The organism is Pseudoalteromonas luteoviolacea, from assembly GCF_001750165.1.
Classification (GTDB): domain Bacteria; phylum Pseudomonadota; class Gammaproteobacteria; order Enterobacterales; family Alteromonadaceae; genus Pseudoalteromonas; species Pseudoalteromonas luteoviolacea_G.
The window spans coordinates 3268657-3383999 of record NZ_CP015411.1 but is presented as its reverse complement, the minus strand read 5'-3'; the positions used below and the strand labels follow the sequence as shown (position 1 = coordinate 3383999).

Here is a 115343-nt window from a genome sequence, read left to right as displayed (position 1 = left end):
TTGCGCATGACTGGGAATAGAAAGCGTGTGATCATCGCCTGTGCGGTGACATTCACTTTTATGACGTTTTCAAAAGTAGAAACGCAAAAATGTTCTAGCGGGCCCATAGTGCCCAAAACGGCTGCATTATTAAGCAGCCCATCTAATTTACCAAACTGCTGTTCAATGGTCGACGCGAGATCTCGGTAGTGTTGTTTAGTCGCGCCTTTAAGGTCCAATGGCACGATAGCAGGTTGTGGGTAACCTGCATTAATGATTTCATCATAAACCGCTTCTAGTTTGCTGGTAGTTTTCCCTAACAAAATCACAGTGGCGCCATGCTTGGCATAATGTATGGCGGCAATTCGACCGATACCATCACCCGCACCTGTGACCAAAATCACCTTATTTTCTAGTGCATTACTAGCTGCATTATAAGTTTGCATATTGGACCTCGAACAAATACATTTGCTATATTTTATCATAGTCACGACGCAAGTTATCGAATTTATTGCAAATATGAGTGGCGAAAGGCTACACTTTGCGTTAAGTTAAACTGGTCTAATGTCTTATTAAAAGCAAAATTACATAGTTTTAACGAATTATTCTCGGCGGCTTATTTATGCTTACATCTTAGAGGCAAGGGTAGGCGCTGGCCGAGGGAACAATAATAATAAAATTATGTCGGAGCCAATACAATGAAGAAACTGTTACTACCACTCGCTGTTTCAGCTGCATTAGCAGGCTGTGGTGGCGGTGAAACGCTAGAAGATGTAAAGCAAGACACCAAACCTGTAATGCCTGTTGCATCGGTTAAATTTGATCCCTCAAATGGTGTTATTTCCGTACCCAATGACATTCTATTTAGTGGTACACAAGATGGCACGCTCAATATTCCAGGTGAGCTAGATGGCGATTCCAAGCCTCTGCTATCACGCGCTGGCTACGCGGACCCTTCTCTAGCACTTGGTGGTTTGGACGGTTGGTCTACACAAATGCCATATCAAATTGGTTTGAATACGCCGACGGGTGTCACTATTGATGCGGCGACAGTTGCAGCGCCGGGCGCAGTGCGCATATTTGAAGTTGTTATGGGTGATGATGCGCAAACTGAGGCATGCCAAAACCTGAGCCCTGCATTAGCCTGCCGCGTAGTGAGTGAGTTAACATTTGGTCCAACTGGCGACTTTGTTTCTCAATTAAGTGAAGATGGCCAAAACATTAACGTCATCCCTGTTAAACCGTTTAAGTCTAACACGACTTACATTACGGTATTGACCACCAATATTAAAGATACAGTAGATGGCGGAAGAAGCTTAACGCCTTCATCAACATATACACTGCTTCGTCAAGAAGCGCCTTTAGTGACTGACGCGCAGAAGTCCCTGCAAGCGGTTATTCGCAGCTATGAGCAAGCGCTTGTTTCTAGCGAATCCATCGGTGCGGAAGAAATTGTTTATACGGCGGCAATGACAACACAAGCGACAGGCCCTGTTGTTGGCACTATCAAGCAGCTGTTAGCATCCACATTTGGAACGGCTAAACAGCCAATTGTAGCAGTGCCTGAACAAGATTTTATGTCAGTCGCTGATAAGTTTACTGAGCTTGGTTTAGCTGCTGCACTTTCGCCTGAGTTGCTGCAAGCCGCTGGTGGGATCCGCTATCTGAAAGGTAATATCCAACTACCTCAATATTTATCTCAACCAAAAAATGGTGAGGATGTAGCGCTGGCCGATACTTATTGGCAAGCTTTATGCGACAACGGCGTTGCTGTTGCAGCTGCAAAAGGTGCAGCTGAAGCTGCTGGTGGCCAGTTACCTGAGCCGGAAGCTGGCACAGTCGATGCGCAGTGTCATGCGCTTTCTGGTGGCCAGTTGCGAGATCTAGGTCTTGATGCACAAAAATTTGTGTCTAAGTACAATGTAATTCCTAAAGAGCAATGGGTTGCGAATGCGCCAGTGCAAATCACATTCCCATTATCAGAAGCACCGGAGACAGGCTTTCCTGTTGTGATTATGCAACATGGCATCACCAGTAAGAAAGAGGACATGCTTAGCTTGACGTTAGCGTTGTCTCAGGCTGGCTTTGCGACTGTGGCGATAGATCACCCAATGCATGGTGAGCGTGGTATTGACGTAGATGGTGACGGTGTTGATGAGTTTAATGCGACGACTAAGAGCGTCTTACATTATATGAACTTGCAATCTCTGCTTGTTGCGCGTGATAACCTTCGCCAATCAACAGCGGACTTACTGGCATTGCGATTTGGGTTAAATGCAATTAATGCATTTTCTCAAGTTCCACTTAATTTCAATACGAATGACGTGAGCTTTGTCGGCCAGTCTTTGGGCTCAGTTGTTGCGCCAAGTTTCATAGCACATGCAAACTTGCCGTTTGACAATGAGGCGCTTAAAGCAGCGGAGCCGTTGTTTAAAGTGGGCCCAGCCGCACTGTCTAGCGGTGGTGCAGGTATTGCAAACTTCCTCGTTGAGTCAGCTTCATTTGGACCTGTTGTAAAAACTGCTGTTGTTCAGGGGGCTTCTGATTTAGCGGTTTCTAAAAAGTTTGTAAGTTACCTTCAAGAAGGGGCAATTGCTGATTGTGGTTCGTTTGCTGGCAGCGCAAGTGCGTTTGCTGCATGTGCATACAATACGTTTGTTGCAAATTTAGAAGCTGAGGGAGATCTTGCTTCAATTGCAGCCATTAACGCGACCGTTGATCAGTTCGCTTATGCATCGCAAACCGTGTTAGATAGCGCTGATCCGCTGAACTATGCGCCACTAGTGCGTGCAGTCAATACACCTATGTACATGAGTGTTGTTGTGGGTGGTGAAGGTGAAAATAAGGGTGACCAAGTTATCCCTGCGACAACATTGCCTCGTAACCCATTGGGCGGCAGTACTCCACTTGCGGCATTGATGGGGCTAGAGACTGCAACTGAGTCTAAGCAGTCAACAGATGGTACTGCAGGACGTTATGTTGTGAACTTCTCACAAGGCCATCATAGCTCATTATTAACGCCAGCATTTGACGAGCGAACAGGTGGCACAGCCCTTGGTCATGCTCAGGCAACAGCAGAAATGCAAAAGCAAGTTGCTACTTATCTAGCATCCAAAGGCTTGATGTTACCAATCACAGACGAGAGTGTGATTGCTAAGTAGCATTTTTGGTCTGTAAAAGCCGCTAATTAGCGGCTTTTTTTATGCGTATCATTTGACCTAAATGAGACTAGTTATCATGGTTTTATTGCAATGTAGCGTTATTTAGGACAAGATGAAGTCAATTATTTTTGATTAAATAGACTGATAGACAAGGGTTTGGGAGATAGCGTTGGCTTTTTTGTTTGAATATGGGTTATTTTTGGCCAAAGCAGTAACAATTGTGATTGCTGTGGGTGCCATTATTGTATTAGCGGTTGGCGCAAGCCAAAAACCAAAAAGTAAATCAGGTGAGATAGAAGTTAAAGACCTATCTTCTCAACTGGCGGAAGCAAAAGAAGATTTTCTTCATCAGACATTAGATAAAAAAGCTCTAAAGGCGTATCTGAAAGAAAGTAAAAAGAAATCAGATGAAAAGCCAGAGAAAAAAGCATTTGTTATTGACTTCTCTGGCAGCATTGACGCGAATGAAGTGGCGAGCTTACGTGAGGAAATTACAGCAATTCTAACGATCGCTGATAAAGAAAAAGATCAGGTATTGGTTAATGTTGAAAGTGGCGGTGGTGTTGTCCATGGCTATGGTTTAGCTGCGTCTCAACTGATCAGATTAAAGCAAGCAGGCCTACCGCTTACAATTAGCGTAGATAAAGTGGCGGCAAGTGGCGGTTATATGATGGCGTGTGTGGCTGATAAGATTGTAGCAGCTCCTTTTGCTATTGTAGGCTCTATCGGTGTACTGGCTCAAATTCCTAACTTTAATAAAATTCTGAAGAAAAATGATGTTGAGTTTGAACAAATCACCGCGGGTGAATACAAGCGTACGCTAACCATGTTTGGTGAAAATACTGAGCAGGGACGTGATAAATTTAAAAGTGAAGTTGAGCACACACATACTTTATTCAAGCAGTTTGTTGCTGACCATAGACCACATATGGACATTGATAAAGTAGCGACAGGTGAGCACTGGTTCGCAACGCATGCAAAAGAGTTTGATCTAGTTGATGAGATCAAAACCAGTGATGATCTGATATTGGATTTAAATGAATCTCACCAATTGTATAAAGTGAAGTATAAAACTAAGAAAGCACTGGCTGAACGTTTTGGTTTAGGGCTCAGTGTTGTTGCGGAAAAGTTAGGTGTTAAATTACTTTCTCGTATTCAATCTAACAAGCTGTAGTTTTGTAAAGCTTGTCTTTGACCTGTTGAACACGTCAAGTGTTTAACAGGTTGGAGCGATATAATATTCTTCTCAATTAAGCCCCGTTTCAACTCTTATCTTACTATCAATATTTATTTATAGTATCGACTGCTTCTTATATCCTGATAAAAAAGGATAATTTTGCTTATTATGCACATGCGTAACGTATAGCTGCTGCCAATATACGATATGAATTAGTTTGCTTCGGTAGTGATGAAAAGCTTAGATTTAACACAAAATGTTACAATATAACTTTAGACTCTATTTTCTGTAATCTCAGCGAATATTTACATACGTATATCATTTTTTAAGTTAGTGTTGATTTGACAAAAACAAAAACCAACATCGGTGGGAAAATGAATGCACTATTAAAAGCAGCAGTTGCTGTATCTTTAGCATGTGCCAGTTCAACGACGCTGGCCGCTAAATCGGATGAAGAAAAAGCCATCTTTAGCAGTAAAACCTTTGAGTCAATGAAACTTCGAAATATTGGCCCTGCATATATGTCAGGACGTATCGCTGATATTGAGGTAGACCCAAATAATCCATCTACTTGGTATACTGCGGTAGGATCAGGTGGTATTTGGAAAACTGAAAATGCGGGCACGACATGGACGCCTATTTTCGATAAACAAGCTGTTTATTCGACTGGTGATGTGACGATCGACCCGAGCAACTCAAATATCATTTGGGTAGGCACTGGCGAAAACAACGGCGGTCGCCATATCAGCTTTGGTGACGGTGTTTATAAGTCAATGGATGGCGGTAAAACATGGAAAAATATGGGCTTGAAAAAGTCTGAGCGTATTTCTGACATCATCATTCACCCAACAGATTCAAACACTGTTTGGGTTTCAGCACAAGGTCCACTTTGGACAAGTGGTGGCGAGCGAGGTTTATATAAAACCACTGATGGTGGTGAAACTTGGAAATTGGTATTAAAACCAGAAGATGAATGGACAGGCGTAACATCGCTGCTGATTGACCCAAGAAACCCAAATAAATTATATGCAGCAACTTGGTCTCGACAGAGAAAAATAGAGGCTTATGTCGGGACAGGTCCTGCCTCTGGTATTCATACCTCTGATGATGGCGGTGAGACTTGGACAGAGCTTAAAACAGGGCTTCCAACAGGTAATATGGGTAAAATTGGTTTAGCCATTTCCCCGATCAACCCTGATGTTGTTTATGCTGCTGTTGAAATTGATAATCGTAAAGGGGGGCTTTATCGTTCCGCCAACCGTGGTCAGAGCTGGACCAAAATGTCTGATGAAGTAGGTGGGGGTACTGGTCCGCACTATTACCAAGAAATCTTTGCTGACAAGCATCAATTTGATCGTATTTATATCGCCAGTAACTATAGTAAAGTTTCTGACGATGGCGGCAAAACTTGGACGCCTATCAATACAAAGCGCAAGCACGTTGATGACCATGCGATGGCATTCCACCCGACAGATCCTGATTTTGTACTGATTGGCTCTGATGGCGGCATTTATATGTCACATGACCGCATGGAAAACTGGCGCTTCATGGCTAATTTACCATTAACTCAATTCTATAAAGTTGCCCCCGATGACTCTAAGCCATTTTATAAGGTTTACGGCGGCACACAGGATAACTCAACACAAGGTGGTCCATCTCGAACATTGCGTTCAGAGGGGATCAAAAACAAAGATTGGTTCTTAACTTTGGGTGGAGACGGGCATCAGCCAGCAGTCGAGCCAGGTAATCCAGATATTATGTATTCTCAATGGCAGCAAGGTAATTTGGCTCGTCATGATTTTAAAACGCGTGAGAATGTGTATATTAAGCCTCAGCCTTTGCCGGGCGACCCAGCTGAGCGTTTCAATTGGGATGCACCGGTAAATGTTTCTACTCATGATCCAAAACGTGTGTACTTTGCGTCTCAGCGCGTGTGGCGCTCTGATGACCGTGGTGATAGTTGGACGCCTATTTCAGGTGATTTGACTAAAAATGGTAACCGTATGCACACTCCAATGATGGGCCGTACTTGGTCTGTTGAAGCAGGTTGGGATCTGTATGCAATGTCTGAGTTCCATACGATTGCGAACTTCTCCGAGAGTCCGGTCGATGAGAATATTTTATGGGCAGGCACAGACGACGGTTTAATTCAAGTAACCAGCGATGGTGGTAAAAACTGGAAGAAGATTGATCTTAAGCGTGTTAAAGGTGTACCTGCTACCGCCTATGTCAATGACATTCGTGCTGACTTATTTGATCCGAATACAGTGTATGTTGCACTAGATAATCACAAATATGGTGATTTTAAGCCATATCTGATCAAATCAACGAACTTAGGTAAAACTTGGAAGTCGCTTGCAAAAGACCTACCAGAGAAGCATTTAGTCTGGCGTATTGTGCAAGACCATGTAAACAAAGAACTGATGTTTATTGGTACTGAGTTTGGTATTTTCTTCACCGTAGATGGTGGTAAAAAATGGATAGAGCTCAATGGTGGTATTCCAACGATTTCTACACGTGACGTTAAAATACAGCGTCGTGAGAATGACTTAGTAGCAGGTACTTTTGGTCGTGGTATTTATATTCTTGACGATTATACGCCATTACGTACATTGACCGAAAAAGCCATGGAGCAGGAAGCTATCTTGATGGGGCCAGGCCGTCCAGTGAAGTGGTACCAAGAGGATTCAAATCACAGTCGTACAGACGGTGACGATCGCTTTGTTGCAGAGAACCCTGAGCACGGTGCAACATTAACATACTTCCTAAAAGACAGCTTATTAACAGCCAAAGAGCAGCGTCAACAAGCGGAAAAGGAACTAGTTAAAAAAGAGAAATATCCTAAATATCCGACTTGGGAGGCGATTGAGAAAGAAAATCAAGAGCCGAAGCCAGCTGTATATCTTGAAATTCGAGATGCACAAGGTTACTTTGTGGACCGTGTTGCTGGTAAAACAACGAAGGGAATACACCGTGTAACTTGGGATATGGAGTATGCGGCTAATCAGGCTATCACAGGCGAAAAAGCTTCAATGTGGGACCCGTTTGCGATGAGTCGAATGGTTATGCCTGGCACATATACAGCGACGCTTTACAAACGCATAAAAGGTGATGTATCTCAATTAGCGACACCTGTAGAGTTTGAATTGCAAGCAATTACTGAGGGCGCGGTATCAGGTCCTACTGCTCAGGCTATTGCGGAATTTAGCGAGCAACTTCAAAGCGTTCAAAGACGTTACACGTCAACGACTGCTGCTTTGAGTGAAGTAACCAAAACATTGCAATCATTGCGCACCGCGATAGATCGAACGCCAGGTAACATCAGTATGCTTGAGTCGTTATACGCTAAAGCTCAGGCTGAGGTTAATGCCATTAACATGGAACTGACAGGACTGAAGTCGCGTAATCGTAAAGGTGCAAAACCAGCTAATATCTCTAGCCGTCTTGGATATGCGATATCTGCGCTCTGGTCTTCTTACGGCCCTACCAAGCAGCATCGTCAGCAATTTGGCTATGCGCAGCAAGGTCTGGAGGATGTAATTAAACGTGTTTCAACTTTGCAAGGAAAAACTATTCCGAACCTACAGCAGTCTGTTATCGATGCGGGTGGGCCTTGGACTAGTGGTGCCGCTGTTGTAACAAAATAGGTTTATTCGAAATGATGGCGTCGTGCGGTTAGCGGCGCCTTTTTGAACACCAATGCTAAGCTTTACGTCTGTCACAGGTTAGACGTGAAATTCCAGGACGAACACCCTTAGCTTTTTTTAAATGAATTAAGAAGATGTCCTGATGAGATAACGATAATACACCTTATAGCAAGTTAATTGAGCAGTTTATTAACGATGAAAATGATACTTTCTTTTTTGTGTGCGAGCGCTCCATTTTTGGTGAATGCGCATGACGAAAAGCTTGAAGTGATTGAGGTACTAGCGCCAAAAGAGTCACTGGCAATTGCATCTGCGAATCATACCTCAGCCTATTTGGATGAGCGTTTTACTTTTTCTTTGAATAGAACCATTGCTGATCAGCTGACTAACTTATCTGGTGTTAGCTTGAATGGGCAAGGCGGCCAATTTCAAAGCTATGCTATTCGTGGCTTTAGCCGCGGTAGAATTCGGACTGAAATTGATGGCATTCCGATTATTACAGACAGAAGAGCAGGTAATTCCGCATCATTCATTGCCCCGTCATTACTTAACTTAGGCCACGTAATTAAAGGCCCCAGCTCGGCATTATATGGCTCACAAGCAATGGGAGGCGTGGTCAGCTTAAGCTCTGAGATGTCAAACCAGACGCAAGTTGCAGGCTCAGTGCAAAGCAATAACCAAGGCGTTAACTTTACCTTTAAACATCAAAAAAATGATTTTACTTCTGCCTTGGCTTACCAGCACGCAAATAATGACTTAGCACCTAATGATGATGTGTTAAATACGCAGTTTGAGCGTGCCTCAGGGCTGGTGAGGTACAAAACTCAACATCAAGGCTTTACCGCGACGTATTCTTGGTTACCCAGTTATGGGAAGAGTATAGGCAAGAGCAATATAAAATATCCTATTGAACAGATAAGCGATTACCCTGAAGAAATACATTCTCTTACACAGGTTCAGTTAACCGGCGAAGAAAATTGGGTAGCTAAGCTTTATCATCATTATCAAAACTGGGATAGTAGAACTACGAGGTTGGAGCGTTACGATGGTTTGAGTCAATATCAGGGCCATACGCTGGGCGGTCAATGGTTGCAGCAAGTCACTGTGCAAGGCTTAGAAAGTCATTGGGGAATAGATTGGCTATCACGTAAAGGCGTGAAAATTACCAGTGACTATTTAGTGGCGGATGAGTTTGAGCTGAGCCCACTGAGTAATGAAATGAATGCTGAAGAAGACAATTTTGCCGTCTATGGTAAAACTCATTGGCAATGGGGGCGCGTTGATTTTGACTTAGGGCTGAGATATGACTGGATTAGGCAGCAAAGTGAGCAATCTGAAGATGCGACGGACGGTCGTTTAAATGCTTCTTTTGCAGCCATGTTACCACTTTCAGAGACTGTTGGTCTTGGGCTAGATATTGGTACTGGATTTCGCTACCCAACACTCTCTGAGCGTTTGTTCTATGGTCAAACGCCAAGAGGCCTTATTGTGGGTAATCAAGCATTGGACCCTGAAACCAGTGTAGGTAGTCAGGTATCTTTGAACTGGCATGTTTCTGACGAAGTGAGCGTGTATGGTGCTATTTATCATTATGACTTAGATAATTATATTGATCGTTATGAAACTGAGTTGGGCTATCTGACCTATCAAAACTTAAACACCGCTCAGATCAGCGGTTTTGAAGCTGAGCTTAGATGGTATGCGGGCGGGCGCTTTGAACATATTTTTAGTTATCAGCAACAGTCAGGCGAAGACACTCATCAACAAAGGTTAGATGATCTTCACCCTAGAGAATTGAGTTGGACCATGTTAGTGCATTTTGACAACTGGTCTTTTTCCAATGCTTACCGGCATACTTTTAATACCGATGATGTAGGTGGATCTGAACTTGAGCGAGATGCTTTTATTGTGTGGGATATGTCAGTTGAGCATCAGTTAACTGAAAAGCAATCTGTATCAGTCGCTATTAATAACCTGACGGATGAGACGTACTATGGAAGTTTAGACGAGGATGCTGCCTTGCAGCCTGAGCGCAGCGTTAAATTATCAACGAGTATACAATTTTAAAGGAAGCGATGAGTTTTAATAAAAATAATAGAAGTATTCATAAGTGGGCGAGTATTGTGATTTCTATACCTCTGCTTGTGATTATTGTAACAGGTATTTTATTGCTGGTTAGAAAAGAGTTTAGCTTTATTCAGCCGCCTTCTGCAAAAGGGGTCGGTACTGTGCCTGAAGTAACGTTTACGCAAATTTTAGATATTGCAAAGTCAGTTGAGTCAGCTCAAATTAACAGCTGGGATGATGTGAATCGTTTAGATGTACGTCCTGCAAAAGGGATCACGAAAATTCGTAGTAATAATAAAATTGAGATTCAGATTGACAATCAGACAGGCGAAATTTTACACATTGCAAAGCGTAACTCTGAGTTGATAGAAAGCTTGCATGATGGAACCTTTTTTGAGAAAAATGCCAATTTATGGCTGATGTTACCTGTTTCTTTTGTGACGTTAGTTATTTCTATCACAGGTATGATTTTGTTCTTTTTTCCTTACTTTAAGAAGCGTCGAAAACGGCAGTGCGCAGCCTCTTAATTTTTACATTCAAATTGCTATTCGAATGTAAAAGTTGCGCTTGCAGCCAGTAAATCACATGATGAAGACTGGCTGCAAATTCATTTTTTTAAGCTTGGTAACTTGACCAATCCCCCCGAATAGCCAACGTTTTTGTTGGCGAATAAATATTGACGAATAAAATCGAGCCATCAGGTGAAAAACATGCGCCTGCGAGCTCAGTTTTAGCGCGTAGTTTGGCAAATGGATATACTTCACCTTTGGGTGATACGCCACGTAAATGGTTATCAGGCAGCAAAGTATATTGGTCCTCACAGACGAGTAAATGCCCTTGTGGTGTCACTGTTAGATTATCGCCAAAGTCATACAGTGATTTATCACTGCTTTCTAAAAACAATTGAATTTGTCCCGGGTGTTTCTCTTCTTGCGCTGTGCCTTCATAGGCAGAGGGTTGATAACGCATGATTTGACCTAACTGCTTTTCACCGCCATTGGTGCAGCAAAAATAAAGCTCATTGTCACCAAAGTGAATGCCTTCACCCCGGGCAAATACGGCTGCACCCAGATCATAACCACGGATCCGAAGGTCATCTTCAGGGCTTTGTGGGTTATCTAAGGTTACCCAGTCGGTCTCGAACCAATGTGTTAAAGGCATACTGGTTTGTGTCCAGTTGCGGGTATCAAATTGTTGGGTATTTTTTATTACTAGGGCTTGAAGTGTTCCACCCAATGATAGCTGACCTTTTTGCTTGGGAATGAATCGATAAAATAGGCCATCCCCTCGGTCTTCGGTCAAATAAACGATCCCCGTTCTTGGGTCTATCGCGGCAGCCTCATGATTAAAGCGGCCCATTTCTACTAATGGTACAGGTTTAGTTAGTCCGTCTTGACCTGCAGGCACTTCAAAAATGTAACCATGATCCTGACTCAGGCCATCCCCTGCCAGTTGTACCGTTTCTTCGCAGGTTAGCCATGTGCCCCAAGGGGTTGTCCCACCAGCACAGTTTCGTATGGTGCCAACGAGGCTATAGTATTGCTTTTCAATACGCTGAGTCTCAAGGTTATACACCATCGTTGTGGTGCCTCCGGGCAGTGCAATGTCCCTATTTAGACTGTCATAAGCGTTTTCGGTGCGATGCGACGCAATATCTGGTGCCGCATTGTTCAAATGTTTCGGGCTCAGCTCATGGTTTCTGATTAAAGCAACGCGTTTTTCATCTAATTCAATACACCCCATGCCATCGGCATTGTCTGGCACACTGAGCCCATCATCCATTTTGTCATTCAATGCAGAGATGATTTGGTAACTGAACCCATCTGGTAAGTCCAACAGGCCTTTGGGGTCTTTAATTAAAGGGCCATAACCTGCGATTGTTGGTGTGGGCTTGATTGATCGTTTTTGCGCGCAACCCAACATACTGCTGTTTAACCCGACAAATGCAAGTGCAACTGTCCCTTTAGTGAATTGTCTACGTGTGACCATGCTTACTACTCCCAAAGTCGTTTACGTAATTATCTTACTCATGCTTTACGCTTTTTTCGTGGCATAACGGTGGATTGCGCGAAAATAAGTGATTCATTTAGGTATTTTATGATATGTTATACTGTAACATTAAATGTGAAGTGGCAAGTAAATAGGGTCTTATGAGTCAAAAAAATAACCAAGAAAGTGAGTTTGTCGAAATTTTTAATTACGCAGGTATTAAGCCTACTGAAAAAAGAATAGCTATTTTCAAGGGGTTAAAGATGGCGGGTAAAGCGCTATCACCCTATGAATTAGTCCAGTATTGCAAGCAAAATCTTGGACTTACCTTGCCAGCTGTCTCCATTTATCGCATTTTAGACTTGTTAGTTGCAGCTGACTTGGTCCATAAGCTGGACACCGTAAACAAATACATCTGCTGTACACATATAGATTGCCATAAACCCCACCCACACACTCAGTTTTTAATTTGCTCCCTGTGCCAAAAAGTAGAAGAAGTGCATATGCCTGCTGAGCTAATGGCGCAGTTATCTGCGCAGATTCAATCGCATGGCTATCTGCTGAACTCACCTCAGTTTGAGTTTCAAGGTATTTGCTCAGATTGTCAGGCTCTGGAAAGAGAGGCGGTATCGAACGCCTAAAATGTCTTTATTTATAAGGGCAACAGAAAATTTATTGTTAACGTGTGTCTAAAGGTGAAATAGAAATGTCTAATATTCTATTAAAAAATACTCAGCTGATTAATGAAGGTCAGGTTGAGCACTGTGATGTACGAATTGTCGGGCAAAGGATTGATAAAATTGCCAGCAGTATTACACCAACGGATATGGACCAAGTTATCGACTTGCAAGGAGACTTTTTAACTCCGGGCATGATTGATGATCAAGTGCACTTTAGAGAGCCCGGTCTTGCTTGGAAGGGCACCATAGGCTCAGAATCTCGTGCAGCCGTTGCTGGTGGTATTACAAGTTTTATGGAAATGCCCAATGTGAGCCCTGCAACGACGGACAAGCTGGCAGTGGTTCAAAAGCATCATATTGCGGCAGAAACATCAGCAGCTAACTATTCGTTTTATTTAGGGGCAACACCAGATAACTTAGATGAAATTAAAGCCTGTGATCCGAGTTTTGTATGTGGTGTAAAAGTATTTATGGGCGCATCCACAGGCGACCTGCTTGTTGAGCACCCGAGTGCCCTTGAAGCGATTTTTAGAGAGTGTCCGGTGCTTATTGCAACGCACTGTGAAAAGGGGGATGTGATCAGTAAAAACCTGGCAAAGCTGGGTGATAGAGCGCTGACCATCGAAGACCACCCTGTTATTCGTGATGCCAACGCGTGTTATGAGTCGTCTTCTTATGCGGTGAGTCTGGCTAAAAAATACGGTACTCAGCTACATGTTCTTCATTTGACGACTGCTAAAGAGTTGGATTTATTTGCTCCAGGGCCAATTGATAATAAGCAAATTACGGCAGAAGCCTGTGTGCATCATCTATGGTTTAATCAAGATGACTACGGCAAGTTAGGCAATCTGATCAAGTGTAACCCTGCCATTAAAGCGGAATCAGACAGGCTTGCTTTGATAAGCGCTTTAAACGATGGCCGCTTAGATATCATTGCGACGGATCATGCCCCTCACACTTGGGATGAAAAGCAGCAAGCATTCGCACAAGCCCCTGCGGGTCTTCCCTTAGTGCAACATGCGCTGCTAACTTTATTTGACCAAGTTAAACGCGGCACCATGACCTTGACTCAAGTCGTTGAAAAAACAGCGCATAATCCCGCTAAACGCTACAAAGTGCAGCAACGAGGTTTTGTCAGAGAAGGGTACTTTGCCGACTTAGCCGTGGTCAGTGCGAAAGCGGGAGACACTGTACGTCATGACAATACTTTGTATCACTGTCAGTGGTCACCGTTTGTGGGGCATCAATTCTCTCATCATATTCGCTATACGTTTGTTAACGGTCAATGCGTTTACAAAGATGGCGCTGTCGTTGAAGTAAAAGACAACGCAATGCCATTGGTGTTCGAGCGAGACTAATTGCATTTAGAGCCAGTAAGCAACAAAAATATATTGTTGCTTACTGAGTTACTTTGACTCTCATTTAATCAAAAATGGTAAACGGCTGACAGTTGTAGCGTTAGTGTATCGTAATCAAGGTTATTGAATTCACCTGCGCCTTTTTCTGCATTGAGTGTAATGTCTTTCATTTGCCCATATCGAACTTCGCCCTGCCAAGACCAGGTATCGTTCATCTTGAACAACATGCCAGCAAACATTTGATATCCGGCGTCGCCATCACTGGAATATGAGCGCTCAGCTCCTTGCTCCTCTAAATCAATATCTACTTCTTGTGCCCAGCTTACCCCAGCACCAAGATAGGGCTGCCATGAGCTATGTGTATTAAATACATAATAGGCGTTTAGAAAAAATAGATTTGATGCGATGTTGCCTTCATAGGGGGAATTAATCGACGGTAATGTGGTTGTTGATTCATTACTTCGATATTCCCAAGCCAGTTCTATCGCCACATTGTTATGTATGACGTATCCGACACCAAGCCCTGATACTAACCCGGCATCAAGCTGTATGTCGCTATTGCCCGTTTGACTTTCTACATTTTGTGCGACGAGCGTCATATCTGACATTTGACTCAGCCCAACGTAAGGTCTGACAAACCAATCATGTTTTGCAACACAGACATGAGAGAGTGTTAAACAGCAGCAACCAAAAGAGAGTAATTTAATATTCATGGCTAGGGCTCCATTGTTAGCTCCATCTGCTATACGATTGAAAATGGATTTCAGGTTAAAAATCAATCGTCGCTATTTAAACAAATCTTTAAATTGGTCCCACACGCCTAACGACTCATTAGGGAAAAGGTCAATGCCCAGCCATGATTTAATTAAGTATAAGATAACAAAAACAAGCCCGAGCACCATCATCCCGACAATGGTTAAAGCGGTAACGAACACCATGGCAGCGGTAAAGCGTTCCGTTGAGTTCAAGCTGCGTTTATTCACACCACCGAGAAAAACAATATAAAAACTCCAAGGTAAAAACGGAAAGGCGAGCGTCGGTCTAAAATCGATTTTATGATTGTTCCAACCTCGGGTATTAATGACTTTGTCCAGTGCTTTTCGTTGTTTATAGGTAAAGCTGGCAGCAACTTCGGGATCCATTTTGCCAAGTAGCTGTTTGACGTGAGTATGGCGTTGTTGGGATTTGTGCACTGTCATTGAGTCTCCTTAGCCTACAATCAAGTGAAAAGAGTCATGTTTTAAACTGACTAAGCTAAATGATCACTTGATCCATTGACCGTATTTTGAAATCGATTGGTTACGTCCTGCTGTTAATAACAATGATAGTTGCTATTTTCTCACTCAACCTGAATATGCGCTTTGCTTTGTGAGTGCAGGTTTTTTAATTGCATCATGTTGATGGCATTTTAAAATCAGACCTGGTCTGTGGTTAAAACCCTAGTGCTTGATCGACTTTGCATTTAAATCGACGAAACATCACAGACGCTTTGGAAGGCATATGTGTTTTTCTGGAGTAATCTATAGGCCTTATTTGAGGTAACTGACCTTTTCGCGTAAAGGGGATAGTTTGGATTGCTAGATTGTTATTACAGTGACTGCCAAATAAATATGAGAGGGCAGGGTTGGCATTGTTTAATAACGCGCGAGTCTGATGAAACTCATCTAGCTGTGCTTTTGAGTGTGCCCACCCATTAGTCTGCAAAGATAGCTTTAAAATACGTTGTTTTGTTGAACAGTTCTTTTCGTTTAGGCGGTGGTATAAGTCTCGACTCCATAGAAAACAGGTGCCTTTTCGTCCCTTTAAGTTACAGTAGTTTAGATTACTTTCAAATGGGCCTGACTCATATCCGGGAATAATTTCAAAAGCCCCTTCATTGGTTTCTTTTACGTCATTGAGATAGATATATATTGAGAATGGTCGGCAGCCATAAACCGATTTAATATTTGGATCTCGATGGTCTTTGTGCCAGCCTTCTAAAAGGTCGCAATGAGTTTGGTTAACTGCTCGACTCCAATCTATTTCAAAGCAGTGGCATTGAAAAAGTATGGGACAAGGGTCTAATACGGTAATGGCACTGAGCAGTTTCGTATTTAACACATCATCGAGAATGCCAAGCTCAACAAGCTCATCTGAGAACACATAACTAGCTTCCGGCGACTTACGGTCATGAAAAATGGGATCTAACAACCCATTCCACCTATCAATCGTTTGCTGTGCATAGATGTTTTGAAAAGGTAAAAGTCCATGTTTTAAGTACATTTTTTGTAAAGACAGCTCTCTTTTATCTAATTTCATTGTGATGCACCTTTATCGCATCGATGGCGACATATCTAGCGTACAATGAAATTAGCGAAACTCATGCCATAAATGATGATTTAAAAATATATATGCACTTCAATTGGTTATGTGTTTTAGATGGGCTTTAATGTGTATTTATCAATAAGTAATTGCAATTTAGCATTGCAAAATGCGAACTTTAGATAATGTTGAGAGACGTTTTTTCAAACAAGGCAAGAGGGGATAGCGTCAAATTACGAGCAACACCATTCCCTTCAATTACTCAGCGAGTCTTATGCTTTTTTAATTGCCCAAGCGGTATAAAGCCCCGCACTGATGAACATAAATAGGCCGTAAATACTTGGCGCAATAGACATGACTTCACTACTTAATAAGCCGGTTGTCACCAGAAGTGCTAATGTCCCGTTTTGTAAACCGACCTCTAAAGTAATGGTGCGTGTTTGCGTGGCATTATGTAGTAAAAAATGGGCGACTAACAACCCTGCCACCATAGATAACAAATTTAGCAAGATGACGGCAGGGCCAGCCATGATTAGGTAATCAATTAGTTTATCACCTAATTTAAAGCAGATACTGACGATCACTAAAAGCAATACCGCAACAGAAAACCAACTAATATAAGGGCTCGCCTTTTTTGCAAACTCGGGCCACTTGGTATTAATGGCCATACCAATTAAGACAGGCACGACACCGACAACAATGAGCTGTAACCAAGCTTTTAAAATGGGAAACTCAATCAAGGTGTCATTTTTGCCGTAATATCCAATAGCCCATGCCGCTAAAAAGGGTAGGGTAAATGGGGTAATAAAGCCCACAACGGCAGTTAAAGACACAGAGAGCCCAACGTCGCCTTTGGCCAAATAGCTGTACAAGTTTGAGGTTGTACCACCAGGGCACAGAGCTAAGATAAATAATCCAATAGCAAGCTCCCCTGTAAGCCCTGTTAAGGCAATCACGACGATAGCGAGCACAGGGAGTAAGAGTAGTTGGCAAAATGCACCGATGAAAAAGCTTTTGGGTTGCAAATATACACGCTGAAAGTCAGCAAGTTTTAAGCTTAACCCAACGCCTGCCATGATAAAAATGAGCGCGACGGGTAAGCCTATTTCAATTAAAGCTGGTGGCATGTAGTTATCCTTGTTAGGCCAAATTATATCTATATTAACAAGATATTTAACATGTTGTTACATCTAAATAAACAGGTAGGATGTGAAGGTTCTATGACGCAGTGAAGTGGTGACAAGCGTATGCTTGCCACCATTGGGACTTAGAATTGGTAAGTGGCTTTGAGATAGCCGCGTCTGCCAACCGTGTCGTAAGTAAATACATCTGTATTGGCATCATTCCATGAGGTCAAAAATGGCGGTCGCTTATCAAATAAGTTGTCTACGCCCAAGGATACAACAAGCCAGTCAGATACCGCATAACCAAGTTGCACATCATGATAAAGGATACTGGGTACTTGGCTGCCAATTGGCCCGCCTTCGTTTTCATCTTGGGCTTTGCCGATATACTGAATGCTATAGCTGCCTTGCCACTGTGCGACATCGACATTGGCCGTTAGATTAGACTTCCATTTCGCAAAGCTGCCTCTGTCTGAGGTGATTTTGCCAAGTAACACTTCTGTTTCTGCGCCGTCAAAAGCGGTGTTTTGATGCTTGAGCAAGCGCGTTGTATCCCAAGTGAACTTGTAGTCGACATGCTTATAACTAGATGCAAATTTGATGTTTAAATCTATTCCTGAGACTTGCTCACTGGCGGCGTTCATGGGGCGCTTTTCAAGCAAGGTGACTTGGTGTGTAACGGCGTCTCTAGTAATGCTATCGCAATAGGCTTTGTAGGCGAGTGGATCGCTGTAGCAAAGGCGCAGCATATTAGAGCCAGACACGCTATTGATGGCGTTATCAACGTCAATATCAAAATAGTCTAACGTGGCTGAAAATAATCCGTTTTGGTATACCACACCGAGTGTAAAGGTATTTGCAGTTTCTGGGCCGACTTCGGTGTTGCCGCCCACACCTGTTCGAATTGTTGAGCCGTCTTGTACAAAGCCGCTTGGTATGCCAGCTGCGAGACAGTTATTTAAAATCGTGCCTGTAGCGTCATCGCATGGATCCATAGTGATGAGATTTTCGATGTTGGTGCCGCCAAATTGCTCTGTAATGGTTGGCGCTCTAAATGCACTAGAGCGGACGCCGCGTAACAGCCATTGTTCGTTAACACGCCAAGTTAGGCCCAGCTTGTAGGTGGTTTCGGCATTAAAATGCTGATAATCAGAGTAGCGAAGCGCCACATCCGTTTTAACGGATTGCGCGTAGGGTAAGTCACTTAAAAGTGGAATAGAAAGCTCCAAAAATGCTTCTTTTACTTCGGAGTCACCAGAAATTGCATCCTCTTCGCCGTTTTGCATCGCAATCGGATCTGGGTCCCGCCAGCCTTTTTCTTTACGCAAGGTGATGCCCGTTGCAAAGGCTAAGCTGCCTGCTTTAAGCTCGGTGATATCGCCCGTCAAATCAAAACTAAGAGATTGAAGCTGGTTGCCACCCGCTCCTTCGCGTTGGTAAGTCACATAGTCGATGACATTTGAGGTTAATTCACCGATACCAAAATAATCTCCACAGGGAATGGCGGCATTACTTGCTGTGCTACATACATTTGCGTCGAGTGTTTGCGCAACTTTGGCATCGTTAAAGTCATAGCTCCAGCCATCGGTTCCGGTATTTCTGCCCCAGTTATAGCTTGCTTGCCACAACCAGTTATTTGCTAATGTGCCAGAGAGTGCGAATGTGGTCTGCGTGGTGTTGGTTTCTTGATAGAACTCAGGGTTGGGTATTTCAATATTTCGGCGACGCTTTAAAGTGAGATCTTGGCCAGTTGGGTTGTAAGCAAACAATTTAGTCACGTCGACAGCGTTAAACCCTCTCGGTGTGACGACTTGATCTGACTGTCGATTAGCGTAAAGCACAGACGTATCAAGCACAATAGAGTCAGTCAGCTTATAAGAGACAAAAGTCGCCAAATTAAGGCGCTGCATGGGGCTATATGAATTGAGTGCTTCAAACCAATTGTAGCCATGTTTGTCATTATCATAGGCCTCAAAGTAGTCGCCATTTTGGCCTGCAACTTGGTTAAATTGTACTTCTTGTCCATCAGCCAACAGTGCGCGCCCGCCAATGGTTGAACCTGATGAAATACAAACAAGTTCGCCATCTACTTCACTTAATGGGCAGGGGTTACGTGTTGATTGCAAGGCGTTACCGTTGTCGACATAATTGATATTAACGGTGACATGACCTTTTTCAAATGCAGTACCATAAGACAGGTTTAACTCTGCATTTTCAGCATCTTTTTTGCTGCTTTGACCTACTTTTGCAACCAGTGTCGTGCCTTCAAAATTAGACTTGGTGATGATATTGACCACACCCGCGACAGCATCTGCACCATATATCGCTGAAGCGCCATCCTTTAAAATATCAATGCGCTCAACCAGTCCCATTGGGATCATATTCAGGTCTGGGCTGTCATTTGCACCTGTGCCCCCTGCTACGATACGCTTTCCATTTAGTAAAACCAGAGTACGTTTAATGCCCATACCACGCAGATTGACCTGCGCGGTGGCGTAGCCATTGCTAGTCCAGTAGGCATTCGTGGCATTCCCTGCCGGGCCTGCTGATGCACTTAAGCTTTGCAATACGTCTTCTAAGTTAGACTTACCGGTTATTGCAAGATCTTCAGCGGTTAAGGTGGTTACCGGGCTGGCTGACTCTAAATCGATATTTTGAATTTTTGAACCCGTTACTTCAACACGTTCAATATGAGGTGTTTGCTGCGCAGAAACAAAATGAGAGAGGCCAAGGCCGAGTAGCGCAAGAGATAATTTTGAATACGAAAACATAATGAAAACTCTGAAAAAAACTGCGGCGAGTATAATGAAGTTGACCTTGTTTGAGATGTGACAAATTGTCGCAGTAGAGGCATTTTCTAAATACTTTACAATCACTTATTAAAAATAAGTAACAAAGGTGTTGATAATGTCGGCATTAAACGATGAAGCGCGGCTGAAAGTCGCGCTTCAGGAGCTGAGTTATTGATGTTCTAAGCGGCCAAATGCCGTTTTACTTAGCAAGAAAAAGCTGATAGCACTGGCTATCACGGCATTAATTGGGGTGATCCCCGGTAGCCAATGACCTGCAGCAACCCCAATAAAAACGCTGATGATGGCAGTCCAGTTAATTGCCTGGTACTGAGCATTTTGCATGTTTTGAAAGTGCATTTTATGGGTTAAGTAATGGGTGATCAGTACACCACCAATAGGCGGAATTGCCGCGGATAGAAAGGTTAACCAGCTAACAAAATGGTTGTAGAGCCACAATGCGCAAAGTGTACCGATGATGCCATTGATGACGCTAAGGTATTTGCTTGAAAGCCCCGTGATATTGGCAAACCCAAGTCCAGATGCATATAGTGCATTATCATTTGTGGTCCAAATATTTAAGCCCAGCACAATCACTGCGGGCAGCAATAACCCTTGCAGCATCAAAACCTCCGAAATATCAGACTTCCCTGTTGCTGCGGCGCCTGCACCACCAAATACAAACATTAAACTGTTACCTATTAAAAATGCGATAACAGTGATCAGCACTGCCTTTTTAGCACTTTTGCCAAAGCGCATAAAATCTGCTGTGAGTGTGCCCGCAGAGATGAACGAGCCGACTACCAGAGTGATCGCTTGAGTTTGACTCAGTGGCGAAGTGATAGGCTGATCGGCCAAAGCGGAGAAGCCGCCAGCTCCATCAATAGCTAACCATACTGAGAATCCACCGAGTAGGGTGATGGCTGGCACCGCTATCATTGAGAGCACCATAAGCGCGGAGATCCCAATATAAGCGGTGGCAGTCATTAATGCGCCCGCAATGAGAATGAGCCAGTTAATATCAAATCCGGTAATTTTGCTCACAGGCAGCGCAAACATAGCGACACCAACACCAAACCAGCCCACTTGTGTGCCAGCAAGGAGCGCAGAGGGCAGCCATGAGCCTTTCAAGCCAAAAGAAAAGCGCGCAAGTAAATGAGTTGAAAGCCCTGTTTTTGCGCCGATATAGGCTAAAAACGCAGTATATACAGCCAGAATAAGGTTGCCAGCAACAACCGCAGTTATGAAATCAGCTTGTGACAAGCCAACACCGAGTTTGCCACCTGTCCACATGCTTGCTGAGAAAAAAGTTAGGCCCAGCATTAGCATCGCCATGGCAATTGATGACCGCCTTGCCACTGTGGGGACTGGTTTTAAATCGAATTCATGCACTGACATAATGGCTCCATTTTACTATGTAAGTATAAAGTGTATTGTGAAATTGCAGCACAATTATGGAGAGTTAACTTTATTGCACTGTACACAAGTGTGTTCTGGGTTTGTTATACTGGGCGAATCTTTGGCAGTACAAACGGGCACATATGTCTTTCCAATCTTTAAATCTTGCAGATGAACTCAATCAAGCGCTAGCACAGTTAGAGTTTACTGAGCCAACACAAATCCAAGCGCTGAGTATTCCACTCATTTTAGAGGGCAAAGATTTACTGGCTACAGCCCAGACCGGCACAGGTAAAACTGCGGCTTTTATGCTGCCAATCTTAAATACCCTATTGCAAAGTGAATTTGATACGCCCGCGGTACGCGCTTTGGTACTTGCACCGACTCGAGAGCTGGCGCAACAAGTCGCTAAAGACACCAAACGCTTGGCGAAATTTAGTCATTTAAAGGTGGCTTGCTTGTATGGCGGCGCTAATATTGGTCCTCAAGAAAAGATCTTAAAAGAAGGGGTCGACATTGTCATTGCTACGCCTGGGCGGTTACTGGATCATATGATCAAAGGGACTTTGTCCCTCAATGCCATTTCTCATCTGGTGTTTGATGAAGCTGATCGCATGTTGGACATGGGCTTTATCGGCGAAATTAAGCGCATTATGCGTAAAATGCCTGAAAGTCGTCAAACAATGTTGTTCTCGGCAACAATGGATGAAAGCGTGCTGTCGCAAATAAAAATGTGGCTGAATACGCCAGAACGTGTTGGTGTGGAGCAGCAAAACAGCACAGCAGACAAGGTTGAGCAAACTTTTTATGCGGTGGATGAAGACCGTAAACGTGAACTGATATCGCACCTCATTGGCAAAAATAACTGGCAGCAAGTGCTGGTATTTACACGAACTAAAAAGAGTGCTGATGAGTACGCAAGTGAGCTGAATAAAGATGGTTTGGCGACGCTTTCTATCCATGGTGATAAGTCCCAAGGTGCACGAGAGCGTGCATTAGAACAATTCAAATCAGGCAAAACACGCGTGCTCGTTGCTACGGATGTTGCGGCACGCGGCATCGACATAAAAGCATTGAATTATGTGATTAATGTTGAACTTCCTTATGTAGCAGAAGATTATATTCACCGTATTGGACGGACAGGCCGTGCTGGAAACAGCGGCCAATCGATTTCTTTAGTGAGTATTGATGAGCAGTGGTTATTGGAAGAAATAGAAGTATTACTCGATACCCGACTTACACCTCAGTGGTTGCCCGGCTATGAACCTGATTTAACCAAAGAACCTAAAGACGATCGTAAAAACTCGGCGAAATCGAGAAAGCAAAGGGATAAAAAGCGCATTTTAGGGCAGCGTACAAGACGCAGAAAAAAATAACGGTGTAAGGGGCTTTAATAAGCTCCTTTTTTATTTCAGATGCTTATCATCTCTGGGAATGTCACAGCATGTAACTTGAGCGGTTACTTGGTGAAAAAAGAGTCGGTATTGTTACCAGTGAAGTAGTGTTTGCGTAATTATTAACAATTTAATTTATTTATAATTGCACAATTATCTTTCTTGAATATGTTAGGTGATGCATGTACTCTGCGCGCAATTTCATCACCATAATTTGGGAACAAGCGAGTGACGTCAACAATCTCAAAAGCATGTTTATTTGCATTTACACTGCTGATCCTCGGCTGTGGCGGTAGCAGTGAAGAACTACACCCGGAAACCACTTCGACGGAAAACCCAGCGGTAACGCCTGATCCAGAACCTCAGCCTGAACCAAAGAACCAAGCGCCGATTGTTGGTATTGAAGGCACATCAACTGGGCAAGAGCAGCAATTGATAACTTTGATAGCTAAGTCTTCAGATACCGATGGTTCTATTGTCAGCTATCAATGGCAACATGACTCAGACTTGGTGCTTGACCTATCTGGCGAAGCAACTGAACGATTAATGTTCAGTACACCCGATATTCAGCAAGATGTCACAGTTACTTTCACTGTTACAGTGACAGATAATCAAGGTGCATCAGCGAGTGCTTCACATATCGTTCAGTTCGCACGAGATGAAATCGCTTTTCAATTAAGAGGCTTGGTGACAGATCAGCCTATTCCCAATGCGATAGTGACTGCGACGGTTGGCAAAGAGACGTTTAGCACAACTGCGAATACATCGGGAGCATATACGCTCGATATTGCTGCTGACGCAGCAAGTGATTCTACACTGGTTCAATTGCATGCGCAGGGCGTTGGTGCACAGTCTCGTGTAGAGTTTATGTCACAGTTGCCAAGTGTCGAACGGATACGCAGCAAAATTGGTGAAGATAATATCTTGGACGCTTCAGAGGTATTCGGTGTTAATGTGACCAATGTAACAACCGCTGAATATGTACAATTGTCCGAGCATGAGGGAGTTTTTGACTCGCAAGCACAGCTGCAAGATGCTTTGTTGTTAGTTGATACCGCAGATAAGATAAAACTAGCAACCTTAATTAAAGCATTAGTTGATGACAATATTGATCTGATGCCAGCAGAGTATAGTTCGACATTGGCACTTGCTGAAGATGCAGCAGGCGCAGAGCAACTCTATTCAGAGCTTGAGACAACCCGCCCTGAGCTGCTCAAAAAAGCCGAGGAAGCGCTTCTCAACGATGCGACTTTGCTGCCGGGTTTGACATCAGAGTTGTTGGGAGACTATACGTTAGCAATTCCAAATAAGATGCATAGTTTACTCGCTAATTTGTCATTTAACGACGATGGAACTGGGCAAATTGTTGCTGAAGAAACGAAAAGCTTTGACTGGGAAAAAACAGGTCAAATGGTTACGTTATCTTTTGCAGAGCCTGTCACAATTGTACCTGCTGGGATTAAATCTGATTACGGTCCTAGTGTTAAAACCGTACTGAATAATTTAACCATTGATGTTCTGGAAGAACGCGATGGTGTTATTGGTGCTTATGTTTCATATCAACATGACTTGGTAATTGAGTTTTTACCTGAACCAATTACAACTAACACAGTGACTATTGCACATCTGTACAAAACATTACCAGACCTTTCGATTCGCCGCGATGACCTATATGGTGTTTGGTCTCTTCAACACCATATATTGGGGCATAGTTTTGGTGAGGTTACACAATTAGAGTTATTTGAAGATGGTACTGCTCGCCAAGCATCAGTTAATACAGCTTGGCAGTGGCACCTTGATGGTAATACATTAGTTTTGACAAATGATGATAAGACATTAGCTTATCAGATTCTTGAACATGCAAATGGCCGATTAAACGCCATGGTTATAGGCCATATTTCAGAAAAGCAGGATACTTTTAATGGTGCGATATTTGTAAAACATCAAGCTATAGATTTTGATACTCTAAACTTCACCGGAAGTTGGTCTATTTCACACTCTCAATATGATGAACAGCAGTATTTCTTTTTCGAAAATAACAGTTATTTTTCACAGCTAGGACACGTAAGTGTGTGGGCGCTGGAGCAAGGTAAACTTGAGCTTGGAGAGTTTTTGTGGAATGGCACACAGGTAAGCCATTGTGATTTGAACCAAGTATCTTGCCAGTTTAGAACAACGGATGAGTTTGAATTAATCGGTGTTTATGGTGACGATATTGTTGTGAATCACACAAAAAGTTTTACAACCAGTGTTACTACTGATGCTGAATCACAGTCATTATTGAGATTTTTTACGATTGCGTCTAATCAAGGACAATTCTTAAATAAAGTAGCGCCTTATATGTCCAAGAGCACGTTATATAGTGCTGAAGATACGCTGACATTTAAAATGCACTGTCCGGGTGGACCATGCTATTTAGTGGCAGAGTATCAAAGCCAGACGTATCGAGTTGAAGAGCAAGGTTCAGCGATGTTGTTGTCTAATGACGACACCGGTGAGCAATTGGTATTGTCAGCTAAAGTGTTATCTGCAACTGAGTTAGAGGTGTGTATTCGCACGAGTAATGGTCAGTGCGATGCATCAAATACTTCACTATTTTCTACCTTAGGTCCTGAATTAGACTTCAAAGTTATCATTGAAGGAGAAGGAAGTTTAGTTGCACATACTGATAAACCAAGGTTTGGAGAGGTATTGTCATTGACTGTAATTCCGAGTGAAGGATATATAATCAGTGAAATATCTGGTTGTAATGGCTACTTTGAAGAACAGAGCATGAAGTTTGAAGCTTATTCACCAACAATGTCATGCCATATCACAGCTAAATTTATAAAAGATAATGAGTTTGTTGGTGATAATCGGTTGGTTAGAAAAGGCTTTTATGCGCCTTCTTCCTTTGATTTTAATATTTTTTCTTCTGGTAATGGTGTTATCTTGCGGTCTGGTTTTTATCCATCCTTTACTTGGCAAACAATGGCCAATGGTGGACTAGCCGCGCAGTTTGACGAACCAACGTATGCAGGTCAAGAGCCGACTAATTCTGAACCTTATATTTCATATGATATTGAAATTACTGGCTTTGAATTAGAGCGCCTCCCTGATGGTGTTGAAGTGACGTGGCATCGTCAATTGAGTATAGATGGCGTAGTGCACAGTACAGATAGTATGACAGAGGTATTTGATGACATACGTGATTTTGAAAAAACGACGTTGACTCATGCTGAAGTGGTGGGTACTTGGTCATTGGGGTATGGAAGTAATGAGTTTCAATACTTTTCTCAAAATAAGGATACCGCTTCTTTACGTCATTTATCGACATATGAACTGATCTTAAATCAGCATGGTGATGGAGAAATCATAGAAGGACAAAATCGGACCCCAGTGAATTGGGTTCTTGGCGATGATTATATTGAACTTCAACAACTTAATGGTCACAGTCATCTGATTCGTATTTCTCTGTGGAATGAATTAGATGGCGGTTTTAAATTCAGTACTCAGTTGGTTACAGGGAGTTATATGACGCCCATGAGTAGTGGAACAGGTGTGATGGTAAAACATCGAGTTTTAGCCCCTGAGATCATTAGTAAAACGGGAGCATGGCGTTTTAAGGAAGGCAGTCACTTTGATACGTTGAGCGGGTTGGAAGTCTACGATAATGGTGTGACAAGACTAGGCGCAGATTTTAATTATCACCATAGTTCAGTGGAAGATAATATTATATATATGGAAAACCTTTGGGATTATAAACGAAATATCATCGATCCGAATTGCTCAATTGATAAAATAGAATGCTCATTGCACTCTTCTTTAAAGTTTGAGCTGATCGCGACAGGCAACAAGACACTGTATGTTTTGGAAACATCGGTGATTGCACCAGAAAACTTTCCATCATCGATACTCAGAGTGATTGAGTATAACCCTTTGGGTGCTGATCGGTTTGAGCGCTATATGCTTGCAAACTTAAGGTTTAATCAGCTGGTTGGTGATACAAAATTAGCATGGCGCACTGAGATAGATAAAATGAGTCAAGCGGTAACGATTACGACACCTGAGGGCCAGTTTTCAGCTACTTTAGATGAGCAAGGTAGAATTGTATATGACAAGCAGGGTGAAAGTTATTATTTACAAGTTGTTACCGCTACTAGCGGTGGCATAAAAGTCTGCCATTACTCTGAACATGATGTGTGTAATGTAAACAATGAACTCTTTTTAACCTATCAATAATAATTTTTCCCTTAGGCAACAGCGAGGCTTTGTTGTTGCCTACTATTCAACTTAATGAAACTTTAATTGGCTTTATACTACAAATCAAAAGCTTAAAAAAGTTTCGAACTGTCTAAAAAATAATCTTGAATCTAATTGAACTTACGTGTATTCTGCTCGCTTTTTGTACTGATTAGTGAGGTTAATACAATTGTATAGATCGGTAAGTAGGGTTTTTCTCGCAGGCGTTATGGGCTTGGTTGCGGGGTGCGGAGGCGGTTCTTCAGAAAACACCAATGAGGAAGTAAAGCCTCCAGTGATAACAAATAGCGCGCCAGTAGTCTTGATTGAGGGCGAAGTACAGGTGCAAGAAATGCAAGCACTGAATTTGGTTGCCAAAGCACACGACAAAGAAAGCCAATCACTGAGCTATACATGGTCTCACAACGGTAGTGCACAGATCACACTTGAGGGTGCAACTGACGCCAGTGTTACCGTTCGCAGTATGGACTTAACACAGGATACACCGATCCTACTTTCTGTGACTGTAACAGATGCACACGGTGCGACAGCAATCGCAAAGCACGTTGTCACAGTTATAGACGCGCCCGAAGTATCAATTGACGTTAAAGATCAGACGATTGAGCAATCGACCTTTTCACTGCACGCCACTGTAAACAGTAGTAAAGCCATTAATTCTTACCAATGGTCCGGTCATACTCCAGATAGCATCGAGGTGAGTGGCTTTGAAACCGACTCACTCGTCATTAAAAGTGGTGACATTACAGAGGATATACCGCTCACGTTTGACCTGACAGTCACTGATGAAACGGGAGGCCAAACGACAGTCTCGCAATCTGTGTTAATTAAGTCGTTTGCTCAACAGCTGATAATATCCGCAAAGGTAACCGATCAGCCGATTGAGCATGCTCATGTGCAAGCGCAATTGGGTGATAAGGTTTTTACCACAACCGCTAACAACCAGGGTGAATATACACTTGCGATTAATTTAGAGCAAAGTGAAGAAGCCTACATAAATGAATTGGTTAAGCTAACAGCAACGGGGCAAGATCAACAAGACTTTGTTGAATTTGTTTCTCAATTGGGATCGTTGTCTCAATTAAATTTGGCTGCCGGTACTGATGCGGTGCTCAGTGCAGAAGAGCTATTTGACGTAAACATCACCAATGTTACGACTGCTGAATACGCGTTATTATCCGAGTTTGAAGATGCATTTGACTCAGTTGAAAAGTTTGAAAATCGCAGGTTAGGTATCAGTGCTAAACAAAAGCTAGACATTGCAACTGTAATAAAGGCGATTGTAGATAACGACTCTGTGCATTTGCCCGAAGGCCATACCACCACACTTGATTTAGCAAAAGATAAAGAGGCGGCAAATCAATACCTCACCAAGTTACAAGAAGAACAACCCGAACTAGTTCAAAGTACAGTAGATGCTTTGAAGTCTGATGCTGATCTTTTACAACCTTCCAGCATTACTTTTGATGAAGTGATTTGGGTCACAGAGCCTGATTATATGGATGGCTTCTATTTCGGCTTAGATCTCAAAGAAGACTCTACAGGTTACGTTATTGCAAATGGCAGGCATCCGGTATCTTGGGAGCAAAATAACGGTCTTCTTACAGTGCATTTTGATGAGCCTTTAATATTAAATAATGTTAATCATATTGACAGATACAACCGATTTTCATTGCTATCAATAACTTTGGAATTTTATACGCAAGGCGCGCAATATCATTCATCCAATGTAACTTTATCTGGATATGATACAGATATTGGCCCACAAAGCTCACGTACAGCATCATTTCATTCGCAAGTGTATACGCAAGGCAGTTTTGCTGAATTATCAAAACTCACGTTCGACGGAAATTGGTCTGTTTTTACTGTCACTGAGTTTGTTCAAGATACCTATCAAGAATATTACTTCGATGAAACAAATAAACTGACAGTATTAGACACTCAAACGCAACTCGACTGGTTGATTTCTGGAAATGAATTGCGTATTCACGATGGCGAGCGCACTCAAGTACTGCAGCTTATCGCATATACTGAGTTTGGCTTTCATTTTATGGGTCATACTTTAGAAAATGGGGTGATCACAGAAGCATATACTGCTTATATGGTTAAGCAGCAAGATGTAAGCTTTGATGCGTTTGACTACCAGCGTACTTGGGTACCACAACAACGCTTGCACAGTACTGTGTTTGAGGTCACTGAGCAAGGAGTCTTTCAAGCTGCACTTAGAGCAGGCAGACAATATTTGTTAGAGTTGGGCGAGCTGGTTTCGTATCACTATAGCTTCAATGGTCAGGGAAGGTATGAAACATGTAATAACAGTGAGTTGTGTGATCCCTCTGTTAAGTTCTCATATAAATTACTTGCAGCTGTTGGAGATAAAATAGCAGTTGAACACTCTGTCACACACCTAAACAGTGCTCAACCATCCCAGACTTTGCAATTTTACGATGTCGTAGAGCAGTTTGATACCTCTATAAATTTTTATGAGCAAGTTGTAAGAAATGCGGTCAACCTCTACGGTGAAGATGGCAGTGCGATAAGAGGCTACCTTATTTGTCCCGAACAAGCCCTTTGCTTTAACGCGCTGACAATAGAAAGTCAGTCGGGTCAAGATAATTATAAAATTGATAAGCAAGGAGACCATATAAGGCTCACTTCGCTATTTACAGGCCGTGTATTATTTCTTGAATTCAAAGAAGTTGGTCAAAAGCGATATTCAATTTGCTTGAAGTCTGATATATCGGCTCAATGTAATGTGTCAAATACGCAAGAATATGGGTTGATAGCGCCGACCATACCTGTATCTACAATAACAACAGGTAATGGACGTGTTGATTTGCGAACACAAAATGTAAAATATGGCTACACAGTAGATGCGCGTATATTAGCTGATGATGGGCACTATATTTCTTCGCTGAGTATATGTGGTGAAGAAGGTATTTTATCATCAGAAGATATACTTTCAGAGTTGTTTTGGTCAGTTCCAGTTTATGAAAATTGCGAAATTAAAGCGACATTTGAAGAAAAGTCACCTGCTTATGGCACACATCAACTGTATGACCAGTCTTTATATATCCCTTCACTTCATGAGTTTTCGATTGCAGCTGATGGTAAAGGTGTTTATACGCAAACTCTGAAGCATATGGGCGTTTCGCAGATGGGGTTTACTTGGCAACATATGTCAGAAAATAAGTCTCTGTTGGAATTTGACTATCCTGTGTCTACGTATTTAAAGAACTATTACAACGACAGGTTCGCTTTCAGTGACTATGACATCCTGAGCCATGCAGTGGAGTTCGGTTATGCAGACGAAATGACTTTAACATGGCAGCTAGAGGACAAATCATTCTCTCCAGATCCGAATGGGGCGATTGGGCCAATTACATTTACTGATATGGCAACCAGTGAAATTAGTTATATTGCTGATTGGGAAGGCAAATGGGTCTTGGTATATCAAAATTCTGAGACCTATTACGAAGTCAACATCAATGCGGACGGCCATGCTACTTTACAAGCTGTATCCCGTTTGAATAGAGATGCTGGATTTGTCGAGCTCAAATGGGAAGTAGATACGTCAGGTCAATTGAAGCTGATTTCGCAACTTGATGAAAATCAATATGTGACTTTTAAGCCAACCAAGCAGCAAGGTGGATTTGTACAAATCGAGACACAAGATGCAGTATGGTTTGATGATAAAAGTTACTTCCAAACAGGTGTCGGCTTAATGGCCAGCGCATTAGAGGGGTCACTCACTACTGAGGAATTGGCTGGCCAGTGGCTGTTTAAATGGAGTGAGGGAGCAAATAGCTACCACAGCTTTGTTATCAACGAAGATGCATCGATCAACAGATATGCTGTACGTGGTAATGTGACGATAGAGGAAAACATATTCACAGCCAATTATTTCTATGATGCTGAAAAGGAAACTTATGTCACTGCTTGTAGTGATGAGAGTATTAACTGTTACTTGAGCGATACAAATAGTTTTAAAGTACTATCAAAGGAAAACGGGACGGTATTACTTGCGACACTCAGCGGTGAATTTCACGTTGCGCAACATAGCAAAGATTTACGCGTTGACCATTTCATTGCAGGTTTAATGGACGATTTTTCATACTATTCTTTAATCGGTGAGCACTACGCTGCTGCTCAGTTTATTCGATACAATTATGAAGTTGATGAATATATTTGGGCTACTTCGGTACCATTTTCTGGTACCGAAGAGATAGTTAAGTTGAGTGATGGCAAGTTCCATTATCAAACTTCACAGGGTACTTATTGGGTTGCGCCTGTTATGCATTTATCGAATGGAATACAAGTATGTATATATGAAGATGGACAAAGCTGTGAGCAAGGTACTCAGCAAACATGGTTATACCAAGCGCCAACTTTTGATATCACTCTTAAAGTTGGGCAAGGCGGTGCTGTAAATGCTGATACTACATTAGAAAACGTGCTTTTTGGAAACTATATTCGTCTGACAATTCTCGCGGATGAAGGTTATCGTATTGCCGACTTTGAAGGCTGCAACGCTCGCTTTTTATGGGAAATAAGCTTATCTGAGGCTCTCATCGAAGTCGCGCCAAACGTATCTGATTGCACATTGACAGTGTCTTTTGAACGAGATTCTGGGCAGTCTGTAGTCGATTCATTGGGTATTAAAGATTCTGGGCTTAAATCCTGCGTAGAAAGTCAAGGTCTAAGTTACCCTCAGTTTTTGGCATTTCTCAATTGTAACTCAAGTACGATTGATAGTTTTTCTGGTATAGAAAACTTTAAATACTTGCTATCTATTTCGTTATACGACACGAGCTTATCTGCACAAGCGAAAGCAGATCTTGAGAATATGACGCAATTGAAGTCTCTGCATCTTTATGATGTTGACTATACGGAGCTTAACCTCAGTAAACTTAGCCAATTGACAACCTTATCCTTAAGTCAGGCATCGACTGTCTCGACTATCGTATTACCAGTTCAAAGTTCATTGTATTGGTTAGATATAAGTAATTCATCGGTCACTGAAATAGACTTATCTAATCAAGTTAAGTTACGGTCTTTATCGGTTGGAGAATCAGCACTCACTAATTTGGACTTATCAAACAATCTTGAGTTGGAGCTTTTGAATATTAGCGGCAGTAAAGTTGAAGGTATTTCGGGGGTGACTACAGATCATAAAATACAGAGTTTAAATGCAGCGTCCTCAGCACTTGCTACGTTGGATCTTCGTAATTTTGATGATGTTGAGGACGTTGACTTAACAAATACGCTGATTTCACTGCTAGAGCTAGGTGGAAATCCACAGCTGCATACACTTAATGCATCCGACTCGCCATTAGCGCGCATAAATGTAGAGCCCGGCCAGTATACTTTGTCTTATTTGGCACTGAACAATACTAATCTCAAAGAGCTAGACTTGAGGTATTTTGAGCAGCTGTCTACTTTGGAGCTCACGTCCACTTTCTTGACAAGTTTAGATTTAACGAGTAATCAGCAACTATTTTCTCTTGAAGCCAGTCATAATCAGCTTACAGAGGTTAATTGGGGCGACTTGGCGAGGATATTCTCAGTGAATTTAGCGGCAAACCCTTTGGATGAGTTTATGTTTGAGCAGCATATGGAGAATTTGCATCAGTTAGACTTGTCAAATACGGGTATTCGAGTGCTACACATACCTGATGGAGCGACATTGAGATCTTTAAAGTTCTCTGAGAATCAGTTAGATAATATAACGGGTGTTGAGTATTTATCGACAGTGGGTTCAACCTTTGATTTGACGAATACGACTTTGAGTACAGAGTTGTTACAGTATATTCAAAGTCATAATGTATCCGTTATTCATTGATCATTAAAAGAAAAAACCAGCGTTAAGCTTAATGCCGATCAGTTAAGAAATATTTTAATGATCAGTTGACTGATCTTTTCAAGGCTTCAAAATCCGATATCAGTATACTGGTATCGGATTTTTTAATGGAATTGTCAGAAGCACTTGCACGCACATCTATCTCTCGCCTCACTGAATTTAAAAGCTTGGCTGATGTTTTAGAGCCAGAGATTATACAAGCCTGTTTAGAGTCCAATAGTGTAGCAACATTGCGTAAACGCAAGCTCCCAATGGATGCCATGATTTGGGCAGTCATTGGTATGTCCTTGTTCCGAACTGAATCCGTTCGTCAACTAATTAATAAGTTAGACATCGTCTTGCCTCAAGACGTGGACTATGTCGCCCGAAGTGCCGTCACTCAAGCTAGAAAAAAGCTAGGTAGCAATGTAGTACAAGATGTTTTTTACCGTACAGCCCAAACTTGGCATGAACGTGCGGAGCATCCACATTGGAATGGACTTAATATTTACGGTGTTGATGGTGTAGTTTGGCGAACGCCTGATAGCGCAGCAAATAGTGCGACCTTTGCTCGAACGGCCAATAAAGCCAGCTATGCTGGTTATCCGCAAGTCAGAATGGTCTGTTTAATGGAGTTAAGCAGTCATCTCATATTGGGGAGTGCCTTTGATAGTGTAAGTGAAAACGAGATGAACCTAGCGAGCAGGCTCATTAACCATATTCCAAATAACAGCTTGACGCTATTCGATAAGGGGTTTTATTCACTTGGCTTGCTACATGAATGGGAGCAAAAAGGGAGTAACACGCATTGGCTGCTCCCCCTCAAGAAAGGGACCCAGTATGAAGTGATTGATAGCTTAGGGAAGCAAGATAAGCTGGTTCGTTTGACAACGACGCCGCAGGCTAAGAAGAAGCGCCCTGACTTACCCGACTCTATAACCGTGAGATTATTGACAAGGCGAGTGAAAGGAAAAGAAGTGAGTGTACTCACATCAATGACGGATGCAATGGCATATCCAGCTTCGGAGATTGTAGATTTATATGCACACCGCTGGGAAATTGAAATGGGCTATCGAGAAATGAAGCAACATCTATTGGAAAGTCGATTCACCTTGCGCAGCAATTTACCGGAGCTAATTCACCAAGAGCTATGGGGCTTGTTACTGGCTTACAACCTTATCCGTTACAAAATGGTATTAATGGCTAAATCACTAAAAAGTGTTTATCCAAATCAACTTAGCTTTAGAGATGCCTCATCACATATCATCTACAAACTTACTCAAATGCCTATATATGCTCCAGGAAATGTGCCTAAAATCATCCTGGATATAGAAAGAAATGCGAGTCAGTTTAAGCTTGAAGGAAAACGGGAACGAAGTTACCCAAGGGTATTGAAGGTGTCTAAAAACCGATACCCAGTTGCTAAAAGTACAAACGCCGCTCACCTTAAGTGAACGGCATTAAGCGTTAAGCTGGTTTTTTTACAGGTGATGCTAATACAGCTTACTTAACATCACTCTGCGCGTGGTTTTTATTTTTTCTTCCACTTAGCATTATCGGGTAGTGATTTAGGTGGCACGCGAACTTGTATTAGTGAAGGGCTATCTAAGTTTTCAAGCGCGCCCAAAATTGCCTCGTTGAGCTCTTCGTACGTATTGGCTTTCCAGCCTTTACAGCCGAATACATCGGCAAGTTTACAGTAATCCCACTGGTGCAAAATACATGAATCAAAGAATGGCTGATCGCTTGAGAATATTTCGGCGTCGTACAACCATTGTTCTACACCATATACACCGTTGTCCATGACAAAAATAATCGGGTTGAGCTTAAATCTGGTTTGTGTCGACAAACACTGGGGTGTCATTTGAAATCCACCATCTCCAGAGAATACAAATACACGTTGGTGGTCTTGTTTTGCAAGGCTCATGCCTGTCGCTGCTGGGCCAATATAGCCAATGGACGAGTAAGTCGGTTGGGCCACAAAGCCTCTTGGTGTGCCGACTTTGAGCAGTAGGCTGCCAAAAAAGTTTAAGCTGGCGTCACTGCCGATAAGCACGTTGTCGTTAATGTATTCTTTGCTCTGGATAAAGTCATAAAAGCCTTGGTAGCTGATATCTCCGCTAAATTGCTCGCTACTGTCTGGTGCTTCGCTTGGGATTGCACATGCAGACAAGTTTGAGAGTGGCTTTTGATTCAGTTCTTCGATAAAGTTTGCCAGTGGTACCTGTGGCACAAAGTAGGTACCCAGCTTCACGGTATCCCATGAAATAAGCGCGGTTTTATCATAATTTACCGCTTGGCCCAGTGAGTTTATATCTGACAGCCAGACACCTAAGCCTAATATAAAGTCAGACTCATTGACTAATTTTTGGGTGACCTCAGAAGAGGCTTGACCATCAAAAACACCTGCAAAGAGCGGGTCGTTTTCGGAAAATACCGCTTTGCTGATGAGCTCTGTCACATAAGGCAAGTTTAGTTTTCTGATTAAAGCATTGGCCTCCTCATGAAGGCCCATACGATCAACTTCCGCACCTAGCCAAATAATAGGGCGCTCAGCCTGTGTTAAAACTTGCTGAATTTTATCAATGGCTTGGTCTACATTGACTTGCAGCGGGATAGGCGTAAGCGGTGTAAGCTTGCCTTGTGGGGCTGCACAAGGCTGTTCTACCATATCTTCCAGCAGCTCTATGTAAGCGGGGCGTTTTTGTGAGATACACTCAGTCAGAGCATAGTCAATCAGCCTGGGCGCAAGTTCAGGGTTATCTATTTTGATTGCCGCTGCGGTGATATTTTTGTAGATATTTAAGTCGGTTTCGCCATCAATCATATGGTGGTACGTAAAGCCAGTTTGCTGGGCGGTGAGACGCTTTTGTATGCTCGGTGCGCCGTTGACCACAACCACGGGGATGCGTTCTGCGTAAGATGCCGCAACTGCGTTTACTGCGCTGAGGGTGCCGGCAGAATACGTAAAGCACATAGCGCCAATGCCTTTTAATCTGGCATAGCCATCCGCTGCATAACCTGCGTTCAGTTCGTTGACCTCTTCAATAAGCTCAATACTGCTTGGCTCAATATGTTTGTTGATCCATTCAATGGTGTAGTCCCCCGCGATTGAAAATAAGTGACCTAGGCCAAGCTCTTCAAGTCTTTGAGTGAGGTACTGTCCTACTGTGTATTGTGTATCCATGCTGATCCACCTATCAATTTGGTTAGTGTTGATTAATATTCGCTTGCGCCATCAAAGAGTCTGGGTAGGTAAATATCGAAAATGGCTGGGCACTGCCTAGTTGGAAATTTGTTGAGCATAAACGCTTTAAATTCTTGATTTTTCAGTCCATCAGCAATGGCTTGCTTAGCGGCAATCAGATACTTGAGGTTTTCGAGCACTTCATTTTTATCTGCAGGTGCACCGTGTCCTGGTAAAAATAAGTCATAGTCGGATGTCAGCATATCTTCATGTTGCTCCATCCAATGATCGAGATATTTGGTCAGATACAAATGCGTGCCGCTGTAGAGCAAATCTTGGGCGATAAATACGCCGAGGTCGGGGAGCTTTAAGGTGATCCCATAATCAATTTCCGTATCGACGATACGCTCAATGACATATTTTACGCCGTCGATGATCTCAATACCGGGGCTGACCACATGTTGTGGGATAACGACTTTTTCCGGCGCGAGGTCGCCTAATTTACCCATATGGTCTTCACGAGACTCTTCACCATGCGCTTTTAAAAAGTCGATGGTTTCAGGCAAGGTATATATCTCAATATCTGCAAATGCATCCCCAAGGCCAAACCAATGATCTGGATGGCGATGTGATAAATACAAACGTTCGATTGGCTTTTTTAAACTGTCGGCGTACTCGCGAAACTTCTTCGCATAGGGGCTTAAAAATTGGCCATCAATCAGTACTAGGACATTTTCACTTTCAATAATGTGTGTTGCATTGGCAATATTATCGCCTTCGTATGAAGAGATGAATGTATGGATTTTTACATTGCCTGTGTGTTTAACAACAATTTTGATAGGGTTGGTAATAGGTATGTTCATAGCATTTACTCGCTGTGATAGATAAAAGAGACAAAGCACATGCACGACGTGCTTTGTGACAGCTAAATAGATAATGAGACGGTAGAACTACTGGCCAAAGATAACGTGTATGACGATTAAAAATGACTTGTTTATAAGGTGATGTAGCAGTAAACACAGATACTATGCGCAACTTGCGCTGCGCATAGTGTGGGTAAAGTTGTTGTGCTTTTACCATATCAACATCCGCTGTTACTGTGTGCCACATCCTAAAAGCATGATTATTTGCTTTTGGCCAAGTACGGTTTAATAAACTCTAATAACGACCGTAACCTCAGTGCTTTCGGCCGTCGGTGATTTCAAACTTTTAACGCATTGCGTAAATCAATGGCGATGGCGACGGATACATAACTCCAAGTTAGGTGTTCAGCACTGGTCATGTAGCCGTCGTAGCGACTAAATTGCTCCGACAATGACGTGTGCTCACCTGCGTGGATCTGGATACGGCGAAGATAGGCATCTCCAAGCGCTTTTAAGCCAGAGGTGATGGACTTGAATGTTTTGGTTCTACTACTGAAACACCCACCGACCTCAAGCTGACATTTGGGGTCGACCAGTTTCACAGCCAAATCTAGTTGGCCGAGGTTATACTTGTTGATTTCAATATTTTTTTGTTCTGCAAACAAGGCTGCCGCTTTGTAGCAAATACTGCTCAAAGAGGCAGTACACAAGAACCAAGGGTTACCCTGTCCAAGTGGCGCGCTACCTGCGTATTTATCCTCTGGGTAGCGTCCAATGCCCGGTGAGACTGGGTCGCCAGATGTGGTGTGTTCTATCGCGTTGATCAGATAAAGAGGGTCAAAAGCTTGGTGAAGTGCATAGGCGGTTGCCAGTACTTTATCTTCGTGTGGGTTTAGGAAAGGGTGGGTGTCTGACAATGCTTGGCAGATCCCTAAAGTTGTCGCAACATCAAGATTTGACGACTTGTAATCTAGCCCGCCAACACGGTTTATCGTGGTTAGAAAATAGCCCTGTTCTTCACTCCAAAAATCATCCATTGCACTTTCAATCAATGCAGCCTGTTGATTATAGTAATCGGCTGCGCCCGGATCATTGAGCTTATTCGCTAAATCAGCACCTTCGCGCAACGCTGTGCGTTGTAGCAGTCGAGTATAAAAATGGGTGCCATCGACTTCTTCCCACAGGTCAAAGCAAGGGTCCTGCCAGTGGTTCGCAACAAAATCTAAATCTGCTTTGATAATACTAAATGAAGGCTCTTTTGAGTCGTATAAAGTGCCTGTGACATAGCCTTTTTCACCATTCTCTAACAGAGTATGTGCCCAGCGAGTGATGGTGAGCGCGCGTTGCGCTGGGCCATCATTCTGTGGTCTGCCCCAAGGTCCGTTGAACGCTTGTCCAGTGACGTAAAACTTGGGCTCGCCTAAGCTATTACTGACAGTTGGTGTTGTTTGGTTTATTTTGGTGAACTCGACATAGTCAATCATCATGTCGTAGTAGTTATCTTTAAAATTTCTACGATCAAGGCCATTGAGCTTGGCAATTTCGCTCATTGTTCGTGCCGCATCTCTGACCCAGTGGTAATAGTAGTTTGGGTTGGTGCGAGAGGGAGAGGCGAGTACAGCTCCACGCTCTCCATCGTCGGGTGAAATATTCGCAATCATCCTATCTAGCACATGTTGTCTTGCCACTTTTGCCCACTTTTCAAGTGGTTGTGCATCAATAGCTGTCGGGTATTCTTGCTCTGATTTGAGTACCGTGTTCGTTTGAGTTGTCATAAGTGTTCCAAGAGTAAAGGTGTTAATTGTCTCGGAATGTCGGTGTGAGAAATCAAACATACAACCAAGTTCATTCACTAACTGTCTCACATTAGCAATCCGTTGTAGTCGCACTGAGTGCATCAGAAAGTATATACACAAAAAACAGCTACTCGCTTAAATATTTCGATTTATTTAACAAGTTATTAATTTGGTTGGGGAAACTAAAACGTAGCTATGAAAGACTAGTTTCAAGATGGTTTATTTTGAGTTTTTATACTTATTTGCTTATTTTATCTACATAAGCATCTATTTTAGGAACCTGTTCTTGTAATATTTACGCCGGATTCTTTTTGGGTACTTAATTTATAATTGCCATTTTGTAATATCTGCTACACTGATTTTTAGCTTGAATGTTAATGCTGTTGTTAATGGAATAAGATGGGGACACTTGAATGAGTGAATCAAATTCAACAATAGAGCAAGTAACACCTGAGCAGGCAATTCAAAATTCGAATGACGGTAAATATGATGCAGTGATCGTTGGCTCAGGGATTAGCGGTGCGATTGCCGCGAAAGAACTCACTTCTAGAGGGTATCAAGTACTTGTGCTTGAAGCAGCACCCGCAAAAAGCTTAAGTTATGACGGCTTCAAGGAGTATGTATCTAATTATTATGTCAACGCGTCAAAAGATAACAACGCGCCATATCCTGATAACCCAAATGCACCTATGCCTAGGTCGACTGATGTTCGCAAACTATGTTTGGGTCAAATGGATACTCAAGGGTACATGGTGCAAAATGGGCCTTTGGCGCTAGACAGTACCTACACGCGGGTAACGGGTGGCACAACCATGCACTGGGAAGCCAAAATTCTGCGTATGTTACCAGATGATTTTAAAATCAAAACCCACTACGGTGTCGGGTTAGATTGGCCTATCAGCTATGATGACTTGATGCCCTATTACCGCATGGCTGAACGTGAAATTGGCGTGTCAGCTAATGTTGAGGAGCAAGGGTTTTATGGGCTTAAATACGAACCAGGCTATGTATATCCGATGCATGGATTACCGGCCTCTTATCTTGATCAAGTGGTGGCCAAAGGCATTGATGGCGCAGAGTTTGAGTTAGCAGGCGAAGTACACACGGTAAAAGTGCGTCCGTTTCCACAAGGTCGAAATGGCATTCCTAATGCGGATTATCAAAACGGTGCGGGGTTTAAACCCGTAGGAGCTGTGGGCGCTGTGCAGAGTGAGCAAGGCGGGCGCTGCCAAGGCAATAACAACTGTGTGCCGATATGCCCTGTACAAGCCAAATATGACGCACGTAAAACGTTATACAGCGCAGCGCAAACAGGTAACCTTGATTTTTTACCACAAGCAGTTGCCAGCAAAGTCTTTGTAGATGGGTGTACTGATCAAGTCAGTCATATTGAATTCAAGCACTATACTAAATCCTCTTCACCTGAGCATACGACAGGCAATATCACTGCAAAAACCTTTATTTTAGCGACCAACGCGGTAGAAAACGCCCGACTTATGCTCGCGTCTGATTTACCCAGCTCTAGCGGGTTAATGGGCAAAAACTTAATGGACCATACTTATTTGCTTGCTTGGGGTTTATTGCCAGAGGCCGCGGGGACAATGCGAGGGACAAAGTGCACCTCTGGCATTGCGGATTTTAGATATGGACAAAGCCGAGCCAAGCAAGCGCCGTTTGGTGTTGATATTCATAATGATGGTTGGGGCTGGGCAACAGGATCGCCTTTCTCTGATATCGAAGAGTTAGTCGACACTGAAAATAAATTTGGTAAGGCACTGCGCCAAAGTACGGTTGAGAGAATATCAAATCAATTGCTGTTTGCTTATATGGTCGAGCAGCCCGCAGATGAAAGCAACCGCATTACGGTTGATCCAGAATATACCGATGCGCTCGGTAACATGCGCCCAATCGTCAATTATAACTTGTCTGATTACTCCAAAGCGGGTATTGCTTACGCACGTGAAACGTCGAAAGTATTTTTCCAGCGCCTTGGTGCACAGGACTTTTCAAGTTATTCATTGCTTGATTATGGCTCGTTTAATTATCAAGGTGATAGTTACTACTTCCGAGGTGGTAACCACTTTTCTGGTACGCATGTTATGGGCACCTCTGCTAAAAACTCTGTGGTGAATGAGTATCAGCAATCATGGGATCACAGTAACTTATACCTGATTGGCTCAGGCAGTATGCCGAGTATTGGTACGTCAAATACCACTCTAACACTTGCGGCGCTGTGCTTTAAAACTACTGAGCATATTTTGGCACATTTGAGCAGTTATCGCGTGAATGTCGTGGCTGATGATGCCTTTAAACTGGCTAAAGGAGCGCGCTCATGAACGAACGTATTATCAATACCATTGATGATTTATATCAGATGTTAGATGCTGCGATTCAGCTTGAGCATGCGACAATTCCGCCGTATTTAACGGCATTATATAGTATTCATCCTGAAACCAATTTAGAAGCTACAGCGGTTATTAGAGCGGTTTTGGTTGAAGAGATGCTCCATATGACGTTGTCTGCAAATGTGCTCAATGCATTGGGTCGACATCCCAATTTATTGAGTGAAGGCTTCATGCCTTCATTTCCAACTTATTTGCCGGATGGTGAGAAAGACTTTCAAGTCTCGATTGCCGCTTTTACACCAGAGACACTTGAGACGTTTTTGAATATTGAGCGGCCTTCAAAGCCCCAAGAAAGCACTTCAAGTACTTGCCTTAATGGCTGTATCACGCGTGCAAATCATGCGCGCTTTCATTTGGATGCGATAAAACCGCTAAAATCGCCAACTTACAGTTTTTATAGCATCGGTGATTTTTACGATGCCATTATTGAGGGCATTAAATTTTTAGAGACGCAGGCCAGAGAATGCGGAGAAACCATTTTTATCGGTGACCTTAAATATCAGGTTTCCAATAGATATTATTACTCTGGCGGTGGCGAAGTCATAGAAGTCACGGATGAAAAATCTGCCATTACCGCGCTGAAATTGATCAAAGAACAAGGAGAAGGGAAGCCATATCCTGACGAAGACACAAAGAACCAAGAGTTTGATAGTGAGGGAGAGCTCTCCCATTACTATCGATTCAAGCAGTTACAGTTTGGCCGTTATTATCGACATGGTGATACACCAGATAATCCCACTGGTGCTCAGTTTGAAGTTGATTTTCGTAAGGTATATCCGATCAAGGCAAACCCTAAGCTGTCGGATTTTACAGAAAACCCTACTTTATTAAAAGCCGCGAAAGATTTTAACCATCATTACCATGAGTTTTTGGGCATCATCAATGCTGCGTTCAGTGGTCATCAAAACCTTCTGTTGGGTGCAGTATGCGATATGTTCAGGTTGAAAGAGTATGCCAGTCAATTGATCCGTAATCCGATTTCGATTGAGTCTAATGCGCACGCAGGTCCAACATTCGAGATTGAAGCCAGTAGCCGTGACTCGTTGAACGGTACAGCAGGGCGGACTTGTGTTCATAAGGAGAGGGCGTAATGAATACTCAGCAAAATCAACAGCAATTTATCGAGTTATCAGGTGCACTCACAGATTTCAACGCATTTGCATTACATGGTACAGGGCAAGTTGAAAACTACTATAAAACACTCAATGAGATTGTTGGAGCTGATACGGTTGAGCAGTTATGTAGCGTGTTTCAAACCGTGTATGAATGTGCCTGTGATGAGCAGATGTTTCTGACTGGTATACGGCAACAGATTATGGGGGATGTGAAATTAGGGCCGGTTGCCAGAAATATCATCAAGCTTTGGTACACCGGCACCTGGTATCAATTACCACGCACTTGGCGAGAGGTTTATGGCAAAAGTGCGCAGGACAAAACGTTTTTTGTTAGCTCTGCTTCATATACCGAGGGCTTACTTTGGCAAGCGATTGATGCCAACCCATCAGGTGCAAAAGGCCCAGGTTACGGTTCTTGGAGCGAGCCACCGAGAATTCATTTCGACAATAGCTGGCAGTTTGTAAAGCAGCAAAGTGTTCAATAAAAATAAATGTAAGTACCTACTTTCATTTATGTCACCAACAGGATGTTTATCATGAGCAGACAAACAATGTTTCCACAAGGCGCTGTAAAATTTGGTATTACCCCAACTGGATGGGTCAACGATGACTTCTTAGATATTGATATCGGGATTCCATTTGAGCAGATTGTGAGTGAGATGGCTCTGGCTGGCTTCGAAGGCTGTAGCCGTGGGCATAAATACCCCTCCGATTCCGTGGTATTAAAGCGTGAATTGGATATGCGTGGGTTAGTGATTTCTGAACCGTGGGTTAGCACTTACTTCACAATCAATGACATGAAAGAGCAAACGTTTCAAAGCTTTGAGCAAGAAATCCAGTTTTTGAAAGAGATGCAAAGTGGGGACTTAGTACTGGCTGAACTTGGCGGTTCGTCTCATCAGCAGCCCATTGCCTTAGTGCCTAATGCACCTAAGTTTACAGATGAACAATTTCGCAGACTCGCCGATGGCTTAAACGAACTTGGTCACAAAGCCAATTGCCACGGGGTGAAAATGTGTTATCACCATCATATGGGCACAGGGGTGATGACGATGGATGAAATTGCGCGATTTGCGGAGCTAACTGACCCTGATTGCGTGCATTTTTGTTTGGATACGGGGCACCTATTTTTTGCTGGTGGCGATAATTTAGAGTTTATTCGGCTATACGGCGAGCGGATCAGACACGTTCATTTGAAAAATATCCGCAAAGACATTATGGATTACAGTTTGGCCAATGACTTGTCATTTAAAGAGGCCATTTTAAAAGGGGTGTTTACTGTGCCGGGAGACCCTGCTGGGTGCTTAGATTTTAAAGAGATATTACAGGCATTGGCAGATAAAAGCTTTGCCGGATGGTTGATTGTAGAGGCAGAACAAAATCCTGCCAATGCAACCCCGCTTCTGTATGCGCAAATGGCGCGTAAGTATCTTAAAGAAGTCACAGGCCTTTAAGTGATAAAGGAGTTATCGCATGCAGCATAATACGGAGATGTATTTTAGCTTTTTTATGTTTGGGTCTAATTTCTCAATAGAGGATGATGCATTTTTGGACCAAGCGATGACCCATATTCGACGTTTGGTTGAAATGGGCTATACCGGTTTTGAGTTTCACCCTGGTAGAGAGGACACCACAGCTTATGCATTTGCCACTTACGAGGATGAGATAAATGCCTATAAGGCTTTTCGTCAGCGTATGGATGATGAGGGTTTCGGGCATATCAAAGTTGCGACTAATGTGGGGGCTACAACCTCGTGCGACCCAAGCTCGGCCAGTAAATCTGTTCGCGACGCAGGGGTTGCTTATTTAAAATCTCGAATTGATATTACCGCTGCATTAGGTGGTGAGATCATGATGGGACCGCTAGTGATCCCCTATGGGGGCTTTGTATTTGACGCGCCAAATGGACAAGCCGTATGGAGTGACAAGTTACAAGATGAACTTTCGCAGCGTTATCAAACAGCACAGCCTAGTTTTGTTGAACTTGGCGCTTATGCCTCTTCTAAAGGCGTTAAACTGGCGATTGAACCAATTAGCCATTGGGAGACGCCAGGACCGAATAAACTGGCGCAGTTGATCACGTTTTTAGATGGCATAGAAGATCCAACTGTGGGAGTGGTACTTGACAGTGCGCAAGAGACGTTAGATGGTGATGGGCCTGAGGTTTTTGCACAGCAAATTAATTACCTTGCTGATCAAAATCGTTTACATTACGCGCAAGCGTCACCGCCAGATAGGGGGGATTTAGTGCATTGTTGGTTGCCATGGGAAGGTATATTTACACCTATTTTGTCGCGATTTGATGGTCCCATTGCGGTGGAGATTTTTAATGCGGTGGGTGCATTTGATCAGGGCCTTCGTTTGACCCGACGCAAGTTTTGGGTGCCGGAAGTGGATACACCGAATCAATACCCTGATGCCTATCAAATAGCACAGCAAGCTTATGAGTTTACGCAAGCCAAGCTCAATGAGGTGAGAAGTAAGTTACATAAAAGTCGGTGCTGAGCGCATATTTAAAGTTTTTCAATAGAAGTGACATCTCTGCCACTTCTATTATTTTCACTGATTAATTAACAAAAATCTTTTGTGGGGGGAATCGTACAGCAGTCATCTACTGAAAGCGTAATGCACATAGTGCCTGATGCACCACCGCCCACGGCTGGGGTATTTTTGTGTGAAAGCGCTTTATTTTTAAGTGACAAAGATTTTAGTTGGGTTTTTTTCAATTTCATGTTTTTCATCATATTACTCCTTTATGAATGTCAGCTAATTTGCTGAGACTAAAACTTACCATTAATCTGCTTTGTTGTGAATATTTTATTCATACAGGTGTGTATTTTTGTTTTTTATTTTCTGGAGGCGTTGGGCTTTTAGCTTTAATGGATAGGTGAGTGAATAGCAGAGAAGTGAAGCATATTGGCGAAACGCAAGGTGAGGGCGATATTAAGCTTGAAAGGCGCATCAGCTGTTCTATGCGCCTTTCAAGCTATGAATGTCGTGTTATCTCATCCAAAGTAGTGCCCACTGAGAGCCATTTGGCTCATTTCCTTGGCTACAAACCGCAGAACCAGAGGAGTTCGATTTGTATGTGCCTCTAGCTACCCAACAATATGGAGCAGTTATGTCACCTTGCCAGCCAACAGTGGAGTTGGAAACATTACCACCTAGGTAAGCAGTACCCACACATCCTTCAAAAACATACGCATCGGGCGCTAAAGAGGTGGTGCAGCTTGGTTTATCAGAGTTCCTAGGCATCAGTTCTAGGCGATCTGACGCACCCCAATTATATCGAACCAGCTCAAGCTCTCTAGGAGTAAAGTTTTGGCCGTAAACAGTGTAGCCATCTCCACAACCGACGGTTGAGCAGCTAACTTGCTCTTTTGCATCAGTAAATACACTTAAGTCGCCTTTGTATAACCAAAGTCTGGTGACGTTATTAGGGTCTGTTTCTGGGATGTCTCCATACTCTTCGATACGGTGTATACCCCCTGGTTGCGATTTTGGATAACTTCCTACCAGTGTCCAGCCACCGCCATCTCGGGTCATATCACAGTAAACATTGACTGCTTCACCTGATAAAGCGCTAATTTCATACACACCATCACCTTGGCTAAGGCCTGCATCTAAAATATCTTTACAGCTAGTTGCTGTATTTGGCTGAAATGCGGTCATACTCCAGTCACCTTTAGTCCCATTTGCGGCAAACCAAGTACCACTAAAAGTACCATTGATGTCTACATTTCCTGCAAAGTACTGAGTACTTGAAGGTGTTTTATTTGAGAGTTTAAACTGAATGATATTGCCATTTTGCGCCGTGCTGCCGGATAAAAACTGGGCTGTGGTGTGCGCCATAAAGTGCGCTTTATCTCCGGCTAAAATGATTTCTTGAGATTGACCGGACTCTATCAAGCCATTGTGAAACTCATCTGTTGTGAGTACATAGGTACCATCTAAAGTTTGTTGGGCAACAGCACTTTGACTTAATAAAATGGTACTAATTGTGAGAGCGAGTAATTTCATATATTTCCTTAGATATGGCTTATTGGTTAAGAAGACTTATTAAAGCATTATTTCTTATGTATATTTTTATTATTTTTTATCTTGATGTTAATTTATAACAATGAAATTTAAGTGTTTTTTGGTTTGAGCGTACTTGATTTTTAAGCTGCTGTTTGGTGTCTTTGGACCCAAAATTTTTGCATGGTATTTTAAAGTTGTTTTTGTGAAGTTCAGGGACATATTAAGACTCTGTCGTTGAACTTGTTCATCATGATGTCATACCACGATTAGAGTGACTCGCACGTTTTGAGTTGCTCTAGCAAGGCGGTTGATATGCTTGAAAACCTATCATTCATCCATTGACTGGTGTTAATAATAGAGGGCTGCTTCAATGTGGGGCTAACAATAGCATTCGAATCGTTTAACAATATTGAGAGATGTTTTTACTATCGCTTTGGGTTAAAAAACATCCAGTTAATATCTATGCAGTTTTAGTTAATAAATATGGTTCTTAATGTAGTGGTAAAGGCGGGGTTTTGAGCGTATTTGTGCTGAAAAAGTGACATACTTCTTATTAATTCATAAAAAAACTCGTATCGGATTTAGAATAAACACAGCTATTTCATGGTTTTAACCTTATTAATGTGCGGTGTTGAGTGTATGTGTTAATTTGTACAACGCCGTGTGTCATCACCTTTATTTATTAATACTTATTTGCTTAGATTTGAGAGTTAGAAAAAGTTAACCACAGCCTATTAACAAAAACTGTGGATAGAAAATGCTGTTTTGGTGCGATGCGTTTCCTAAGAGGGCACTTTTCGTAAGGACTTTATCTTAAGTGGGTAACTATGAGAAGTTGGGTATCATTGGCATTTTATGAGGGGAATATCAGACCAACGAGTGGTGTAATAAGGTGATAAAAACGCGCGGCGCATGTGCCATGCATTAGATTGTAATTGTGCACCAGTACGTGCAGTGTGGTTGCCAAATCTGGTATTGATTTCATCAAGGCACTTCATCAGAGCTGGGCTATCTTGAGATTGACTGAATAAATCAGTTTGTAAAAAAGTATCATCTTCAAGCTCAATCGCACCAACCCCAGCTTTGTAATACTTCACGCCAGATTGGAATAGTTGATGAAAAATGTCGCTAACAGCTTTGGTAAACACTCTAACATCACTTGAAGCGACGGGGAGTTTCTGGATAAAAGACTTTTTGTAATAGCGGTCTTCAAACGGTGAGCTGTGTGCAAAAATCACAATATTTTTTGCCAATGAATTTTGCTTTCTGAGTTTTTTACTGACAATGGCACAGTGGGTTGCTAGTGCGGCTTTAAGTGCTTTTGGATCGGTGATGCGCTCGCCAAAGCTACGTGTGCTGTATATCTCTTTTTTTCTTTGTGTGATCTCATGCCAAGACAGGCAAGCTTCGCCATTGAGTTCGGATACTGTGCGCTCTAAAACCACACTAAACTGTTTGCGCATCAAGCGCGGGTTTTGATTGGCTAAGTCTAAGGCGCTATAGATGCCTTGTTGATTGAGCTGTTTGGTCAGGCGTTTGCCAATGCCCCAGACATCCTCCACGTTTAAATTCGCCAGTATTTGCCTGCGGCTTTGTTGATTATTTATTACCGCAACACCCGTCGCATTTTTAAATTTTTTAGCGGCGTGATTTGCCGCTTTTGCAAGTGTTGGAGTTGGGCCAAACCCCACGCCAACCGGCAGCTTGGTGGAGCGCCACACGCTGCGCCTGATAACATGCCCATATTGTTCCCAAGAGTCAACAAGGTCGCCAAACCCCTCGAATTTTAAAAATGACTCATCGATAGAGTAGATATGATGATTATCACTGAATTGATTAATCACCTTCATCATCTTGTCTGACAGATCTGCATACAGCTCATAATTGGAAGAACGAATAACGACATTGTGCTCAGCCAAAACTGATTTCAGTTTAAAGTAAGGTTGAAACTTAGGAATATTTAAGCGCTTAGCCTCAGGGGACGCTGCCACAATACAACCATCGTTATTTGACAGCACCACAACAGGCTTATTGCGAATACGCGGATCAAAGACTTTCTCAGCAGAGGCATAAAATGAGGTGGCATCGACTAGCGCATACATCTGGTTAACCCTGAATTTTTTCGATGCATACGTATTGAGCCTGTGACCACGCCCTCTAATTGGAATTGATCACATTCACTGATCTTGACTGGCGCATAAAGGGTGGATGCTGAGCGCAGTACTCTATTTTGTAAGTCGAGCAGCTTGCAGACAAATTCATTATTAAAATTTGCAACTATGACATCATTTTGCTGAGGGGAAACAGCGCGATCAACTAATAACAAATCACCATCAAAGATCCCAACACCTTGCATAGAGTCGCCAGATGCGAGCCCGATAAACGTGGCGTTGGGGTGATTGACTAAGAGTTGATCTAACGATAAACCAAGTTCTTTATATTCTGCCGCTGGTGATTCAAACCCAGTGATACCTGCTTGGGCTTTGATGGGGATTACTTTCATACGTTACCTATACTGTTTATATATACAGTATAGTGTGAGGCCTGCGTGTCGTGCAAGTAGCACAGTCATCAAGTGTCTAAAAAATTCATAAAAACTAAGAAGCTGTGCACCTTGAATCGACTTATCCGATGCAGGCAATCTGCCATTTAAGTTATTAATATTAATAAGTTGAGTGTTTTTACATGTGCTGATATGCAGTTTTGACGGCGCAATTTGGGGCCCGTATTACTCAATCTTAATATCTTTTGTGGGTATTTATTTGACCATTACACATGTTTTGGTTACATTTTTTTAACTTAAAACCGTATTTGAACAGTCGGAAAGCGAAAAATATGTGCGCTTTGCACTCGTTTTGAGTTTTTACGGTCAGTGCCATCTATGAATATGTTGTCTAGGTTGTCAGCTACAGCCACACAGCTAGCGGATAACTGAAATTTGAACAGTATCAAAAAGGAATATGAATATGTCTGCTAACTTAACCGATTTGCTTGCCAATAGAGGTGACTTAACGAGAGCTGAGCTTGATAAGTTTGTTCTATCGCAGTGGCAGCAGGGCAATCACTTTTCACGAGTGCCCTTGCAAGTTTTACCAGACCACAATGAGTTTGAGTCAGTTGCATGGGAAAAAATAGACTGTATGTTGACTAAAATCGTCAAGCAGGATGCGGATGGACTGTCATTTGGTTTTGATATGTTCCCACCCAAATCAGTGGTGAAAGGTGATGTGCATGTACACCCACTAAGTAGTCGGCTTATTTCTGTTTTGGAAGGTTTTGGTACCGCTATTGTGAAAACATGCAAAGGAAAAATGGCGAAAAAAGAAGTGGGTCCTGGAGATGTGATTTTGTTCCCTCATGCTACGCCACATTGTTTTTGGGGGGCTGAAGACGAGCCTATGGTGGTCGAAGTGTTGCTGGGTCCTTATGTGCCATTTGAGCATCCACTACATACGGTTTGTCCAAAAAATGCGAAAAAAATAGCCGAGGCACACCCTGAATTGTTTGAGCCCTGCGATGTGAACGAGCTTGAACTGGTTGCCTCTAAAGTCATTTCGTTGCAAAACCAAGGCGCATTGGAGTTAGATGAACATCAAGTGATGGAGTGGGGCGATGAGTATATTTGCAATTTGGGTGAGGTAGAAGTCGAGTAAACGCCCGAATTGAGAAATCTCATAGATAGGGCTCTAAGCTCGACTTTCTATATAGGGCTAGCTTTTGTATTTAATTGAGCAGCCATAAGGCTTTGTTAGCTTTTGTGTGACAGGCTTGCCCGCCAGCAAGTTGTTCAAGCCTGCTGTGACATAGTTGGTTGCTTTTGCAATATCAGCGGGGTTGGCTGATTTAATACTGTCGATTGCACCAGCGTAACTTAATTTGCCTTGTGGGTTTATGATGTACATATGTGGGGTGGTTTTTGCTTTGTATAATCGCCCGACTTGTCCATCTTCATCAAACAATACGTGTGACGGTGCCGCACTGCGCTTCTGGGTTAGTTCATTGGCTTTTTGTGCGCTAACATGGCCTTGCTTTCCCTCTGCTGAGGAAATAATGGAAAGCCACACGACGTCCTTTTGCGTGTATTGACGCTGCAACGACTGCATGTTGTCACTACCATAGTGTTTCACGACATATGGACACAAGTGATTTGTCCACTCAAGTACCACATACTTGCCCTTAAAATCAGACAGGCTAACGGTTTTGCCAAATGAGTCCTGTAGCTTAAAATCAGGGGCGAGGGTGTCTACTTTCGCTGCAGCGATACTGAGCAATGGTGCAAACAGCATAGACAGCATGAGCCATTTAGTTAGACGTTGCATGGTTAATCTCCTTCTTTGCTTGTTGAATAGCGTTTATTACGATGTCAGGTGTTAAAACCTGAGGTAAAACTTGCTTACTGTGGTTACCCGCATACACAACGTATAAAGGCACACCAGAGCGTTGATATTGTCCTAAATACTCGTAAATTGCTTGGTTTTTGTTGGTCCAATCACCCACTAAATAGTCGACTTTGCTGTCTTCAAATAAGGCTTGTAGGTCAGCATTGTTTAAAGCCACTTGCTCGTTTACTTTACAAGTAATGCACCAGTCTGCGGTCATATTTACCAACACCACATGGTCATTGTTACGTAGCTCGGTGAGTTTTTGTGCACTAAAGTGATTGTTTTTTTGCTCGCTGACGACTTTGGTTGTTTGCGTGCCTTTGACACTGCAAAACGCAGCAAACGTTATTGCGAGCAATAGACTCATAACGCAATAAACCCGATTGACTTTCGCGGACAACCAAATAAGAAATGTAAACCCTAATAGCCCTGACAACAACCACAGCTGACCAAAGCTGCTGGTCTGAGACAGAAATACCCAAGCAAGCCAAACAACAGTAGCCAGCATGAGAAAGCCGAGAAAATGCTTAAATGTTTGCATCCAAGCCCCAGGTTTTGGGAGCAAGTTAGCAAAACGAGTAGACAGTGAAAGTAGCGTCATAGGCAGTGCAAACCCGACAGCGAGTGCGGTAAAAATAGCGAGGGTATCTAACATTGGGCTTATCATGGCTACACCGAGCGCTGTAGCCATAAATGGCGCGGTGCAGGGAGAGGCGACAATGACCGCCAGTACTCCTGTGAAAAACTGCTGAGTAAAGGTACTTTCGCCCGTTAACGATTGCCCCACGCCTGCCAGATTGATGCCTTTTGGCAGTAAATCCCACAACATCATGGCAATCAAGGTGAATAAAAACGCCAGCCCAGCAATTAGTAACGGTTCTTGCAGGTGAAAGCCCCAGCCAACTGCGCTCCCAGCCTCTTTTAGTACCAGAATGATGCTCGCAAATAACCAAAAGCTGACTAAAACTCCGATTGAGTACCCCCAGTGATTTGTCTTTTGTGACTGTGTGAAAGACAGTGCTTTCATAGACAGAATGGGCAGTACACAGGGCATAATGTTAAGAATGAGTCCACCGAAAAATGCGAATAGCAGCATTAACCAAAGGGGTTGTGACGGTGGGGGGGCATTCGCATTACTTGCGTTATTCGGTATGGCCTTAACGTAAAAACCACTTTTACCGTCGCTGATTAAAAAGTTGAGTGGCTCGCTGGGTGTCGCAAAGTAGTCTGATAATGATATGACGACTTGTGCGCTGTTTGGTTGGTGTGCCCAAACCTGATTTGCATTGTGAGCAATTACGTCCCCTCTAAAAGGGAATACGTACCAGTCAGATTGATAAGGCAGGGTGGTCTGTAAACCAAGGTGCGTGCTTGTAACTTCAAACTGTGCGGTGTCTTTGTGCTTTTCTGGTAAGTTTAATCGCGTTTGCTCAAACAGGTTTTGGTGTTCTGATAGCGTTATAGTGTCAGCGACAGGCAAAGCTATTGTTAATGTTGCCCATCCGGGGATGCAGTCTTCTTTACAGACCAGCCAAGACAAATTAGCTCTAATAGCGACGCGCTCTTTAGTTGCCTGCTTGAGGTTGATAGGGACCATGAGCAAGGTCGCACCTTCGTAGCCATAGTTAACAAGATGAGCGACTTGAATTGGTTTTGGAAGCGGCCAGTGAATATCTCCAAATTCAATGTCTGCATCACTGTGCCATTGTATGGTGGGCGCCTCACCTGAATCTCCCGGGTTTAGCCAGTAGGTATGCCAATCCTTATCAGGGTTCAATAAGATACCAACCCACTGTGTTTCGCCAGCACGTACTTGATTATGCTCTGACACCAGTGCCACCTCAATATGTGGCCCTGTCGCGGTATTTTGAGCAAATACACCAACGGAGAAAATCAGCAATAATAAATATAAGAGTCTTACCATGACACTGCTTATCCTATTATTTTTTAATTATAGTTATACCAATAGAGAGAAAATTAGATCATAAAACGACTGCATAGATGAGCTTACTATGTATTCAAGACGTATTAAATCGTTTTGGGAGGAAGTATGCTTTTAAATAAAACCGTATTTCATCTGGTGGTCGCTATCAAGCTTGGCATGGTTTACCCCGTTTGGGCGGAAATATCCGTATTAGAGCAACTGCAGTGGCAAAATAGAGCGCTTGTTGTGTGTGCTCTGCAAGAAGGCAACTTGGTGCGTTTGGCTGGGCAATTTAATCAGCAGGAACTGGCTAAACGACAGTTACGGATTTTTGCAAGCTCATATTTCGGTGTTTTCGAACTCAATAAAGATAATATGAAATCGAGTGATTTCAAGTTTCAACTTTGCGATGAAATGCCTGAAAGTACAGCTCATCTAATTGGGTTGGATGGCACCATAAAAGCGAGCTATCTGTTTGAAAGTCTAAATGAAAAGGCGATATATCGTGATATTGATGCTATGCCAATGAGGCAATTAGAGTTAAATCGTCTAAAGGTTAAGTAGAGCGACCTTGGGTCTAGAGCACTACCTTGATTGGAATATCAAGGTAAGATCCCAAATAAACTTTCACCCTTTTTTTCATCTTTGTACGTTATAACCCAGTCAAAACAATAACAAGACCCAAAGGATATGAATCAAGATGAAAAAGAGTGTAATAAGTATATGTGTGGGGCTCTGTGCATTTGCCAGTAATGCAAATGAAAAAGAGTTTGATGCTGTATTAAAGTGTCATAGTGCTGCTGATGACCCTGGGTTGATTGTCCAGATAGCGCAATCCGATAAAGTGATTTACAGCGGTGCTGCTGGCTTGGCAGACTTAAAGACAAAACGTCCGCTTAAGGTGGATGATGTAATGCAGGTAGGGTCGGTGACAAAAATGTTTACGGCTGCTGCCATTTTAAAGCTCGCTGAAAATGACGTTTTGTCATTGCACGATTCGATAGGGAAGTTTATTCCTGATATTAATCCTAAATATAGAGAGTTAACGCTTTTTAGCTTATTAACCCATACTTCTGGACTATCCGATTATTTAGGGGACCCTGTTGTGAACAATGTCTGGGGAGACTATGCATCTCTAGATAAAGTGATAAAGATTATTACGAGGCTGCCGCTTAGTTTTAACTCGGGAGATACCCATATCTATTCTAACTTAGGCTATATCCTGTTAGGCAAAGCAATCGAGGTATCCACGGGCATGCCTTATAACCAATATATGCAAAACACATTTTTCAAGCCTTTAGGGATGGACAATACATTTGTTGTCACACAGGGAATACGTGTAAATGACGTGGTTGGATATACGACAAACTTTGATGCACCTAATAAACACATTAAAGCGGAAAAATCAAAAGACAGGGCATGGAAAGTAGATCGTAGCTGGATCCACGCATCAGGCGCTATCGCTTCTACTTTACAAGATATGAGAGTATGGAATAAAGCGTTGATGTCAGGTGAAGTCGTCGCAGAGAAAAGCTTGAACTTGATGACCCAAAAAGTGCGACTCAATGACAATTCAACTGCAAATTATGGATTGGGATTGAATGTTTTTAAGTTAGGTGGAGAGATAAGTTACAATCATGCTGGTATGGTGCCTGGATTTTTTAGTTGGCATGTTTATTTGCCTGAACACGATTTGGTCGCCACCGGTATGAGTAACCAAGATAAATATTTCCCCGGCCTTGCAATACTCGATATGGTTGCAATTCAGTTAGACCTTTCTCCAAAGCCTATTGAAGATGAAGCAAAAATAAGCTCTTTGGCTAAGAAGCTTGTTGGTAATTATCGTGGTCACGAATTTCAAACTCTGTCGATTACTTTTGAGGACAGTCAGCTGTATGTTCAGTATGAGGGAGAGAAAAAGCGCCGTATTATTCCTCGAGAGAACAATTCATATTCTTATGAATGCTCGGAACATTATTTTACTTTACGGGAAAATAATAACAAAATGGTGATCGTGCCCACACATCTCATTCATGGTGAGCAAAGTGCTTATGTGAAGCTATAGATGCACTGGGTAGGCTTTCCAGAGGCAGTGTGAAAGTGTTGCCTCTTGAACATTATGAGGTGTTTATAAGCTTGAGCCAAAAAAACAAGAGAACAGACCGAAGTCAGAAAGTGAGGCTTTACCCATTATGGAAAGCAGTATTGTTATGTGCACTACCATTAGCGGTTATTTATCAGGCTAGTTGGTCATTGTACTTTTCAAGTGTGGCTTTAGAGTTCTGGATGACTGATTTTTCGACCAAAATTTTGACCGTGAAACACACTGGTGAAGTATTACTTTATGTTTTCATATTTTGGGCGATGCTAACGAAAACGAGCGCTAAAAAAAAGTATACAAAACCGCTAGTATTGGGGGTTGTGGGTGTTATTTTATGTATGACATTACATGTTTTGATTTGGCCTGACTTTCCCGCTTAGGCTTGCGTTTTGCTCTACTTGCATATTGACAAAGTGTACGTGGGAAAATTTGACAATGTACACATTAGGTCAGGTCGAGTTAATTTAATTTTTTAACAAATTAAGTTAAAAAATAGATAGAAATGTTTGTTTTAGTGTATAAAGTTAAAGGATAAACTGCCTTTGGACAGAAACCTTTGACATGATGTCTGCTCGATCTACAAGCGAATCTTGTGAAAAAAAGCCCTCACTGGCTAAACAAAACTATGCGCCTCGTATCATAGGTGGTTTACTTATGGCGGTTATGTTAATCGGCGCACTTTACGCTGATTTAACATCCATATCTGGCGCTTTTATCATAATAAATTGTATTTTATGGCCTCATGTAGCGCGTTGTCACAGCAAACTTGTATCTAACGAAAAATCTGCCGAATACATTAATTTGCATCTCGATGCATTGTTTTATGGTTTGTGGTTTTCAGCTGTGGGGTTTCAAGTTTGGATTGTTTTTGCGCTGCTAATTGTGAATTCTCTAAATAGCTTGATCCTTGGGGGTATAAGAAGGTTTTATAGTTGTAGTGCTTTCTTAGTAATGGGCGGGTTGTCAGGTGGGCTTGTCCTCGGTTTTGAATTTGTTGATCAGTCTCCTTTAATTACACAAGTAATTGCAGCGACGAGTATTTATCTATATTGCTGTAATGTTGGCTTTTTTAACCGTAAATATTCAGGTCAATTGAAGCGTTCTCGAGACAAAATGCGTAAGCAGAATACAGCGTTGATAGAAGCCAAAAATAAAGCAGAGCAGGCCTCTAAAGCAAAAAGTGAATTTTTGGCCAATATGAGTCATGAGATCCGCACGCCGATGAATGGTATATTGGGCACATTACAAGTGCTGGAGCAAAACAGTCTAGACAAAGAATCTCAGCACTTGGTTTCGAAAGCAGTCTATTCGGCCAAAGCTTTATTAACAGTAATCAACGATATCTTGGACTTTTCAAAAATAGAAGCACACAAATTAGAATTGGAAGTGGCGCCTTTTTCTATTGTAGAAACGACAGAATCTGTAATGTCAGACTTAAGTTGTGCGGCAGAAGAAAAATCGATTTCCCTAGAAGCAAGTGTCAAGCATGACTGTCCTCATAATTGGCTGGGGGACTCTGTAAGGGTTCGGCAAATTTTACTTAATTTGGTTGCAAACGCCGTCAAATTCACTAATTCAGGTGGTATTACCATTGATGTCGAGGTGCATAGTAATGACGCGTTGTGCATTTCGGTGAGTGATACTGGTATTGGCATGAATCAACAAACTCAAAAGTCTATCTTTAACCGCTTTGAACAAGCGGATTCATCTACGACACGAAAGTATGGTGGAACGGGACTCGGTTTGGCGATTACGTCAAGCTTAGTCAAACTGATGAACGGTTCCATAGAGGTTATCAGTGAGGAAGGAAAAGGCACTCAGATCACTGTGACATTGCCATTGAAACAAGCGAAAAATGTGCAAGCATTTGAAAAACATAGCCAAGAGACATTGCCTGATTTATCGAATGTCAAGATTTTGATAGCAGAAGACAACAAAATAAATCAGCTTGTTATCGAAAAAATGTTGGGTAAAACAGGCGCTGACATTGTCTTGGTCGAAAATGGTAAATTAGCGGTAGAGGCTTTTGAAAACGATAAATATGATGTTGTTTTAATGGATATTCAAATGCCAGAAATGGACGGCATAGAAGCATTTACGTTAATCCACCAAAAGAACCCTCATATTCCTATTATTGCGTTGACTGCCAATGTGATGCCACAAGATATTGCACAATATAAGGCGATGGGATTTGCGGATCATATCGGAAAACCGGTTGCTATGTATCCAATGTATCAAGTTGTAAGTCGTTTTGTCGGGTGACACACCTACTGCCATAAAATAAGTAACGTACAATTACCTCATATGGCTTTCATATGAATATATTGAAGCATTCGTCTGTGTATTCTGAGCCAGGTGTTAATTTAAAATGACGATGCATTACGTATTCACTGTTAATTATCATAGATATGGCAAGGATCATTTTCGACTTAAATAGCAGTTTCTAAGATATTCCTCTCTTATGTATTGTAATCTGAGCCGCCGCAGGGAGTGTGATACCAGCTTCAGTAGATTAAGTAGGTGGTGACTTCTATTTGATGAGCGCACCTTTTAACGTCTATCAACGCTATTTTTAACGATGTTCCACACCCATTAAAAAATTTATCCACTCTATAATTGTGATCCAGATACTATAGTTTTTATCTAGTAAATGGTGCCGGGAGAGTCATGTGTAGGATCCTCGGTGATGATTTACACCATTGCATACGGTATTGGTGGTAATAGCCGGTGGGTCAATTAATACTTATTAAAAGTAACTAAGAACTCTTTTTTTTATTTAGATTTTTTATCATATAAAATAAAATTAATATTTATCTGAACTAGGTTTTCATTATGCACGTAAAAGTATTAATTATGATTTTCTTTGCCTGTACATGGAGCAGTGCGCCTGTATATGGAGATAGTATTACTAAGCTGATTGATATAACAAGTGGCAGTTTAGAGTACATTGATGTCGGTAAAGGTAAGTATAATATTGTCATTGAGTCTGGTATAGGTATGGGGTCAAGCTACTGGCTGCCAGTGTTATCAGAACTTAGAAAACTGAATCAAAGAGTAATAATCTACTCACGCTCAGGCATCGGTGCTTCAACTGTTAGCTCTGATATTTCATTACAAAGTTCAAATAAACGGTTATGGGCATTACTACGCGCTTTAGATATTAAAAGTAATGTGATCTTGATTGGCCATTCTTATGGTGGATTACATGCTAGGCAATATGCGTTTACCTACCCTAGGGAAGTCCAAGGCTTAGTATTATTGGATCCGAGTCATGAAGCTTTTTTGGCTGAGTTAAACAAGCTGAACTTTAGTTGGTCACAAAGAGACAATCAAACGTTAAATAAAATAATGCATCAAAATGCTGAGTGGGCCGTTTTGCAACGACAGTATAGTTCTAGCACCATGCTGGATAAAGGAAAAATTTCGTCTATACCTACTGTAATTGTTTCTTCGAGTATGGAAGGAGAAAGCGATTGGTGGATAGGGCATAGTAAAGAGGGCAAAGCAGTGTGGCGTTCGCTTCATGCATCTCTCATTGCTGATAATCCAAACGCTGTACAAATAGTGTCGAATACAGTGAGTCATAATATGCCATTGGATGACCCCAAGTTGATCATGTCTTCAATTATGCTGTTAGTTAATATGCTTGATAATAATTAGCATGCATATAAGCTGTATCTCACATTTTTCGTGTGTTTTTTATGCGTCATAACGCACAGGCCGAATAATATAGAGTGTGTATTTTTATTGTGAAAATAGGAATAATAATTTACGTCTCTCACTATCTCACCCATACAAAGGAGGGGCGCTTGGTTCCCTCTCTTTGTTCCAATTGGCATCAAGTTTTTCCTAATGAGATAACTTTTAACCACGAGTTTCATACTTATTTTTAACATAGTAAATCATTGGTTTTTTGTGCTTTATCTATCCAATCTATCCGGTTAAAACCTTTTTGTTAGTTATTTAGTATTGCTTTTTCTTGCTGATAATGACTGTGTATAAAAAAGGTCCTAAATTACTTTTTTATACAAATCATATGAGTATGCTTTTTATCCAAAAAGTTTTTGGAACGATACAGAAAATAACTTTTTTTGTGTTGCGTTTTGTGTATGATTTGCGCAAATATTCTACAGGGACTCGGGGTAGATCTTCTTTAGATTTGAGGGCAGTACTTTTGAACATCAACCGACTACTTAGCAACATAAAGGTTGCGAATAAACTACGATTAGGCACATTAGTTGCTGTTGCAATCATCATAGGTATTCAGTTTTCAGCGGCTAATAAGCTTCGAGAAAACATGATATCTGAGCGTAAAGAGCAAGCGATAAACCTAGTTGACACGCTAAGCACGCAAGCACATGCAATTGCGCAGAAATTCAATATCAGTGAACGAGAACGCCAAGAGCAGGTTAAACAGCTGGTAAATACTGCTCGTTATGGCGATTCAGGTTATTTCTTTCTATTTGATACACAAGGAGATATGGTTGCCCACGCCATTAAACCGCAACTAAACGGCCTCTCTATGACGAACCACAAAGAAGCGTTTATTTCTTTTGCGTTTCGATCATTTGTTGACAAGGTCAATGAGCAGGGCGCAGGTTTTGTTGAATATACTTGGCCTAAACCAGACTCTAAAGAAATCTCTAATAAGGTTTCTTATATAAAGCAGTTGTCAAACTGGGGGTGGGTGATAGGCACTGGGATTTACTCAGCAGATATTGAAGAAGCATATCAGCAGGAACTGATGTTCATCACTTTTGAGCTACTAATTTATATTGCTTTGTTGATGATAGTATCAGGCATAGTGGCGAAAAATATCTCTAAACCTTTAAACAAGTTGACACGCACTATGTCGATGGTGGCTAGCCAAAAAGATTTAACCATTGAGTTGAAGCATCGTGGAGATGATGAACTGTCAGAAATGGCAGTGGCATTCAATGCGAGTAATGCACAGTTTAGGCAGGTAATCGATAATATTAATGTGAACACCCTATCTTTGGCTTCGCATGCTGAAGAGTTATCAGCAGTCACTCAACAAATTCAATTGGGTCTTGCCCAACAAAATAGGGAAACCGAGTCAGTTCAAGATAAGGTGCTTGATTTAAAAGAGTCGGCAAATAGTGTGTTTGATCAAAGCCAAAATGCTTTGATGCTGATTGACAATGCAGATGGACTTACTGAGCAGGGTAAACAGCATATTTTCGATAATGCACATCAGATTGAACAAGTTGCGCGGCGTGTCGAGTCAGCATCGTTGTCAGTGAAAAAATTGGAGGAGAGCTCTGGGCAAATCGGCGCTGTGTTAGATGTGATTCAAAAAGTTGCTGAACAAACTAACTTATTGGCTTTAAATGCTGCGATAGAAGCGGCACGTGCGGGTGAGCAGGGTAGAGGCTTTGCTGTTGTAGCTGATGAAGTAAGAACATTGGCGATTCGTACACATGAGTCTACTGAGGATATTCAGTCCATCATTGAACAATTACACGCGGGCGTGTCAGAAACGGTGAGCGAAATGGAAAAATGCAAACACTCGACTGAACAAGGCTTAGCTATAAGCAAGCAATGTGGTCAAACGCTGGCTGAGATAGACAGTGCAGTGAAGCAAATTCAAAGCTTTGGCCAAGGTGTGGCGAGCTCGGCAAAAGGTCAGTCTGATGCGATGAATAGCATTGTAGATAATATCAATGGTATCGTTGCGGTGTCTCAGCAAACGGAAGCAGGTGCAAAGCATACAAACTTATCTAGTAGGCAGCTTAGTGAAATGTCACAACAATTAAGTGGGATGGTGGGAGAGTTTGAAGTTTAATGCTATAAAATTAGACATGACAAGCAATGGATGAAGCTCTTTGTAGTTAAACTTACGCTTAGTATTAGTGAATAAGGTTTGAATGATGACACTTGAGAGTGCAATTAACTTTGCTCTCTCATTATAAACGTGACGAGCATAAATTGAGTAATCGTTTAGTTGAGAGTTTTTAAAAGTGGGGCAGTGCATAAATCACAATTTTATTTTATAAATAAGCAAGATTTATGTATAGAAGTTCATATAAACCAAGCATACTTAACGCATTAATTGTGTGTAGTGAGATAAGTATGAACAGTATTGACAGTCAGCAAGGTAATGAAAAATATTGCTTTGTGGGGTTTTGGCCAAGATTTTGGGCTAGCATGGTTGATACCATCGTTATTGTGTTAATAACACTACCATTAGCGCACCTAGTGTATGGAGAAGCATTTTGGGGTTCTGGTCGTGTTGCGCCCTTAGAGTCCGACTTTTTAATTAGCTATATTCTACCATTAGTCGTTGTCATTCTGTTTTGGTTATATAAGTCAGCAACTCCGGGCAAAATGGTGATTGATGCTAAAATTGTTGATGTAAAGACAGGTGCAAACCTAACAACTAAACAGTCTCTAATTAGATATATTGCCTATTATGTATCTCTTATTCCTTTAGGAATTGGTTTTTTATGGGTTGCATGGGACCCTAAAAAACAAGGCTGGCATGATAAAGTAGCTGGTACTGTCGTTATTTATGTGCATAGGGGTACGTGAACTATTCGAGTTAAAATTCAACTTGGCTGGTTATATTGACCAGCAATCTTATATTACCCCCCCCCCCTTATTTTTTTGTTCAAAAAACATTCTCTTTTGTGCAATGTAACTTTCATTAACTCACGTTAATTTGGCCCCAAAATAAAAGCAAAAAAGAGCGCTGTAATGCATCAAAGTAACCGCAGTTGGGGAAAGTACTCTATTCTTCTGATTATCTTTGTCTTGTTGTTGGTGTTTTGTTTCTTATTTTTTGGGTCTCCGTCCAAGAAAAATGAAATTGAGCCTACTCAAGATACTGACAGTACCATTGATGAGCTAAGCCATGAAGTTGAAAGTACCATAATTGAAGAGCAAGTCGTGCATATTGACTTGCAAAAAGGCTATTCTGATGGACATGTTACCGTCAAAGAGGAAGTCACATCGAGTGAGAAGCTTGAAGGTACATTGCAGCAGCTTAAATTAAGTATTGAACAAAGTAATGAATCTTTGCATCACGCAATAATGGGTCCAAGTAATACACATATTGTGTTTCGTAGTCATTTACTCATGTTGCTCGAAGAGGACCCGAGCCTCGTCACTGAGCTTATCGATGTTTTCATAGGTGAACCTAACAGTTTATTAGGTAGGGAGTTGAGTGCGGTGTTATCTGAATCTGGACACCCACTTGCACAAGCTGCTGCTCTGGATCTGGCGCTGGATTTATCTATAGAGGAAGCACAGCGTGCTGCAGGGTTATTATTAGTTGCCAAAATGAAAGAGGTAACTGGTGAGACAAGAGACCGGATCTTAGCACATATTGATTCAGAGGGAGATCTTGGTTCAGATATGCAGCAGTTTGCCATCATGGCATTAAAACCTGCTCCAAGTAGCGAAGAAGACTACCAAAGAGTTCAAAGTACATTGTCAATAGTTGTTCAAGCAGAGGATCACAATATTCGTCGCCATGGGGTTTATCAAATGGCTCAGTGGGCAACCAACAATCAAGATTTGCAACAAGTTAGAGAGCTTGCACTGAACGATCCTGATGTTAATACTCGTGCTCGTGCGGTTATGTCTCTGGGTGATAGTGCTTTTAAATCTGAAGAAAACCGTTCAGTACTTTGGCAAGTTGCTGACGATGCCAATGAGCCGCCGCCAGTGAGGTTATATGCCCTCAAATCACTCTCAAGATATACCTTAAATGATAATGAAATGAATAAATTACGGGCAATGCAAAGTAGCCTCAAAGACCGTGAGCGTACCAACAGTAACCTCTATAACTAGCGTGCATAGCAGTAATCATGAAGACAGAATTTGGAATGAATTTTCCAATATTAAAGTTAAGCAACAAAATATAACTAAATAAATTAAGGAAAAATGATGAAACTTGTAAAATTACTAATGGTAGTGGGTACATTGGCTGCAGCTTCTTTCGCGAGCTCTGTAGAGGCGCGTGGTACACATTATGGAACTGGTGGTGATGACATTATCATTGGTGGCACGGGTACAGATATCATTTACGGTTATGATGGTAACGACCGTCTTTATGGTGGCACTGGTGCAGATGTGATTTATGGTGGAAATGGTAACGATAAGTTATATGGTGAGACGGCTGCTGATACATTATTTGGTGGTAACGGAAACGATTATCTGGATGGTGGTACTGCAGGTGATTCTTACTATGGTGGTGCGGGTTATGACATATGTAAAAATATTACGGGCACGCCTTATTTCAACTCTTGTGAGAGTTTTTAATATCTCATGATAAATAAGGGAGTGGTACTCCCTTATTTGATGCGTGACCTGCGTCATCTAACCAAGGTCGTTTTGGGCTGATAAGCGCTTTAAAAATTAACGCCTAAGCGCAAGCTATTAGACTTTTGCAACATTGGTTGGCCACGGATCCTCAAAAGTCCCGCCATTTCGCCAGAAGTTAAGCTCTTCATCTGTTAAAAAGCAGGCTTCGAGTGCTTTGGCGAAGCTAGATGCTTCATCTTTTTGGCCAATGACGGTAAGTCTGCATCGCCTATCGCCAAAGCGGCTGTCAATTTTATCAATTTTTTTCTTCAAGATATCATAGTGCTCTGGCGTAAAGTCATGGCTTTCATCTTTTAAAATTGGTGCTCGCCAAAAACCGACAAACTCCAACCCAACGCTGCCATTTGCTTGGCTCCAAAGTAACGACATATCGTCTCTGGTGGGTAACCAAAAGAACCCTTTGCTACGAAATACACCATGTGTTAAATGATTGTGGCATACTTCCCATAAGCGCGTTGGATGAAAAGGTCTATCGTCTCGAATCACTTTCGAGACTAACTTTTGATTTTGCTTACCTGATAGTGTCAACGGAGCATTAACTGTACTGCGTAACTCAGTGATGAGTTGCTCGACTAAAAAGAAGTTATAGTCTGGAAATTGATGGAATTGTGTCACGTCCATATTTCCCCAAGCTGTGCCCGATATAGCGGCATAGGGGTTTATTGGGTGTAGTGATTGCGCAATGGTTTCAACAGCCTTTGCGGTTATTTTATCGGTTTTGGTCAAAAATACTTGGTTTGAAAACAAGATTTGTTCAACAAGCAGGTTTTCAATCCCTCTTATTTGATTGCTTAAATTTTCTTGCCATTTTGGTACAAGTGATTGCCCGAATTGATAGTCATCCTTGAGCCAAGTTGCATCAACGAGGGTAATAACGCCTTTTAGTGTGTAGTCGCGATTATTTTTAAAAAACTCAATAAGCGGTAAAGGGTGGCTACTTCCTGAGGTTTCTATGATGATCCAAGGTGGTCGAACTTCTTTTTTCAAAGTTTTGAGCGCTATCTTCAGGTCCTTTAACCCTTTTGCACTACTGATACTATAGCCACTTATGGTAAAAAACTGGTTACTATCATCATCAAATACTTCTGTATTTTTGATTAATACACCGTCCACATCTAGTTCACTCATGTCGTTGACGACAACTCCAGGGATAGAGCCATGATTGGCTGATTGAGATAGTAAACTACGCAGAAGGGTCGTTTTTCCTGAGCCTAAAAAGCCATGCAAAATAGTAACTGGAATTGACATCAATTTTATCCTTGCACACTCAAACTTTAACCAAGAGCACAGTATCGGGTGTGCCAATCTAAAGCAGGGCGTGATTCTATAACTAAGGTGAGTGGAATTTTAGATATAATATAACATAACTCTATTTGAGAGTAAGTGTTGAGAGGATCTTTTAACGGGTCGCAGCAAAATTTATGCAGAGGTTGTGCGTGATTCCAATAATTTGGATATTACCTTTTTCAGTGGATAGTCGATCTGTTTTCGTCATTGAATAGTATTTATTGTAAAATACACAATTCGTCGCTATCCCAAGATGATGCGCTATTGTTTTGAGTAAATTAGAGTTGTAAAAATGAGACGTTATGCTGATTATTCGATTGAAGAGCTACGACAAGCTTATATAGACATTGATAAAGCCACTTATCCCGACAACTATCAAGACATTCTCGAAGAGTTGGCACTTAGAGAGTCTATGACTGAGCAACAGGTAATATTAGCTGTTAGGTCAGATGAAATCGCGCTTAAAGCTGATGATGAGGGGAAAGGTATCGCACATGAGCCTAGCCAGACAACACACGATGTGTGTGCCTCAAATAGTGAGCTGATTGCGTTGAACCCTTGGTTTAGACGAGTCACTTCGGTGCTGACAATCGGTGGCTCATTCTTGGGAATAACACAAATTTTATCCGGACTACCTAACATATCAGGTGTCATTAACTCAGTAATATTTGCATTTTTTGTTCTGATTTATGTACTCGGGATTGTGGCCGCTGTGAGGCTATTCGAAAAGTCGACAGTCAGTGTAGTAAAAGACAACCTAATATTTTGGGTGATCCAAATTCCTATGTTTATGTCTCCATTTATTGGGTATCAATTCACAAATGGAGCGTTTTTAAATATTTTTGTGTCGAGTCAAACAGGGCTGAATATTGTGCCTATGTTAGGCAGTCTCGTACAATTTAGTTTCTTTCAATATCATCAACCCTGGGTCTTAGGTATAAATCCCGCTGCAATTATAGTTTCGTCCTACTTTTACTATGCGCTAAAACACGCTGATAAGGCATACAAAAATGAGTAAATCAGGTCAACTACCAGTTTAATTGATTGGTAGTTGCTCTTCTTCTCTTAACGTCAGAATTTCATGCCCTGTGTCGGTCACCAAAATAGTATGTTCCCACTGAGCAGACAGTTTTCGGTCTCGAGTCACCACAGTCCAGCCATCTTTGAGCGTTTTGATTTTAGGTTGGCCTTGATTGACCATAGGCTCAATTGTAAATGTCATGCCGGGTTTTAATGTTAGCCCTTCATGAGGTTTACCGAAGTGGAGGACATCTGGGCCTTCGTGCATCTCGCTACCAATACCATGGCCACAAAACTCTCTCACAACGCTATAACCCCGCTTCTCAGTATAAGACTGAATAGCATGGCCTATGTCTCCCAGCGTGGCACCGGGCCTGACTTGTTTAATGCCTTGCCACATTGCTTCGTAGGTTGTTTGCACCAGCTTTTTAGCAAGCCCATGTGCTGCCGCCATGACATACATTTTACTTGAATCGGCGAGGTAACCCTCATATTTAAGGGTGATATCGACGTTGATGATATCGGTAGATTTAATTTTCTGACTGGCCTTTGGCATGCCGTGACAAACGACTTCATTAATGGAGGTATTGATCGCATAGGGGTAGCCATATTGTCCCTTTGTTGATGCAATTGCGCCAAGCTGCTGTGTTATGTACGCTTCCACAAAGTCATTCACTTCCATAGTTGTGAGCCCAGGGCGGATAAAGTCATCCAGCGCTTTGAACATGCGAGCCAATAACTGCCCTGATTGCCTCATCTTGATTATCTGGGTTTGGTCCTTAATTATCACAGGATTCATATTGCTTCTTTTTTACCTGTTCTAGTTCTATTTTGATTAACTCAGCGAAAGGCTTGTCGGGGTTTTGCTCTGCGAGACGGCCCATCTTTAGCCAGAATTCAGCTTGTGAGTTGATTGAGCGAGACATGACTTGGCTGGCAAGGCGGATCTCTTCATGGAGCTCTTCTGAAATTTTAACAATACCCATATTTTATATGATTTGCTATATAATATATATGAATTGTAATGTTTGATATGCTTTTATGCAACGATAAAATTGGCGACAGTATAGTAAGGTTGTTTTACCACTTTGGGAAAAGGGATTATTGCGTATTTAGGCTTGTGTTTTTGACATAAAAAAACGCCCAGTAATGTGTGAATCTGGGCGTAGGGGAAGGCTCATATGGAGCCGTGCGCTAACTTAAACACCTTCTAAAACATTAAGGGAGAAGTAGAAAGTTCTTTAAGTGTAGTTAATGCATTACAAAAGTTACAAACAGAATGACATTTTTAAAACATATATAAAACAAGGTTTTGCAGTCATATGAATTAATAATCTTAAAGTTGTCAAAAAGTTCTAATCAGGTTATACCCAAGTTATTAACTGACCTTGTGCGATTAAATCTCTAGGGAGGTTATTTTTAATCTTGGCTTTTTGCCATTTTCCAAGTCCTACCGGCGCACCGCACAGAGTGAGTATGACTTCACCTGTTTGATTAGTTGGTTTTTCTAAACGAATATCCTTACCTTGGAAATAGTCAATAGCTTGTTTGTCGCTGAGCGCATGCACATTGGTTGTTGCCAAATGTCCATAGGCAGTTGCCAGCTCGTGTTCTAGGCGTACGCCATTTTTGTGTATTGAACCTACCTTTATACCTAATCGGGCATATTTTATTTTGTTTTGCACTTCTTCGAGCTTTTCAGGAAATAGCCAAAGCTCTTTATCTCTTTGCATGAGCGTGCCTGGAAGTTGCTGAATTTTGAATTGCTTTTTTAAATAGCTGGAAAATGCCTGATGTGCTTTAGCTGCAAAAGGCTCAAATGGAAATGCGCCTTTTTTTTGCTGCTGATTGGGGTGCTCTACAGAACTGAGTTTCTTAAATTTAGCTATGAAGAATCCTTCACTGTCATAAATTTGAGGCCAAACGTGCAAGTACCCTTCACTTGTGGTTGCTTTACTGGCATTGTCAAACAAGCTATCAAGTGGCGTGATCTCTATCGCACCTGCAAATTCTTTAAGTAAAAATGAGCAAACCTGTTGATTTTCAAGCGGTGTGAGTGTGCAGGTTGAATACACTAAACTACCACCTGGCTTTAACGCTAGAAAAGCACTTCTGATGAGATCTTTTTGTACACCACTGATATCGATATTAGATTCAATAGACCAATTTTTGAGTGCGTTGGCATCTTTTCTTACTGTGCCTTCACCTGAGCAGGGGGCATCGAGTTGTATGTGGTCAAAACACTCATACATGTAATCACCAAATATTTTGCCGTCAAAGTGTGACAATGCACAGTTAGCGATCCCCATGCGTTTCATATTGGCAGCGAGCACTTTTAAACGTGAAGATGAAAACTCATTGGCAACGAGCAAGCCTCGGTTTTCCATTAAGGCACAAAGCTGTGAGGTTTTAGAACCAGGAGCGGCTGCCATATCCAGTACGGCGTAATGATCTGTCTCCATGTTTTCTATTTCAGATCTTAATGCCAAAGGCGGTAGCATTGAGCTCGCTTCTTGCACATAAATACAGCCACTTAAATGTAGAGCCGTGTTACCTATAGGGAGGTTGGCTTGCTCTTCGTTACTCCGAGTGATCCAAAAACCTTCAGGACACCAAGGTACAGGGGTTATCTGCCAGCCAAGTTTTTGCGCTTCGAGTTTAAATTCGTCGACAGACATTTTTAATGTATTAACCCGAATAGACAGCCTCAAAGGCTTTTGGCAGTGATCAATGAAGTCATCTAAATTTAAATGCTCAGGGAGGTAGCGCTTTACGTCTTCGATAAAGTTTTCTGGGATGTAGGTATTCTTATCCAATCTAAAATACTCGAAACAACTGGGATTGAATACAGTTTAACATCAATCGCTTTGGAGCAGGTAAGAATTAGGAGTAAGCAAACGTTATTGCTCAATGTAATAACGTTTGCATCTGTGTTATCTCAATTATGGTATTTCAGAGTCGCAGTGGTAGTAAGTTTCACATTCTTGAGTTGGACCATTACTTAAACCCGCGCCCCCTACAAGTGGAGTCAGTTTTTTATCGAGTGGAAGGCTGTCATAACTCAATTTTTTCAATGGCTTTTTGGTGACTTTAAGCTTCATAGTGATTAACTCCTTTCAATTTAACATTACTTTTTACTTTCAATTTCATGTTAGTAAATTAAGAAAAAGTTTCAAATAAAATTAATAAAAATGATACAAAATCATTACAATTACTTGCTTGCATATATGGAAAAGTGAATATATGATTTTCCATATATTGTAATTACCCCAACCAGTAGACATAACTTTGTTTGTTTGGCACATCCGGTATGTAGCCTGATTGTGCCTATACATGAAATGGGTAGTGTAATTTTCATGAGCTGAGCGCATTGAACATCGTCAGACAGGCGTGTGTGAACAGCTCAATAATGGGAGATAAAACCGATGACAATTAAAGTTGGGATAAATGGCTTTGGTAGAATGGGCCGGCTGACCATGCGCGCACTTTGGAACTCACCAGGTATTGAGATAGTAAAGATTAACGACCCAGCAGGCGATGCACTTACTTTAGCACATTTGATGAACTTTGATTCTGTTCACGGCAAGTGGCAACACGAGGCGTTGAGTGAGGGCAGTGAGATGATCATTGGCGATCAGCGCATTGCAGTAACGGAGCAAGTGTCCGTTACTGATAATGACTGGTCGATGTGTGACCTTGTAATAGAAGCCTCAGGTAAGATTAAAACCAAAGAAAAACTCGCTGCCTTTTTTGCTCAAGGTGTGAAGCAAGTGGTTGTGACTGCACCAGTCAAAGAAGAGGGTGTATTAAATGTTGTGATGGGTGTAAACCACACGGATTACGATGTTGAGCAGCACCCGATAGTTACAGCGGCATCTTGTACGACGAACTGTCTTGCGCCCGTTGTTAAAGTGCTACAGGACAATATTGGTATTAAACACGGGTCGATGACGACGATTCACGATATTACCAATACACAGACCATCATTGACGCACCGCATAAAGATTTGCGCCGCGCGCGTTCATGCGGCACGAGTCTTATTCCAACGACAACGGGCTCAGCGACGGCAATTACGCATATTTTCCCTGAACTTAAAGGTAAACTAAATGGCCATGCTGTGAGAGTACCTCTGACCAATGCATCGATCACAGATTGCGTGTTTGAAGTAAACCGTGAAACAAGTGTCGAAGAAATTAATGGTTGGATGGCGCAAGCTGCAAACGGGGAGCTTTCTGGTGTCTTAGGGTATGAAACGCGTCCACTGGTATCCATAGATTATAAAACGGATCCCAGAAGTGCCATTATTGATGCGCCATCAACCATGGTGGTGAATGGTACACAAGTAAAGTTATACGTTTGGTACGATAACGAATGGGGTTATGCAAATAGGACGGTCGATCTGGTTCGTCTGGTTATCGACAAACGCTGGAGTTAAGGTTATGACGCAGTCACTTATTGCAAGGCTATCACCAGAGATAAAGCAGTACCTTGTGATCACAGGTAACTATTGGTCATTTACCTTGACAGACGGTGCGCTGCGTATGTTAGTGGTGCTGTACTTTCATCAATTGGGATACAGCCCACTGGCGATAGCTTCTTTGTTTTTATTTTATGAGATTTTCGGTGTAGTTACTAACTTACTAGGTGGCTGGTTAGGTGCGCGTCTTGGTCTGAACAAAACCATGAACATAGGTCTGTTTTTACAGATTGTGGCTGTGTCCATGTTGGCACTAGATGAGCAATTGCTAACAATTGCGTATGTCATGGTTGCACAGGCCTTATCAGGCATTGCCAAAGATCTAAATAAAATGAGTGCTAAAAGTGCCATAAAATTACTTGTCCCTAAGGATCAAGATAGCACGTTATATAAGTGGGTAGCGCTGCTGACAGGGTCGAAAAATGCGTTAAAAGGCGTCGGTTTTTTCCTTGGCGGCATACTACTGACTTTATTGGGCTTTCAAGGCGCTTTATGGTTTATGGCAGCAATGCTGACAATCACCTGGTTATCTAGCTTAGTTTTGTTAAAACAGGATTTAGGTAAGAAAAAGAACAAACCGAAATTTAATGAACTGTTTTCTAAAAGTCGACAGTTGAACTTGCTGGCTGCAGCACGGTTGTTCTTATTTGCGTCGCGGGATGTTTGGTTTGTCGTCGCTTTACCTGTCTTTTTGGCTTCGACATTTGGTTGGGATCATTGGTGGGTTGGCGGTTTTATGGCGTCTTGGGTGATTGCGTATGGTATTGTTCAAGCGAATGCGCCAAAGATCACGGCCAAGCAAGGTAGTAATTATCAACAAGCGCTCAAATGGGTTGCCGTACTGCCTGTTATTCCTGCTTTGCTAGCTCTAGGCCTATGGGTAGATTGGCAGCCTAAGTTCGTGATCATTGCAGGGTTGTTGATATTTGGTGCAGTGTTTGCAGTGAATTCGTCATTACATAGCTTCCTTATTGTCAAAATAGCAGATAGTGACGGTGTATCTATGGATGTTGGCTTTTACTACATGGCCAATGCTATGGGCAGGTTACTAGGCACAGTGCTTTCTGGCCTTGTGTATCAGTTTTATGGACTTGAAGCGTGTTTGTTGATTTCAAGTGCGATGCTTGTTTTGGCATCACTGTTTACTTACGGTCTTAGCAAGCGCAATTAAGCGCTTGCTAATTAAGACGTGTTAACTCAACTGCTGCGGTAGCTTAAAGGCAGAAGTAACTTGCTTTAAGGTTTTAGATTGCTTATCAAGCTCTAAGCTTGCGCTAGTAACTTGATCTGCACCCGCAGCGTTATCAATAGCTGCTTGTCTAATCGATTCAACGTTATAAGAAATCTCTTCTGTGGTGGCTGATTGCTCTTGTGCAGCCTGTGCTATTGTTTGCGCACTCAGTGCAATTTGATTGATCTGATGCACACTTTGCTCAAGAAGCGAAGCGCTGTCATTGGCTGCAGTGATCGTTTGTTTCGTTGCTTCAGCTGATGCATGCATCTCAGACACAGCGGTTTGTGAGGTAGACTGTAGGCTGGCAATCATGTTTTCAATATCGGCGGTAGAAGCTTGCGTTTTTTGAGCGAGCTGTCTGACTTCGTCAGCTACAACTGCAAACCCTCGACCGTGCTCACCTGCACGCGCAGCCTCAATGGCAGCATTGAGTGCGAGTAAGTTGGTCTGCTCAGTCACAGCTTGGATCACCTCGATAACACGACTGATATTTTGCGTGTTGTATTCAACTTCTTTAATCGCTGTTTCTGAGTTCTCAACAGCGGTACTGAGTGCTTCCATTTGTACCACAGTGTCTCTAAGCGTTTGATTGGCTGATAATGACGTTTTTTCTGCATCAAGACTTAAATCAGCAACAGTGCGGGCATTGGTTGCCACTTCATCGATTGAGTGGGAAGTTTGCTGAATTGCTTCGGCGACTTGTTCAATATTGGCATGCTGCTCTTGTAAGCTAGCGTTTGCTTGTTCACTGGCAGCACTTGTCTGTGTGGCTGTAGAAGCCAGTTGTGCTGTGGTTTCAACTATGGTGCCTATAACGCTCGTTAAATAGGTGTTCATCTGTCTCATCGCGCCATACACACCAATTGCGTTCTCATCACGGCTGAACTGCTCTCTTAGGTCTCCTGCGGCAATGCGCTCACTAATCTGGCGCATTTCAATCGGCTCGCCGCCAAGCGGTTTTAGTACCGAACGCGCAATGAGTACGGTTGCAGCTGCTACAGATAACACAGTAATGATGAAAATAGCAGCGATAATCCAATATAACTTATACACAGGAGCAAAGGCCTCTGCTTTATCAATCTCTGCTAGGAGCACCCACTTTAATCCTGCAAATGTATAAGGTAGGTAAGCGGATAGTACTGGGTTGCCATTGTAATCGATGATGATTTCGGTATCTGACACACCCTGTAAACCTCTTCTAACCGCAACAGTATCAACCCCATTGGCTTCAACAGAGCCTGCGAAGCTCGCAATAACAGTATGGTTAATCGGATCAAGGTATGAATCAGAACGCATACGGAAATCATTACCAACAAGATATGATTCACCTGTTTCGCCCATACCATCACGTTGTTGCATGATGGCGTTGATGGCATCAATTGATAATTGTAAAGCAAGTACAGAGTTGACCTGTCCGTTGATGATCACTGGGATACCAATAAACGCAGCGGGCTCATTATTACTTGGTGCGTACGCACTATAATCTGCCAAGATGAATTTTTTTGAAGAAATGACTTGAGTGAATAGAGTGGCAAGTCCTGAGTTATTAAATGGACCGGTAATCAAATTAGTATTGTAGTCAGATTCTTTAGCTACGGTGTAGCTTATCAAACCATCTCGCTCGATGACAAAGAAGTCGTAAAATCCTTTTTCTGTGATAAAGGTATCGAACAGGCTATGGTAATTATGAGCAAGCTCTGAGTTTGAGAATGTTGGGTTTTGCTCGACAAGTAGCTGCCACTTTTTAGCGATTACAGATAAATCGCCTTTCCTTGCATTGAGGTAGTCATCAATTTGTTTGTGTTTTATTTGCTTGATGGAAGTAAGCTGATTATATGCCTGTTGTTCAAGTGCTGTAGATGCAGTCCACAGCGAGACCATTGCCAGTATACCTGCTGGTAATAAACCAATAAGCATAAATGAAATGAGTAATCGGGTTTTGATCAACATACTTCTTCTTACCTTTCGTATCTAGAATATTGCTATTATGTCAATAAAATGGGTTACATATTTTAAACAAATGGGCCTCGTATAGATACACGCAAAAAGTATGGTTTAGATTAATATTACAGTTAAAAGTGGGTTAAAAATTAACCAAAAAGACGCATTTTATAAAGTATGTATAAGATTTAAACGTATTTTTTACGGTTCTAGAGGAAAAGAGAAGACTTAAGTGCTGTTTTTAAAGCTCTATATAGAAAAATAGTTTATATGTAGTTGGTGCATATAAATATAATTTTTTATAACTTAGCATGATATAAATATCCAAAAAAAAACGCTAAATTTAATTATTTGTAAATCGTCATTAAAAAGGCCCGCAAGGGCCTATGGTTATAAATTAAACAATTTATTTACATTAAAAACTAAGATAGTGCGGCAATTCTTTGCTCTAATGGTGGATGAGAGGCAAATAAATCAACCACACTTTTCCCTGAGGCGATACCAAATGCCATCATTGAACCTTCTAACTTTGATTCTTGATTGCTACGTAGACGTTCAAGTGCAGCTTTCATTTTGTGTGCACCGACTAAGTCTGCAGCGCCTTTGTCGGCAGCATATTCTCGCTTACGGCTAAAGTAAGCAACAATCATCGACGCTAAGAAGCCGAATAGAATTTGGAAGATGAGATCAAAAATCATATACGTCCAACTAAAGCCTTCGCCTTCTTCATCACCATTTAAGAAGCCGTCGACAATATTGGCAAGCACTTTTGAGATAAAAATAACGAATGTATTTACTACGCCCTGAATCAATGTCAGTGTCACCATATCGCCATTAGCAACATGAGATACTTCATGGGCAAGCACGGCTTCTGCTTCACTCTGGCTCATGCCGGCGAGCAACCCGCTACTGACAGCGACAAGAGAGTCGTTTTTACTGGGGCCTGTAGCAAACGCATTGATCTCCGGGCTATCATAAATAGCAACTTCAGGCATCTTGATACCTGCTTTTTGCGCTTGCTCTGCAACGGTGCTGACCAACCAGTGCTCTGTCTCATTTCGAGGTTGATCAATTACGTAAGCTCCTGTGGATTTTTTTGCCATCCATTTAGAGATGTATAGCGAAATAAACGCGCCACCGAAACCAAAAACGGCTGCAATGGTGAGCATACCGGCATAGCTTCTTGAGGACACCCCAAGAATGGATAAAATAATGGACAACACAACCATGATGGCTAAGTTTGTCGCTAGAAAAAGTAACACGCGTTTCATAGTCACCTCATTAAAATTGATTTTACTTACTTATATTTACTCTAACTACACTAAAAGTGTTCATTTTATAATATCAATATGGAGCCCATATTAATTTTCTCAATAGCGAGTATGGCGATGAAGTGTTACAAGATGTTGTCGGATGAAAAAGCCTATAATTGGCTTTGATAAGAGATAAGCTGTCGAGGATAAAAAAAACCCCTCTTGCGAGGGGTTTTGGGTAACTCAGCGCCTTTGGCACTGGGAATGAGGTCGGTACAATTGTGTTAGTTTTTAATCTTCTATGTTGACCACGTAATATACGTCTTAAGCAAACTGCATTTCAGGAATATCGCCTTCGGCGATTAATTTACCTGCAGTCTTGCTGATAATTTCGTCAACACTAACACCTGGCGCGCGTTCAAGCAAATGAAATGCGCCGTCTTTTACTTCTAACACAGCGAGATCGGTAACAATCTTTTTCACACAATTTACCCCAGTCAATGGCAGTGTACATGACTCAAGTAATTTAGAATCGCCGTGTTTACTAGCATGGGTCATGGTCACAACAATGTTCTGTGCGCCGGCGACGAGATCCATCGCGCCACCCATGCCTTTGATTAACTTTTTCGGGATCATCCAAGAAGCAATATTGCCACTCTGATCCACTTCAAATGCACCTAGTACTGTTAAGTCTACATGACCACCACGTATCATGGCAAAACTTTCAGCGCTATTAAAAATAGCTGCTCCTGTGGCTGCTGTCACGGTTTCTTTACCCGCATTGATCATATCAGCGTCAACTTGGTCTGCATCTGGGTACGGACCCATACCTAATAAACCATTTTCAGACTGTAACATTACTTCCATATTATCAGGCACATAGTTGGCAACCAGTGTAGGAATACCGATACCTAGATTTACGTAGTAACCATCTTGAAGTTCTTGCGCTACGCGCATTGCAATTTGTTCACGATTTAAAGCCATGGTGATCTCCTTACTTGCGCGTAGTAACACGTTCGATGCGCTTTTCAAAGTTACCTTTGATAACACGGTTAACATAAATACCTGGGGTATGAATTTCGCTTGGCTCTAAATCACCAGGTTCAACAATTTCTTCTACTTCAACAACTGTGATTTTACCTGCGGTTGCGGCCATCGGGTTGAAATTCATCGCCGTGTGGCGAAATACCAAATTGCCATATCTGTCAGCTTTCCAAGCTTTAACAATGGCAAACTCACCAGTAATAGATTCTTCAAGAATATATGGACGGCCATTGAACTCTTTGACTTCTTTACCTTCAGCGACAGGTGTACCGTATCCTGTTGCAGTATAAAAACCAGGAATGCCCGCACCGCCTGCACGCATTTTCTCTGCCAGTGTACCTTGTGGGGTAAGTTCTACATCAATGATGCCGTCAAGTAGTTGCTGTTCGAATAACGCATTCTCACCAACATATGACGCGATGATTTTTTTGATTTGGCGGTCGTGTAATAAAATACCTAGGCCAAAATCATCAACGCCACAGTTGTTAGATACTACAGTCAGTTCTTTTGTTTTCTTACGCTTAATCTCAGCGATAAGACCTTCTGGAATACCACACAGCCCAAAACCACCGGCAATGATAGTATCTCCGTCTTTAAGACCTTCCATAGCTTCTTCGTAGCTAGTAACTACTTTATCGAAACCGGCCATTAGCCCACTCCTCGTTGTCAATATTGTCTCATGATTAAGACTGGCACGTATTTTTTAATGCCAAAGAAACCTTGCTTACAGGTGCTTTGTTAAGTGCATCGCAAATTTGCCAACCTGCTTTTGCTAGCCTTTCTAAATCAATTTCGGTGCTAATGCCAAGTCCTTGCAGTAAGTAAATAACATCCTCAGTGGCAACATTTCCTGACGCCCCTTTGGCATAAGGGCACCCGCCGAGGCCTGCAACCGCACTGTCGATTGTTGGAATCCCCATTTCAAGCGCTTTATGGATGTTTGCCAGCGCTTGGCCATAAGTATCATGGAAATGTACTGCAAGCCTTTGTGCAGGGATATGTTTGAGTAGTAAGTCTAGTAATGATTCGATTTGGTTAGCCGTACCGACACCTATCGTGTCGCCAAGACTTATTTCATAACAGCCAAGTGCCAACAATTGTTTACATACCGACAGAACCTGCTCTGGCTGCACTTCTCCCTGGTAGGGGCAGCCTGCAATACAACTGACATAACCTCTTACTTTGATGTTGTTTTTTTGAGCAAGATCAACAACGGGACGGAAGCGTTCAATGCTTTGTTCAATGCTACAGTTGATGTTTTTTTGTGTAAATGCTTCACTGGCAGCAGTGAAAATCGCAAATTCGTCAACTTGATTATCAAGGGCCAACTCAGCCCCTTTTAAATTGGGTGTTAAGGCACTTATCTCAACGCCTTCACGACGTGAAAGACCTTGGATCACTTGCGCTGAGTCAGCCATTTGCGGCACCCATTTAGGGGAGACAAAAGCGCCAGCTTCAAGGTGTTTTAGCCCCGCGTCTGCTAATGCATTTAAGAGCGTTATTTTGCTTTGCGTACTGACTGAAGCCTCGTTTTGCAGGCCATCACGTGCACCCACTTCGACAATTTTGACTTTTGCTGGGTAGTTAGCCATGTGCTTCTTCCTCGACGATAGCCAACATAGCGCCATGGCTTACGAGTTCACCTTCATTAAAACAATAGCTTGTCAGTGTGCCATCAAATGGTGCGTTAAGGGTGTATTCCATCTTCATCGCTTCGATCACGACAATCGGATCCCCTTTACTGACTTTCGCTCCCACAGTTTGTAAGTGCTTAACAACAGTACCATTTAGTGGAGCAGCCAAAGGTGCCTCTTGATGTTCTTGCTCGCTCACGTAGTGCTTAGTTTTGAGCTCGAAGGTGTGCTGATAAGGGCCGTACATTACCGTGATTGTTGACTCGTCAATGAGTACATCGGCAATCATGCGTTTGCCATCAACATTCGCAATCAGTTTGTGGCCTTCAAGCTTGGCCTCTACGCGGTGTTCAAAGTCTTGGTAGTGAACTTGCCAATGATGACCTTGTGCTTGTGCAACGACAAAGTGTTCAGTAAATGGTACCGTGAGCTTACGAGCTTGATTGAGTCTAAAGCCCACTTGCTGCCACGGAGTGTTAAGTTCTGGTGCTTGTTTGTGAGCAAGGTAGGCAATGCTTGCCAAGCACACTAAAGTATCACTGGGAGCTTTAGATGCTGTTAGCTCGTCTGTTTGCGTATCAATAAAGTGCGTATCAGGTGCACCAGCCATAAAGGTTGGGTGTTCTGCTAAATGATGTAAAAATGCAATGTTGCTTTTAACGCCCGCAAGGTGCACTTCATTAAGCGCAGACCTGAGCTTAAGCAAAGCTGTGCGTCTATCGTGACCGTGCACAATTAATTTGGCGATCATTGGGTCATAGAACGGACTGATTTCATCACCTTGTTGCACACCAGTGTCGATCCGCACACCGCGCTGCGCTTTAGGAAAGCTCAGATGCGCTAAATTACCGGAGTAGGGCATGAAGTTTTCTTCAGGGTCTTCAGCATAAATACGCGCTTCGAAGCTGTGGCCCTGTAACTTGATGTGCTCTTGCGAAAGTGGTAAATGCTCATTATTTGCCACACGAATTTGCCATTCAACGAGGTCTTGTCCAGTCACCATTTCAGTCACTGGGTGTTCTACCTGTAGGCGCGTATTCATTTCCATAAAGAAGAACTCGTCACCGCAAAGCAAAAACTCAACTGTACCCGCTCCGCGATAATTAATGGCTTTTGCACATCGAACTGCCGCTTCTCCCATCTCTTTACGCAGCGCATCACCTAAGTCAGGTGCAGGTGCTTCTTCGATAACTTTTTGATGACGACGCTGCAGTGAACAATCTCTGTCGCCTAAGTAAACGCAATTGCCATGATTATCGGCAAACACTTGTACTTCTACGTGACGCGGTTTATCGACAAAGCGCTCTAGTAACACTAGGTCATTACCAAAACTTGCCAAAGCTTCACGTTTAGCGCCTTCTAGTGCACTCAAAAACTCATCTGCACCTCTGACAACACGCATACCTTTACCACCACCGCCAAAGGCTGCTTTGATAAGGACTGGGTAGCCAACCTTTTCAGCTTCTGAGGTTAAAAACTCGGTGTCTTGCTGCTGGCCATAATAGCCAGGTACCAGTGGCACGTTGGCTTCTGCCATGATCTCTTTTGCACGGGTTTTTGACCCCATGGCTTCGATTGAACTGGCTAGCGGGCCAATGAAGACAATATTGTTTTCTTCACAGGCATTAGCAAAAGCGTCATTTTCTGACAAAAAACCATAGCCGGGGTGAATGCAATCTGCGCCACTTTGCTTGGCAACCTCTAAAATACGCTCACTGACAAGGTATGAATCTTTACTTGGGGCAGGACCTATGAAATAGGCTTCATCAGCTTGTTTGACATGCAGTGCATTGGCATCCGCTTCTGAATAAACAGCCACTGTACTCATGCCTAAGCGTTTTGCCGTACGCATGACTCGGCAGGCGATTTCACCTCGGTTAGCGATTAAGATTTTCTTCAACATGTTATTTTCCTTATTCGCTTGCCGTCGGTTGCCAATTTGGCGCGCGTTTATCAAAAAAAGCACTCAAGCCTTCTTGCCCTTCGTCACTCACTCTAATTTCAGCGATGCGTTTTGCGGTGTGTGTGATCAGTTGCTCATCGATGGCTTTATCTGAGACTTCATCAATCAGTGATTTCGCACTTTTGACGGCAGTTGGTCCGTTATTTAAAAGCTGCTCAATGAAGTACTCTTCACTTTGTTCTAAATTGTCACTGATCTGGTGGATAAGCCCAAGATCTAGGGCTTTTTCAGCTTGAAAGACTTCAGCCGTTAAAAAGTAACGTCTAGCTTGCCTTTCGCCGATTGCTTTAATTACATATGGACTGATCACTGCGGGAATAAGACCTAATTTAACTTCGCTCAAGCAGAACTTTGCATTGGGTGTTGCCACAGCGATATCACAACATGCGATAAGGCCAAGAGCGCCACCAAAAGCGGCCCCTTGAACTAAACACAAAGTTGGGTGGGGTGACGTAGCCAGCACTTGCATCAGCTTTGCCAGCTCTAAAGAGTCAGCGACGTTTTCTTCATAGTTATTATCCGCCATTGACTTCATCCAAGCCAAATCAGCGCCAGCTGAAAAGTGTTTACCTTGGGTTTTTAAAACCAATGCGCGAATATCTAATTCGTTCGCATATTCAATGGTTTTGATTAGTTCTGCGATGATCTCAGCATTAAATGCATTATGTTTTTCAGGGCGACTTAATTCTAAAATCGCCACTTTGCTCTTTGTAATATTTAAAGTGACAGACATGTACGCCCCCTACATTCTGAAAATACCAAACTTAGATTCTTGACTCGGCGCGTTCGCTGCCGCCTCTAGCGCGAGACCTAATACGTTGCGTGTATCTGCAGGGTCGATGATGCCATCATCCCATAGTCTTGCACTGGCGTAGTATGGATGACCTTGTTTCTCATACTGCTCTACAATCGGCTTCTTGAACTCAGCAACTTCGTCGTCACTCATGCTCATGCCTTTGCGCGCTAAGCCATCTTGGCGGACTTGCGTTAATACGCCTGCAGCCTGTTCACCGCCCATGACAGATATACGCGCATTTGGCCACATCCACATCATGGTTGGTTCGTATGCACGACCACACATGCCATAATTACCCGCACCGTATGAACCACCAATAAGCACCGTAAATTTAGGCACGTCTGCACAAGACACAGCAGTAACCATTTTGGCTCCATGCTTCGCGATGCCTTCGGCTTCGTATTTTTGGCCAACCATAAATCCAGTGATATTTTGTAAAAACAACAGAGGAATATCACGTTGTGCACAGAGTTGGATAAAGTGCGCGCCTTTTTGCGCAGATTCTGAGAACAAGATACCGTTATTTGCGACGATCCCCACTGGGCGACCAAAGATTTCGGCAAAGCCGGTGACAAGCGTTTCGCCAAAGTGGCGCTTAAACTCGTCAAACTGAGAGTCATCCACGATGCGCGCAATGACTTCTCTGACATCAAATGGCTTTTTCAGATCGGTACCGACAATGCCGTAGATCTCGCTAATATCATATCTTGGTGGCTTGATGTCTTTTAGAATAGGCTGGGTAGGGCGTTGATGGTTTAGTCGTTCAATACATTGGCGTGCAATTGATAGGGCATGCTCGTCATTTTCTGCATAGTGATCGGCTACACCAGATACTTTACAGTGGACATCTGCACCACCTAAATCCTCAGCACTGACTTCCTCACCAGTAGCCGCTTTTACCAAAGGTGGGCCTGCTAAGAAAATCGTACCTTGCTCTTTAACAATGATACTTTCATCAGCCATGGCGGGTACATAGGCACCACCTGCGGTACATAAACCCATAACCACGGCAATTTGCGGAATGCCTTTGGCTGACATACGCGCTTGATTATAAAAGATGCGGCCAAAGTGCAGCTTATCTGGGAATACTTCGTCTTGCTCAGGTAAATTAGCGCCACCAGAGTCGACTAGGTATATACACGGTAAGTGACAACGCTCTGCGATTTCTTGTGCTCTTAAATGCTTTTTAACCGTCAATGGGAAATAAGTGCCGCCTTTTACTGTGGCGTCGTTGCCAACAATCATACATTCGACGCCTTTAACGCGTCCGATCCCAGCGACAACACCAGCACATGGAATATCTTGTTCGTATACGCCAAACGCGGCAAATTGAGAAATTTCTAAAAATGGAGAGCCTTCGTCAAGCAGGGTATCTATCCTGTCGCGCACAAACAATTTACCGCGACTTTGATGGCGGGCAATGAGGGCTTCTCCACCACCTTGACTTAAATTTGCGACCTTATCATTTAAATCAGCAACCAATGACGCCATCGCGTCATGGTTGTCTTTAAATTGTTGGTCATGCGTATTAACTGATGTATTTAATACCGTCATGCCACTTCTCCTTAACGGCTTTCATTGAATAACTCACGACCAATCAGCATGCGTCGTATTTCAGACGTACCTGCGCCAATTTCATAGAGTTTGGCGTCACGTAAAAGTCGACCTGTTGAGTATTCATTGATATAACCATTACCGCCAAGTAGCTGAATTGCATCTAGAGCGAGTTTGGTCGCAAGTTCTGCTGCATATAAAATTGCACCAGCTGCATCTTTACGAGTAGTTTCACCACGGTCACACGCTTTTGCCACTGTATATACATATGAACGCGCTGCATTCATTTGCGTATACATATCTGCAATTTTGCCTTGCACTAATTGGAATTCACCAATCGATTGATTAAATTGTTGACGCTCGTGAATGTACGGTACAACCACGTCCATACATGCTTGCATGATACCCAGTGGGCCACCTGCTAACACGACTCGTTCATAATCAAGTCCGCTCATTAGGACCTTAACACCTTCGTTTAACGTACCAAGAATATTTTCTTCAGGTACTTCACAGTCCTCAAATACAAGTTCACACGTATTTGAGCCACGCATACCTAATTTATCGAGCTTTTGCGCTGTAGAAAAACCAGGGGAGTTACGCTCAACGATAAAAGCCGTAATGCCGCGAGGTCCTGCGTCTAATTCAGTTTTGGCGTATATCACAAATACATCGGCATCAGGACCATTGGTGATCCACATTTTGTTGCCATTAAGTACGTATTTATCACCTTTTTTCTCGGCTTTGAGTTTCATTGAAACCACATCAGAACCTGAATTAGGCTCACTCATTGCCAATGCGCCGATGTGCTCGCCACTGATTAGCTTAGGTAAGTACTTTTCTTTTTGTGCTTGGTTACCGTTACGGTTTATTTGGTTCACACATAAATTAGAGTGTGCACCGTAGCTTAATCCGATAGATGCACTTGCACGGCTAATTTCTTCCATCGCGATTACGTGCTCTAGATAGCCCATATTTGCGCCGCCAAATTCCTCTGGCACAGTGATGCCGAGTAAGCCCATTTCGCCAAACTTTGGCCATAGCTCATTTGGAAAGGTATTTTCTTGGTCGGTTTTTTCTGCCAAAGGGGCGATTTCGCTAGTGGCAAAGTTATTGACATGATCGCGGATCATATCTGCGGTTTCACCAAGTCCAAAATTGAGTTCTTTATATAGTGATACTGTGCTCATCTTGTTGTCATCCTGTGTGAGAATTTGTGTTTTACCCTAACGGGTTGCTGAGGCAACTTTTAGCAAACGCCTCAGCGGACAAATACTGTGTACTGATTAGTCTTGTAATTCTTTTAATGTATCGAGACAGCGTCTTTCTGCTGTCACTAGCTCCATAAGGACAACTTTAATGTCATCCATTTGCTGGCTTAAGTCCGCTTTTTTCTCTTCTATTAATTGCAGCATGGTATGGAGCTGTTTTTCGCTAGATTTGTCTGCGTCATAAAGCTCAAATAATCTGCCAGTTTCAGCAAGCGTGAAGCCAAGTCGCTTACCGCGCAGAATAAGTTTGAGGCGCACTTTGTCTCGTTTTGAATAAATACGGGTCTGACCATTACGTTCAGGCGAAAGTAATCCTTGATCTTCATAAAAACGAATACTTCGTGTGGTAATGTCAAATTCCTTAGCGAGTTCGCTTATTGAGTAGGTTGGTTCTTTATTGGTGTCTTGCATTATTTACACACTTACTTCGAAACTGATTAGACCAATATAAGTGAAGTTTACGTAAAGGTAAAGTGTCGTTTTTGCATCATGCTTTAGTCGCATATGCAAAATCTGGATCTTGAACTACTTTTAGCTCGCACAAGGTACTATATGCTTTGTTAGTTTGTGCTTAAACATGGGATATAGCAAGGGAATGCGCAGTAAAATGCCAACTTGGCAAGACAGCTGTGCAAGTAAACTTTACATTTTTGAAAATCGCAATATGCTTGTTTTTAGATTTACGTTGGCGTAAACGTAAATTTTAGGTATGCTCGACGTAAGAGATTACTAAAAGCAAGCAATTTGCTTGTTAACAGGAGTTTTAAATGAGTAACGAAGCCGTAGTCATCGTAGCAGCAAAACGTACCCCTATGGGTGGATTTATGGGTAGCCTATCTGGTGCAGCTGCAACAGATTTAGGTGCAACTGCAATCAAAGCTGTCATGAATGATACTGGTTTATCGGATGCCAGCATCGATGAAGTTATTATGGGTTGTGTATTACCAGCAGGTCTTGGCCAAGCACCAGCGCGTCAAGCAGTACTACACGCAGGTCTTGCACGCTCAACAGGTGCAACAACTATTAATAAAGTATGTGGCTCAGGTTTAAAAGCAGCCATGTTCGCCCATGATTTAATTAAATCAGGCAGTATCAAAACTGCGATTGCAGGTGGGATGGAAAGCATGACAAATGCGCCTTATTTCATGCCAAATGCACGTGGTGGTATGCGTATGGGTCACAACCAAGTTATCGACCATATGATGGCTGATGGTCTTGAAGATGCTTACGATAAAAAAGCAATGGGCTGTTTTGCTCAAGATACAGCCGATCAATATGGCATTACTCGCGAAAATATGGACGAGTTTGCACTTAACTCTTTAAGTAAAGCAAACGCAGCGATTGAAAGCGGCAGTTTCGATAATGAAGTGATCCCGCATGTTATTTCTACTCGTAAAGGCGACATTGAAGTAACAACTGACGAACAGCCAGGTAACGCACGTCCAGATAAGATTCCATCGCTACGTCCAGCGTTTAAAAAAGACGGCACCATCACAGCAGCTAACTCGTCATCTATTTCAGATGGTGCAGCAGCGCTTATGTTGATGAGTGAGTCAGAAGCGCAAGCACATGGTCTGACACCTTTATGTAAGATTGTGGCGCACGCAACACATTCTCAAGCACCTGCTGAGTTTACAATTGCGCCTGTAGGTGCAATGAACTCATTGCTTGATAAAGCAGGTTGGTCAAAAGAAGACGTGGACCTTTGGGAAATCAATGAAGCATTTGCCATGGTAACGATGCTTGCTATCAATGAAATGAAACTTGATAGTGCAAAAGTTAACGTCAATGGTGGTGCATGTGCACTTGGTCACCCAATTGGTGCAAGTGGTGCACGTATTTTGGTGACTTTGATTCACGCACTTCGCAATCGTGGCCTGTCAAAAGGCGTTGCATCACTGTGTATTGGTGGTGGTGAGGCGGTTGCACTAGCAGTAGAAGTTTAAATCGTCAAAGCGCCGCAATTATACTAATTTTTAACGCGGCGCTACTTTCAGTTTTTTTGGGGAGGAGTGCAAAATGCACCAGGTACCATTATACATCAACGGTGAATTCACACAGTCGCAGTCTGACAAATGGTTAGACGTTGTTAATCCAGCAAATCAAGAAGTCCTTGCACAGGTACCTTGCGCTACGTCACAAGAAGTACAGGCCGCTATTAGTTCAGCTCAAGAGGCGTTCCAAACATGGAAGAATGTCCCTGTACCAGAGCGTGCACGTATCATGATGCGCTATGCAGCACTATTAAAAGAACATCAAGAAGAAATCGCAACCATCATTTGTCACGAGCTTGGCAAAACATTTGAAGATGCGAAAGGTGATGTTTGGCGCGGTATCGAAGTGGTTGAACAAGCAGCTAATGCGCCGGCTATGATGATGGGTGAAACCGTTGAAAACGTAGCACGTAACATTGATACATACTCATACATTCAACCGCTTGGTGTGTGTGCGGGCATCACGCCATTTAACTTTCCTGCAATGATCCCACTTTGGATGTTCCCAATGGCGATTGTATGCGGAAACACATTTGTACTTAAACCGTCTGAGCAAGATCCACTAACACCAATGCGCCTAGTAGAACTATTCGAAGAAGCAGGTGCACCTAAAGGTGTGTTGCAGGTTGTACATGGTGGCAAAGATCAAGTTGACCAGATTTTAGAAGCACCAGAAATTCGCGCTGTCTCATTTGTTGGTTCGTGCGGTGTTGGTCAGTATATTTATAGTAAAGGCACAGAAAACCTTAAACGTGTGCAAGCTTGTGTAGGTGCTAAAAATCACATGGTGATTATGCCTGACGCAAGTAAAGAGCAAACAATTAATAACCTTGTAGGCGCATCTGTAGGTGCTGCTGGTCAGCGTTGTATGGGTATTTCGGTTGCTGTATTTGTCGGCAAATCACAAGAATGGGTAGATGACTTAAAAGCAGGTCTTGAAAAAGTACGCCCAGGTATTTGGAATGATCCTGAAGCTGCGTACGGTCCACAAACCTCAGCAGCAGCTAAAGCGCGTATTCTGTCATTGATTGAATCGGGTAAAGAGCAAGGTGCAACTTGTTTACTTGATGGCTCCAACTTTACAGTTGAAGGTTATGAAAACGGCAACTGGGTAGGTCCAACATTATTTACCAATGTGACAACAGATATGGACATTTATAAAGAAGAGATCTTTGGTCCAGTACTAAATTGTGTGTTTGTTGATACGCTTGAAGAAGCAATCACGTTGGTTAATAACAGCCCGTATGGTAACGGTGTATCGTTATTCACAGCAAGCGGCGCTGCTGCTCGTAAGTTCCAACAAGAAATTCAAGTAGGTCAGGTTGGTATTAATATTCCGATCCCAGTGCCGCTTCCTTTCTTCTCATTCACGGGTTGGAAAAACTCTTTCTACGGTGATGTGCATACATATGGTAAACAAGGTGTACGTTTCTACACAGAAACGAAGACAATCACATCTCGTTGGTTCGCTGATGAAGCGGTAACCGGTCCTAATATGAGCATTAACTTACGTTAATCCGACATATTTCCAAAGCCCAGTACCTATGCTGGGCTTTTAGTAGTACCGCCTGACGCAGATCAGGTGCAACAAGAATAAAAAACAAGTGATGAAAATCACTTGATACGACAACAAGAGAGGTCTTTTATGGACTTTAATCTGAATGAAGATCAACAGGCATTCGCCGAAACCGCTTATCAATTCGCTATGACTGAACTTGCGCCAAATGCTGCGCGCTGGGATCAGGAGCATATTTTTCCTAAAGATGTAATTAAGCAAGCGGGTGAACTCGGTTTTTGTGGTCTATATACACCAGAAGAAGCGGGTGGCTTAGGCCTATCTCGCCTAGATTCCAGCATTATATTTGAACAGCTTTCTATGGGCTGTACTGCAACGACTGCGATGCTAACTATCCATAACATGGCGACTTGGATGATCGCCAGCTTTGGTACTGATGCGGTGAAGAGCCAATACATGGATCAGCTGGTCATGGGTGAGTTATTAGCATCCTACTGCTTGACCGAGCCAGGCTCAGGTTCAGATGCGGCATCACTTAAAACCAAAGCTGTGCTTGAAGGTGATGAGTATGTCTTAAATGGCTCAAAAATGTTTATCTCTGGTGCAGGCGAAACAGACGTGTTAGTAGTCATGGCACGCACTGGTGAAGAAGGCCCTAAAGGGATCTCGGCATTTGTTGTCCCAGCGGATGCAGCTGGCGTTATTTATGGTAAAGCTGAAGAGAAAATGGGCTGGAATGCGCAGCCAACACGTTTAATTACCTTCGAAGATGTGAGAATTCCAGCTGCTAACCTAATGGGTAAAGAAGGCGAAGGCTTTAAATTTGCGATGCAGGGCCTTGATGGTGGTCGTATCAATATTGCGACATGCTCTATTGGTACTGCACAGCAAGCACTAAATACAGCAAAAGAGTATATGCAGGAGCGTCAGCAGTTTGGTAAACCTCTGGCTGCATTCCAAGCACTGCAATTTAAAATTGCTGATATGAACACTGAACTGGTTGCAGCGCGTCAAATGGTCCGCTTAGCTGCGTTTAAACTAGATAGCAATGACCCAGAAAAAACCACTTACTGTGCAATGGCAAAACGCTTTGCGACTGATGTAGGCACTAAAGTGTGTGATGATGCACTGCAGATCCACGGTGGTTATGGTTATATCAAAGAATACCCACTTGAGCGCCATTTACGTGATGTGCGCGTTCACCAAATCTTAGAGGGCACAAACGAGATCATGCGCGTGATCATTGCCCGTCGAATTTTAGCCGAAGGCGCTGCAAGCGTTTTATAAGGAGCAAATAAATGTCTGCACAATTAAAACTTGAAAAACGTGGTCACATTGCAATTGTAACTATGTCCAACCCACCTGCAAATACGTGGACACGTGACACGCTGGTTGGCTTAAAAGAGCTGGTAAACGAATTAAACGCGGATAAAGAGATCTACTCGTTGGTTATTACTGGCGAGGGTGAGAAGTTCTTCTCAGCAGGCGCTGACTTAAATGTATTTGCAGATGGCGACAAAGGCGTTGCTGCTGATATGTCGCGCGTGTTTGGTGAAGCATTTGAAACACTAAGCAATTTCCGTGGTGTGTCAATTGCGGCCATTAATGGCTTTGCAATGGGTGGCGGTTTGGAGGTCGCATTGGCGTGTGATATTCGCATTGCCGAAGCACAAGCACAAATGGCACTACCAGAAGCAAAAGTTGGCCTACTTCCTTGCGCTGGTGGAACACAAAATCTATCTTGGTTGGTTGGTGAAGGTTGGGCGAAGCGCATGATTTTATGTGGTGAACGCCTTAAAGCTGATAAAGCAGAGAAGATTGGCTTAGTTGAAGAAGTGGTAGAGCAGGGGCAAGCCTTAGAAGCTGCGCTGGCGCTCGCTGCAAAAGTGGAAGATCAAAGCCCTGTTGCGGTTACAGCATGTAAGTCACTTATTCAAAAAGGACGCACAGGTACGATTGACAGTGCATTGCCGCTTGAGCGCGAATTGTTCGTGACATTATTTGATACACAAGATCAAAAAGAAGGCGTGAACGCATTCTTAGAGAAACGCAAAGCAAATTGGGTGAATGGCTAATGGTTGAATTACAGTTACTAAACCAAGAAGACGCGCCTGTCGTGTTCCAATTGGCGCACTGTAATAACGACATGAAGGTCGCAGTTGCGACCTTAAATGCGCCAAAAGCGTTGAATGCGCTTAACTTAGATATGATACGTTTACTTGCTCCGCAGCTGAATGAATGGTCGGCAGATGACAGTATCGCCATGGTAGTGCTTAAAGGCGCTGGCGAGAAGGCATTTTGCGCAGGTGGTGACGTTGTTAGCCTGTACAAAGCGATGGCTGCTGACGATGACAATAATTACTTGGAAACCTTTTTTAGCGAAGAGTATCGTCTAGATTATCAAATCCATAATTACGATAAGCCTATCCTTTTATGGGGTAACGGTATCATTATGGGCGGTGGCCTTGGTCTAATGGCGGGTGCAAGTCACCGCGTTGTTACAGAGACGTCTCGTATTGCGATGCCTGAAATTACCATAGGTTTATACCCTGATGTTGGCGGCTCGTATTTCCTCAATAAAATGCCAGAGGGCGTAGGTCTATTTTTAGGTTTGACTGGTGCCTCTGTGAATGCAAATGATGCAAAGTATGTCGGATTGGCTGACCATTTTATCAATGCAGATCACTTTGATATTTTGCTTCATAATTTAAGTGAAGTGAACTGGGGCAAAACCAATGTGCTTAACCATGACAAGTTAACACAGCTTCTATTATCGATAGAAGAGGGCGCACATTCATTACCAAACAGCGCAATCAAGCCACTTGAAAAAGATATTAAGAAGTTAGCGGAGCACGGTGACTTAGCAGCACAAGTTGACCATATACTGTCAATGGATAGCAGCGATAATAAATGGCTCGGTAAAGCGCAAGCAGGTTTAAAGCATGGCTCACCTCTAAGCGCTGTATTGGTCAGTGAGCAACTTAAACGCCTTGCTGGTAAGTCGTTAAAAGCGTGTTTTTCACAAGAGCTTGGCATGTCCGTTCACTGTGGTGAGGTGGGGGAATTTCAAGAAGGTGTGCGTGCATTGTTAATTGATAAAGACGGCAAGCCAAACTGGCGCTTTAAATCAATTGCTGAGGTTGATAGCAATGTGATTGACGGCTTTTTTGTACCAAAGTGGGATGATCAAAACCACCCATTAGCAAGTATGTAAGGAAATAAAAATGGCAAAAGTTGGATTTATTGGCCTAGGCAATATGGGTGGCCCAATGGCTGCAAACTTAATCAAAGCAGGGCACGATGTCACTGTATTTGACTTAAATGAACAAGTGGTAAATCAATTAGTTGAGCAAGGTGCTAGTGCTGCTAAGAAAGTATCTGATACCTGCGCAGGCGCAGATTTTGTGATCAGCATGTTGCCTGCGGGCAAACATGTTCGCTCAATTTATACTGGCGAAGATGGATTAATCAACTACCTTAGTAAGTCGGCACTGGTTATTGACTGTTCGACAATAGATGCAGAGTCTGCTCAGTTTGTTGGTAAAACATTGGCAAATGCGGGCGTATCTTTTGTTGATGCACCAGTGTCTGGGGGTGTGGCAGGAGCCGCTGCTGGGACGTTGACTTTCATTGTTGGTGGACGCGACGAAGAATTTGCCAAAGCGCACACAGTATTAAAAGATATGGGTAAAAATATCTATCACGCTGGGGATATAGGTGCCGGGCAGGTCGCAAAAATTTGTAATAATATGCTGCTGTCAATTTTAATGGCAGGGACCAGCGAAGCACTCCAAATGGGTGTAGATCACGGCTTAGATCCCAAAGTATTGAGCGAAATTATGCTCAATAGCTCTGGGCGCAATTGGACACTTGAAGTGTATAACCCATGCCCGAATGTACTGGACAATGTGCCTTCTTCAAATGAGTACAAACCGGGTTTCATGGTGGATTTGATGGCAAAAGACTTAGGACTTGCAATGCAGGCCGCTCAGCAGACAAATTCAGCCACCCCAATGGGCGCACTGGCTAAAAATCTGTATAACCTGATGCAAAATCAAGGCAAAGGGTCGGAAGATTTTAGTGCGATATTTAAACTTTTCTCTGAAAAGTCTTAAAACGTAAAGGTTTAAAATTTAATTATGAATGTAGAAAATAAAACGGTTGTGATTACTGGGGGCGCGCAAGGTTTAGGTCTTGCTATGGCACACAAAATGGCGAGCTTGGGTGCAAACCTTGCACTTGTAGACATGCAAGAAGAAGTGTTGCATGCAGCAGTTGAGGAGCTTAGCCAGTTTGATGTAACCGTTAGAACTTACGTTGCAAATGTGAGTATTGAAAGTAACGTAGAAGAAGTATTTGATAAAATTGTAGAAGATTTTGGCTCGCTATCTGTGCTTATCAACAACGCGGGTATATTACGTGATGGCTTATTTGTTAAAGTCAAAGAGGGCGAAGTGATTAATAAAATGTCACTTGATCAGTTCCAATCTCTGATGGATGTTAACCTAACTGGCGTTTTCCTCTGTGGTCGTGAAGCGGCTGTCAAAATGATTGAGGCAGATCAAGGTGGCGTGATTATTAACATGTCGAGTGTGGCGCGTGCTGGTAATATCGGCCAAACTAACTATTCAGCTGCAAAAGCTGGCGTTGTGGCGATGACTACCACATGGGCAAAAGAACTTGGTCGTTATGGTATTCGTGTCGGTGCAATCGCACCGGGTGTTATCCGTACTAAGATGACGGATGCGATGAAGCCAGAAGCAAAAGAACGCTTGGTCAAAATGAAGCCGGTTGGCCGTTTGGGTGAAGCGCAAGAAATTGCTCATACTGCACAATATATCATTGAAAACGAGTTCTTTACCGGTCGTGTCGTCGAAATTGACGGTGGTATTCGACTTTAAAAAAATATCGGATATTTTCGTTGTTTTGTAATAAAATATCGTTAATATTCAAAGTATTCGCATACTTATGTTCCTTTATCTTCGAAAGAAGAGAGTGTGTTGAATAAAGCGGTGGGGGTGTGTCCCGCCGCTTTTTTAATTTAAGCCCCTCAAGTTTACACCTTATTCCCTTTTGTGTTTTTAATCGTAACAGGTTACCCTTGCTCAGTTTGTAAGTTTTATAACCAAAATGGCTGGGTTTTTACCATGATTCAGAAGATACTGCTTATTACTGTGTTGCTCACTTTAATCTCTGCGTGCCAATCTAATCGCGCCATCATTAAAGATATTGATGCGATCCATAAGCAAGAAAAAAAGGGCATTAAGCTCTATCATCAAAAAGCATATCACGAGGCATTTGAGGCGCTCGGCGAACTTGCTACATGGGGCTATAAAGATGCACAGTATTATTTGGCATTTATGTTTTTAAAAGGCCAGCACGTTGAGCAATCAACATTAATTGGTATGGGTTGGTTAGGTGTGGCGGCCGAGACCGGCATTGAAGAGTGGGTCAATTTTTATGATGCACTCTATGCGAAAGCAACCCCTCAGATGCAACAGCAAATAGACAAAGTCGTTGCTGATTACAAACGTAAATTTGGCATGAAAGCGCAATTCGTAACTTGTCGAAATTCCACAACCGTAGGGTCAAATAAGATCGCTGTAAAATGTACCAAAGAAGATAAAATCTCTACAGTTTATCCGCTGGATTTGCACGAAGCGCAACTTAATCTAAACTAATTGGTTTGTACTAAGGTCAACCATAGTGTTTTTAGAAGTTACTGTGGTTGATTATTCTCCTTAAAATTGACGTCATGATGACGTGTCTACACTTTGAACTACTTTTTCACGTGTCTTAAGTTATTGTTTTATAATCTTTGAATTTTTATTTCTCCTGATTGTTTTCTGATAAAAGGGTTTGTTCACTGGCCGGATGGTATTGGTCGTTATACAAAGAAAGCACAGGAGGAATAACTAAGAAAAAAACCAACATGGTTGCAACTATATGTGTTGCAGCAACCTGTGCGTTCAATACTGAAGTTGTGCAAGCTGCCAATGAAGAGTATTTACAACCAGAAGACTACTTTGAACTTAAATATGTCGATCAGGTGGATGTCTCAAATGCAAGCAATGATATTTACTTCGTTAAAAATCAGTTCGATAGAATCAATGATCAAAAGACTAGCCATGTTTGGGTTTATCAACAGGCAACAGAAAAATTTCAGCCTATCGATATTCAATCTGATGCGAGCTTTGCGCCAGTATTAAGCCCCAATCAAAAGATACTGGCTTTTGTTTCATTAATAGATGGCAAGGCTCGTATTAATTTTAAAAACATCCAAACGGGTCATATTCATCATTCACCATGGTACCCGAGCATGCCAAGTAATCTTGCATGGTCACCTGATAATCAAGCGGTCGCTTTTACCATGTTTGTCGAGCAATCAAGGACGCTGCCTATTCCATTGAAAAGCAAGCTAGGTAACGCTAACTGGGCTCCAGCGCCAAAACTGATTGAGTCGAACCGGTATCGTTTAAATGGGGCTGGGTATTTCAAGCCGGGAGCGAGCCAAATTTTCCTGCAATCAACTACCGCGAGCGCACCTCAGCAGCTGACAAAAGGCGAGCACAATCATAGTGGGAGAATGAGCTTTGCACGGAACGGGAAAGGCATTTATTTTTCTGCAAAGCGTTATGCCAACCCCGAGTTTTCACACTTCAATACCGACATACATTATTTAGATTTAAAAACCCACGCAATAACAAGCGTTGTTGAGCGCGATGGCCCCGATGATATGCCGGCCGTATCCCCTGATGGGCGATACCTTGCCTACACCGGTTATGATGACAATGGCATGATTTATCAAAATAAAGCGTTGCATGTAAAAGACTTGAACACAGGTGAGGTGTCTGTTTTAACTGCGGGGCTTGATAGAAGTGTGGCATGCTTGCAGTGGCGACACGACAGCGCAGGCATCTATTTCAGCTACGATGACCAAGGAAAAACGCAGCTAGGTTATAGTGGTTTAGCTGGTGAGTTTAAAATGCTGACTGACAGGCTCGGTAATATGACTTCTGGTCGATCTTATGCAGGAGGGGAGTTTGATGTGGCAAATAATGGCATGGTTGCATTTCCTATTGCTAATACTCAACGGCCGCCGGAGCTAGCTGTTTTGAGTGAGGGTAAAATCAGCACACTCAGTGACTTTAATGGTAAGTTTTTAGATACTGTGACGCTTGGTCAGGTGGAAGCGTTGTGGAGTAAATCAAAATATGATGAAAGGCCTATTCATGGTTGGGTGATCTATCCGCCCAATTTCGATAAATCTAAAAAGTATCCATTGGTATTAGAAATACATGGTGGCCCTATGGCGAACTATGGTCCGCATTTTACTGCTGAGCTACAAATGCTGGCGGCCCGTGGATATGTTGTCCTTTACATGAACCCGCGAGGGAGCGATTCGTATGGTAATGAATTTGCTCAGTTAATTCATAATAACTTTCCTAATCATGAGTACGAAGATTTGACCAGAGGTATAGACGCGCTTATTGAGCGAGGCTTCATAGATGAAACAAAGCAGTACATTATGGGCGGCTCTGGCGGCGGAATGATCGGTACTTGGATGTTGGGTAAAACGCAGCAGTTTGCAGCGGCTGCGATTATGAAACCTGTAGTCAATTTATATAGCTTTGTGCTGACTTCTGATTTTTATCCTATGTTCCCAAAATACTGGTTCAATGGTAAACCTTGGGAAAATACGGAACATTATTTAAAGCACTCGCCTATTACGTACATGAATAACATCAAAACACCGAGTCTATTGATCACGGGAGAGGCAGATTATCGCACGCTAATCTCTGAAACAGAGCAGTTTTATCAAGCATTAAAGTTACAGAATGTTGATACTGCTATGGTGCGAATGCCGTATATGAGCCACGCGTTAACAGCAAGACCATCATATCTGCAGCAAAAGTTAGAATATATTTTATGGTGGTTCGATAAGTACAAAAATAGGCTTTAAGGTAAATAAACTGCTGCAATATTCAAATCACTTGGCGATGCACAACGCATCGCCAGTTTGAGTGTCCAAGCCTATTAGGCAACATTGACTAACTGTGTTTTGACTTCAATGTGATTATGCAGCGTTTTATGCACGGGACACTTATCAGCAATGGCCAGAAGCCTTTGCTTTTGCTCTGGTGTTAAATCACCTTCAATCTCAACTTTGCGAGTGATAAGCTCCGCGTAACCGTCTTTTTGCTCACAGTTGTCACAGTCTTGATGATGGTTTTTTTGATGCTGCAACGTGACTTTAATGTGCTTGATAGACAGGTTCTTATGGGTCGCATACATGCGCATTGTCATCACAGTACACGTACCCAAAGCAGCTAGTAAGTGCTCATAGGGGTCAGGACCGAGATTTTTTCCGCCGACTTGGGTTGGTTCATCAGCAAGCCAGCTGTGACTGTCACTGATAACATTTAAGGTAAATTTATGATCTTTTTCGCTGACAACAAGGTGGCCATTCTCAACGGGGTCAGTTGCGGTTTTAGGAAGCGGTGCAATGTATTTGCTGGCCCAGCCAGAAATTGCAGTTGCAGCGTACTCTGCATCCTGCGTTCTACTCAATAAATGATCTGCATTGTCTAAAGAAATAAAACTTTTAGGGTGCTTAGATGCCATATAAATCGATTCTGCCTGCTCAATGCTAACCACATCATCAATTGGGCTGTGCATAACAAGCAGTGCCTTATTCTTTAATGTGTGTTGTGTCTTACTATGCGTATCTAAATCATCTAAAAACTGTTTTTTGATGTTAAAAGTACGTCTACCGAGTTGAACCTGTGCTTCACCAGTTTGCTTTATCTGCTCAATATGAGCTGAAAAATTGTGCGCAACATGTTTTGCGTTTGCCGGTGCGCCAATGGTAACGACTGCTTTAACCTCCTCAATTTGGTCCGCCGCTGCTAATACCGCAGCGCCGCCTAAACTGTGCCCAATAAGTAGTTGAGGCGCATGAAGGTTTTGGCGCAAATAGTCTGCTGCTGCATATAAATCATCTAGGTTTGAGGAGAAGTTACTATTAGCAAAGTCCCCATCGCTGTTACCAAGCCCAGTAAAGTCAAAGCGCAATACCGCGTAACCATGCTTTACCAAGGCTCTTGAAATACGAGAGGCTGCCGCAATGTCTTTACCGCAAGTAAAGCAATGTGCAAATAGCGCGACTGCTGTGATATGTTGAGTTGGGCGCTCCAGTAGCCCTGCAAGCGTATTTCCATTACTGACAAATTCAATTTTTTCTCTCATTACCTTTCCTCAAATTAATCAAAGCTAGATTGTTAGCGCAGTGGCTGAGCTTTTGGTTTGCCTGCTGGCAGCGGAACGTATTCACGGTCATCATCGGGTATGGACGGAAAGTTGCCTTCACGCCAATCATGCTTGGCTTGCTCTATACGCTCTTTACTAAAGGAGACAAAATTCCAGTGTATATAAGGTACATTTTCCCATTTATCGCCGCCCAATAAGATCAGGCGGGTATCTCTGGTGGTCGTTATATGTGTCTCTTCTTTCGCTAAGAGTACTAATTGTCCTGGCGAGTAGGATGCGCCAGAGATGGTAACTTCACCAAAAATTACATATAAAGCCGTTTCTTGATCTGGGTTGGGCACTTCGATGATACGCTGTAGTGGTGCAATTACATCTACATAAAACATCTCAGAATAGGTTGTTATTGGTGACTTGAGGCCATAAGCCTCACCAGCAATAACCCGTGTCATGATGCCATTATGTGTGATCTGCGGCAGATCATGTCGGCTTATGTGTTCAAAGCTTGGGTCGATGTCAGAGTATTGTTCTGGCAGGGCAATCCATGATTGCAAGCCATTAATGGAATGATCTTCCCCTCGAACTTCAAGGGTTTCCCTTTCTGAGTGCACAATGCCGCTTCCTGCCGTCATCCAATTTACGTCACCTGGGGCTATCTCTAATTTATTACCCAAAGAGTCACGGTGCAGAATATGTCCCTTAAACAAGTAAGTTAAGGTTGATAAGCCGATATGAGGGTGAGGTTGAACTTCAACCCCTTGGCCTGCTGGAAAGTGGGTCGGGCCCATATGGTCGAAAAAGATAAACGGGCCGACCATACGCTTTTTCATATGTGGCAGTAGCCGATTAACTGTTAAACCGCCAATGTCGTGCGTGGTTGCTTTGAGTATTTGCGCCACAGAATGAAACTCCATGAAGGTTAGAAGTAATAAATGTATAAGTCAGATAGTAGTTTCAAACTACTTTGGCGTAAAACTTAAAAATTGGGATGAGTTGTTCGGATTTTTAGTGTTTTCTTTTCAATTGTATGATGCTTATTGGTATGGCGGTTAAAAGGATAGTGTTTACGAGCGATATTTAAGCACTGTGTGCAATAAAGTGGGTGGTGAGCTTTTACAGTATGTCACTAAAGTGACAGAATTGTGATGATTAAAACGGACTAGACGCAGAGCCAAAGTATGATTTTTGATTATAAAACAGTCAAAACGGTCGGGTTCTGGCTTTTTTGATCAATAATTGAACTTTAGTTGCTTTGCCTGAAATAATTAATAAAGAAAAATAAAGAGGTTATTTTTCTTTTTTTTTGCCCGTCATAAAAACTTAATTGTTGATAAAATCGGCATTTTTGGCGGAATTATTGGATCGTACCTTCTATGGTTACTTGTGAAAATGAAAATGTTTGCACAAAAAAGTATCAATTCATAAAAATATAAAATTATGCCAAAATCTCCTTTCTATTCCGTGAATATTCTACTTCATGTATTCATGTAAATGACATAATTAATTAACCATAATAGGTACTAAAAAGTTGTTTTCTTATCTGTTTTTTTTGAGCATATATTCTAAATTTGTTTTTATGAGTTTATTTATATGGATAAATCATATGTCAAACTTATTTTTATTAATTTGATATTAATTCTAAAGCGCCTTTTATTTTAAACTTTATTGTAATAATTAATACATACTTGAACGTGTGCTGACCCTTTTGAGCAAACAAAACCCAGCTTAACCTTTCACTTTGCATACGTTTTTTAGAAATTTTTCCCCTACCATCGCTTGTGTTTTTTTTGTTAAATATGGCTGTTTTATCCACTATTTTGTAAAAGTTTATAGCAATAAATGTGTTTGGTGTAATTCTTGTGGGTACTATTGATTGATTAATTGTAATGGTGTAAAAAATGACACACACGCTTTTGGGTGGGTGGTTCAGTTACTGAGCGTTGCTTTTCCAGTTGAGCAAGATCAGTAAAAAGCCATGTGAGTGACTTAAAGTTTGCATCAGGAATCATTATTTATAATTCTCAATGATGCATGTGTTATTTATATTTAATCGGATTATAAAAGTTAAATATAAATTAAAAATGACCGTTTTTTTAATTGTTAAAGGAAGCAAGAAAAATGAGTAATGATCTCTCTTTTTCAGAATCAAAAGTTGAGTCTGAAAGTAAAGTAGTATCAACAATAGATATAGACTTAATAAGCCAACTAACACTTGAAGATATCAAAAAATTTATCAAGGAAAACTATCCAAAAGTACAGTTGAATGGAGAGGTTCACAAATCACTCATTGAGAATAACCGCCGATATATTGATCAGCGTATTTCTGATAGGGATGACATTTATGGCGTAACGACTGGGTTTGGTAATTCGGCCAGTAATCGAATTTCGCCAATCATGTCGCAAGAACTACAAAAAAACTTAATGGCTTACCATGGCTGCGGTGTGGGTGAGTACCTCAGTGAGCGTGATTGTGCTGCGACTTTACTTATCCGTTTAAACTGTAATGCACGCGGTTATTCTGGTGTAAGCTGGGAATTGCTTAAGCAGATGGAATTGTTTTTACAACACAATATATTTCCTGCTATCCCAGCTAAAGGTTCTGTGGGGGCTAGCGGTGATTTAACGCCACTTTCATATATTGGCGCAGCGTTAAACGGACAAAGGAATGTATATTACAAAGGCGTGATCAGACCGACTGCTGAAGTTTTAGAAGAACTCAATATCGCACCGTATGAACTCAAAGCCAAAGAAGGTTTGGCAATCATGAATGGCACCTCAGTTATGAGTGCAATCGCTGCCAATACCATTAATGAAGTTGATACTGCCATCGATGTGTCATGTAAATTGATAGCACTATTTGTTGAGCTGATAGATGGTAGAGCATCACCATTCCACCCCAAAGTGCACGAGTTAAAACCACACCAAGGACAAAGGTATTGTGCTGATTTAATTTACAAGCGTTTGTCTAACCCTGAACAAAGGCTTGGACGCAGGCAGCGAACAGATGACCAAGTGATTGAACATGGCTTAAAAGAGAAGTTCCGCTTGCAAGATAGCTATTCAATTCGCTGCTCTCCTCAGGTGCTGGGCTCTCTGGTAGACACGTTGAATTGGGCAAAGTCAGTACTTCAAGTAGAAATCAACTCTGTTAATGATAATCCGTTGATTGACCATGAAAGTGATTTAATTCTGAACGCGGGTCATTTCTATGGCGGTCATGTTGCTGCAATTTGTGATGCGCTAAAGCCGCAAGTAGCTAACATGGGTGCATTGTTAGAGCGCGAGTTGGGCATTCTAGTTGACGATAGATTAAATGGTGGCATTCCAAATAACCTTGTAGCTGTTGACGACTTAGGTGATAAAGCTTGGATCAACCACGGCTTTAAAGCGATGCAGATCAGCGCATCAGCACTGGTTGCAGAGGCACTCAAACAATCTGGCCCTATGTCGGTTTTCTCGCGCACGACTGAAGCCCTAAACCAAGACATCGTGAGCATGGGCACCATCGCAGCGCGTGACTTACAAACCATTTTATCTCTCGTGAAATCAGTGATTGCAATTCAAGCGATGGCTATTCGTCAAGCTTATTACGTACTTGATAAAGACCAATCGGCAGAGAAGCTTAACTCTTTATCTCGTCCTTTCTTTGATTCACTTGCAGCGACCTTCTCGCCAGTTATACAAGACCGAGCATTAGATGGTGAAATTGAAGAAATGGTCGCCTTCTTATTCGATTAACCACTGATTTAATTAACTTTTTATTAGCTAAGGAAGAACAATGAATAGTACACAAGACATCATCACCTTTATTAAAACTGACATCTTAATTGAAGAACTTGAAGTTGCCGATTCACTGGAAGAAATTGATGAGCACGCAGAGCTTGTCGGTGCGGGTTTAGATTTAGACAGTATTGAACTTTTGGATTTAGTTTCAGCGGTTGAGAAAAAATACGGACTGAAGTTTAAAGAGTTTCCAAGTGAACTTGTGCAGCAAAAAATGTCATCAATTCATTCTTTAAGTGAATTTATTTCTGAGCAATTAGCAGCATAAAAGTTGAGGTGGTTATGACTCTTTACACGGCTGGAAAAACGTATAGGGAAATCAATGAAGGAGACAGTGCAGTACATTCTAAGACAATCTCCGAGGCAGATGTTTATAGTTTTGCTGGGATCACTGGAGATTTTAATCCGTTACATGTCGATGCCGTATTTGCACAGCAAATGGGGTTAGAAGGCAGAATTGCCCATGCAGGGATAGCGCCAGCCATGATTGCGCAAGTTATTGGCATGAAGTTGCCAGGTGTGGGCTCTATGGTGACGAAGATGACCGTAAGCCATCATGCACCTTTGTATATCGGTGACACCATTTATGCGCAAGTCAAAGTGTCTGAAAAATTACCAAATCGGCACGTACGTTTGGCAATTACCATCGTAAATCAGAACAAAATCTTGATTTGTAGTGGTGAAGTCGAAGTCGTGCCGCCTAAAGCATCGTTCAAAAAACGCGTTGCAGCAATTGAATTACAGGAATTGGTAACTGAATGAAGGATTTTGAAGACTTAATCAATCAGGTACGTCGACAAATTATTATCTCGGTTGAACTTGAAGAGTCAGAAATAGCGCAGCTATCAAATGATGATGATTTATTGGGCAGTCCTTTATTTCTAGATTCAGTCGATTTATTACAAATTTATGCTGATTGTCAGCGTAAATTTAGTGTTGTGTTCAATAACGCCGACTATGAAGGGACACATACTGTTCGCAGCATTGTTACCCGAACTATATCGGCAAAAGCGACCAAAAATGCAAACACAGACAGTGCACTGTTTTATTCCTCAGATGGTAATCGTTATAGTGATGCTGAGTTTAAGCAGCATATTGCCCAATTAATCACAGCACTGCAAAGCGCAGGTTTAGATAAAACCAAGCCACTGAGAGTATTGGATGTAGATCCCGTCAAAATGATGATGGTGATGGTTGCCGCGGTGTTAAGTGGTCATAAACCGTTATTGAGTGCACAACCTCAAGGTGAAAATGCGGTGAGCTTTGCTGATTTAGCATCAAAGCAAGGTGAAGCGCCATCATTGCCTGACTCATATACCATTTATCAGCAGTTAGCGACTTTGTCGCAAAAGGCTGTGATTTTCTTTGAAACGTCAGGCAGCACAGGGGTTCCTGTACGCATTGAAAAGTCATTAGCGAGCATGGTGCAAGAAGTCGAAGCGCTGACGACGTTATTTGATTTTAGCGTGCTGGATTTAATCGATGCGTATGTGTCACCTGTGCACATGTATGGGTTTATTTGGAGCTTTTTGTTGCCACTTAAACTCGAAACACCAGTAATGTATCAATCAAATACACTATTGCGACCAGTGTCTGAGACGGTGAGCCATGTTATGGCGGTGAGTGTGCCAAGTATTTGGCAAAGCTTGTCAGGCGCATTGACGGCTCAATACCGCTACATCGTTAACTCGGGTGGTAAGTTTGGTGAGCAAAGGGATGTACAGTTTGCCAAGCTAGTTCAAAGCAAGCTTCCTGAGCTGCAAGGCATTGATGTGCTGGGCAGCACTGAAACAGGAGCGATTGCCTATCGCATGATAGGTCAAGACAATATTCAAACATACCAGCTACTGCCAACGGTCAGTTTGCAACCATCGGATGATGGACATCTGATTTATTCTGACTTTTTACCATTGGGAGTCGAATGTGCGCCGCTGGATGACAAAATTGAATTACTCGCCAATAACAAGATTTTACATCTGGGTCGCAAGGACAACGTTTTTAAGTTTAAGGGCAAACGTTACTCGTTAAAGGCCATTGAAGATAAGCTCTCTCAGCTATTTTCCGGGCATGATTTGCGAGTATATTTCATCGATCAAGCACACAACGTGCGTGGCGGAGAGCTGATAGCGTTTGTAGCTAAAGCGTCATCACACTTTGACATCACAGATGAAGTCAGAGCGTTATTCCAAGATTTACCCATCCCCAAAATAGAATTCATTGATGAGTTACCTACCAATGCAATGGGCAAAGTGACATTGCAGGGTTTACAGGAGAAAGTAAGAAATGCCAGAGTGTAAATCACAAGTTGTGATAACCGGATATGGTGTAATTTCTTCGTGTGGTGATAATGCACAAGAGTTATATGACTCAATGCAATCACAGCGCTCGGGAGTTGTACCACTAAGCTGTTTTGACGTCACTGGCTTGCCGAGTGATATTGCGGGCATTGTTCGCTCAGTGCGAGAAAAGCATCAAGATAAACAAACTGATTTACCTGATTTTTCAACCCTGTTTGCCATTGAAGCGATAGAAGAAGCACTGAGTGCAGCAAATCTCTCTCGTCATACCTTGGCGAATAAGCGTGTTGCATTATGTGTCGGCAACGCAAACACAGGGATGGAAAAGCTGGAACAAGGCATCATGGAAAACCTGTATGAAGGCCTTGTAGAGTACCCAGCGCACAAGCAAAGTGACAACATAGCCAAACATTTTGGCGTGCTAGGTCCTGTATTAACCTTTACCAGCGCATGTACATCGAGCAGCAGCGCACTGGGTTTTGCCAAACAGCTTTTAGACAATGACATGGCTGATGTGGTGATAGCGGGTGGCACAGATGCCTTGGCAAAAACGATTTATGCAGGCTTTCATTCTTTGCAATCGGTCGCACCTGAGGTTTGTTCTCCCTATGATGTAAAAATGGGATTAAGCCTTGGTGAAGGGGCTGGGTTTTTAGTCCTAGAAAATCACAATCATGCACAAGCTCGAAATCAAAAGGCTGTCATGCAACTGGCAAGCACTGCGTCTAGTTTAGATGCCTTTCATGCAACTGCACCAGAGCCAGAAGGGGCAGGTGTGAGACGCTCATTTGAGACAGCTTTGCGCTCAAGTGATGTTAACCCTGAAGACCTAGATTATGTCAATACTCACGGTACTGGTACTCCCGCTAATGACGGTGCGGAGCTCAAAGGTATTTTTGCTGCGCTGAACTCTCAAGATAAAGCATCCATTCCAGTTTCAAGTTCAAAATCGTATTTTGGTCATACGTTAGGCGCTGCGGGTGCCATTGAGTTTATTTCTGCATTGGTCGCTATTGAAAAAGGGCAACTACCTTCGACTTTAAATGGTGATGATATTCGCGAAGATTGCCAAGGCCACAAAATCATAGTGAATGGACTGATTGACCACAGTGTTGAATGTATCGGCGCAACCAATTCAGCATTTGGCGGCCACAATACCACCATGCTTGCTCGTAAATCTGTTTCAGCTATCTCTAAAGTTGAAGGGAAAAAGGTTTATATCCTTGGTTACGCTGGCATTGCTGAACAAGGTGGGTACAGCAACGGTTCTGATCAACCTTTGCTTAGCTATGATGGAGAGTTTGCGTTAAAGCCTTTCCAACCGAAGCTGTATCGTCGCCGTATGAGTACCATAGGTCAATATGCCATTGGCGCATCATACCTAGCCTTTAGCGGTGCGGATGTGGATTACAGTGACGCTGAAAAACCACCAATAGGCGCCTATTTCGGCACTACTTTGGGGGCATCTCAAGTACAGCAACGCAATTTGTCTGACTTGCAAGAATATGGACCGACAGGAGTCAAGAGCACTTTGTTCCCAGATACCGTGCTCAATGCACCGCTTGGGAACCTCGCTTTGGCATTCGATTTAAAAGGCTGCTCTGCCAATTTTAGTGACTTGGGTAATGAAGGTATGCACGCACTGTGGCATGCATTCATGGATTTAAGTGAAGACAAAATTGCCTGTGCTTTGGTGTGCAGCGCAGAGGACAAGAGCGATACATCCGATTTAGTTTGGCAGCAAATGCAAGTGGACGAGCACAGGTTGGCAAGTTCTGCCAATGCGCTGATCGCGGTCAATGAACAAGACCCTCGCGCGAGTCGAGCACTTGCGCAAGTGAGTGAATTCAATGCAGGTCGTTGGGTGTTTGATGAGGACAGCCAACAGTGGAACTGTGCAGCACTTGCGCAACTTACAGTCAAACCAGATTTGCTCGTCCTTTCTATGGTTAACACAGAACAATTTGAGGCGATTTCAAAAGCGCTAGAAACGCAGTTTCCAAATACACAAGTGATTAATGGCAGAGCGTATAAAGAATCGGGTATTGCGTGCCAAAGTCTTGATGCAATCAGCCTTGCTACCTGTGCACTGAACGGGCGGATGTTTATGGGCCGTGAAGTGGCACTGCAAAATACCAGTAAATCCGAGTCTGTTTTGGTGATGAGCGTGAATACACAGCTCAGTGCAACGACATGTTTGGTGTCGACAGTAAAAGGGAAATAGAGATGTCAGCAGTCATTGATGTAGCAGACTTAAAGAAGTCTTATAACAAGAATAATACGCTTGTTTTAAAGGGGTTATCTTTCCAAGTTAAAAAGGGGCAATGCTTTGGGTTACTGGGTCCAAACGGGGCTGGTAAGTCAACCACATTGGAAATATTACAAGGTCTGAAAAAACCAACGTCTGGCAAAGTCAGCTTATTTGGCATGGATTGGAAAGATAATGAAAAGCAGATCCGCATGAAAATCGGTGGACTGTTGCAGTCCAATAGCCTGTATGGCAGAACCAAAGTAAAAGAAGCAGTCCGTTTATTTGCCAGCTTCTACAAAGATCCGATGGATGTGGATGAGTTGATTGAACGCTTTGGCTTAACTGATAAAGCGAATGCGTGGCTAGACAGCCTCAGCGGCGGTCAGAAACAGCGTGTTTTTTTAGCGATGACCATCGTGGGCAAACCTGAGCTGATTTTTTTAGATGAGCCGACCACGGGTCTTGATCCAACCAGCCGTCAGAGTTTTTGGGAAATAATCAAATCACTCAAAGAAGAAGGCATGACGGTCATTCTCACCACGCATTATATGGATGAGGCGGATTACCTGTGTGATGAGTTACTTATTATTGAGCAGGGTCGGATCATTGAGTCAGGCACGCCTGATGCCATTATCCACCGCACCTTTACCGATCCGGTTATCAGAGAGCCACGCAAAGCCACGCTCAATGATGTGTTTTTAAAACTCACTGGCCACGAAATTCTCAAGCAGGAAACAAGTCATGCCTAGTAACATACTGACAAGAAAGCCCTTTTGGCAGCTAATGCTGCTCAATATCCGCCCATTTTTCCGCGAGCCTGCCACCCTGTTTTGGACTTTTGGTTTCCCCATTTTTATGGCGTTGCTATTAGTACAAGCCTTCTCGGGTGAGAAGCCGATGGCAGAAGTAAATGTGGTTGTTATTGAGCAGGAAAAAATAGATGCCGATTGGTATCAAGCCATTGAGAAAGACAAAAAGGTCAGCATACTCACCATTGAAGATGCAGCGCTGATCGCACGGATTAACGCGCATTTTGCGGAGCCTACCTCGGAAGTGTCTCCGGGAGAGGGGTTATCTTCCATTCTTTCAAGCCATGGTGATGTGCTGATTTTGACGCCTAGCGGCTTGTTTTCAACACGCAACAGTCATGAACAAGCAATTGCCTTTAGCCATGTCATGGCACTTCAAGACCAAGCCCGTAAGCCGTATCTTGATGGGGTGATTGATCTTCAAGGGTTCAGATACATTGATTGGTTGATCCCCGGCATCATCGTACTGCAGATCATCGGTATTGGTATCACATCAATCTCCAATGGATTGGTTTCAGATCGTCAACAGGGCTTTTTTAAGCGCTTGAAGTTATCTCCTTTTAGTCGTCTGGATTATGTGATTGGCATTGTCTTCGCCAGAGTATTCTTATTGATATTCCAGCTGGTCGCCCTGTTTGCGACTTTCTACTTTTTATTTGGCTATCAGCCCCTTGGCGATTGGTTGAGTATCTTAACCGTGCTGTTGTTGGGCTCTATCGTCTTATGTTTAATTGGCGTGCTGGTTGGTGCGCGTAGCCAAAAAGTGGAAGTGGCGACGGGCATCTCTAACTTACTGTATTTTCCGTTGATGTTTTTATCTGGGATTTATTTTGACACCTCTAATTTTCCGCAGACGATTCAGAACATCGTTCAGTGGTTACCTTCTACGGCATTTTTGGATGCATTTCGTTTAACCGCCAATCAAGGCGCATCGCTTGCTGAAGTTTCAGTGCAAGTGCAAACCCTCGCTGGGTTTACCGTGGTGCTATTGGTGATGATTTACTTTTTATTCGACTGGGGAGATGAAAAATGATTTCACCGGATAATTTACCGCATAAACCGCCATTTAAGTTTGTTGATAGAGTCGTCGAGGTACAGCCGAATGAGTCTATTATCGCACAAAAGTTCATTGGCTATAACGAACCTTGTTTAGAAGGGCACTTCCCTGATGAACCTGTGTTCCCTGGCGTATTGATTGTTGAGGCGATGGCTCAAGCCAGTGGTCTATGTATTACGGGTAAGTCTAAAGGCGTGATTGCAGGGATAGACAAGGTTAAGTTTTTAACACCTGTATTACCCGGTCAGGTATTGGAAATTCGTGCCATGGTAGAGATTGCGTTGGGTGAGCTTGTGAAGTTTAAAGTTGCAGCTTGGGTTAATGAACAAGAAGTTGCGAGTGCACGCATAGCCATTCGATATTTAGAGCAGATAGGAGAAAAGGATGTTTAAAGGGAAAGTCGTCATAGTGAGCGGCTGCTCCAAAGGCATCGGGTTGGAAATTTGCCGCCAGTATCTCGCTGAGGGCGCAAAAGTCTACGGGATTGCCCGTTCGAGTGTACCTGATGAGCTGCAATCTCACCCTAATTTTATGTGGTTACAGGGATCAATATCTGATAATGGCTTTGTGATAGATAGCATTGCGACCATCAAAACGCGAGATGAACGCATTGATATTTTGGTCAATAACGCAGGGATTAATCACGATAGCTTGATACAACTGATGGCCCTGGAAGATTGGCAAAAAGTACTGACGACGAATTTAAACGGCACGTTTAATTTATGCCAACAGGTGCTGCCGATTTTTAAAGCGCAGCAATTTGGTCGAATTATTAATATGGTCTCAAAAAGTGGCGTGGTCGGGCGTGAAGGGCAAATTAACTATGCCACATCTAAAGGCGCCATTATCGGTATGACCAGAACCATCGCGCGCGAGTATGGTAAAGACAATATTTTGTGTAATGCCGTCGCTCCGGGTTTGATTGAGACACAAATGGTGGACAGCGCAGAGCAGTCTATTGTTGCGCCTATTATTGAGTGTACCAGCGTGAGGCGCATGGGGCAGTGTAGTGAAGTTGCACGCACGGTTCTGCACCTCACATCAGATGCGCCAAATTATCAAAATGGAGAAGTCATCCATCTGGATGGAGGGTTTTTAATATGAGTGCGGTGCAATCTTTATTATTGGTACAAGCAGAAAGTGAGTTTGATCAGGCGGTGGTTGATCACTATGCCAGTGCAAACATCAATGTGATTTTGATAGCGCCCTCAGCGCAATTTCAATCGCAAAACGTGTCACTACCCAGCTTGTCACTGGCTGAAATCAAAGCGCAAGATGAGCCTGATATTCAGTTGCTATTGACCGAAAAAGGCATGCTCGATAATGGACAGTCACTGGTTGTTATCCAAGGTGTGCAGTGCGCAAATGAGCAGGCGCTGTTCACAGATGAGAGTTGTTTGGCGCAGATAACAACCTACTTAGATAATACTTTTTTAATCTATCAAAGTCTGGCGACGTTTGTGAAAGAAGTGGGCGCAAACATTGTTTTCCCTCTGTATTCGGACAGTTTGAGTTATCTCGGGCACGAGGTGAATTCAGTGGCTAACCACGCTTTGAATGCATTTATGAAGACCCTAGCCAGAGAGCTGACGAGCGATACCGTATTCATTAACAGTGCTGTGATCCCTTATTTAGCAAAGGATGAAGCTGAGCGAAAGAAAATGCGCCGTGCATTAAAGCGTTCAGTATTCGGTATGCGACCAACTGTATTTTTGCAGCAGGACTTTATCGAGTTTATCGCTCACTTTTCACACTACAACAAAATGATGACAGGGCAGTGTATGACCATGCGCCCGAGCACAGAAATATCCGTTTAACAATTCAACATTGAGTATACGCATATGAGCCAAAAGCACAGCCGTGCTTTTGGCGTGATGTGGCCTTTAAAGAGAAGAAGCATAGTAATGGAAACAATGAATATTGATGGGGCTCCATTAAGAATTTTGGTGCTTGGTGCAACCTCAGATCTCGGGCAGAAAACCTGCCTTGATTTAGCAAATAAAGGTTACGAACTCCTATTGATAGGGCGAAATGAAAAAACCTTAGGTGCATTGGCCGAGTCTTTACCCGGACAGCATAAAACTGCGGTGGCTGATTTGAATATGCCAGACGAATTGACACCTCTCATTATCGATAATGCCAAGCAATATGGTGCATTTAAAGGGGCTGTATTTTGTGCAGGTGTACACGCGATGACCACGCTACGCCAATCGAGTTATGCTGATTTTGAGCAGATTTACCGCGTTAACTGCGGCGGCGCGCTGGCAATGATTAAGGCATTTACGCGCAAAAGCGTGCGAAATACAGCGGGTACAACTTCTCTTGTTTTGCTGTCTTCAGTCAGTCAGTCAGCTGGTGAGGCGGGCATCTCTGGTTACGCGGCCAGTAAAGGGGCGCTAGGCAGTTTAAGTCGCTGTGCAGCGTTGGAATTGGCTAAAGATCGCGTACTGGTCAATTGCATTGCCGCTGGCATGATCCAAACCAAGCTCAATGATGGCTATCAAGGCATGGCGCAACCGGGTCACTTTGAAAAGCTAGCCAGCATGCACCCGCTAGGGTTTGGCTCACCAGAGCATGTTTCAAAAGAAATTATTAATTTATTAGAAAGTGAATGGACCACAGGTAGCACTGTGTATGTCGATGGAGGCTATACATGTGCCTAATCACTGACAGCATTCAGCTAAATCATAACGCTCGCGGCGTTGAACGCCTTTTTATGCCATCACAAAAATAATAATGGAAGTATAAACCCAATGCGTAACGAACATTCTCAATCATTGTCTCAGCGCCAATTACAAGTTTGGCAAGGGCAGGAAATTGCACCAACTAGCCCTGTTTTTAACGTCTCTAGTGCACTTAAAGTGACCATGAGCGATTGCTTTGAACAGCTGCAAAATGCACTTGTTCAACTACAGCAACGTCACCCAGTGATCCACAGTAAAGTGGTGCTGACAGCGGATACACCTGAACTCATTTTCAAATCGGGCACAGTGCCGTGGCAAGCGATGGCGGACACAACTGCGAACGCCTCCGAATTATGCGATCAATATAATGCGCAATTCATTGATACCAGCGTGCATAATTTTGAATTTTTCTACCAAGTACTGACAGATTCTGAGGTGATAGTGTTGATCAAAGGTCACCATATAGTATGTGATCAGTGGTCTTTACAGATTTTAGTGAATGATTTACTGAGACTTTTATCGAGTGAGGATGACAGTTCAGCACTCACACCAGATATCGAATATTACGCTGCCAAAGATCAAGACTTTGCCGATGTAGAGGTGAGCCCAGTAGACTTCATCATGAAAAAGCCACACAGCGCTGATGCCAGTGATGACGTTGCCGTTCTATTAGACAATACTTCTGAGTGCATTGAGCCAATAAAGCATGTGGCTGCTGAGCACGGTATCAGCCCTTACTGCGTTATTCTTGCAAGTACTATTTTAACGGTGAGTCGTTTAACCAATGACGAGGACGTCACCATAGGCGTACCGGTCGCCAGAAGAACGCGTAAAAATCGTTACTTGTTAGGTCATTATGTTGATTTAGAAGCACTGACGATCACGGCGGTTCATCAAAAATCACTCATTGAACTATTACAGACCATCAGTGAGCAGCTGACTGCACTGCTTTTGAATAAAGCCCCATCAGGTTTGAGCAGCAAGAACATCAACGTGGTGTGTAACTATCTTGCACAGCTAAAAACATCTCATATTATCCCGGGCTTGATGCAGGTGCTTGCAGGGTTACCTGAGCAGCAGATCAGTTTAGGTGAAGATAATACGGTTACAGTGGAAGGCGTGCTGTTAACGCCGGTTGTGGCACAGTTTGAGTTAGACTTTACGTTATTTGAAACAGGTTCACAGTTGCTGCGTAAAATTGTTGCAGCAGACACACAGTTTAATACCAAGACTTTGCAAGAAGTTGGTGAAATACAAAAACGTTTTATTACGCATTTAGCGCAAGATGATGTCCATCAAATATGTGGCTGTATCAGCACACTGACTGAGGCGCAAACACATCTCATCGAACACCAGTGGAATAACTTCCCAGCAAAATACCCAGAACATAATTTAATTGATGGTTTTGACTTACAAGTTGCGCAGCACCCTGAGCGCATTGCTGTGATCACAGCAAGCAGACAAATCGACTATCATACCTTGAGTGAATATCGCTATGGCATTGCCTATCAAGTAGCCTCAAAAGCCGCTACCCGTGGTGAGCTGGTCGCCGTCATGTGCGAAAAGAGCGAGTACCAAGTGGCTGCATTACTGGCTGTTAATACCGCTGGTTGTGCGTATTTGCCAATCAATGTCGCTTGGCCAAATTCTCGTATTCTTCAGGTTTTACTGGCAGGTGGCGTGAAACACGTTTTAATCTCGCGTGCGTTATTCGAACGGATTCAAAATGAAACGTGGTTGAGCGATTTCCAATTCATCTTAGTTGAAGAGGCCGCAGCGAATAGTGTGCAGGCAGATAACCTGTGGCGAGAAAACTTAGAGTTACCTTTGCCACACGAGATTGCTTATGTGATCTTTACCTCCGGTAGTACTGGTAAGCCCAAAGGGGTTGTGATCACCCATCAAAGTGCCATGAACACCATTTTTGCCATTAATGCACGTTTTGAGGTAATGCCAGAAGACCGTATTTTTGGTATTTCAGATTTAAGCTTTGATTTATCTGTATACGATGTTTTTGGCGCTTTAGCCGTGGGGGCAGCGATTGTACTGCCTGAGCAAGGTAAAGTGCAGGACACAGAACATTGGTTAGACATGGTCGAAGCGCACCAAGTGACAATTTGGAATACAGTCCCACAGCTTGCACAGCTGCTCGCGAATGAGCAGGCATTGCAAGCGCGCAACGTTGATAGTTTGCGTGTTTATATGATGAGTGGTGACTGGATCCCATTGCGCCTACCTACGCAGCTCAGTGCTATGACGCCTCATGCCACTGTGATGAGCCTAGGTGGTGCGACCGAGGGCAGCATTTGGTCAATTTGGCATGAAATAGAAACAGTAGAGCCGGATTGGCAGAGTATCCCTTATGGTTTGGCCATGCCGAACCAAGCCATGTGGGTACTTGATCAATATGGCAACCATTGTCCAGCAGGTATTTTAGGTGAAATTCACATCGGTGGCATTGGGGTCGCTCAGGGGTATTTTAATGACCCAGAGCGCACTCAACTTGCGTATTTTGAGCATCCAACACTTGGCCGACTATATCGTACTGGTGACAATGGGTGCTGGAACGAGAAGGGCTACATTGAATTTAAAGGTCGTAAAGATTTTCAGGTGAAAGTACGTGGCTACCGTATCGAAATGGGTGAGATAGAGCACTGTTTATTGCAGCGCCCAGAAATAAAACACGTTGCAGTGATTGATAAAACGCACAATCAACAAAAAGCTTTGGTCGCTTATCTGGTAGGGGAGCTCAATGCATCGATTGATTTAGACGATGTAAGGCAGTTTGTGGCAAAACAGTTACCAGAATATATGGTACCGGCCGCTTTTGTGGTCATTGATGCTTTGCCGTTAACGCTTAATGGCAAGTTAGACAGAAAAGCATTGCCAGAGCCGGAGTTTAGTGCAAGCACTGAATACCAAGCACCGCGTAATGAGCTAGAGACAGAACTCTGTGACATTTGGCAGGACGTACTGGGCCTTGAACAAGTGGGTATAAACGATAACTTTTTCCAAATTGGAGGCGACTCAATCGTCAGTATCAGTTTGGTATCAGCCCTGAGGCGCGCAGGCTATTCCCTTAAAGTCAAAGATATTTTTGTCGCACCAAGCGTGGCGGAATTGGCTGAATTCATTACCGATAATGTTGATGTCGAGAAAGTGGAAGTACTCTCAGAGCAAGGGGTTTTATTAGGTGATTTTGACCCGCATCCAACGCAAAGTTGGTTCTTCTCGCAAAATTTTGCCAATGTGCACCACTTCAACCAAGCATTTAGCGCCTATTGTCCGAATGACTTATCTCATGATGACCTTTATGAGGCGCTAACCACTCTGAGCTATCAGCATGATATGTTGCGTAGCCGAAGCATTGTTGAGCGGAAAAACCGCTATTGTGAAGAAGTGTTGTTTGAATTAACTGAGCTAGGTATTTCGCTGCTTGATGAGGTACAAGTCAGTGAGAGCTTGAGCACTTTACAAGCCAAATTGGATATTTTTGCAGGTCCTACATGGCGTGTGGTCAGGCTAAAAGGGCATAGCGATGGCCGCGATAGACTGTGTTTTATTTTCCATCATTTGATTGTAGATACCGTCTCTTGGGGTATTTTACTTAACGACCTAGAGCAACTTATTGCTGGACAAAGCCTGTTGGCAAAGCAAACCAGTTATCGTCAGTGGGTGGATGGACTGGCGCAATACGCAGCGCGTAATCAAACGCAAACGGCTTATTGGTCTGATGTGTTGGATGGGCAGCCAACTCCGCAGTCTTTGCATGCATCACAGCAATTGTCACTGTCTTTATCGGTTGAGCAAACAGAGGTTTTGTTACAACAAGCGGCTCAAGGGTATAACACGCAAACGCAAGAGTTATTACTTAGTGCGCTTGCCATTGCTATGGAAACTGTATTTGGGTCTAAGTCTCATCATATTATGCTCGAAGGCCATGGCCGAGAAGCTATTGATGATGCACTAGAAGTGAACCAAACCGTGGGTTGGTTTACCAGTCTGTATCCCGTTAAGCTGGTATGTGCGCCATCTGTAGAGCAAACCATTGCTACAAACAAAGACATGCTGCGAGCTATTCCAGATAAGGGCATTGGTTTTGGTGCGCTGTATCAATTCGACCCTGAAAAGTTACCTGGGCCGTTGCCTAAAGTGTGCTTTAACTACCTCGGCCAGTATAAAGCGGCTGAACCTGCCCATTGGCAAATTACTGGGGAGCCTGTAGGCACATTGGTTAGCGCTGGCAACGACAGTGACTTAATACTCAATGTTTTGGGGCTAATTAAACAGGATGCGTTGAGCATTGAGGTTGAATCAAGGCTTGCGCCAGCGCAAGGTGCGCAATTTATCGGTGCTTTTGAGCGAGCATTGGAACAGGTGATTGCTCAAGGCGTGACGGCGATGAAAGCAGGAGGGGTGAGCACGCCTAGTGACTTCCCGCAGGCGCAGATTAGTTTTGAGCTACTGCAAAGTCTACAATCACAGGCTCCTTTAGAGGCTTTATATCCTGCCAATAGTTTGCAACAGGGTTTTATTTATCATGCCTTAAATCAGCCAGATGATGATGCATACCGCGTACAGTTGCTGGTGGACTATCACACACAGTTAGACCTAGAACTGTATCGAGCCGCTTGGCAGTTAGCGACTGATAAGCATCCAGCGCTGCGTATGGCATTTAATTGGCAAGCGCAGATGCTGCAAGTGATCAGTCAAAATCTTGTTCTCAGTGATGCGCATTTCAAAGTGGTAGATTTAAGCGCATTGCCAGAGTTTGAACGCGTTCAAAAAATGAATGAACTACTCAAACAAGATAGGCTCAAAGCGTTTGATTTGGCAGAGCCTGGGCTTTTTAGAGTGATGGTATTCAAGCACAGCAACACACATTTTAGCGTCCTGAAAACGGAGCATCACAGTATTGGCGATGGTTGGAGTGTGGGTAACCTACTGGAGACTATCAACGGCTTTTACAACCAGCTTAAAGCGGGTGAACAACCCATTATTCAACATGACAATGCCTATCAAGCAGCGCAGATACACCTCTATGAGAATAAAGACAAAACGGATGCATTTTGGCAGAAAAAGATGCCTGAATTTGAGCATGCTAATGATGTTAATTACCTACTGAGCCAGTCATTTGATTTAGTCAAAGAGCGTGTGGTTACTGAACCTGCACGCAGTCAGTTTGTTTTAGCGGGTGATGAGTTTACTGCGTTGAACAAGGTGTGTAAGCACTTAGGCGTAACGCTTAATGCCGCTATGCAATTTACATGGCATAAGTTATTGCAAAGCTATTGCCATGATCAGCAAACGATAGTCGGGACCACCGTGTCAGGTCGAGACATGCCAGTTGCGGATATTCATGCAAGTGTAGGCTTGTTTATCAATACCTTACCTCTAGCGGTAAATTGGCAAACCGATGCTTCGATTGCTCAAATGATGTCGCAAATTCAGTTGGAAATTGCTGATATTAATACTCATAGTGGTGCTGAACTATCCCGTATACAAAGCCAAGGTGATGCGTTATTCCATACCTTATTTGTGTTTGAAAACTATCCAATCCCAGAAGTGCAAGAAAGTGACCGTGAGTGTGTTGAGCAAGCAATGCAGTATCGTGAGACGCGCGAGAAAAGTGATTACCCAATCACGGTTATCGTCACTGCCACACCTATTCAGGTTGAGTTTTCTCTAAACTATTGCGCGCAGCAAATTGATGCGCTTCAGGCGGAGCAATTAGTCGCGCAGCTACAAATTATCATTAACGCCATTATTGATGAAGCCGAGCAGCCACACAGCCAAATTAGCTTGCTATCAAAGCAACAAAGCCACGAGTTGCTGATGCAAATTCAGCCGCAAGTTGCACCGATTCCAGAGCGTGGCAGCTTGAGTGAGATTTTTGCTGAGCAAGTACAAAAATACCCAAATAATACGGCGCTTAAGTTTCAAGACAAAGCGCTTAGCTATCAAGCGCTAGATGCGCAGGCGACGGCATTGGCCAAGGCGATTTTGGCGCGAGATCCGAGCATTGCCTCCGTCACAAGCCAAACGCCGGTTTACATCGGGCTGTATTTTGCTCCCAGTCTTGATTTGTTGGTGAGCATGATGGCGATATTAAAGCTTGGGGCCACGTATGTACCTTTGACGCCAGAGTATCCAAAATCACGTAGTCAGTTTATTTTGAGCGATACACAAACGCCAATATTACTGTGTGAAGCGGGGTTAGAGGCGGATCTAACTGAAGTACTCGATGGCTTAGATGCGCCTGTGCAAGTGCTTAGTTATGAAGAGCTTAGCCAGGAAAAAGTGGATATCGACTTATCTGTGGTGAATACCTCTGCAGATGATTTGGCATACGTGATTTATACATCTGGCACCACAGGACAGCCTAAAGGCGTCATGCAGCCGCATCACAACGTGGTACGACTGTTTGATTCTTGTGAGCAAGAATATCAGTTCACAGCGCAAGATGTGTGGGTGATGTATCATGCCTGTACTTTTGACTTTAGTGTATGGGAAATTTGGGGCGCGCTATTACACGGTGGCTGTCTTGTGATCCCTGACAAAGCATGCACCCGTGACCCGCGCGAGTTCATTGCCTTGTGTCAAAACCAAGGTGTCACGGTATTAAACCAAACGCCAAGTGCTTTCTATTCTTTCACTGACACCGCAGTGTCCCAAGGTGCCCAGTTACCAGCGCTGCGTTATGTTATTTTTGGTGGAGACAAACTTAATATGGCGCGTCTTGCACCTTGGTGGCAAGCCTATGGTGATACGCAAACCAAGTTAATCAATATGTATGGCATCACAGAAACCACCGTGCATGTGACATATCAGGAACTCTCACCGGATAACAATCAGCACCAATCACTCATTGGCCGACCATTGAGTGACATGTCAGCGTATGTACTTGATGCCAATCAAAACCTAGTGCC

General features: G+C 42.7%; 83 protein-coding genes (2 of these 83 only partly in view). 49 read left to right on the top strand and 34 right to left on the bottom strand.

Annotation, left to right across the window (positions count from 1 at the left end; translation table 11 throughout):
- A protein-coding gene (locus tag S4054249_RS14190) for a YciK family oxidoreductase (RefSeq protein ID WP_046358638.1) crosses the window boundary here: on the bottom strand, positions 1–425 show its 5' portion. It extends 319 nt beyond the left edge of the window; only the first 425 of its 744 coding nucleotides appear in the window; the start codon lies at positions 423–425; its stop codon lies beyond the left edge, outside the window.
- A gap of 252 nt (positions 426–677) precedes the next feature.
- On the opposite strand from S4054249_RS14190, the gene S4054249_RS14185 reads away from it, so the two are divergent.
- The 5 genes from S4054249_RS14185 to S4054249_RS14165 all read left to right on the top strand — a co-directional run bounded on the left by S4054249_RS14185 (position 678) and on the right by S4054249_RS14165 (position 10558).
- Positions 678–3140: a VolA/Pla-1 family phospholipase gene (locus tag S4054249_RS14185; protein ID WP_046358639.1), complete on the top strand. Its 2463-nt coding sequence runs from the start codon at positions 678–680 to the stop codon at positions 3138–3140.
- Between the two features lie 169 nt (positions 3141–3309).
- Positions 3310–4314: a protease SohB gene (gene sohB, locus S4054249_RS14180; protein WP_046358640.1), complete on the top strand. Its 1005-nt coding sequence runs from the start codon at positions 3310–3312 to the stop codon at positions 4312–4314.
- Between the two features lie 377 nt (positions 4315–4691).
- Positions 4692–7964 carry a WD40/YVTN/BNR-like repeat-containing protein gene (locus S4054249_RS14175; RefSeq protein ID WP_046358641.1) on the top strand — a complete coding sequence of 1091 codons (3273 nt, stop codon included), beginning with the start codon at positions 4692–4694 and terminating at the stop codon, positions 7962–7964.
- 201 nt (positions 7965–8165) lie between these two features.
- Positions 8166–10031: a TonB-dependent receptor plug domain-containing protein gene (locus tag S4054249_RS14170; RefSeq protein WP_235611252.1), complete on the top strand. Its 1866-nt coding sequence runs from the start codon at positions 8166–8168 to the stop codon at positions 10029–10031.
- Between the two features lie 8 nt (positions 10032–10039).
- On the top strand, positions 10040–10558 hold the full coding sequence (locus S4054249_RS14165) for a PepSY-associated TM helix domain-containing protein (RefSeq protein ID WP_046358643.1): 519 nt from the start codon (positions 10040–10042) through the stop codon (positions 10556–10558).
- 88 nt (positions 10559–10646) lie between these two features.
- Here the strand turns inward: S4054249_RS14165 and S4054249_RS14160 are convergent, their stop codons facing one another.
- The gene (locus S4054249_RS14160; protein ID WP_046358644.1) at positions 10647–12020 is read right to left on the bottom strand and encodes an alkaline phosphatase PhoX; all 1374 of its coding nucleotides are present in this window, start codon (positions 12018–12020) and stop codon (positions 10647–10649) included.
- Between the two features lie 161 nt (positions 12021–12181).
- Here S4054249_RS14160 and S4054249_RS14155 point away from each other — a divergent pair, with 161 nt between their 5' ends.
- Together S4054249_RS14155 and S4054249_RS14150 are read left to right on the top strand one after the other, a co-directional pair.
- Entirely contained in the window at positions 12182–12661 is a 480-nt protein-coding gene (locus tag S4054249_RS14155; protein ID WP_046358645.1) for a Fur family transcriptional regulator, read from the top strand.
- Between the two features lie 65 nt (positions 12662–12726).
- Complete coding sequence (locus tag S4054249_RS14150) at positions 12727–14058, top strand: dihydroorotase (RefSeq protein ID WP_046358646.1); 1332 nt, start codon at positions 12727–12729, stop codon at positions 14056–14058.
- Between the two features lie 68 nt (positions 14059–14126).
- Here the strand turns inward: S4054249_RS14150 and S4054249_RS14145 are convergent, their stop codons facing one another.
- The 6 genes from S4054249_RS14145 to codB form a co-directional block, all read right to left on the bottom strand.
- Positions 14127–14771, bottom strand: coding sequence for an outer membrane protein (locus S4054249_RS14145; protein WP_046358647.1), 645 nt, complete (start codon positions 14769–14771; stop codon positions 14127–14129).
- A 72-nt stretch (positions 14772–14843) separates the two neighbouring features.
- Positions 14844–15257 carry a hypothetical protein gene (locus S4054249_RS14140; protein WP_046358648.1) on the bottom strand — a complete coding sequence of 138 codons (414 nt, stop codon included), beginning with the start codon at positions 15255–15257 and terminating at the stop codon, positions 14844–14846.
- A 232-nt stretch (positions 15258–15489) separates the two neighbouring features.
- The gene (locus tag S4054249_RS14135; RefSeq protein WP_046358649.1) at positions 15490–16356 is read right to left on the bottom strand and encodes a hypothetical protein; all 867 of its coding nucleotides are present in this window, start codon (positions 16354–16356) and stop codon (positions 15490–15492) included.
- 275 nt (positions 16357–16631) lie between these two features.
- Complete coding sequence (locus S4054249_RS14130; protein WP_046358650.1) at positions 16632–17486, bottom strand: bile acid:sodium symporter family protein; 855 nt, start codon at positions 17484–17486, stop codon at positions 16632–16634.
- A 140-nt stretch (positions 17487–17626) separates the two neighbouring features.
- Positions 17627–20254 carry a TonB-dependent receptor gene (locus tag S4054249_RS14125; RefSeq protein ID WP_046358651.1) on the bottom strand — a complete coding sequence of 876 codons (2628 nt, stop codon included), beginning with the start codon at positions 20252–20254 and terminating at the stop codon, positions 17627–17629.
- 189 nt (positions 20255–20443) lie between these two features.
- On the bottom strand, positions 20444–21670 hold the full coding sequence (codB, locus tag S4054249_RS14120) for a cytosine permease (RefSeq protein ID WP_046358652.1): 1227 nt from the start codon (positions 21668–21670) through the stop codon (positions 20444–20446).
- A 143-nt stretch (positions 21671–21813) separates the two neighbouring features.
- On the opposite strand from codB, the gene S4054249_RS14115 reads away from it, so the two are divergent.
- From S4054249_RS14115 to S4054249_RS14100, 4 genes are all read left to right on the top strand, one after another.
- A complete protein-coding gene (locus S4054249_RS14115) occupies positions 21814–23046 on the top strand; it encodes a DEAD/DEAH box helicase (protein ID WP_046358653.1) in 1233 nt (410 codons plus the stop codon).
- Positions 23047–23292: 246 nt separating this feature from the next.
- Positions 23293–27285 carry a PKD domain-containing protein gene (locus tag S4054249_RS14110; RefSeq protein WP_046358654.1) on the top strand — a complete coding sequence of 1331 codons (3993 nt, stop codon included), beginning with the start codon at positions 23293–23295 and terminating at the stop codon, positions 27283–27285.
- A gap of 190 nt (positions 27286–27475) precedes the next feature.
- Positions 27476–33145, top strand: coding sequence for a leucine-rich repeat domain-containing protein (locus S4054249_RS14105; protein WP_145925033.1), 5670 nt, complete (start codon positions 27476–27478; stop codon positions 33143–33145).
- A 125-nt stretch (positions 33146–33270) separates the two neighbouring features.
- Positions 33271–34596 carry an IS4 family transposase gene (locus S4054249_RS14100; RefSeq protein ID WP_069949063.1) on the top strand — a complete coding sequence of 442 codons (1326 nt, stop codon included), beginning with the start codon at positions 33271–33273 and terminating at the stop codon, positions 34594–34596.
- Between the two features lie 77 nt (positions 34597–34673).
- Here S4054249_RS14100 and S4054249_RS14095 read toward each other — a convergent pair whose 3' ends face one another.
- The 3 genes from S4054249_RS14095 to S4054249_RS14085 form a co-directional block, all read right to left on the bottom strand.
- Positions 34674–36329, bottom strand: coding sequence for an alpha-keto acid decarboxylase family protein (locus S4054249_RS14095; protein WP_046357759.1), 1656 nt, complete (start codon positions 36327–36329; stop codon positions 34674–34676).
- A gap of 32 nt (positions 36330–36361) precedes the next feature.
- Positions 36362–37192 carry an MBL fold metallo-hydrolase gene (locus S4054249_RS14090; protein WP_046357760.1) on the bottom strand — a complete coding sequence of 277 codons (831 nt, stop codon included), beginning with the start codon at positions 37190–37192 and terminating at the stop codon, positions 36362–36364.
- A 338-nt stretch (positions 37193–37530) separates the two neighbouring features.
- Complete coding sequence (locus S4054249_RS14085) at positions 37531–38967, bottom strand: glycoside hydrolase family 15 protein (RefSeq protein ID WP_046357761.1); 1437 nt, start codon at positions 38965–38967, stop codon at positions 37531–37533.
- A 434-nt stretch (positions 38968–39401) separates the two neighbouring features.
- On the opposite strand from S4054249_RS14085, the gene S4054249_RS14080 reads away from it, so the two are divergent.
- From S4054249_RS14080 to S4054249_RS14060, 5 genes are read left to right on the top strand one after another with little or no spacing between them, the layout of a single operon-like run.
- Positions 39402–41324 (top strand): GMC family oxidoreductase, encoded by a 1923-nt coding sequence (locus S4054249_RS14080; protein ID WP_063881477.1) that lies wholly within the window; start codon positions 39402–39404, stop codon positions 41322–41324.
- Positions 41321–42484 carry a ferritin-like domain-containing protein gene (locus tag S4054249_RS14075; RefSeq protein ID WP_046357762.1) on the top strand — a complete coding sequence of 388 codons (1164 nt, stop codon included), beginning with the start codon at positions 41321–41323 and terminating at the stop codon, positions 42482–42484. The genes S4054249_RS14080 and S4054249_RS14075 overlap by 4 nt, the downstream gene beginning before the upstream one ends.
- On the top strand, positions 42484–42993 hold the full coding sequence (locus S4054249_RS14070) for a hypothetical protein (protein WP_046357763.1): 510 nt from the start codon (positions 42484–42486) through the stop codon (positions 42991–42993). The genes S4054249_RS14075 and S4054249_RS14070 overlap by 1 nt, the downstream gene beginning before the upstream one ends.
- A gap of 51 nt (positions 42994–43044) precedes the next feature.
- On the top strand, positions 43045–43962 hold the full coding sequence (gene iolE, locus S4054249_RS14065; RefSeq protein ID WP_046357764.1) for a myo-inosose-2 dehydratase: 918 nt from the start codon (positions 43045–43047) through the stop codon (positions 43960–43962).
- A 19-nt stretch (positions 43963–43981) separates the two neighbouring features.
- Positions 43982–45013 carry a sugar phosphate isomerase/epimerase family protein gene (locus tag S4054249_RS14060; RefSeq protein WP_046357765.1) on the top strand — a complete coding sequence of 344 codons (1032 nt, stop codon included), beginning with the start codon at positions 43982–43984 and terminating at the stop codon, positions 45011–45013.
- Positions 45014–45078: 65 nt separating this feature from the next.
- Here S4054249_RS14060 and S4054249_RS26615 read toward each other — a convergent pair whose 3' ends face one another.
- The 4 genes from S4054249_RS26615 to S4054249_RS14045 form a co-directional block, all read right to left on the bottom strand.
- Positions 45079–45252, bottom strand: a complete 174-nt coding sequence (locus S4054249_RS26615; protein WP_155401410.1) for a hypothetical protein — start codon at positions 45250–45252, stop codon at positions 45079–45081.
- Positions 45253–45508: 256 nt separating this feature from the next.
- The gene (locus S4054249_RS14055) at positions 45509–46528 is read right to left on the bottom strand and encodes a fibrinogen-like YCDxxxxGGGW domain-containing protein (RefSeq protein WP_046357766.1); all 1020 of its coding nucleotides are present in this window, start codon (positions 46526–46528) and stop codon (positions 45509–45511) included.
- Between the two features lie 842 nt (positions 46529–47370).
- Complete coding sequence (locus tag S4054249_RS14050; RefSeq protein ID WP_046357767.1) at positions 47371–48630, bottom strand: Y-family DNA polymerase; 1260 nt, start codon at positions 48628–48630, stop codon at positions 47371–47373.
- Positions 48618–49031: a LexA family protein gene (locus tag S4054249_RS14045; protein ID WP_046357768.1), complete on the bottom strand. Its 414-nt coding sequence runs from the start codon at positions 49029–49031 to the stop codon at positions 48618–48620. The genes S4054249_RS14050 and S4054249_RS14045 overlap by 13 nt, the downstream gene beginning before the upstream one ends.
- Positions 49032–49494: 463 nt before the next feature.
- Between S4054249_RS14045 and S4054249_RS14040 the strand changes: the two genes are divergently transcribed.
- Positions 49495–50181, top strand: coding sequence for a cupin domain-containing protein (locus S4054249_RS14040; RefSeq protein ID WP_046357769.1), 687 nt, complete (start codon positions 49495–49497; stop codon positions 50179–50181).
- 57 nt (positions 50182–50238) lie between these two features.
- Here S4054249_RS14040 and S4054249_RS14035 read toward each other — a convergent pair whose 3' ends face one another.
- Together S4054249_RS14035 and S4054249_RS14030 are read right to left on the bottom strand one after the other, a co-directional pair.
- Positions 50239–50847, bottom strand: coding sequence for a thioredoxin family protein (locus S4054249_RS14035; RefSeq protein WP_046357770.1), 609 nt, complete (start codon positions 50845–50847; stop codon positions 50239–50241).
- Complete coding sequence (locus S4054249_RS14030; RefSeq protein WP_046357771.1) at positions 50831–52834, bottom strand: protein-disulfide reductase DsbD family protein; 2004 nt, start codon at positions 52832–52834, stop codon at positions 50831–50833. Before S4054249_RS14030 ends, S4054249_RS14035 begins: the two co-directional genes overlap by 17 nt.
- 126 nt (positions 52835–52960) lie before the next feature.
- On the opposite strand from S4054249_RS14030, the gene S4054249_RS14025 reads away from it, so the two are divergent.
- The 8 genes from S4054249_RS14025 (at position 52961) to S4054249_RS26955 (ending at position 63221) form a co-directional block, all read left to right on the top strand.
- On the top strand, positions 52961–53398 hold the full coding sequence (locus tag S4054249_RS14025) for a DUF4174 domain-containing protein (RefSeq protein ID WP_046357772.1): 438 nt from the start codon (positions 52961–52963) through the stop codon (positions 53396–53398).
- A gap of 136 nt (positions 53399–53534) precedes the next feature.
- Positions 53535–54899, top strand: coding sequence for a serine hydrolase domain-containing protein (locus S4054249_RS14020; RefSeq protein ID WP_046357773.1), 1365 nt, complete (start codon positions 53535–53537; stop codon positions 54897–54899).
- 690 nt (positions 54900–55589) lie between these two features.
- The gene (locus S4054249_RS14010) at positions 55590–57197 is read left to right on the top strand and encodes an ATP-binding protein (protein WP_167354847.1); all 1608 of its coding nucleotides are present in this window, start codon (positions 55590–55592) and stop codon (positions 57195–57197) included.
- 570 nt (positions 57198–57767) lie between these two features.
- Positions 57768–58595 (top strand): alpha/beta fold hydrolase, encoded by an 828-nt coding sequence (locus S4054249_RS14005; protein WP_052961113.1) that lies wholly within the window; start codon positions 57768–57770, stop codon positions 58593–58595.
- 514 nt (positions 58596–59109) lie between these two features.
- On the top strand, positions 59110–60741 hold the full coding sequence (locus S4054249_RS14000; RefSeq protein WP_046357824.1) for a methyl-accepting chemotaxis protein: 1632 nt from the start codon (positions 59110–59112) through the stop codon (positions 60739–60741).
- Between the two features lie 287 nt (positions 60742–61028).
- Complete coding sequence (locus tag S4054249_RS13995; protein ID WP_046357776.1) at positions 61029–61487, top strand: RDD family protein; 459 nt, start codon at positions 61029–61031, stop codon at positions 61485–61487.
- A gap of 165 nt (positions 61488–61652) precedes the next feature.
- Entirely contained in the window at positions 61653–62750 is a 1098-nt protein-coding gene (locus S4054249_RS13990; protein ID WP_046357777.1) for a HEAT repeat domain-containing protein, read from the top strand.
- 96 nt (positions 62751–62846) lie between these two features.
- Positions 62847–63221 (top strand): calcium-binding protein, encoded by a 375-nt coding sequence (locus tag S4054249_RS26955; protein WP_052961114.1) that lies wholly within the window; start codon positions 62847–62849, stop codon positions 63219–63221.
- 117 nt (positions 63222–63338) lie between these two features.
- Here the strand turns inward: S4054249_RS26955 and S4054249_RS13980 are convergent, their stop codons facing one another.
- A complete protein-coding gene (locus S4054249_RS13980) occupies positions 63339–64532 on the bottom strand; it encodes a CobW family GTP-binding protein (RefSeq protein WP_196764546.1) in 1194 nt (397 codons plus the stop codon).
- A 331-nt stretch (positions 64533–64863) separates the two neighbouring features.
- On the opposite strand from S4054249_RS13980, the gene S4054249_RS13975 reads away from it, so the two are divergent.
- Positions 64864–65589: a hypothetical protein gene (locus S4054249_RS13975; protein WP_046357779.1), complete on the top strand. Its 726-nt coding sequence runs from the start codon at positions 64864–64866 to the stop codon at positions 65587–65589.
- An 18-nt stretch (positions 65590–65607) separates the two neighbouring features.
- On the opposite strand, the gene map is transcribed toward S4054249_RS13975, so the two are convergent.
- From map to S4054249_RS26610, 4 genes are all read right to left on the bottom strand, one after another.
- Positions 65608–66390 carry a type I methionyl aminopeptidase gene (map, locus tag S4054249_RS13970; RefSeq protein WP_046357780.1) on the bottom strand — a complete coding sequence of 261 codons (783 nt, stop codon included), beginning with the start codon at positions 66388–66390 and terminating at the stop codon, positions 65608–65610.
- On the bottom strand, positions 66371–66577 hold the full coding sequence (locus tag S4054249_RS13965) for a ParD-like family protein (protein ID WP_046357781.1): 207 nt from the start codon (positions 66575–66577) through the stop codon (positions 66371–66373). The genes map and S4054249_RS13965 overlap by 20 nt, the downstream gene beginning before the upstream one ends.
- A gap of 378 nt (positions 66578–66955) precedes the next feature.
- Complete coding sequence (gene rsmF / locus S4054249_RS13960; RefSeq protein ID WP_046357782.1) at positions 66956–68407, bottom strand: 16S rRNA (cytosine(1407)-C(5))-methyltransferase RsmF; 1452 nt, start codon at positions 68405–68407, stop codon at positions 66956–66958.
- 126 nt (positions 68408–68533) lie between these two features.
- Positions 68534–68692: a hypothetical protein gene (locus S4054249_RS26610; protein ID WP_155401411.1), complete on the bottom strand. Its 159-nt coding sequence runs from the start codon at positions 68690–68692 to the stop codon at positions 68534–68536.
- Positions 68693–69016: 324 nt separating this feature from the next.
- On the opposite strand from S4054249_RS26610, the gene S4054249_RS13955 reads away from it, so the two are divergent.
- Both S4054249_RS13955 and arsJ read left to right on the top strand, forming a co-directional pair.
- A complete protein-coding gene (locus S4054249_RS13955) occupies positions 69017–70027 on the top strand; it encodes an ArsJ-associated glyceraldehyde-3-phosphate dehydrogenase (RefSeq protein ID WP_046357783.1) in 1011 nt (336 codons plus the stop codon).
- Positions 70028–70031: 4 nt separating this feature from the next.
- Positions 70032–71240, top strand: a complete 1209-nt coding sequence (gene arsJ / locus S4054249_RS13950) for an organoarsenical effux MFS transporter ArsJ (protein ID WP_046357784.1) — start codon at positions 70032–70034, stop codon at positions 71238–71240.
- A 21-nt stretch (positions 71241–71261) separates the two neighbouring features.
- On the opposite strand, the gene S4054249_RS13945 is transcribed toward arsJ, so the two are convergent.
- The 10 genes from S4054249_RS13945 to S4054249_RS13900 form a co-directional block, all read right to left on the bottom strand.
- Positions 71262–73253: a methyl-accepting chemotaxis protein gene (locus S4054249_RS13945; protein WP_046357785.1), complete on the bottom strand. Its 1992-nt coding sequence runs from the start codon at positions 73251–73253 to the stop codon at positions 71262–71264.
- Between the two features lie 413 nt (positions 73254–73666).
- Entirely contained in the window at positions 73667–74515 is an 849-nt protein-coding gene (htpX, locus tag S4054249_RS13940; RefSeq protein ID WP_046357786.1) for a protease HtpX, read from the bottom strand.
- Between the two features lie 306 nt (positions 74516–74821).
- Entirely contained in the window at positions 74822–75481 is a 660-nt protein-coding gene (locus tag S4054249_RS13935; RefSeq protein WP_046357787.1) for a 3-oxoacid CoA-transferase subunit B, read from the bottom strand.
- Between the two features lie 10 nt (positions 75482–75491).
- A complete protein-coding gene (locus S4054249_RS13930; RefSeq protein WP_046357788.1) occupies positions 75492–76190 on the bottom strand; it encodes a CoA transferase subunit A in 699 nt (232 codons plus the stop codon).
- A gap of 34 nt (positions 76191–76224) precedes the next feature.
- A complete protein-coding gene (locus tag S4054249_RS13925) occupies positions 76225–77133 on the bottom strand; it encodes a hydroxymethylglutaryl-CoA lyase (RefSeq protein WP_046357789.1) in 909 nt (302 codons plus the stop codon).
- Positions 77126–79078 (bottom strand): acetyl/propionyl/methylcrotonyl-CoA carboxylase subunit alpha, encoded by a 1953-nt coding sequence (locus tag S4054249_RS13920; protein ID WP_046357790.1) that lies wholly within the window; start codon positions 79076–79078, stop codon positions 77126–77128. Before S4054249_RS13920 ends, S4054249_RS13925 begins: the two co-directional genes overlap by 8 nt.
- Before the next feature lie 10 nt (positions 79079–79088).
- On the bottom strand, positions 79089–79871 hold the full coding sequence (locus S4054249_RS13915) for an enoyl-CoA hydratase-related protein (protein ID WP_046357791.1): 783 nt from the start codon (positions 79869–79871) through the stop codon (positions 79089–79091).
- Positions 79872–79880: 9 nt separating this feature from the next.
- Positions 79881–81488 (bottom strand): carboxyl transferase domain-containing protein, encoded by a 1608-nt coding sequence (locus S4054249_RS13910; protein ID WP_046357792.1) that lies wholly within the window; start codon positions 81486–81488, stop codon positions 79881–79883.
- 11 nt (positions 81489–81499) lie between these two features.
- Entirely contained in the window at positions 81500–82675 is a 1176-nt protein-coding gene (locus S4054249_RS13905) for an isovaleryl-CoA dehydrogenase (protein WP_046357793.1), read from the bottom strand.
- Positions 82676–82771: 96 nt separating this feature from the next.
- Positions 82772–83167 (bottom strand): MerR family transcriptional regulator, encoded by a 396-nt coding sequence (locus S4054249_RS13900; RefSeq protein WP_023400459.1) that lies wholly within the window; start codon positions 83165–83167, stop codon positions 82772–82774.
- A 356-nt stretch (positions 83168–83523) separates the two neighbouring features.
- Between S4054249_RS13900 and S4054249_RS13895 the strand changes: the two genes are divergently transcribed.
- The 9 genes from S4054249_RS13895 to S4054249_RS13855 all read left to right on the top strand — a co-directional run bounded on the left by S4054249_RS13895 (position 83524) and on the right by S4054249_RS13855 (position 94229).
- The gene (locus S4054249_RS13895; protein ID WP_046357794.1) at positions 83524–84702 is read left to right on the top strand and encodes a thiolase family protein; all 1179 of its coding nucleotides are present in this window, start codon (positions 83524–83526) and stop codon (positions 84700–84702) included.
- 73 nt (positions 84703–84775) lie between these two features.
- Complete coding sequence (locus S4054249_RS13890) at positions 84776–86266, top strand: CoA-acylating methylmalonate-semialdehyde dehydrogenase (RefSeq protein WP_046357795.1); 1491 nt, start codon at positions 84776–84778, stop codon at positions 86264–86266.
- Positions 86267–86395: 129 nt separating this feature from the next.
- The gene (locus S4054249_RS13885; protein ID WP_046357796.1) at positions 86396–87553 is read left to right on the top strand and encodes an acyl-CoA dehydrogenase family protein; all 1158 of its coding nucleotides are present in this window, start codon (positions 86396–86398) and stop codon (positions 87551–87553) included.
- 11 nt (positions 87554–87564) lie between these two features.
- Positions 87565–88341 (top strand): enoyl-CoA hydratase, encoded by a 777-nt coding sequence (locus S4054249_RS13880; RefSeq protein WP_046357797.1) that lies wholly within the window; start codon positions 87565–87567, stop codon positions 88339–88341.
- Complete coding sequence (locus S4054249_RS13875; RefSeq protein WP_046357798.1) at positions 88341–89480, top strand: enoyl-CoA hydratase/isomerase family protein; 1140 nt, start codon at positions 88341–88343, stop codon at positions 89478–89480. Before S4054249_RS13880 ends, S4054249_RS13875 begins: the two co-directional genes overlap by 1 nt.
- 10 nt (positions 89481–89490) lie before the next feature.
- Positions 89491–90381, top strand: a complete 891-nt coding sequence (mmsB, locus tag S4054249_RS13870) for a 3-hydroxyisobutyrate dehydrogenase (protein WP_046357799.1) — start codon at positions 89491–89493, stop codon at positions 90379–90381.
- Between the two features lie 24 nt (positions 90382–90405).
- Complete coding sequence (locus S4054249_RS13865; protein ID WP_046357800.1) at positions 90406–91167, top strand: SDR family oxidoreductase; 762 nt, start codon at positions 90406–90408, stop codon at positions 91165–91167.
- Positions 91168–91413: 246 nt separating this feature from the next.
- Entirely contained in the window at positions 91414–91947 is a 534-nt protein-coding gene (locus S4054249_RS13860) for a hypothetical protein (protein ID WP_046357801.1), read from the top strand.
- Positions 91948–92198: 251 nt separating this feature from the next.
- Positions 92199–94229, top strand: a complete 2031-nt coding sequence (locus S4054249_RS13855) for a S9 family peptidase (protein WP_046357802.1) — start codon at positions 92199–92201, stop codon at positions 94227–94229.
- Positions 94230–94303: 74 nt separating this feature from the next.
- On the opposite strand, the gene S4054249_RS13850 is transcribed toward S4054249_RS13855, so the two are convergent.
- Both S4054249_RS13850 and S4054249_RS13845 read right to left on the bottom strand, forming a co-directional pair.
- The gene (locus S4054249_RS13850) at positions 94304–95515 is read right to left on the bottom strand and encodes a bifunctional alpha/beta hydrolase/OsmC family protein (RefSeq protein ID WP_046357803.1); all 1212 of its coding nucleotides are present in this window, start codon (positions 95513–95515) and stop codon (positions 94304–94306) included.
- A gap of 32 nt (positions 95516–95547) precedes the next feature.
- Complete coding sequence (locus S4054249_RS13845) at positions 95548–96432, bottom strand: pirin family protein (protein WP_230851857.1); 885 nt, start codon at positions 96430–96432, stop codon at positions 95548–95550.
- A gap of 1219 nt (positions 96433–97651) precedes the next feature.
- Between S4054249_RS13845 and S4054249_RS13835 the strand changes: the two genes are divergently transcribed.
- The 12 genes from S4054249_RS13835 to S4054249_RS13780 all read left to right on the top strand — a co-directional run.
- Positions 97652–99271, top strand: a complete 1620-nt coding sequence (locus tag S4054249_RS13835) for an HAL/PAL/TAL family ammonia-lyase (RefSeq protein ID WP_046357806.1) — start codon at positions 97652–97654, stop codon at positions 99269–99271.
- A 40-nt stretch (positions 99272–99311) separates the two neighbouring features.
- Positions 99312–99584, top strand: coding sequence for a phosphopantetheine-binding protein (locus tag S4054249_RS13830; RefSeq protein ID WP_046357807.1), 273 nt, complete (start codon positions 99312–99314; stop codon positions 99582–99584).
- 14 nt (positions 99585–99598) lie between these two features.
- Positions 99599–100078: a MaoC family dehydratase gene (locus tag S4054249_RS13825; RefSeq protein WP_046357808.1), complete on the top strand. Its 480-nt coding sequence runs from the start codon at positions 99599–99601 to the stop codon at positions 100076–100078.
- A complete protein-coding gene (locus S4054249_RS13820) occupies positions 100075–101613 on the top strand; it encodes an AMP-binding protein (protein ID WP_046357809.1) in 1539 nt (512 codons plus the stop codon). The genes S4054249_RS13825 and S4054249_RS13820 overlap by 4 nt, the downstream gene beginning before the upstream one ends.
- A complete protein-coding gene (locus tag S4054249_RS13815; protein ID WP_046357810.1) occupies positions 101600–103837 on the top strand; it encodes a beta-ketoacyl-[acyl-carrier-protein] synthase family protein in 2238 nt (745 codons plus the stop codon). The genes S4054249_RS13820 and S4054249_RS13815 overlap by 14 nt, the downstream gene beginning before the upstream one ends.
- A 2-nt stretch (positions 103838–103839) precedes the next feature.
- Positions 103840–104613: an ABC transporter ATP-binding protein gene (locus S4054249_RS13810; RefSeq protein ID WP_046357811.1), complete on the top strand. Its 774-nt coding sequence runs from the start codon at positions 103840–103842 to the stop codon at positions 104611–104613.
- Positions 104606–105706: an ABC transporter permease gene (locus S4054249_RS13805; protein ID WP_046357812.1), complete on the top strand. Its 1101-nt coding sequence runs from the start codon at positions 104606–104608 to the stop codon at positions 105704–105706. The genes S4054249_RS13810 and S4054249_RS13805 overlap by 8 nt, the downstream gene beginning before the upstream one ends.
- Positions 105703–106122, top strand: coding sequence for a 3-hydroxyacyl-ACP dehydratase FabZ (gene fabZ, locus S4054249_RS13800; RefSeq protein ID WP_046357813.1), 420 nt, complete (start codon positions 105703–105705; stop codon positions 106120–106122). The genes S4054249_RS13805 and fabZ overlap by 4 nt, the downstream gene beginning before the upstream one ends.
- The gene (locus S4054249_RS13795; RefSeq protein ID WP_046357814.1) at positions 106115–106834 is read left to right on the top strand and encodes an SDR family NAD(P)-dependent oxidoreductase; all 720 of its coding nucleotides are present in this window, start codon (positions 106115–106117) and stop codon (positions 106832–106834) included. Before fabZ ends, S4054249_RS13795 begins: the two co-directional genes overlap by 8 nt.
- Positions 106831–107547 carry an SDR family oxidoreductase gene (locus S4054249_RS13790; RefSeq protein ID WP_046357815.1) on the top strand — a complete coding sequence of 239 codons (717 nt, stop codon included), beginning with the start codon at positions 106831–106833 and terminating at the stop codon, positions 107545–107547. The genes S4054249_RS13795 and S4054249_RS13790 overlap by 4 nt, the downstream gene beginning before the upstream one ends.
- 24 nt (positions 107548–107571) lie before the next feature.
- On the top strand, positions 107572–108393 hold the full coding sequence (locus S4054249_RS13785) for an SDR family NAD(P)-dependent oxidoreductase (RefSeq protein ID WP_052262096.1): 822 nt from the start codon (positions 107572–107574) through the stop codon (positions 108391–108393).
- 90 nt (positions 108394–108483) lie between these two features.
- A protein-coding gene (locus S4054249_RS13780) for a non-ribosomal peptide synthetase (protein WP_046357816.1) crosses the window boundary here: on the top strand, positions 108484–115343 show its 5' portion. 2170 nt of this gene lie beyond the right edge of the window; 6860 of the gene's 9030 nt are visible here — the first part of the coding sequence; it begins with the start codon at positions 108484–108486; the stop codon falls past the right edge of the window.

What these genes read in the sequence shown, in the direction of transcription:
- S4054249_RS14185 (WP_046358639.1), top strand. Translation starts at nt 678, where the DNA reads ATGAAGAAACTGTTACTACCACTCGCTGTTTCAGCTGCATTAGCAGGC.
- S4054249_RS14175 (WP_046358641.1), top strand. Translation starts at nt 4,692, where the DNA reads ATGAATGCACTATTAAAAGCAGCAGTTGCTGTATCTTTAGCATGTGCC.
- S4054249_RS14170 (WP_235611252.1), top strand. Translation starts at nt 8,166, where the DNA reads ATGATACTTTCTTTTTTGTGTGCGAGCGCTCCATTTTTGGTGAATGCG.
- S4054249_RS14165 (WP_046358643.1), top strand. Translation starts at nt 10,040, where the DNA reads ATGAGTTTTAATAAAAATAATAGAAGTATTCATAAGTGGGCGAGTATT.
- S4054249_RS14160 (WP_046358644.1), bottom strand. Translation starts at nt 12,020, where the DNA reads ATGGTCACACGTAGACAATTCACTAAAGGGACAGTTGCACTTGCATTT.
- S4054249_RS14155 (WP_046358645.1), top strand. Translation starts at nt 12,182, where the DNA reads ATGAGTCAAAAAAATAACCAAGAAAGTGAGTTTGTCGAAATTTTTAAT.
- S4054249_RS14150 (WP_046358646.1), top strand. Translation starts at nt 12,727, where the DNA reads ATGTCTAATATTCTATTAAAAAATACTCAGCTGATTAATGAAGGTCAG.
- S4054249_RS14145 (WP_046358647.1), bottom strand. Translation starts at nt 14,771, where the DNA reads ATGAATATTAAATTACTCTCTTTTGGTTGCTGCTGTTTAACACTCTCT.
- S4054249_RS14140 (WP_046358648.1), bottom strand. Translation starts at nt 15,257, where the DNA reads ATGACAGTGCACAAATCCCAACAACGCCATACTCACGTCAAACAGCTA.
- S4054249_RS14135 (WP_046358649.1), bottom strand. Translation starts at nt 16,356, where the DNA reads ATGAAATTAGATAAAAGAGAGCTGTCTTTACAAAAAATGTACTTAAAA.
- S4054249_RS14130 (WP_046358650.1), bottom strand. Translation starts at nt 17,486, where the DNA reads ATGCCACCAGCTTTAATTGAAATAGGCTTACCCGTCGCGCTCATTTTT.
- S4054249_RS14125 (WP_046358651.1), bottom strand. Translation starts at nt 20,254, where the DNA reads ATGTTTTCGTATTCAAAATTATCTCTTGCGCTACTCGGCCTTGGCCTC.
- codB (WP_046358652.1), bottom strand. Translation starts at nt 21,670, where the DNA reads ATGTCAGTGCATGAATTCGATTTAAAACCAGTCCCCACAGTGGCAAGG.
- S4054249_RS14115 (WP_046358653.1), top strand. Translation starts at nt 21,814, where the DNA reads ATGTCTTTCCAATCTTTAAATCTTGCAGATGAACTCAATCAAGCGCTA.
- S4054249_RS14100 (WP_069949063.1), top strand. Translation starts at nt 33,271, where the DNA reads ATGGAATTGTCAGAAGCACTTGCACGCACATCTATCTCTCGCCTCACT.
- S4054249_RS14095 (WP_046357759.1), bottom strand. Translation starts at nt 36,329, where the DNA reads ATGGATACACAATACACAGTAGGACAGTACCTCACTCAAAGACTTGAA.
- S4054249_RS14090 (WP_046357760.1), bottom strand. Translation starts at nt 37,192, where the DNA reads ATGAACATACCTATTACCAACCCTATCAAAATTGTTGTTAAACACACA.
- S4054249_RS14085 (WP_046357761.1), bottom strand. Translation starts at nt 38,967, where the DNA reads ATGACAACTCAAACGAACACGGTACTCAAATCAGAGCAAGAATACCCG.
- S4054249_RS14080 (WP_063881477.1), top strand. Translation starts at nt 39,402, where the DNA reads ATGAGTGAATCAAATTCAACAATAGAGCAAGTAACACCTGAGCAGGCA.
- S4054249_RS14075 (WP_046357762.1), top strand. Translation starts at nt 41,321, where the DNA reads ATGAACGAACGTATTATCAATACCATTGATGATTTATATCAGATGTTA.
- S4054249_RS14070 (WP_046357763.1), top strand. Translation starts at nt 42,484, where the DNA reads ATGAATACTCAGCAAAATCAACAGCAATTTATCGAGTTATCAGGTGCA.
- iolE (WP_046357764.1), top strand. Translation starts at nt 43,045, where the DNA reads ATGAGCAGACAAACAATGTTTCCACAAGGCGCTGTAAAATTTGGTATT.
- S4054249_RS14060 (WP_046357765.1), top strand. Translation starts at nt 43,982, where the DNA reads ATGCAGCATAATACGGAGATGTATTTTAGCTTTTTTATGTTTGGGTCT.
- S4054249_RS26615 (WP_155401410.1), bottom strand. Translation starts at nt 45,252, where the DNA reads ATGATGAAAAACATGAAATTGAAAAAAACCCAACTAAAATCTTTGTCA.
- S4054249_RS14055 (WP_046357766.1), bottom strand. Translation starts at nt 46,528, where the DNA reads ATGAAATTACTCGCTCTCACAATTAGTACCATTTTATTAAGTCAAAGT.
- S4054249_RS14050 (WP_046357767.1), bottom strand. Translation starts at nt 48,630, where the DNA reads ATGTATGCGCTAGTCGATGCCACCTCATTTTATGCCTCTGCTGAGAAA.
- S4054249_RS14045 (WP_046357768.1), bottom strand. Translation starts at nt 49,031, where the DNA reads ATGAAAGTAATCCCCATCAAAGCCCAAGCAGGTATCACTGGGTTTGAA.
- S4054249_RS14040 (WP_046357769.1), top strand. Translation starts at nt 49,495, where the DNA reads ATGTCTGCTAACTTAACCGATTTGCTTGCCAATAGAGGTGACTTAACG.
- S4054249_RS14035 (WP_046357770.1), bottom strand. Translation starts at nt 50,847, where the DNA reads ATGCAACGTCTAACTAAATGGCTCATGCTGTCTATGCTGTTTGCACCA.
- S4054249_RS14030 (WP_046357771.1), bottom strand. Translation starts at nt 52,834, where the DNA reads ATGGTAAGACTCTTATATTTATTATTGCTGATTTTCTCCGTTGGTGTA.
- S4054249_RS14025 (WP_046357772.1), top strand. Translation starts at nt 52,961, where the DNA reads ATGCTTTTAAATAAAACCGTATTTCATCTGGTGGTCGCTATCAAGCTT.
- S4054249_RS14020 (WP_046357773.1), top strand. Translation starts at nt 53,535, where the DNA reads ATGAAAAAGAGTGTAATAAGTATATGTGTGGGGCTCTGTGCATTTGCC.
- S4054249_RS14010 (WP_167354847.1), top strand. Translation starts at nt 55,590, where the DNA reads ATGGCGGTTATGTTAATCGGCGCACTTTACGCTGATTTAACATCCATA.
- S4054249_RS14005 (WP_052961113.1), top strand. Translation starts at nt 57,768, where the DNA reads ATGCACGTAAAAGTATTAATTATGATTTTCTTTGCCTGTACATGGAGC.
- S4054249_RS13995 (WP_046357776.1), top strand. Translation starts at nt 61,029, where the DNA reads ATGAACAGTATTGACAGTCAGCAAGGTAATGAAAAATATTGCTTTGTG.
- S4054249_RS13990 (WP_046357777.1), top strand. Translation starts at nt 61,653, where the DNA reads ATGCATCAAAGTAACCGCAGTTGGGGAAAGTACTCTATTCTTCTGATT.
- S4054249_RS26955 (WP_052961114.1), top strand. Translation starts at nt 62,847, where the DNA reads ATGAAACTTGTAAAATTACTAATGGTAGTGGGTACATTGGCTGCAGCT.
- S4054249_RS13980 (WP_196764546.1), bottom strand. Translation starts at nt 64,532, where the DNA reads ATGTCAATTCCAGTTACTATTTTGCATGGCTTTTTAGGCTCAGGAAAA.
- S4054249_RS13975 (WP_046357779.1), top strand. Translation starts at nt 64,864, where the DNA reads ATGAGACGTTATGCTGATTATTCGATTGAAGAGCTACGACAAGCTTAT.
- map (WP_046357780.1), bottom strand. Translation starts at nt 66,390, where the DNA reads ATGAATCCTGTGATAATTAAGGACCAAACCCAGATAATCAAGATGAGG.
- S4054249_RS13965 (WP_046357781.1), bottom strand. Translation starts at nt 66,577, where the DNA reads ATGGGTATTGTTAAAATTTCAGAAGAGCTCCATGAAGAGATCCGCCTT.
- S4054249_RS26610 (WP_155401411.1), bottom strand. Translation starts at nt 68,692, where the DNA reads ATGAAGCTTAAAGTCACCAAAAAGCCATTGAAAAAATTGAGTTATGAC.
- S4054249_RS13955 (WP_046357783.1), top strand. Translation starts at nt 69,017, where the DNA reads ATGACAATTAAAGTTGGGATAAATGGCTTTGGTAGAATGGGCCGGCTG.
- arsJ (WP_046357784.1), top strand. Translation starts at nt 70,032, where the DNA reads ATGACGCAGTCACTTATTGCAAGGCTATCACCAGAGATAAAGCAGTAC.
- S4054249_RS13945 (WP_046357785.1), bottom strand. Translation starts at nt 73,253, where the DNA reads ATGTTGATCAAAACCCGATTACTCATTTCATTTATGCTTATTGGTTTA.
- htpX (WP_046357786.1), bottom strand. Translation starts at nt 74,515, where the DNA reads ATGAAACGCGTGTTACTTTTTCTAGCGACAAACTTAGCCATCATGGTT.
- S4054249_RS13935 (WP_046357787.1), bottom strand. Translation starts at nt 75,481, where the DNA reads ATGGCTTTAAATCGTGAACAAATTGCAATGCGCGTAGCGCAAGAACTT.
- S4054249_RS13930 (WP_046357788.1), bottom strand. Translation starts at nt 76,190, where the DNA reads ATGGCCGGTTTCGATAAAGTAGTTACTAGCTACGAAGAAGCTATGGAA.
- S4054249_RS13925 (WP_046357789.1), bottom strand. Translation starts at nt 77,133, where the DNA reads ATGGCTAACTACCCAGCAAAAGTCAAAATTGTCGAAGTGGGTGCACGT.
- S4054249_RS13920 (WP_046357790.1), bottom strand. Translation starts at nt 79,078, where the DNA reads ATGTTGAAGAAAATCTTAATCGCTAACCGAGGTGAAATCGCCTGCCGA.
- S4054249_RS13915 (WP_046357791.1), bottom strand. Translation starts at nt 79,871, where the DNA reads ATGTCTGTCACTTTAAATATTACAAAGAGCAAAGTGGCGATTTTAGAA.
- S4054249_RS13910 (WP_046357792.1), bottom strand. Translation starts at nt 81,488, where the DNA reads ATGACGGTATTAAATACATCAGTTAATACGCATGACCAACAATTTAAA.
- S4054249_RS13905 (WP_046357793.1), bottom strand. Translation starts at nt 82,675, where the DNA reads ATGAGCACAGTATCACTATATAAAGAACTCAATTTTGGACTTGGTGAA.
- S4054249_RS13900 (WP_023400459.1), bottom strand. Translation starts at nt 83,167, where the DNA reads ATGCAAGACACCAATAAAGAACCAACCTACTCAATAAGCGAACTCGCT.
- S4054249_RS13895 (WP_046357794.1), top strand. Translation starts at nt 83,524, where the DNA reads ATGAGTAACGAAGCCGTAGTCATCGTAGCAGCAAAACGTACCCCTATG.
- S4054249_RS13890 (WP_046357795.1), top strand. Translation starts at nt 84,776, where the DNA reads ATGCACCAGGTACCATTATACATCAACGGTGAATTCACACAGTCGCAG.
- S4054249_RS13885 (WP_046357796.1), top strand. Translation starts at nt 86,396, where the DNA reads ATGGACTTTAATCTGAATGAAGATCAACAGGCATTCGCCGAAACCGCT.
- S4054249_RS13880 (WP_046357797.1), top strand. Translation starts at nt 87,565, where the DNA reads ATGTCTGCACAATTAAAACTTGAAAAACGTGGTCACATTGCAATTGTA.
- S4054249_RS13875 (WP_046357798.1), top strand. Translation starts at nt 88,341, where the DNA reads ATGGTTGAATTACAGTTACTAAACCAAGAAGACGCGCCTGTCGTGTTC.
- mmsB (WP_046357799.1), top strand. Translation starts at nt 89,491, where the DNA reads ATGGCAAAAGTTGGATTTATTGGCCTAGGCAATATGGGTGGCCCAATG.
- S4054249_RS13865 (WP_046357800.1), top strand. Translation starts at nt 90,406, where the DNA reads ATGAATGTAGAAAATAAAACGGTTGTGATTACTGGGGGCGCGCAAGGT.
- S4054249_RS13860 (WP_046357801.1), top strand. Translation starts at nt 91,414, where the DNA reads ATGATTCAGAAGATACTGCTTATTACTGTGTTGCTCACTTTAATCTCT.
- S4054249_RS13855 (WP_046357802.1), top strand. Translation starts at nt 92,199, where the DNA reads ATGGTTGCAACTATATGTGTTGCAGCAACCTGTGCGTTCAATACTGAA.
- S4054249_RS13850 (WP_046357803.1), bottom strand. Translation starts at nt 95,515, where the DNA reads ATGAGAGAAAAAATTGAATTTGTCAGTAATGGAAATACGCTTGCAGGG.
- S4054249_RS13835 (WP_046357806.1), top strand. Translation starts at nt 97,652, where the DNA reads ATGAGTAATGATCTCTCTTTTTCAGAATCAAAAGTTGAGTCTGAAAGT.
- S4054249_RS13830 (WP_046357807.1), top strand. Translation starts at nt 99,312, where the DNA reads ATGAATAGTACACAAGACATCATCACCTTTATTAAAACTGACATCTTA.
- S4054249_RS13825 (WP_046357808.1), top strand. Translation starts at nt 99,599, where the DNA reads ATGACTCTTTACACGGCTGGAAAAACGTATAGGGAAATCAATGAAGGA.
- S4054249_RS13820 (WP_046357809.1), top strand. Translation starts at nt 100,075, where the DNA reads ATGAAGGATTTTGAAGACTTAATCAATCAGGTACGTCGACAAATTATT.
- S4054249_RS13815 (WP_046357810.1), top strand. Translation starts at nt 101,600, where the DNA reads ATGCCAGAGTGTAAATCACAAGTTGTGATAACCGGATATGGTGTAATT.
- S4054249_RS13810 (WP_046357811.1), top strand. Translation starts at nt 103,840, where the DNA reads ATGTCAGCAGTCATTGATGTAGCAGACTTAAAGAAGTCTTATAACAAG.
- S4054249_RS13805 (WP_046357812.1), top strand. Translation starts at nt 104,606, where the DNA reads ATGCCTAGTAACATACTGACAAGAAAGCCCTTTTGGCAGCTAATGCTG.
- fabZ (WP_046357813.1), top strand. Translation starts at nt 105,703, where the DNA reads ATGATTTCACCGGATAATTTACCGCATAAACCGCCATTTAAGTTTGTT.
- S4054249_RS13795 (WP_046357814.1), top strand. Translation starts at nt 106,115, where the DNA reads ATGTTTAAAGGGAAAGTCGTCATAGTGAGCGGCTGCTCCAAAGGCATC.
- S4054249_RS13790 (WP_046357815.1), top strand. Translation starts at nt 106,831, where the DNA reads ATGAGTGCGGTGCAATCTTTATTATTGGTACAAGCAGAAAGTGAGTTT.
- S4054249_RS13785 (WP_052262096.1), top strand. Translation starts at nt 107,572, where the DNA reads ATGAGCCAAAAGCACAGCCGTGCTTTTGGCGTGATGTGGCCTTTAAAG.